76 protein-coding genes and 1 tRNA gene are annotated in these 89101 nt (G+C 52.9%); 27 read left to right on the plus strand and 50 right to left on the minus strand.

The window, feature by feature from the left end:
• The first annotated feature begins 1008 nt into the window (after positions 1-1008).
• The 4 genes from CX651_RS07960 to CX651_RS07970 all read left to right on the plus strand — a co-directional run bounded on the left by CX651_RS07960 (position 1009) and on the right by CX651_RS07970 (position 3666).
• Entirely contained in the window at positions 1009-1566 is a 558-nt protein-coding gene (locus CX651_RS07960; RefSeq protein WP_101055365.1) for a hypothetical protein, read from the plus strand.
• Between the two features lie 115 nt (positions 1567-1681).
• Positions 1682-1766, plus strand: a tRNA-OTHER gene (locus CX651_RS19830).
• 3 nt (positions 1767-1769) lie between these two features.
• Positions 1770-2540, plus strand: a complete 771-nt coding sequence (locus CX651_RS07965) for a hypothetical protein (RefSeq protein ID WP_101055367.1) — start codon at positions 1770-1772, stop codon at positions 2538-2540.
• A 130-nt stretch (positions 2541-2670) separates the two neighbouring features.
• Positions 2671-3666 carry a hypothetical protein gene (locus CX651_RS07970; protein WP_101055369.1) on the plus strand — a complete coding sequence of 332 codons (996 nt, stop codon included), beginning with the start codon at positions 2671-2673 and terminating at the stop codon, positions 3664-3666.
• A gap of 589 nt (positions 3667-4255) precedes the next feature.
• On the opposite strand, the gene tilS is transcribed toward CX651_RS07970, so the two are convergent.
• From tilS to rpsB, 17 genes are all read right to left on the minus strand, one after another.
• A complete protein-coding gene (gene tilS, locus CX651_RS07975) occupies positions 4256-5839 on the minus strand; it encodes a tRNA lysidine(34) synthetase TilS (RefSeq protein WP_101055371.1) in 1584 nt (527 codons plus the stop codon).
• Positions 5839-9312, minus strand: coding sequence for a DNA polymerase III subunit alpha (gene dnaE / locus CX651_RS07980; protein WP_101055373.1), 3474 nt, complete (start codon positions 9310-9312; stop codon positions 5839-5841). The genes tilS and dnaE overlap by 1 nt, the downstream gene beginning before the upstream one ends.
• Positions 9313-9552: 240 nt before the next feature.
• Positions 9553-10173 carry a ribonuclease HII gene (gene rnhB, locus CX651_RS07985; RefSeq protein WP_101055375.1) on the minus strand — a complete coding sequence of 207 codons (621 nt, stop codon included), beginning with the start codon at positions 10171-10173 and terminating at the stop codon, positions 9553-9555.
• The gene (gene lpxB, locus CX651_RS07990) at positions 10170-11330 is read right to left on the minus strand and encodes a lipid-A-disaccharide synthase (protein WP_101055377.1); all 1161 of its coding nucleotides are present in this window, start codon (positions 11328-11330) and stop codon (positions 10170-10172) included. The genes rnhB and lpxB overlap by 4 nt, the downstream gene beginning before the upstream one ends.
• Before the next feature lie 14 nt (positions 11331-11344).
• Positions 11345-12115 (minus strand): acyl-ACP--UDP-N-acetylglucosamine O-acyltransferase, encoded by a 771-nt coding sequence (lpxA, locus tag CX651_RS07995; RefSeq protein ID WP_039034782.1) that lies wholly within the window; start codon positions 12113-12115, stop codon positions 11345-11347.
• Positions 12112-12573 (minus strand): 3-hydroxyacyl-ACP dehydratase FabZ, encoded by a 462-nt coding sequence (gene fabZ, locus CX651_RS08000; RefSeq protein ID WP_025010987.1) that lies wholly within the window; start codon positions 12571-12573, stop codon positions 12112-12114. Before fabZ ends, lpxA begins: the two co-directional genes overlap by 4 nt.
• Positions 12574-12610: 37 nt before the next feature.
• On the minus strand, positions 12611-13636 hold the full coding sequence (lpxD, locus tag CX651_RS08005) for a UDP-3-O-(3-hydroxymyristoyl)glucosamine N-acyltransferase (protein ID WP_101055380.1): 1026 nt from the start codon (positions 13634-13636) through the stop codon (positions 12611-12613).
• Positions 13637-13640: 4 nt separating this feature from the next.
• The gene (locus CX651_RS08010) at positions 13641-14138 is read right to left on the minus strand and encodes an OmpH family outer membrane protein (RefSeq protein WP_101055470.1); all 498 of its coding nucleotides are present in this window, start codon (positions 14136-14138) and stop codon (positions 13641-13643) included.
• Positions 14139-14196: 58 nt separating this feature from the next.
• Positions 14197-16680, minus strand: a complete 2484-nt coding sequence (gene bamA / locus CX651_RS08015; RefSeq protein WP_101055382.1) for an outer membrane protein assembly factor BamA — start codon at positions 16678-16680, stop codon at positions 14197-14199.
• A gap of 31 nt (positions 16681-16711) precedes the next feature.
• The gene (gene rseP, locus CX651_RS08020; RefSeq protein WP_101055384.1) at positions 16712-18094 is read right to left on the minus strand and encodes a sigma E protease regulator RseP; all 1383 of its coding nucleotides are present in this window, start codon (positions 18092-18094) and stop codon (positions 16712-16714) included.
• 15 nt (positions 18095-18109) lie between these two features.
• The gene (gene ispC / locus CX651_RS08025) at positions 18110-19300 is read right to left on the minus strand and encodes a 1-deoxy-D-xylulose-5-phosphate reductoisomerase (protein ID WP_101055386.1); all 1191 of its coding nucleotides are present in this window, start codon (positions 19298-19300) and stop codon (positions 18110-18112) included.
• A gap of 4 nt (positions 19301-19304) precedes the next feature.
• On the minus strand, positions 19305-20162 hold the full coding sequence (locus tag CX651_RS08030) for a phosphatidate cytidylyltransferase (RefSeq protein ID WP_039034777.1): 858 nt from the start codon (positions 20160-20162) through the stop codon (positions 19305-19307).
• A 20-nt stretch (positions 20163-20182) separates the two neighbouring features.
• A complete protein-coding gene (gene uppS, locus CX651_RS08035) occupies positions 20183-21010 on the minus strand; it encodes a polyprenyl diphosphate synthase (protein WP_101055388.1) in 828 nt (275 codons plus the stop codon).
• Positions 21011-21094: 84 nt separating this feature from the next.
• Complete coding sequence (gene frr, locus CX651_RS08040; protein WP_101055390.1) at positions 21095-21652, minus strand: ribosome recycling factor; 558 nt, start codon at positions 21650-21652, stop codon at positions 21095-21097.
• A gap of 28 nt (positions 21653-21680) precedes the next feature.
• A complete protein-coding gene (gene pyrH / locus CX651_RS08045) occupies positions 21681-22412 on the minus strand; it encodes a UMP kinase (protein WP_039034774.1) in 732 nt (243 codons plus the stop codon).
• 69 nt (positions 22413-22481) lie between these two features.
• Positions 22482-23333, minus strand: coding sequence for a translation elongation factor Ts (gene tsf / locus CX651_RS08050; protein ID WP_028779851.1), 852 nt, complete (start codon positions 23331-23333; stop codon positions 22482-22484).
• A gap of 132 nt (positions 23334-23465) precedes the next feature.
• Positions 23466-24194, minus strand: a complete 729-nt coding sequence (gene rpsB, locus CX651_RS08055) for a 30S ribosomal protein S2 (RefSeq protein ID WP_025010979.1) — start codon at positions 24192-24194, stop codon at positions 23466-23468.
• A gap of 415 nt (positions 24195-24609) precedes the next feature.
• On the opposite strand from rpsB, the gene map reads away from it, so the two are divergent.
• From map to CX651_RS08075, 4 genes are all read left to right on the plus strand, one after another.
• On the plus strand, positions 24610-25413 hold the full coding sequence (gene map, locus CX651_RS08060; protein ID WP_101055392.1) for a type I methionyl aminopeptidase: 804 nt from the start codon (positions 24610-24612) through the stop codon (positions 25411-25413).
• A gap of 20 nt (positions 25414-25433) precedes the next feature.
• On the plus strand, positions 25434-28013 hold the full coding sequence (gene glnD / locus CX651_RS08065; protein WP_101055394.1) for a bifunctional uridylyltransferase/uridylyl-removing protein GlnD: 2580 nt from the start codon (positions 25434-25436) through the stop codon (positions 28011-28013).
• A gap of 17 nt (positions 28014-28030) precedes the next feature.
• A complete protein-coding gene (gene dapD / locus CX651_RS08070; protein WP_101055396.1) occupies positions 28031-28855 on the plus strand; it encodes a 2,3,4,5-tetrahydropyridine-2,6-dicarboxylate N-succinyltransferase in 825 nt (274 codons plus the stop codon).
• Positions 28856-29111: 256 nt separating this feature from the next.
• Positions 29112-29477: a DUF3718 domain-containing protein gene (locus CX651_RS08075; RefSeq protein ID WP_101055398.1), complete on the plus strand. Its 366-nt coding sequence runs from the start codon at positions 29112-29114 to the stop codon at positions 29475-29477.
• A 25-nt stretch (positions 29478-29502) separates the two neighbouring features.
• Here the strand turns inward: CX651_RS08075 and purU are convergent, their stop codons facing one another.
• The 3 genes from purU to CX651_RS08090 form a co-directional block, all read right to left on the minus strand.
• Positions 29503-30336 (minus strand): formyltetrahydrofolate deformylase, encoded by an 834-nt coding sequence (gene purU / locus CX651_RS08080; RefSeq protein WP_101055400.1) that lies wholly within the window; start codon positions 30334-30336, stop codon positions 29503-29505.
• Between the two features lie 86 nt (positions 30337-30422).
• A complete protein-coding gene (locus tag CX651_RS08085; protein WP_101055402.1) occupies positions 30423-31904 on the minus strand; it encodes a PTS transporter subunit EIIC in 1482 nt (493 codons plus the stop codon).
• Positions 31856-32320: a flavodoxin gene (locus tag CX651_RS08090; RefSeq protein WP_101055471.1), complete on the minus strand. Its 465-nt coding sequence runs from the start codon at positions 32318-32320 to the stop codon at positions 31856-31858. Before CX651_RS08090 ends, CX651_RS08085 begins: the two co-directional genes overlap by 49 nt.
• A gap of 127 nt (positions 32321-32447) precedes the next feature.
• Here CX651_RS08090 and CX651_RS19835 point away from each other — a divergent pair, with 127 nt between their 5' ends.
• A complete protein-coding gene (locus CX651_RS19835; RefSeq protein ID WP_099049524.1) occupies positions 32448-32624 on the plus strand; it encodes a hypothetical protein in 177 nt (58 codons plus the stop codon).
• Positions 32625-32676: 52 nt separating this feature from the next.
• Here CX651_RS19835 and truC read toward each other — a convergent pair whose 3' ends face one another.
• Both truC and CX651_RS08100 read right to left on the minus strand, forming a co-directional pair.
• Complete coding sequence (gene truC, locus CX651_RS08095) at positions 32677-33519, minus strand: tRNA pseudouridine(65) synthase TruC (protein WP_101055404.1); 843 nt, start codon at positions 33517-33519, stop codon at positions 32677-32679.
• On the minus strand, positions 33491-33814 hold the full coding sequence (locus CX651_RS08100; protein WP_101055406.1) for a YqcC family protein: 324 nt from the start codon (positions 33812-33814) through the stop codon (positions 33491-33493). Before CX651_RS08100 ends, truC begins: the two co-directional genes overlap by 29 nt.
• A 104-nt stretch (positions 33815-33918) precedes the next feature.
• On the opposite strand from CX651_RS08100, the gene CX651_RS08105 reads away from it, so the two are divergent.
• Together CX651_RS08105 and CX651_RS08110 are read left to right on the plus strand one after the other, a co-directional pair.
• Positions 33919-34932 carry a DUF3549 family protein gene (locus CX651_RS08105; protein ID WP_101055408.1) on the plus strand — a complete coding sequence of 338 codons (1014 nt, stop codon included), beginning with the start codon at positions 33919-33921 and terminating at the stop codon, positions 34930-34932.
• Positions 34929-35318 carry a DUF3301 domain-containing protein gene (locus CX651_RS08110; RefSeq protein WP_101055410.1) on the plus strand — a complete coding sequence of 130 codons (390 nt, stop codon included), beginning with the start codon at positions 34929-34931 and terminating at the stop codon, positions 35316-35318. The genes CX651_RS08105 and CX651_RS08110 overlap by 4 nt, the downstream gene beginning before the upstream one ends.
• Positions 35319-36409: 1091 nt before the next feature.
• On the opposite strand, the gene rplS is transcribed toward CX651_RS08110, so the two are convergent.
• From rplS to ffh, 5 genes are all read right to left on the minus strand, one after another.
• Positions 36410-36763: a 50S ribosomal protein L19 gene (rplS, locus tag CX651_RS08120; RefSeq protein ID WP_025010567.1), complete on the minus strand. Its 354-nt coding sequence runs from the start codon at positions 36761-36763 to the stop codon at positions 36410-36412.
• 34 nt (positions 36764-36797) lie between these two features.
• The gene (gene trmD / locus CX651_RS08125; protein ID WP_101055414.1) at positions 36798-37541 is read right to left on the minus strand and encodes a tRNA (guanosine(37)-N1)-methyltransferase TrmD; all 744 of its coding nucleotides are present in this window, start codon (positions 37539-37541) and stop codon (positions 36798-36800) included.
• 16 nt (positions 37542-37557) lie between these two features.
• Positions 37558-38088, minus strand: coding sequence for a ribosome maturation factor RimM (gene rimM / locus CX651_RS08130; RefSeq protein WP_025010565.1), 531 nt, complete (start codon positions 38086-38088; stop codon positions 37558-37560).
• A gap of 21 nt (positions 38089-38109) precedes the next feature.
• Positions 38110-38361, minus strand: coding sequence for a 30S ribosomal protein S16 (rpsP, locus tag CX651_RS08135; RefSeq protein ID WP_025010564.1), 252 nt, complete (start codon positions 38359-38361; stop codon positions 38110-38112).
• 204 nt (positions 38362-38565) lie between these two features.
• Positions 38566-39939, minus strand: a complete 1374-nt coding sequence (gene ffh, locus CX651_RS08140) for a signal recognition particle protein (RefSeq protein ID WP_039034760.1) — start codon at positions 39937-39939, stop codon at positions 38566-38568.
• Positions 39940-40235: 296 nt separating this feature from the next.
• Here ffh and CX651_RS08145 point away from each other — a divergent pair, with 296 nt between their 5' ends.
• Entirely contained in the window at positions 40236-41024 is a 789-nt protein-coding gene (locus tag CX651_RS08145) for a cytochrome C assembly family protein (protein WP_101055416.1), read from the plus strand.
• Positions 41025-41123: 99 nt separating this feature from the next.
• Positions 41124-42392 carry an HlyC/CorC family transporter gene (locus CX651_RS08150; protein ID WP_039034758.1) on the plus strand — a complete coding sequence of 423 codons (1269 nt, stop codon included), beginning with the start codon at positions 41124-41126 and terminating at the stop codon, positions 42390-42392.
• Between the two features lie 23 nt (positions 42393-42415).
• On the opposite strand, the gene CX651_RS08155 is transcribed toward CX651_RS08150, so the two are convergent.
• The gene (locus tag CX651_RS08155) at positions 42416-42955 is read right to left on the minus strand and encodes an Mpo1 family 2-hydroxy fatty acid dioxygenase (protein ID WP_101055418.1); all 540 of its coding nucleotides are present in this window, start codon (positions 42953-42955) and stop codon (positions 42416-42418) included.
• A 405-nt stretch (positions 42956-43360) separates the two neighbouring features.
• Positions 43361-45994, minus strand: coding sequence for a TonB-dependent receptor (locus tag CX651_RS08160; RefSeq protein ID WP_101055420.1), 2634 nt, complete (start codon positions 45992-45994; stop codon positions 43361-43363).
• A gap of 396 nt (positions 45995-46390) precedes the next feature.
• On the opposite strand from CX651_RS08160, the gene CX651_RS08165 reads away from it, so the two are divergent.
• Positions 46391-47407: a LacI family DNA-binding transcriptional regulator gene (locus CX651_RS08165; RefSeq protein ID WP_101055422.1), complete on the plus strand. Its 1017-nt coding sequence runs from the start codon at positions 46391-46393 to the stop codon at positions 47405-47407.
• A gap of 62 nt (positions 47408-47469) precedes the next feature.
• On the opposite strand, the gene CX651_RS08170 is transcribed toward CX651_RS08165, so the two are convergent.
• The 13 genes from CX651_RS08170 to CX651_RS08230 form a co-directional block, all read right to left on the minus strand.
• Positions 47470-48759 carry an NAD(P)/FAD-dependent oxidoreductase gene (locus tag CX651_RS08170; RefSeq protein ID WP_101055473.1) on the minus strand — a complete coding sequence of 430 codons (1290 nt, stop codon included), beginning with the start codon at positions 48757-48759 and terminating at the stop codon, positions 47470-47472.
• A gap of 137 nt (positions 48760-48896) precedes the next feature.
• Entirely contained in the window at positions 48897-50258 is a 1362-nt protein-coding gene (locus CX651_RS08175; RefSeq protein ID WP_101055424.1) for an MATE family efflux transporter, read from the minus strand.
• Positions 50259-50434: 176 nt separating this feature from the next.
• The gene (locus CX651_RS08180) at positions 50435-51532 is read right to left on the minus strand and encodes a CobW family GTP-binding protein (protein WP_101055426.1); all 1098 of its coding nucleotides are present in this window, start codon (positions 51530-51532) and stop codon (positions 50435-50437) included.
• A gap of 126 nt (positions 51533-51658) precedes the next feature.
• Positions 51659-52006: a hypothetical protein gene (locus CX651_RS08185; RefSeq protein WP_101055428.1), complete on the minus strand. Its 348-nt coding sequence runs from the start codon at positions 52004-52006 to the stop codon at positions 51659-51661.
• Positions 52007-52093: 87 nt separating this feature from the next.
• The gene (locus tag CX651_RS08190; RefSeq protein WP_101055430.1) at positions 52094-53362 is read right to left on the minus strand and encodes a DEAD/DEAH box helicase; all 1269 of its coding nucleotides are present in this window, start codon (positions 53360-53362) and stop codon (positions 52094-52096) included.
• Positions 53363-53415: 53 nt separating this feature from the next.
• Positions 53416-56472, minus strand: a complete 3057-nt coding sequence (locus tag CX651_RS08195; RefSeq protein WP_101055432.1) for an EAL domain-containing protein — start codon at positions 56470-56472, stop codon at positions 53416-53418.
• A 120-nt stretch (positions 56473-56592) separates the two neighbouring features.
• Positions 56593-58197 carry a glycogen synthase gene (locus CX651_RS08200; RefSeq protein ID WP_229839735.1) on the minus strand — a complete coding sequence of 535 codons (1605 nt, stop codon included), beginning with the start codon at positions 58195-58197 and terminating at the stop codon, positions 56593-56595.
• Complete coding sequence (glgC, locus tag CX651_RS08205) at positions 58197-59465, minus strand: glucose-1-phosphate adenylyltransferase (RefSeq protein ID WP_101055434.1); 1269 nt, start codon at positions 59463-59465, stop codon at positions 58197-58199. The genes CX651_RS08200 and glgC overlap by 1 nt, the downstream gene beginning before the upstream one ends.
• A 34-nt stretch (positions 59466-59499) precedes the next feature.
• Complete coding sequence (locus tag CX651_RS08210) at positions 59500-62049, minus strand: glycogen/starch/alpha-glucan phosphorylase (RefSeq protein WP_101055436.1); 2550 nt, start codon at positions 62047-62049, stop codon at positions 59500-59502.
• Positions 62042-64405, minus strand: coding sequence for a glycogen debranching protein GlgX (gene glgX / locus CX651_RS08215; protein WP_101055438.1), 2364 nt, complete (start codon positions 64403-64405; stop codon positions 62042-62044). Before glgX ends, CX651_RS08210 begins: the two co-directional genes overlap by 8 nt.
• Positions 64405-66624 carry a 1,4-alpha-glucan branching protein GlgB gene (gene glgB / locus CX651_RS08220; RefSeq protein ID WP_101055475.1) on the minus strand — a complete coding sequence of 740 codons (2220 nt, stop codon included), beginning with the start codon at positions 66622-66624 and terminating at the stop codon, positions 64405-64407. Before glgB ends, glgX begins: the two co-directional genes overlap by 1 nt.
• 25 nt (positions 66625-66649) lie before the next feature.
• Entirely contained in the window at positions 66650-68914 is a 2265-nt protein-coding gene (gene malQ, locus CX651_RS08225) for a 4-alpha-glucanotransferase (protein WP_101055440.1), read from the minus strand.
• Between the two features lie 341 nt (positions 68915-69255).
• Entirely contained in the window at positions 69256-69768 is a 513-nt protein-coding gene (locus tag CX651_RS08230) for a MarR family winged helix-turn-helix transcriptional regulator (RefSeq protein WP_025011422.1), read from the minus strand.
• A 271-nt stretch (positions 69769-70039) separates the two neighbouring features.
• Between CX651_RS08230 and CX651_RS08235 the strand changes: the two genes are divergently transcribed.
• The 8 genes from CX651_RS08235 (at position 70040) to CX651_RS08270 (ending at position 78027) form a co-directional block, all read left to right on the plus strand.
• Entirely contained in the window at positions 70040-71227 is a 1188-nt protein-coding gene (locus CX651_RS08235) for a KamA family radical SAM protein (protein WP_101055442.1), read from the plus strand.
• Positions 71228-71230: 3 nt separating this feature from the next.
• Positions 71231-72676, plus strand: coding sequence for a sodium:solute symporter family protein (locus CX651_RS08240; protein WP_101055443.1), 1446 nt, complete (start codon positions 71231-71233; stop codon positions 72674-72676).
• Positions 72677-72681: 5 nt separating this feature from the next.
• Positions 72682-73512 (plus strand): putative beta-lysine N-acetyltransferase, encoded by an 831-nt coding sequence (ablB, locus tag CX651_RS08245; RefSeq protein ID WP_101055444.1) that lies wholly within the window; start codon positions 72682-72684, stop codon positions 73510-73512.
• Positions 73513-73864: 352 nt separating this feature from the next.
• On the plus strand, positions 73865-75013 hold the full coding sequence (yiaY, locus tag CX651_RS08250) for an L-threonine dehydrogenase (RefSeq protein ID WP_101055445.1): 1149 nt from the start codon (positions 73865-73867) through the stop codon (positions 75011-75013).
• 327 nt (positions 75014-75340) lie between these two features.
• Complete coding sequence (locus tag CX651_RS08255; RefSeq protein ID WP_101055446.1) at positions 75341-75706, plus strand: cytoplasmic protein; 366 nt, start codon at positions 75341-75343, stop codon at positions 75704-75706.
• Positions 75707-76140: 434 nt separating this feature from the next.
• Positions 76141-77442 (plus strand): NAD(P)/FAD-dependent oxidoreductase, encoded by a 1302-nt coding sequence (locus tag CX651_RS08260; RefSeq protein ID WP_101055447.1) that lies wholly within the window; start codon positions 76141-76143, stop codon positions 77440-77442.
• Between the two features lie 100 nt (positions 77443-77542).
• The gene (locus CX651_RS08265) at positions 77543-77779 is read left to right on the plus strand and encodes a hypothetical protein (RefSeq protein WP_101055448.1); all 237 of its coding nucleotides are present in this window, start codon (positions 77543-77545) and stop codon (positions 77777-77779) included.
• Positions 77776-78027: a hypothetical protein gene (locus CX651_RS08270; protein ID WP_028778989.1), complete on the plus strand. Its 252-nt coding sequence runs from the start codon at positions 77776-77778 to the stop codon at positions 78025-78027. Before CX651_RS08265 ends, CX651_RS08270 begins: the two co-directional genes overlap by 4 nt.
• On the opposite strand, the gene CX651_RS08275 is transcribed toward CX651_RS08270, so the two are convergent.
• The 6 genes from CX651_RS08275 to CX651_RS08300 all read right to left on the minus strand — a co-directional run bounded on the left by CX651_RS08275 (position 78024) and on the right by CX651_RS08300 (position 83886).
• Entirely contained in the window at positions 78024-78542 is a 519-nt protein-coding gene (locus CX651_RS08275; RefSeq protein ID WP_101055450.1) for a YgjV family protein, read from the minus strand. The two genes, CX651_RS08270 and CX651_RS08275, sit on opposite strands and share 4 nt — an antisense overlap.
• A 60-nt stretch (positions 78543-78602) precedes the next feature.
• On the minus strand, positions 78603-79193 hold the full coding sequence (locus CX651_RS08280; protein WP_101055452.1) for a Crp/Fnr family transcriptional regulator: 591 nt from the start codon (positions 79191-79193) through the stop codon (positions 78603-78605).
• A gap of 12 nt (positions 79194-79205) precedes the next feature.
• Positions 79206-79868: a hypothetical protein gene (locus CX651_RS08285; protein WP_101055454.1), complete on the minus strand. Its 663-nt coding sequence runs from the start codon at positions 79866-79868 to the stop codon at positions 79206-79208.
• A gap of 402 nt (positions 79869-80270) precedes the next feature.
• On the minus strand, positions 80271-80825 hold the full coding sequence (locus tag CX651_RS08290; RefSeq protein ID WP_101055456.1) for a MarR family winged helix-turn-helix transcriptional regulator: 555 nt from the start codon (positions 80823-80825) through the stop codon (positions 80271-80273).
• A 145-nt stretch (positions 80826-80970) separates the two neighbouring features.
• Positions 80971-81543 (minus strand): PhnA domain-containing protein, encoded by a 573-nt coding sequence (locus tag CX651_RS08295; RefSeq protein ID WP_039034741.1) that lies wholly within the window; start codon positions 81541-81543, stop codon positions 80971-80973.
• A gap of 99 nt (positions 81544-81642) precedes the next feature.
• Positions 81643-83886, minus strand: coding sequence for a TonB-dependent receptor domain-containing protein (locus CX651_RS08300; RefSeq protein WP_229839736.1), 2244 nt, complete (start codon positions 83884-83886; stop codon positions 81643-81645).
• Positions 83887-84066: 180 nt separating this feature from the next.
• On the opposite strand from CX651_RS08300, the gene CX651_RS08305 reads away from it, so the two are divergent.
• On the plus strand, positions 84067-84741 hold the full coding sequence (locus CX651_RS08305; protein ID WP_101055460.1) for a DUF2461 domain-containing protein: 675 nt from the start codon (positions 84067-84069) through the stop codon (positions 84739-84741).
• A gap of 61 nt (positions 84742-84802) precedes the next feature.
• On the opposite strand, the gene CX651_RS08310 is transcribed toward CX651_RS08305, so the two are convergent.
• A complete protein-coding gene (locus tag CX651_RS08310) occupies positions 84803-85375 on the minus strand; it encodes a TetR/AcrR family transcriptional regulator (protein ID WP_101055462.1) in 573 nt (190 codons plus the stop codon).
• A gap of 180 nt (positions 85376-85555) precedes the next feature.
• Between CX651_RS08310 and CX651_RS08315 the strand changes: the two genes are divergently transcribed.
• The 4 genes from CX651_RS08315 (at position 85556) to CX651_RS08330 (ending at position 88641) form a co-directional block, all read left to right on the plus strand.
• Entirely contained in the window at positions 85556-86176 is a 621-nt protein-coding gene (locus tag CX651_RS08315; protein ID WP_101055464.1) for a glutathione S-transferase family protein, read from the plus strand.
• Between the two features lie 28 nt (positions 86177-86204).
• A complete protein-coding gene (locus CX651_RS08320; RefSeq protein ID WP_101055466.1) occupies positions 86205-86876 on the plus strand; it encodes a glutathione S-transferase family protein in 672 nt (223 codons plus the stop codon).
• Positions 86877-87012: 136 nt separating this feature from the next.
• Positions 87013-88329, plus strand: coding sequence for an RsmB/NOP family class I SAM-dependent RNA methyltransferase (locus CX651_RS08325; RefSeq protein WP_229839737.1), 1317 nt, complete (start codon positions 87013-87015; stop codon positions 88327-88329).
• 150 nt (positions 88330-88479) lie between these two features.
• Positions 88480-88641 carry a hypothetical protein gene (locus CX651_RS08330; protein WP_037437387.1) on the plus strand — a complete coding sequence of 54 codons (162 nt, stop codon included), beginning with the start codon at positions 88480-88482 and terminating at the stop codon, positions 88639-88641.
• 273 nt (positions 88642-88914) lie between these two features.
• Here the strand turns inward: CX651_RS08330 and CX651_RS20095 are convergent.
• Positions 88915-89101, minus strand: a 187-nt coding sequence (locus tag CX651_RS20095) for a hypothetical protein (RefSeq protein ID WP_232788329.1), incomplete at its 5' end; no start/stop codon positions are given.

Raw genomic sequence — 89101 nt, forward strand, 5'->3', positions numbered from 1 at the left:
CAGCGGAAAACCCCTTGTGCTTATGATGCCAATTCGCTATCGCGCCAGACGCTCAGAGTCACATCCATGTGACTCTGGCCCAGCTCAACATCCTGTTTCGCGCTCGTTAGCTCGTCGCTAAGCGACACTCGCCCCTGATTAACTGGCGCAGAATGGGCAAGGAGTCCCAATGCCGTGAAGGGCACGAGGCCCGTGAACGGCCATGCCTCGCTACGCGATTGTCATCAACGCCCTGCGGCCGCTTCGAGCGGGAGTTGCTGCAATTCAGTGAGAATGGAGTAGCTTGAAATATCTGAAGTGCTTGCAGAAATGCAGCTCATTTTCAGGCTCTGGTTCTAGTTCTGGTGGGACTATGACCGTCGAAAACAGGGAAGAATGCAAACCCCCAGTCAATTCCGCTTCAAAAACACCCCAAATCAGGGTTTTGTTGCCTTTGTCAAAACTTGACCTTTGGCTAATTGTTTTCACATTCAGTACTGGCTATTGTAAAGCTAATTCAATAGCTTGGCTTTAGCGCTTCCTTAAGCTTAATTAAGGTCAGAAACAGCAACACTTTTCTGTTTTCAGCGAAATGCAGGGACGAACAGAGTTTGGACCCGTGCGGTAGCCATGGCTTTACTTAGCGTTTTTTGTAAGATCTGGGTTTTAGGGCGCTTGGTTTTAAGGCCCCTATTTGCAGGGCTTGAAGCGCTCATGGTAAGTACCTAAGAACTGATTTTCTATACAGTATTATTGACGTTCTCGACAAAATGCCGGAAATTTGCAGCTAAGTTTGCGCGTTATTTCTATAACATTTCAGAAAATATCATTAAATTCATAAAGTTAAAAAAATGCAGCTGGTAGATAATAGGTTTGGAAACCGCGCATGCACGTTTAGCTGCAAGGGATATTTGGACTAAACTCTATTATATCCAGCTAATACAAACAGATAGCGGTGCGCGTTTACACTCCTCTGAGGACTAAAACGCGCATGCGCACTATACAGCTGTTAGGTTTCTGGAGTAGGTAATGGAGTACAGTGACTTTATAAAGTCAGTAATTGAGGGCTATCTTGAAGACCAACAGCAAACTGAAAAAGAGCGAATTGAAAGGCTAGTTGAATTAAATGAATTATTTGGCCCTCAAGGGGATAAGTTGCTTCAGGGGGGAACTCAGTCATTACTAGCGCTACATGAGGTCGCAAACAGTTATGTATCGGGAAACTTCATGGCGGTCATTTTACTTTGCCAGGCGTTCATAGAGCATAGTTTATCGGGGCATTTCATAATGTCCGGTCAAAATGGGATCGCAGAATCATCATTTAAGAAAATAATAGATTCTGCTAAAGAACAGAATTACGTATCAACTGAACTCCACAACAGATTGAATGAGCTTCGGTTAATAAGAAACCCATATGTGCACGCTAAAGCAGGGTTGAAAGCCGGTTCTTTGGATAAGAAAATTCTAGATAGCGGCATTTTCGAGCCAGTTGAATTCGCTAAACAGGATTCATTGAAGTCCCTAAAGATACTTAAAGAGTTCATGTGCTTACATGTGCCAATGTGGTTTTATGAAGATGAAACCTAACAAGCTGTTGAATAGTGGACAAAATTAAGTTGGCTGGTTTCGCTCCGCTCAAGATTATAGCCAACTAAATTTTGCCCATTAACAGGGCGTTAGGCAGAAATAGATAAGGAGTTACGTGCGGAAGTTAATGGTTAAACGCCGGCCGATTAAAGCTTTACCTTTAAAGCCGGAGTCTAGGTTCGATTCCTAGCCGCACACCAATTATGAAAACACCAGCATATAAACCATTCATTAACGCAGTTGGGAAAACAGTTCACCATCTGAATACTATTGCAGTTGGGTTGGCTGGTGTTGAGTCTGGAGCTTGTTCAAAGCCTTCAGGTTTAGATGTATCCTGGCATCCTGCAGACATAAGAGCGTCTAGTCGTGATGCTCGATTGTTTACGCTAAAATCTACAATTGTCTTCGTAGCTGAAGAAGTTTGTGCTTATAACTCCGTAATAATTGGCTCTCCAAATATTGGAGATATTAAGCTGCCAAAGAATCCTGATAGAAGTGATAAACATCAGAGTTTAGTTGATCATCTACAGATTAATGAAGCGCCATTGTTTCTAGGGCCACTATTGCTGATACATTGGCGTAATAAGATCATTCATAGAAAGTCCAATGCTTCATTGACAGCTGCTCAGGTTGAAATTTTGCAAAATGCCAGTAACGAAATCAAAGCAATCTATAAAAATCTATGTGTTTTAAAATTACTGGATGATTTTGAGCGAGGCTTACCTACATTGAAAGATGTGTCATCATTAATTGCAATGACAATAAATTATGTAAAAAGGGTAGAGAGCTTAATTCAAGAACCACAGTCAAAAGAGGATTTTGAGAGCTGGCTTAAACATATTGATTTATTCAATGCCTATGAAAGAGCACAGCGTGTTGCTGCAAGCAAGCCGAACCCTAAAAGTACTATGGACAGCTTTATTCGTACGAATTGTCCAGAGCTATTTGATGTATACCAATATCACTGTGCATAAAATGCCTAACAAGCGCCTGCAATCGGACAAACAAACCTGTCACTCGTTTTGCCATAAATCTGGCAAAACCAGCGCCAGCTTTGTCTGCCGTTGAGGCGGGCGTTATACGACTTTCGAAGGAGTGGAGTAAATGTCGAATCACTTTAAAGAACTCGAAGATTTAAAATCTGTATCCGTAGGGATAGAAAATGATAAGAAAGGCTATACGGATAAGCAATGCCCATCAGAAGATTGTGAGTTTCTATTTAAAGTGCATAGTGAAGATTGGCTCAATATTTTCAAAGATGAGGCGGTTTGGTGTCCAATGTGCAGGCATGAAGCCCCCGCAGACCAATGGTTTACAATAGCTCAAGTGGAACATGCAAAAGAGGAAGCATTTAAAGTTGTATCAGGTTTAGTTGGTAAGTCTTTATCTAATATGACTAAAAGCTTTAATCGCGGTCGTTCTAAAAATGGCTTTGTTTCAATGAGCATGAAATATAAAGGCTCCACTGGTCGAACATTTACTATTCCTGCTAAAGCAGCTGAAGAAATGGAACTGGATATCAAGTGTGAAAATTGCCAATCCCGATTCTCAGTAGTTGGCAGTGCGTTTTTCTGTCCCGCATGTGGCCATAACTCAGTTACTCAAACATTCACCGACTCATTAAGAAAGATAAAAGCAAAAGTTGATAACTTAGAAATTGTAAGAGAGGCTTTAATTTCAGCATCAAGCAAAGACGAAGCTGAATTAACTTGCCGTTCTTTACAAGAGACTTGCATCTCAGATGGTGTAGTAGCATTTCAAAAGCTTTGTGAAGGCTTATATGAACCTTACGGCAAAGCTCCATTTAATGCTTTTCAGCGTCTTGAGCAAGGTAGTGAGTTATGGACTAAAGCGCTCGGTAAAGGCTATAAGGACTGGTTAACTCCAAGCGAATTAATTGAACTTAATGTTCTTTTTCAAAAAAGGCATTTACTTTCACATAACGAAGGTATTGTTGATGAAAAATATATCAGTAAGTCTGGCGATTCCTCATATAAATCAGGCCAACGAATTGTTGTGTCCGTAAATGATGTTGAGTCGTTGTTACTGATTTTGAATAAGTTAAGTGAAGCTTTAAAGTTGAGTTGTAGCGTCGTATAACAAGCGCATCAACGCATGGACTAAAAAAGCTTGGCTTGGTTCGTCCCTCACCAATTATAGCCAAGCCTTTTTAGCCCGTTATGCGGGCGTTGATATGATTCCCTTTGTCAAATAGGTAAAAGTGTCCTTACCGGAGACCCAAAAATCTCCGGTAAGGGCACTCTGACAGTCGGACTTTGGCGAGTAAGTGTCGGCGGTTGACCTTGCACTCTTTTTAATAGAGCCACGCGAGTTTGGTTATTCGCATTACTTGTGTTCGCCGCAAGAGCCTTGCCTCAATCTAGAGAAGGGCAGGACAGCTGCTTCGAGCAGGAATCGATGTAATTCTGTGAAAATGGAGTAGCTTGAAACATCTGAAGAGTCTGCAGACATACACCTCATTTCCAGGCACAGGCGGAACTGTGACCTTCCGAGCCAGGGATGGCGAGGCAGAGCTTACAGGGATGTACTCGCAGCGAGTCACAGGATCGCCTGTGCGAAAGGTGCACCGCAGGTAATGGACTACATCGTGGCCGGAAGCTCGGCCAATACTCACTTAGGAACTTTTAGCCAAAAGCCATGTTAGCCGCTGTGCCCACAACTATTTGCGCTAAGGGGTTGCTTCAGCAACCAGCTTCAATAAGATTCCGGGTTCTGAACCAGATGCCAGTGCGCTACGTTCGACAAAACCACCGGCCAGCGCCAGCAGTCGGCCATTTTGCATCAGCAGCGGCACTCTGTCTCTGAGCCAGGGCGGCACTCCGAGTTCATGCCAGAGTTTCTTGAGCTCCCGCCCCTTGTCTCTATTGTGAGGCTGACAGCGGTAACTGCCCTTGAGTCCCATGACCAATTCAGGTGCAGCAGCATCTGATGGCTGAACTTTTGCCCCTGGTGACGCCGATAGTGAAGCCATTTGCGGAGCCATTTGCGGAGCCATTACTTTAGCCAGCGCCACTCTGGGCCCTGAGTCTGCCAATGTCAGCTCCAGGCGCTGCCAGGGGGAGGTGAGCCCAACACTCAGACTCTGCCCTTGGCTCAAAGCTTGCAGCTGCTTTGGGCTCAGAGTCAGTTTCGAGGGTTGTGCTGCCAAATCTTCAGCCGAACCTACCCCATCAAGCAGCTGGAATGCTGCCCCCGGCAGAGGCGCCATGGCATAGATCTGTTGCCCATAACGCTTGAGGAGCAATCCTTTAAAGCTAAGCTCAAGCTGAGCATCCTCCCTGGCATCGAGTAACTGCGCCAAGGCTTGCTGTAACTGCACCTGCGCCGGTAAGGGCAAGCGCTGCATCTGAATAAACTGCCGCAGCAACTGCGCCTGCCACTGGGGTGACAGCACTTTGAGCCCGGCGCTATCCAGTACCCGAACGCCGCTGAAGCGGCAACGGCCGAGTAAGGGCTGCAACTTTTCGGCGCTGACTTCATCGAGCAGCAACTGCTGCTCGGCGCACAGCGCGGCGCTGCGTGAGGCCGTAGTGGCAATCGAAGGCCAGCGCTGCTTGAGTACAGGGATCACCTCGGCACGCAGGAAGTTGCGGTCATACTGGGTGTCCTGATTACTCTCATCATTGATATAGGGCAGCTCGAGGCTCGCCACCGCCTGCTCTATCTGAGCCCGGCTGCTGTCCAGCATGGGCCGTAATTGCCAGCATGGTGCACTTTCTGCCTTGGATGTCTGAGCTAAGGAACTTTCTGCCTTAGATATCAGAGCCAAGTGCTGAGCTTGCCCCATGGCCGCCAGTCCCTTGGGGCCCTGACCACGCTTGAGCGCCAGCAGCAGCGTCTCCAACTGATCGTCCTGATGATGGGCCGTCAGCAAAATGTCGCCGGGATTGAGCAGCTCGGCAATCGCCTGATAGCGGCCGCGCCGCGCCTCGGCCTCGATACTGACGCGCGGGCCGAGCTCAAGTTGCACCTTCCGAAGAACAAAATTCAGGCCATAATGCTCGGCTCTTTGGCGACAATGGGCCGCCCAGGCATCGGCATTACAGCTGAGGCCATGGTGTACGTGCACCAGGGAGATTTGATAAGGCGTCTTGGGATGAGTCTCACGAAAGCGCGCCAAGGTGTAAGCCAGCAGCTCTGAGTCCATACCGCCGCTGTAACCCAGCCAGAGGTGGTCGTCAGCCGTGGCGCCGATTTGCTCCAGCAGCGCCGTTAACTTGAATACCAGGGTATCGACCAGAGTATGAGACATTAAAAGAGGATCCTGACCTTATCTGTGCCGAGCATGGCTTCCAGTGCCATCATGAGTTCATCACTGGGGTTCACCCGCCAGTCGTCACTCAAACGGAACTGCCCCTTGGCCAGGGACTGACGATAGTTGATCGCCACAGGCACAGAGCCACCGCGCCAGGGCGAGAGGGTCTCATAAAACTGTGTCAGCCATTCCGGACTCAATATTGCCGCGTCGAGATCCAGCTCCACCGCCGCCGCAAAGTGGCTGCGGGCTTCGCCCATATCTATAATGTTGCGCGCCGTCATCCGGTTGCCGCCGGAGAAGTCATCGAAGCTCACTTCACCTTCACAGATGAGGATCCTGTCTTTCTCCAGCAGGTGATTGAATTTCTCGAAGGCCTCGGTAAACAGCATCACTTCCAGACGGGCACTCTTGTCGTCCAGTGTCAGCAGCCCCATCTTGGAGCCTCGCTTGGTCAGCATCACCCGGGTGGCGACCACCAATCCGGCGGCCTTGACCGTCTTGCCCCTGTCTGTGGGGTGAATATCCTTGAGCCGCCCGGAGGTGTAGTGCCTGAGCTCTTTGAGATATTGGTTGATGGGGTGACCTGTGAGGTAAAGCCCCAGGGTCTCACGCTCCCCTTCCAACCAGACCTTGTCCGGCCAACGCGGGCAGTCAACAAACTGTTGCTTGCTGTCCTCGGGGTCGTCGTTGAGCAGACCGAACATGTCGCACTGACCTATGGCTTCGGCCTTGGCGTGCTGATCGGCGGCGCGTATCGCCTCTGGCAAGGTAGCCATCATGGAAGCCCGGTGCGGCCCCAGATTGTCCATGGCGCCGGCATTGATCAGCTTCTCAATCACCCGGCGGTTGAGTTTTTTCAAATCCACCCTGGCGCAGAAGTCGAACAAGTCTTTGAACGGCCCACCCTTGCGGGCTTCCAAAATCGATTCGACCGGCCCCTCGCCCACGCCCTTGATGGCGCCTATGCCGTAGACGATATTGAGCTCTTCATCGACGGTAAACTTGAACAGGCCCTTGTTGACATCCGGCGGGATCAGCTTGAGTCCCATGCGCTCACACTCATCCACCAGGGTCACTATCTTGTCTGTGTTGTCCATATCGGCGGACATTACCGCCGCCATAAATTCAGACGGATAGTGGGTCTTGAGCCAGAGTGTCTGATAAGACACCAGTGCGTAGGCGGCCGAGTGCGATTTGTTGAAGCCGTAACCGGCGAATTTCTCCACCAGATCGAAGATCTTCATCGCCAGTTCGCCGTCGACGCCGTTTTTTATCGCCCCGGCTTCAAAACCGGCACGCTGCTTGGCCATCTCTTCCGGCTTTTTCTTACCCATGGCCCGGCGCAGCATGTCCGCGCCGCCCAGGGTATACCCTGCCAGCGTCTGGGCAATCTGCATCACCTGTTCCTGATAGAGGATAATGCCGTAGGTAGGATCCAAAATCGGTTTAAGGCTCTCGTGTTGCCACTTCTCATCCGGGTAGGAGATGGCCTCGTGGCCGTGCTTACGCTCGATAAAGTTATCTACCATCCCCGACTGCAAGGGACCGGGGCGGAACAGGGCCACCAGAGCGATCATATCTTCGAAGCAGTCGGGCTGCAGACGCTTGATAAGATCTTTCATGCCGCGGGATTCCAGCTGGAATACCGCCGTGGTTTCGTAGCGTTTCAGTACCCCGAAGGACTTGGCATCGTCCAGCGGAATGGCGGCAATATCAACCGGCGGCTTGCCGAGCTTGGCGAGCCTTGGGTTAATCATCCCCAGCGCCCAGTCGATAATGGTCAGGGTTCTGAGACCCAGGAAGTCAAACTTCACCAGGCCGGCGGTTTCCACGTCGTTCTTGTCGAACTGGGTCACCGGGTTTTTACCTTCGGCGTCGCAATAAAGCGGCGAGAAGTCGGTGATCTTGGTCGGCGCAATCACCACGCCCCCGGCGTGCTTACCCGCGTTACGGGTCACCCCCTCAAGCTTGCGGCACATGTCGATAAGGTCTTTGACATCCTCATCGGCCTCATAGGCTTCGGGCAGCGCAGGCTCGGCCTCGAAAGCCTTGGCCAGCGTCATCCCGGGCTCGGCCGGGATCATCTTGGAAATTCTGTCGACAAAACCATAGGGGTGACCCAGCACCCGGCCCACATCACGCACTACCGCCTTGGCGGCCATGGTACCGAAGGTAATGATCTGCGATACCGCATCCCGGCCATAGAGTTCGGCCACGTGATCGATAACCTCGTCGCGCCTGTCCATACAGAAGTCGACGTCGAAGTCGGGCATCGACACCCGCTCGGGGTTAAGAAAACGTTCGAACAGCAGGTCAAATTCCAGCGGGTCCAAGTCAGTGATCTTAAGCGCATAGGCCACCAGGGAGCCGGCACCCGACCCCCGCCCAGGGCCCACGGGAATGCCGTTGTCCTTACCCCACTGGATAAACTCCATCACGATAAGGAAGTAGCCGGGGAAGCCCATCTGGTTGATTACCTTGAGCTCAATATCCAGACGCTCGTCATACTCGCCGCGCTTTTCCGCCCGCTCCTGTGGGTCCGGGAACAGGAACTCGAGACGCTCTTCCAGCCCCTCTTTCGAGCGCATCACCAGATAGTCCGCGGTGGACAGCTCACCCGTGGGGAAGTTGGGCAGGAAGTATTCGCCGAGCCGCACGGTAACGTTACAACGCTTGGCTATCTCCACCGTGTTTTGCAGCGCTTCCGGAATGTCGGCAAACAGCTCGCACATCTCAGTTTCTGTCTTGAGATACTGCTGCTCGCTGTATTTCTTGGGTCTACGGGGGTCAGCCAATGTGTAGCCATCGTGGATAGCCACCCGGATTTCATGGGCCTCAAACTCTTCCGGGGTCATGAACACCACCTGGTTGGTGGCAACCACAGGCAGGCCGGTGTTGGCGGCATGTTCCACCGCCATATGCAGGTAGCGCTCCTCATCCGGGCGCCCGGTGCGGATCAGTTCAATAAAGTAACGGTCGTTGAAGTGCTGCTTATAGAAATCGGTCAGTTCCTGGGCCTGGTTCAGGTTGCCCTTAAGCAGTGCCTTGCCCAGGTCCCCTTCCCTTGCGCCGGAGAGCAGCAAAATACCGGCGCCGTGCTCCAGCAGCCACTCCTGATCGATAGCAACCCGGTCACGTACCTGGCCGCGCAGATAGGCCTTGGAGATCAGCTGAGTCAGGTTCTGGTAGCCGTCGTTATCCATGGCCAGCACAGTAAGCGCGCAGAACTCATCTTCAAAGCCGGGCACCAACATCCAGAAGTCGGCCCCTATGATGGGCTTTATCCCGGCGCCATGGCAGCCACCGTAGAATTTCACCAGGCCACAGAGGTTGTTCTGATCCGTCAGCGCCACTGCCGCCATGCCCTCATCGGCCACCTTGGCCAGAATGGGCTTGACCTTGGCCAGACCATCGGTCATGGAAAAGTCTGAGTGAACACGTAGATGGACGAAACGGGGCTGTGACATGAAAATCCGATTGCTCTGACTGGCTAAAAATCAATAGGGAAAGATAACACGCCGGAAGAGGTTCACCAAAGTTAAAACCGGTCATTTAACCTTGCTGTTGACAGAAGCGCCAATTAACCGAGAAATGACTCTCGGCTCAGATTCGCTTTCACCTGTATCCCAACGAAAAGATGCAGCAGCAAAACCTGACAGGGCAGCCGCTGCTGCCCTTTTGATTACATCTTTAGATTTCAGAACGGCTTATGAATGCTGCTCCAGCCATTCGCGTACCGGCCGGAAGCTGCGCCTGTGTTCAGGCAAGACACCGTGTTGACTCAAGGCTTCGAAATGCGCCTTGGTGGGATAACCCTTATGGGCGGCAAAACCATACTCAGGGTGGCGGAAGTCAAGCTCGGCCATCTCCCGGTCGCGGGTGACCTTGGCTATGATAGAGGCGGCGCTGATGGCCGGGATCAAGCCATCGCCCTTAACCACTGCGGCTGAAGGCAGGCCAAAATCCGGGGTTCGATTACCATCTACCAAGACTTTCTCGGGACGCACACTCAAGCCCGCCACTGCGCGCTGCATCGCCAACATGGTGGCATGCAGTATGTTGAGCTCATCGATTTCCGCCGGGCTGGCTCGACCGACTGAGACCGCCAGCGCCTTGGCCAGGATCTCTTCATAGAGGGCTTCGCGTTTCTTTTCGCTGAGCTTCTTGGAATCATTGAGGCCGCTAATTGGATTGGCGGGATCCAGGATCACCGCCGCCGTGACCACATCGCCGACCAAGGGGCCACGCCCCACTTCATCTACCCCGGCGACCAGCCCCTGGCACAACAGCTGCGCTTCGGCTTCCGAGAGTTGCTTATAGACTGTCATTTTTCCTCGGCTTTTTTATCGAGCAAGGCCACTACCGCCTGGGCCGCCTTTTCACTGGCGTTGCAGGCCAGCAGGCTGTGCAGCTTAGTAAACTCGGCCAGCAGCGGCCGGTTATCTTTATCCAGCAATTTGCCCACCTCTTCGGCTATCCGCTCGGCAGTGCAATCATCTTGGATAAGCTCTGCCACCAACTCCCTTCCGGCCAACAAATTGGGCAAAGAGAAGTGGTTTATCTGCATCATCCGCTTGGCAATACGGTAAGTGATAGGGCTGACCCGATAGCCAACCACCATGGGGCGCTTGACCAACATGGCTTCCAGCGTGGCGGTGCCCGATGCCAGCAAGATAGCATCGCTGGCGGCCATCACTTCCCGAGAGCGCCCTTCCGTCATATGAATTTCCAGATCCGGCGCATAGGTTTCCAGCGCGGCAAGAAACTGCTGGCGGCGTTTTTCATTCACCAAGGGGGTAATAAACTTGAGATCCGGATAGCGCTGTTTCAGCAGCCTGGCCGCCTCCACAAAGGGCTGGGCCAACATCTTCAACTCGCCACCACGAGAACCCGGCAGGATGGCCAAATATTCAGCCTCGACTTTCAAGCCGAGTGCTTCTCTGGCAAGACGCTTGTCATTCTCCATCGGGATCTCATCGGCCAAAGTGTGGCCGACAAAGGTACAAGGCACCTGATGCTTGTCGTAGAAGGCTTTTTCAAACGGCAGCAGTGACAGCACCATATTGGTGGCACGGGCGATTTTGAAGATCCGCTTAGGGCGCCAGGCCCAAACCGACGGGCTGACATAATGCACCGTCTTGATCCCACGCGCCTTGAGCTTGAGCTCCAGGCCGATATTGAAGTCCGGGGCATCTATGCCGATAAAGCAATCCGGCTGCAGCGCGGTTATCTGTTTGACCAGACTCGAGCGTATCTTCAACAATCTCGGTAGACGGGAAAGCACCTCGGCAATTCCCATCACGGCCAACTCTTCCATGGCAAACAGCGACTCGAATCCGAGCGCCTCCATGCGAGGGCCTCCTATACCGATAAAACGGGCGTCCGGATAGCGCTGTTGCAATGCTCTCATCAGGCCGGCACCTAAAATATCGCCGGAGATTTCTCCGGCGACCATTGCAAAGACTAACTTTCTATTTTGTGTCATTCGTTCTCACTGTGTCAGCGAATAATTCCTCGATTTGAGGAGGTCACAAAATCAACAAATGCTTGTACCTGTGGCTCTTTTGCGGCGTCTTCAGCCATAGCTGCGACTGCCTCTTCCAGAGTCAGGCTGCTGCGGTACAGGGTCTTGTAAGCCCGGCGCAGCGCTTGCTGGGTCTCTTTGGAAAAACCGCGGCGCTTCATGCCTTCCATATTCAGACCTCGGGGAATGGCCGCCTGGCCAGAGGCCATCACGAAAGGAGGCACATCCTGCAGCACCAAAGAACAACCTGCAGTAAAGGCATGGGCACCAATGTGCACAAACTGGTGCACTCCTGTCATACCGCCGAGAATAGCCCAGTCACCCACATGGCAATGACCGGCAATAGAGGCGTTGTTGGCCATGATCACATTGTCGCCCACCACGCAGTCGTGAGCGATATGTACATAGGCCATAAACAGGTTGTTGGAGCCGATACGGGTCTCGCTGTTGTCCTGCACTGTGCCACGGTGAATGGTGACAGATTCACGGATGATATTGTTATCACCCATGATAAGCCGGGTAGGTTCACCGGCATATTTCTTGTCCTGGCAATCTTCACCAACTGAGGCAAACTGAAAAATCCGGTTGCCCTTGCCAATGATGCTGGGTCCCTTGATAACCACATGGGAACTAATCCAGCAATCATCGCCGATCTCCACATCCGGTCCTATATAACTCCAGGGACCGATAGTAACATTCTTACCTATCTTGGCGTCGGGGTGAACGAAAGCTAATTTATCTATCACTTGCTAATCTCTCTGCGGGCACACATGATTTCTGCTGAACACACCAGCTCACCATCCACTTTGGCCTCGCCGTAGAAAACGCCAATCCCGCGGCGTTCCTTGATCATCTTCACTTCAAAGTGCAGCTGATCACCTGGCTCAACAACCCGTTTGAAACGAGCATTGTCGATACCGGCAAAATAATACAACACGTCCGGAGACGGCTTGTCGCTCATGGTCTTGAACGCCAACAAGCCGGTGGCCTGCGCCATGGCTTCCAGAATGAGCACGCCAGGCATAACCGGCTGAACAGGGAAATGCCCCTGAAAGAAAGGCTCATTGATGGTGACGTTCTTGATCGCATGCAGAGTTTCACCCGGAGTAAAATCCAGTACTCTATCGATCAACAAAAATGGATACCTGTGTGGCAGGTAAGCCAAAATCTCTTTGATATCCATTGTATTTAATTGATTAGACACGAACTCGTTTCCTCATGCCGCTTAACACACAGCGGTATTAATCTTGGGGTTTAACGGTTTTTTCCAGGGTCTTGACCCGCTGGAACAGCTCGTCCAATTGACGGAAGCGAACCGTATTTTTACGCCACAGCCTGTTGGGCATGGCCACAGTGGCGGAGGAGTATACCCCAGGTTCACGAACATCGTTAGTAATGTTGGTGCTGCCAGTGACATGCACCCCATCGGTAATGCTCAGATGACCGGAAATCGCGCAATTGCCACCAATGATACAATGTTTACCTATAGTCACGCTGCCTGCCAGCACAGTGCAGCCGGCAATCGCAGTGTTGGCTCCAATAATATCGTTATGAGCCACTTGCACCTGGTTATCGAGGATCACGCCATCATGAATTTCAGTATGATCGATCGCGCCGCGATCTATGGTGGTACCTGCACCGATTTCCACTCTGTCACCTATGCGCACGCCGCCGGTCTGAGGGATTTTGATCCACTGACCGCGTTCGTTGGCATAACCGAAACCATCGGAGCCGATAATCGCCCCCGAGTGAACGATACAGTTTTGCCCCATATGCACATCGTGATAAACGGTGACATTGGCCCACAGACGACTGCCTGAGCCTATGATGACATCCTGACCAACCACAGTACCGGCACCTATCTGGACATTTTCGCCCAAAATACTGTTGGCGCCGATGACCGCATTGGCGCCAATAGCAACGCCCTCTCCCAATTTGGCACTGGGATGAATTTGCGCCGAGGGATGAATGCCCTCTGCCGCGACCGGCGTGCTGTCCAGCAACTGTGCAACTCTGGCAAAGCCGACATAAGGGTCATTGAGTACCAAGGCGTTACCGGCAAAACCGTCCAACTCTTTAGGCGAGATCAATACCGCACCGGCCTGAGTCTGCTCCAGCTGGCTACGATATTTGGTGTTGGCCAGAAAGGTGATCTGATCCGGCCGCGCCTTTTCAAGTGTCGCCACCGAGGAGACAGTCACACTGTCATCCCCGCGAACTTCAGCCCCTAGTAGCTGGCCAAGCTCTTTCAACGAAAAAAACTTCATCGATTTAGTTGCCTTTGCTTAAGGCTTCAACCACTTTGGAACTGATGTCAGCAGCTGGCTTAACATAAACCACAGCGCCGCGTTGCAGTACCATGTCGTACTTCTCTTTTTCAGCTATGGTGTTAATAGCCTTCTGCACCTTTACCAGCAGTTTGTTTTGCTCTTCGCCCTGACGACGACGCAGATCTTCATCCAGCGCCTTACCTTTGAGCTGATAGTCAGCCTTCAGAGATTCCATTTTACGAACCAGTTCGGTCTTTTGCGCTTCGCTCATCAGCGCGGCATCACGCTGCTGCTTTTCCAGCAAACCACGGAGGTCTTCCTGCAATTTCTGAACTTCGGCCATACGATCACCGAACTCAGTCTTGAGTGCGTTGCTGATCTGCTCACGTTGTGGCAGTTGTTCAAACACAGCGCCCATATCGACAACCGCCAGTTTCTCAGCTTGGGCGGCCAGAGGAGCCCCCATCAACATCAGCGTCATCAGTGCGCCGTTTACCATTTTTTTCAAAGTCAGACTCCTTGTTTTTCTTCAGCAATGCTTGCCGAGTTTATGTAATTTAGAAAGTTTTGCCAATATTGAACGAGAAGATCTCGGTCTCGTCATCGTCGTATTCCTTAACAGGCCAGGCCAGGCTGAACACCATGGGTCCCATGGGCGACAGCCATTGTAGGCTAAGGCCCCAGGAAGCACGGATACGGCTCGGATCACTGTAGTCGGCCAACTTGGAAAACTCATCCGCCGGCAAGAAACGATAGGAGTCATAATCAAACTCCGTATCCCAGACGTTACCCGCATCAATAAAGAAGCTGGTACGTACTGAGTTGCTATAGGCCTCATCCAGGAAAGGAGTCGGCACAATCAGCTCCATACTGGCCGTGGCGATGGCGTTACCACCGATAGAACGACCTGAGCTGATGTAAACTTGGTTGGGATCGCCCGGCAAGCTACAGCCTTCACCATCCGGATTGGGTCCACAAGGCTCGCTGCCACGATACAGATAGAAGGCTCTGGGCCCCACAGAGTTGGACTTGAAGCCACGCAGTGAGCTGGAGCCACCTGAGTAGTAGTTTTCCCAGAACGGCAGGATCTGGTCGTTGTCATTGAAACCACCATAACCGTTGCCATAACCCAGACGGGCACGGGTCAAGAGCACAAACTTATGGCTACGGGTCAGCGGCCAGTAGAAGTTGGTGTCAAAGTCAGTCTTGAAGTACTGCAGATCTGAACCTGGAACCGTGATCTTACCACTCAAACGCTGGGATGAACCGTCGGTTGGGAAGGTTCCGCGGTTAAGGGTGCTGCGATACCAACCTAGGCTAAGTTCGAAGTTATCGAAGCTCAAGTCAGAGTTGGGATCCTCGTTGTCACGGTAAATGTTATAGAAGCGAATCGCCTGCTCATAACTGGAAATCTCAGAAATGGTGTTATGACGATAGCCTATGCCGCCGTTGAGCCTGTTGTACTCGTTGATGGGGAAACCACTATTGAGTGCAACACCATAGGAGCTGTTCTTATAACGCTCGAGGTTGGCCTCGTTAGCATCGAACTCGTTCCAGTAGATGCTGCCACCCAGGCTGACCCCATCTTTGGTGAAATAAGGATCGGTATACGACAGGTTGACGTTCTTGGAGTACTTGTTGGTATTCAGGTTAATCCCGGCCTGGTTGCCCGTACCGAGGAAGTTGGACTGCTGAACCCCAAACTGCAGACTCATGCCGGACTCGGTACCATAACCTATACCAGCGTTAAAGGAGCCTGATGGCTGCTCTTTCACCTTGAAAGCCACATCTACCAGGTCGTCTGTGCCCGGCACCTGCACGGTTTCAGTATCGACAGTTTCAAAGTAACCCAGACGGTTGAGACGCGCCTTGGATTGCTCGACCAATGCCGAGTTCAACCAGGCCCCTTCCATCTGTCTGAGCTCGCGGCGCATCACTTCATCTTTGGTTACTGTGTTACCTGTGAAGTTGATGGAGCGGACATAAACACGCTTACCGGGCTTAACGTTAACATTCAGGGTGACTTCCTTGGTTTCATCATCGATCTCAGGGAAAGTCTTCACCTCTGGATAGGCGTAACCGAAGCGGCCCAGATACTTGCTGTACATCTCTTCGGTAAAGGTCACATCGGCGCCGTTGTATTGCTCACCGGCCTTGATAGGCAAGATTCCCTTGAGCAGCTCTTCGCGGCCCATGAGTTCACCGGTCAGGTTGACTTCCTTAACCTTATACTGCTCGCCTTCATCGACGTTAATGGTGATGTAGAGGCCCTTACGATCCGGCGTCATAGCCACCTGAGTCGAGGTCACCTTGAAACGAATATAACCATTATTGTGGTAGTGGGTTTTGATAGTTTCGAGGTCGGCCTGCAGCTTTTGTTTCTGATAACGGCGCTCGCCGAACAGATCCCACCAAGCCACATAGTCTTTGAGCTCCAGCATACCGATAAGGTCGGCATCGCTGAAACGCTCATTCCCCACTATGTTGATCTGACGGATTTCGGCCGCCAGACCTTCGGTAAACTTGAACTTGAGTTCCACCCGGTTACGAGGCAGGTTGATCACCTGAGCCTCTACCTTGGCGCCGTACTTACCTACGCCGTAATAGAAGTCCTGCAGGCCCTTCTCGATACCCGAGAGCATGGTGCGGTCGAGGGCTTCGCCCACCTTCACACCACTACCATCCAGGCTTTCCTGCAGTTGTTCGTCTTTGATGTCCTTGTTACCGTCGAAGGTCACGGCACTGATGGTCGGTCTTTCACGTACCGACACTATCAGCACCCCACCATCGCGGGACACCTGAACATTTTCAAAGTTACTGGAGGCATACAGGCTCTTTATCGCCTGTTGCAACTTGAGTTGGTCGACTGTGTCACCCACTTTGACAGGCAAACTCAGCAAGGCCGCACCGAGTGCCACTCGTTGCAAACCTTCAACTTGGATGTCGGTCACTTCAAAAGGTTGGAAAGACTCTGCCCAACCATTCCCTGAAAACGACGCGCCGACTAATAACATCGAGGCAAAAAGTTTATTCAATCGCATAGCGCACTTCTAATTATTTGTCTGTCCTTGCTCAGAGTCGGGCAAAATCATTGAAAAGGGCAATACTCATCAACATCAGCAGCAACGCCGCCCCAAATCTGAATCCAATTTCCTGTACCCGTTCGGATACAGGCTTACCTGTTATTACTTCCACCAAGTAATACATCAAGTGTCCCCCGTCCAGCACTGGCAACGGCAAGAGGTTAATAATGCCGAGGTTTACGCTTATCAGGGCGAGGAACCCGAGAAAATATACCAACCCTATGTTGGCGCTGTTACCGGCCCCCTGTGCAATGGAGATGGGGCCACTCAAATTTTTAACCGAAACATCACCGGTAAACAACTTGGCGATCATCTTAAAGCTGACGACCACAAGTTGCCATGTTTTATCTGCCGCCACCGAAATGGACTCAAGTGGGCCATACTGCAAATCCAGCAACATATTGTCCGGCCACTTGGGGGCTTTGGGCGCCAGGCCGATGACACCTTCCATTTCGCCATTGGCACCCTTGCGGCTGTCCGGGATCAGAGTGAAGGTCTGTTGCTCCCCACTGCGCTTAACCGTCAGTTGCAACGGCTTACCGGCTGATACTTTAATTTGTCCGACAAAGGTTTGCCAGTCGCTGTATACCTCACCATTGACGGCCACCAGAATATCACCGGCCTTAACTCCGGCCTTGGCGGCCGCACCGCCTTCGGTAACCGTCTCCACTTCAGGGATCACATCCGGGCGGAAGATATCCAGCCCCAGGGTGCTGAAGGGGGATTCTTTTTCCGGATCGAAACGCCAGTTACGGATATCCAATTGATAGGTGCGCCCAGAAGGCTCAAGACCATCGTCAGGCTGAGATATCTGGTCGAGCGGCCTCAGGGTCAAGCTCATGCTGTCATCGCCGATATGACCGACCAGCGCCAGATTCACTTCTTCCCAGTTGCGTACCTTTTGCCCGGAAACCGCCACTATCTGCTGAGGGCCATCTATCTGCATCACGGCCGCTGGCGAGCCGGGTCTGACATCGCTGATCACCGGCTTGAGTGAAGGCACGCCGATAAGATACATAATATAGAGCGCGAAAATGGCAAAGATAAAGTTGGCTATCGGCCCGGCAGCGACTATTGCGATACGCGCCCAGACACTCTTGCGATTAAAGGCCTGCTCTTTAAGCTCCTCGGGCACATCCTCAACCCGCTCGTCGAGCATTTTGACATAGCCACCCAGCGGGATCATGGCAATCACATATTCGGTGCCATCTTTACCGAAGCGACGCCAAATCGCCTTACCAAAGCCGATGGAGAAACGCTCTACCTTGACACCACAGCGCCTGGCTACCCAAAAGTGGCCATATTCATGGGCGGTGATCAGTATCCCCAAGGCGACGATAAAAGCGCCCAGGTTCCATAAAAAATCAAACATCAGACCTTATTTTCCTCACTTGCATACGGCGATAGCTTCCTCGGCATACTGACGACTTTGGCCGTCCAATGCCAGAATATCCGCTATGGAATTTAAAGGCGATTGCGGCACACGGGCCAAGCAGGCTTCATTGACCCGGGCGATATCGGTAAAGCCAATTTCCCCTTTAAGGAAGCTGGCAACAGCCATTTCATTGGCCGCATTGATGACTGTGGTCGCCTCCTGCCCCGCGACACTGGCAGTCATTGCCAACTCAAGGCAAGGATAACGGGCAAAATCCGGCTCACAGAAGCTCAATTGTCCGACTTTGAAAAAGTCCAAAGGTTCAACCCCTGAGACAATTCTCTCCGGATAGGCCATGCAATGAGCTATCGGGGTACGCATATCCGGATTACCGAGCTGTGCCAACACGCTGCCATCCTGATACTGCACCATGGAATGAATCACACTCTGGGGGTGGATAACCACCTTAAGCTGCTCGGCACTGGCGTTGAACAACCAGCGCGCCTCCACATACTCAAGTCCCTTATTCATCATAGTCGCCGAATCGACAGAAATTTTAGGCCCCATGGACCAATTCGGATGCTTGATGGCCTGGGCCGGTGTCACACTCGCCAGACTGGCAAGCTCAGCGCTCAAGAATGGCCCACCTGAGCCGGTGAGCAAAATCGATGAAATACCTGCACCTTGAAGATCGCAATAGCCCAGCTGTTGCTGCACGGCTTCCGGCAAACATTGGAAAATAGCGTTATGCTCACTGTCTACCGGCAGCAGAGTCGCGCCCGACTGACGGGTGGCTTCCATAAATAAGCGCCCGGACATCACCAGTGCCTCTTTGTTGGCCAGCAGCACCCGCTTGCCGGCCTTGACTGCCGCCAGCGTTGGCAACATGCCGGCGGCACCGACTATGGCAGCCATCACGGTATCGACCCGGCTGTGAGCCACCAGCTCAAGTAGTTCTGACTCACCGCTACTGACGCGGGTAGCAGAGTCGGCCCCCAAACGCCCAGCCAATAACTTGGCAGCATTGGGGTCAACCATATGGGCAATTTCAGGTCGGTGGATCGCACACAACTCGGCCATCTTGTCGACATTGGTATTGGCCACCAGCGCATAAACCTTATATGCCGCCGGGTTATGTTGGATCACACTGAGGGTACTGGCACCAATTGAGCCAGTCGCTCCTAAAATCACCATGTTTTGCATAGCACTACATCCAGAATGCAATATAGATAAGGGTAAATACGGGCAAGGCTGCGGTCAGGCTGTCGATGCGATCCAGCACACCACCGTGGCCGGGCAATATGGTGCCCGAGTCTTTAATTTTAGCGGCGCGCTTGAACATGCTCTCGGACAGATCGCCGAGCGCCGAGGCCAGAGCGGTAAATAGAGTCACTGCTATCAGCAATCCAAGCTCCTGCTCGGGGGAGAAATAGCAAACTCCGGCCACCACCACCATGGTGGTCAGCAGGCCGCCCAGTAAACCTTCCAGGGTCTTGGCCGGGCTGACATTGGGCATAAGCTTAATCCGCCCCAGCGCTTTACCGGCAAAGTAGGCGCCCGAATCAGCGGCCCATACCGTCAGCATCACCAAGAACACCAGGATACCGCCAAAATAAGGGTCAGCAGGACTGCTAAGCGCTTTGAGGGCGATCAGGGAAGCGAAACAAGGTAGCAGGGTCAACTGGCCGAACATGGACTTGAGCATGGGGCTGCCCTGCCAGAGTTTGGCGCTGCGGGGATAGGAGATCACCAGCACCAGAGAGAACAGCCACCAACAGGCACCAATAAGAATGATGGCCAGCATGATGGGGTGTAACTGACCTCTGGACCAGACGGCATCGGTCGGCACCAGTAGGTTAATCGCCACCAAGACTATCGCCAGAGTGGCGGTAAAACTCCATTGAGTGACCTCACAACGGCTGTCGATAATGCGGCCCCACTCTTTTGCCGCAATCAAGAATACCGCCACCAGGGCCCATGAAAAATAACTCGCCGGGAGCAAAAAAATGGCTCCCATAACCAGTGGGATTAACCAAATTGCTGTTATTATTCGTTGTTTTAGCAAAAAATGTCCCTCGTAAGATGTTATTCGCTGCGTATTTCTTCTATCTGACTTCCGGTCAGACCGAAACGACGCTGGCGGCTGGCAAAAGTCGCCACAGCCTGGCGAAATGCCTGCTCATCAAAATCCGGCCAAAGGGTGTCGGTAAAGACCAACTCGGCATAGGCCGCCTGCCAGAGAATAAAATTACTGATGCGGTAATCCCCGCCCGTACGGATCATTAAATCAACTTCATGTTGATTTTGCATGCACAAATGTTCTGCCAAGGCCTCTTCACTGAACTGACTGCTGGTCATTTCACCGGATTCGACTTTTTCTGCCAGTTTGCGGGCGGCCTGCATTATGTCCCAGCGGCCACCATAATTAGCGGCGACATTGAGGATTAGCTCTGAGTTGGCAGCGGTTTTCTCTTCGGCTGCACGGATCTGCTTTTGCAGTCTCTCGGAAAAACGACTGGTATCCCCAATAATATTCAACCGGACACCATTTTGGTGCAGTAGCTTGATTTCCCGGCGCAGTACGGTAAAGAACAGTTCCATCAACAGGCTAACTTCCTGGTCCGGACGACGCCAGTTTTCACTGGAAAACGCGAACAGGGTCAACGAACGTACCCCGAGTTGCCTTGCAGTACTTACGGCCCGGCGCACGGCTTTGACTCCGGCCTTATGGCCAAAAACCCTGGCTTTACCCTGGGCCTGAGCCCAACGGCCGTTACCATCCATAATGATAGCCACATGCTGCGGGATAGACTGTTTTACCAGCTCTGAAAGCTGTTCAGGTAAGCACTTTGAAGTCTGGCAGTCACCTGTGCTGGTTGGAGTCGTAGGATCGGCTTCCATATTGGATGACATCTGAATAAACAACCCTTATAAATAGACAAACGCCGCGTAGTATACCCCTACACGGCGCATCAACTCTAGTTTAGCGAGTCAATATCAGACTTCCATCAATTCCGCTTCTTTCGCGGCCAACAGCTCGTCTATCTTCTTGATATGTGCGTCAGTTATCTTCTGCACTTCCTCTTCGCTACGGCGTACATCATCCTCGGTACACTCTTTATCCTTCTCCAGGTTTTTCACCGCAGAGTTGGCATCACGCCGAACGTTACGCACGGCAATACGACCGTTTTCCGCTTCGGCGCGAACCACTTTAACCAGATCACGGCGGCGCTCTTCGGTCAGGGCCGGCAGAGGGATACGGATAGTGGCACCGGCAGACATAGGGTTCAGGCCCAAATCTGAGCTCATGATCGCCTTTTCTACTGCCTGGATCATGCTACGGTCGAACACGTTAACCGCCAGAGTGCGGCTGTCTTCAACTGAAATATTACCCACCTGCTTGAGCGGGGTCATGGTGCCGTAGTAAGACACCTGGATAGAATCCAGCAGTGCGGGGTGAGCACGGCCGGTACGCACCTTGGCCATTTGTGCCTTGGTGGCTTCCACACACTTGTCCATACGAACCTGTGCATCTTCTTTAATCGCATCAATCACGTTAAATGTCCTTTTTGCAATCAGTCGGTTATTTCGTTTTGATCAGCGTGCCTTCGGCTTCTTCACCCATGATAACCCGGCGCAGCGCACCTGGTTTGTTCATATTGAAGACCAATATAGGCATGTCGTGGTCACGGGCCATGGTGAAAGCTGCCAGATCCATGACTTTCAATTCTTTATCCAGAACTTCATTGTAACTCAGTTCATCGTATTTGACGGCTTCAGGGTTCTTCATAGGATCATCTGAATATACGCCATCAACTTTAGTGCCTTTTAGCACGACTTCTGCTTCAATTTCAATCCCTCTCAGGCAAGCAGCAGAGTCAGTAGTACAGAATGGGTTACCGGTACCGGCAGCAAAAATCACCACGCGTCCGGACTTAAGCAAGCTGATAGCTTCGGCCCAGTTGTATCTATCGCACACGCCATTGAGCGGAATAGCAGACATCAGACGGGCATTAACATAGGCACGGTGCAGCGCATCACGCATTGCCAGACCATTCATCACTGTCGCCAGCATACCCATGTGATCGCCCACCACGCGGTTCATACCGGCCTTGGCCAGCCCTTCACCACGGAACAGGTTTCCGCCACCGATGACCACGCCAACCTGAATGCCGAGCTCAACCAGCTCTTTAATCTCCTGGGCCATACGATCCAGTACTTTGGGATCGATACCGAAGCCTTCTTCGCCCATCAGGGCTTCGCCACTCAGTTTCAGCAGAATACGTCGAAATGCAGGTTTTGGGTTGGTGCTCATCTTTTTCTGTCCTGGTCATAACAAGACCGCAGCGGCTGCTGCGGTCTTGGGAGGGTTAAGAATTGGCGATTAAGCCTTCTTGGAAGCAGCGATTTGGGCAGCTACTTCAGAAGCAAAATCTTCTTCTTTCTTCTCGATACCTTCACCCACTTCCAAGCGGATGAAGTTAGTCACAGTGGCGCCTTTCTCTTTCAGAACTTCGCCAACAGTTTTCTTTGGCTCCATGATGAATGGCTGACCAGTCAGAGAAACCTCACCGGTGAACTTCTTCATGCGGCCGGCAACCATCTTCTCAGCGATTTCCTGAGGCTTGCCTTCGTTCATAGCGATTTCAACTTGAACGGAACGCTCTTTCTCAACCACTTCAGCTGGAACGTCTTCTGGGTTAACGTACTCAGGCTTGGAGGCAGCAACGTGCATTGCAATGTGCTTCAGCGTTTCTTCATCGGCTTCACCGGTAACAACAACACCGATGCGATCGCCGTGACGGTAGAAAGCCATCTTGTCACCGTCGATGTACTCAACGCGACGAACGTTGATGTTTTCACCGATCTTGGCAACCAGGGCAACACGTGCTTCTTCGAACTGGGCTTTCAGATCTTCAACAGTCACTTTGGCAGCAGCGGCTGCGTCCAGAACTTCATTGGCGAAAGCCAGGAAGTTGGAGTCTTTGGCTACGAAGTCAGTCTGGCAGTTAACTTCAACCAGAGCAGTGTAACCAGCACCGTTTTTGATCAGGATAGTACCTTCGGCAGCGATGTTACCGGCTTTCTTGGCCGCTTTAGCCGCGCCGCTCTTACGCATGTTATCGATTGCAGCTTCGATATCACCGTTAGTTTCGGTCAGGGCTTTTTTACAATCCATCATGCCTGCGCCAGTACGGTCGCGCAGTTCTTTAACCAGGGCAGCAGTAATTGCCATTGTTAAATCCTCAATTGATAATTCGACAAATTTAACCTGTTGATAAGTAGGTATAAAACAGGGGCCATATGGCCCCTGTTAACCAATCATATCTCTTGGTTAATAAGGGTGATGTACTAGCATCGCACCTTATTATTCAGCTTCGATGAAACCGTCTTCTTCAGCTTGAACAGCCAGGTCCTGACCACGGCCAGCTTTGGCAGCAGCAGCTACAGACTCAGCATACAAACGGATTGCACGCATAGCGTCGTCGTTACCAGGAATGATGTAGTCAACGCCATCTGGAGCAGAGTTGGTATCTACTACGGCAACAACTGGGATACCCAGGTTGTTGGCTTCTTTGATAGCGATGTGTTCATGGTCGGCACCGATAACGAAAATGGCGTCTGGCAGACCGCCCATGTTCTTGATACCACCCAGAGACTTCTCAAGCTTTTCCAGCTCACGGGTACGCATCAGCGCTTCTTTCTTGGTCAGCTTGTCGAAAGTACCGTCAACAGACTGGGTTTCCAGATCTTTCAGGCGCTTGATTGACTGACGAACGGTTTTCCAGTTGGTCAGCATACCGCCGAGCCAGCGCTTGTCCACGTAGAACTGCTCGCAAGATACGGCAGCTTCTTTAATGGCTTCACTGGCAGCGCGCTTGGTGCCTACGAACAGGATTTTACCTTTCTTGGAAGCAATGTTGCTGATGAAAGCCAGAGCTTCATTGAACATTGGCACAGTGTGCTCGAGGTTGATGATGTGTACACCGTTGCGGGCGCCGAAGATGAAAGGCTTCATCTTAGGGTTCCAGTAACGGGTTTGGTGACCGAAGTGTACACCGGCCTGGAGCATATCGCGCATTGAAACTGTAGTCATTTTCTATACCTTAATTTAAGGGGTTAGACCTCCACGCATCCCATGTCTTCGACCCTTTGGCCAAGCCGCGGGCACCCCGAAGAATGTGTCGATACGTGTGTGATTTAGTATTTGAGTTAAATGCCATGTATAATGGCCGCCATCTTTACTCTTACCTGCCGACAAAATGGGTTCCCCCATCAAAGGCAGCCGACTTGAAGCTAATTCGAACTCATAGAGTCGTCAACTCAAAGTCACTTAGAGTCAAACATAACGGCGCGCTTTATACCATAAATCGCCGGCAAACACAAACTTTTTACCGCTCTCATGTCGGCCTTAAACTCAGTTCAAAGCCGCGTCAGCAGCGTTATTTTACCGTTTCACAAACAAGGTGAATTGGCCTTGGCCAAGGCACTCGTTATTAAGAGAAAGCCCCATGAGTATAGTCATCAAGACAGCAGAAGAAATTGAGAAAATGCGCGCCGCCGGCAAGCTGGCCGCCAATGTGTTGGAAATGATAGCCCCACACGTCAAGGTCGGGGTCAGTACCAACGAACTCAATGATATCTGCGCCAAATACACCGAAGAACAAGGCGCCATCTCTGCGCCACTCAACTACCACGGTTTTCCCAAGTCCATCTGCACCTCTATCAATGAAGTGATCTGCCACGGTATTCCCAGCGATCGCGTGCTCAAGGACGGCGATATTCTCAATATCGACATCACTGTCATCAAGGATGGCTATCACGGCGACACTTCCAAAATGTTCCTTATTGGCGATGTCAGCCCGAAAGATCGCCGCCTGTGCCGCATCGCCCAAGAAAGTCTCTACGCCGCCATTCGTAAAGTTCGCCCCGGCATGCAGCTGGGCGAAATTGGCACCACGGTTGAGAAGTTTATCAAGGCCAGCAAGTCAGGCCTGGACAAGTATTCAATCGTGCAGGATTACTGCGGTCACGGCATAGGTGCCGGCTTCCACGAAGAACCACAGGTAGTGCACTACAAAAACAACGACAAGACCATACTGCGCCCCGGCATGTGCTTTACCATTGAGCCGATGATCAACGCCGGTCGCCATACTTCTGTATTGAACAAGGATGACGGCTGGACTGTCACTACCTCAGATGGTAAAAATTCAGCTCAGTGGGAACATACTCTGTTGATCACCCAGACCGGCGTAGAAGTTCTGACGCTGCGCGCCGAGGAAGATTTCCCGAGGATCATCAATCACGCCAAATAAGGCGTCACCCAAGGAATAGAATGAGCACAGCGCTGGCAGCCAAAACGGCACTTTGTGAGCAAAATCAGGCCCTGTTTGACAGGTTTACCTCGCGAGAAAAGATAGTCGAACTGGTTACCAGCCGCTGTCGCTTTGTCGATAAGCAGCTGATTGAACAATGGCAGGTCGAAGGGTTGGATGCTTATCCCATCGCCCTTATCGCCGTTGGCGGCTATGGCCGCGGCGAGCTGCACCCCTATTCAGACATAGATCTGCTGTTTCTGGTGGATGACAACCTGGACCCGGCAGCCGAGAGCAGGCTCAGCGCCTATATCGCCTTTCTCTGGGACGCTGGTCTTGAAATAGGCCATAGTGTCAGAACCCTGAAAGAAACCCTGCAGCAGGGTCGCCAGGACATCACAATAGCCACCAACCTATTGGAAGCCAGGTTGCTTACCGGCCCGGAAATCCTGTTTGATACTCTCTATGACGCGATTCGCGAGCACCAATTCTGGCCATCGAACGAGTTTTTCAGCGCCAAGCGCGATGAACAGCGCGCCCGCCACGCCAGGGCCAACGCCTTCGACCTCGAGCCCAATATCAAGACCTGCCCCGGTGGCCTCAGGGATATTCAAACCATAGCCTGGGTCGCCATGCGCCACTTCGATGCCGCCAAACTCGAAGAGTTGGTCGGGCACGGTTTTCTGGAGCAGGCCGAACTCGAAGAGCTGCTGGAGTGTCAGCACTTCCTCTGGGAGCTGAGGTTTGCCCTGCACCTGGCATCGGGCCGCGACGAAAACCGTTTACTGTTTGACTTGCAACGCCAAGTAGCCGGCCTCATGGGTTACGAAGACGCTACCCAACTGGCTGTCGAGCAGATGATGAAGCACTATTACCGCACAGTGCGGCGGGTGATGGAGCTCAACGAGATGCTGCTGCAACTGTTCAAACGCGCCACCTTGGGACATACCCAAGCGCTGGAAATCCAGCCTATAGATGAACACTATCAGCGTCGCGGCCGCTTTATCGAGGCGCTGGACTTGGCGCTGTTTGACGATCCGGAAGAAATCGTCAGGCTGTTTTTGCATGTGGCCCGCAATTCCAACATTCAGGGGATTTACGCCCCAACCCTGAGGGCACTGAGAAGAGCCAGACGGGCCCAGCCACAACCTCTGATGGCCCGGGAGGGCTGCCGCAGGGTATTTATGGAAATTCTCCGCCATCCTCGCGGTATTGCCGCTCTGTCGCTGATGCACAAACACGGGGTGATGTCGGCTTATTTACCTGCCTGGCGCGCCATTGAGGGCCAGATGCAGTTCGACCTCTTCCACGCCTACACTGTGGATGAACACACCCACAGGCTGCTGCTCAATATCGACAAATTTGCCCAGGCAGAACAGAAAGAGGAATTCCCACTCGGCTCGGTACTGATCAATCAGTTGCCAAAAAAGGGGCTTCTGGTATTGGCGGCCATTTTCCACGACATCGCCAAGGGGCGCGGCGGCGATCACAGTAAGCTCGGAGCCGTCGATGCGCTGGAATTTTGCAAACTGCACGGCCTCAACGACCACGACGGCCGCTTAGTCAGCTGGTTGGTGGAGAATCATCTGTTGATGTCGATTGTCGCCCAGCGGCGGGATATTTCCGATCCGGAAGTGGTCGCCGACTTTGCCGATAAAGTTCGCGATGCGGTGCACCTGAGTTACCTCTACTGCCTGACGGTAGCCGATATCTGTGCCACCAATGAAAAAACCTGGAACAACTGGAAGGGCTCTCTGCTGAGGGATCTCTATTTTGCCACTCAGAGGGTGCTTGCCCGCGGCAAAGAAAAACCTGTGGATATTCGTGCTCGGGTGCGGGAGCATCAAGCCAAGGCCAAGAAAGAGTTGCTGCGGCGCGGCTTCAAGGAAAAAGCGCTGGATCTGTTATGGCAGAGATTCAAGGCCGATTACTTTTTGCGTCATCAACCCAATCAAATCGCCTGGCACGCCGAAGCCATTCTCAAGCACAAGCAGGATGAACCTCTGGTGATGGTATCCAAACACACCACCCGTGGCGGCACCGAGCTGTTTGTCTACTGCCAGGACAAACCCAAGCTGTTTGCCACTGTGATGGCGGTGCTGGACAACAAGAATATCAATGTTCATGATGCCAACATTATGACATCCAAGGACAATTACGCTCTGGATACCTTTGTGATCCTCGAGCAGGACGGCAAAGCTGTCAGTCAGCTATCGCGGATACAAAGCATACGCAAGGCCCTTGGCAAGGCGCTCAGTGGCGAACAACCCAAGCTCCCGCGCTTTCGCAAGTTGTCGCGCAAGATGAAACCTTTTAAAGTTCCGACTCAGGTCAGTTTTCTGCCGACCCGCCGCCATGGTACAAGTATGATGGAACTGATAGCCTTGGATAGCCCGGGTCTGCTGGCCAAGATAGGTGAAACCTTCTATCGCTGTGATGTCACCCTTCTGGCGGCCAAGATCACCACGATAGGCGAGCGCGCCGAGGACTTTTTTATTCTACAAACCAATCAGGGACTGGCACTGGATGAAGCCCAGCAACACAGGCTGAAAGAGTCACTGATCAGTGCCCTGTCCCAATTCGGGACCCCAACAACCTAAGTAAACGGGAGAAACCAATGGAGGCTTTACGCCAACGTATTGAGGCGGCTTTTGAAGCTCGCGCACAGATAAGCCCAACCACAGTTGACGCCGAGCTGCGTGCCGACGTGGAACGAGTGATTGACATGCTGGACAGAGGCGAGGCCCGAGTGGCCGAGAAACTGGACGGCCAATGGCATGTGCACCAATGGCTCAAGAAAGCCGTTTTGCTGTCTTTCCGCATCTTCGACAATGGCGTAATCGACGGGGCCGAAACCAAGTATTTCGACAAAGTACCACAAAAGTTTGCCGCCTATGATGAAGCGCGTTTTCGCGCCGAAGCCATACGTGTCGTGCCACCTGCTGCAGTACGTAAAGGCTCTTTCATCGGTAAAAACACTGTGCTTATGCCCTCTTACGTTAACCTGGGCGCCTATGTAGATGAAGGCACCATGGTCGACACCTGGGCCACGGTTGGCTCCTGCGCACAAATTGGCAAGAACGTGCACCTCTCCGGCGGTGTCGGCATCGGTGGCGTACTTGAGCCACTGCAGGCCGGCCCGACCATTATTGAAGACAACTGCTTTATCGGTGCCCGCTCTGAAATAGTTGAAGGCGTAGTAGTCGAGGCAGGCTCAGTGATCTCCATGGGGGTCTATATCGGCCAGAGCACTCGCATCTATGACCGCGAAACCGGTGAAATTCACTATGGCCGGGTTCCAGCAGGTTCTGTGGTGGTGTCAGGCACCCTGCCATCCAGTTGCGGCAAGTACAACCTTTACGCCGCCATCATAGTCAAGAAAGTAGACGAAAAGACCCGTGGTAAAGTGGGTATCAACGAACTGCTGCGGATGGTCGACTGACCCTTGCCCTCGGGAGCTAACCTCGAGCAATAAACGCTTTATTAGGTCAGTATCCCATCTATGTGTCTGTCTGCTCTGCCCATAAGGGCACAGGCAGACACATTTACTTACCAAGAGACAAACTTCCACACCTTGGGACACGCCCTGCCCAAACAGCAACAACTGCTGACAGAAAGCCTCTATTCAATCACTGGAAAATGCCGCTGCTGCGACTGTACTTAAGTGGTACTTGAAGCATCCCGAAAAGGAGCAAGCCATGAACATTTGCCAACGTACCCGCACCGGCGCCGTATTACTGGCTGTGGCCGGCCTGAGCTTTGGCTCTCTCAGTGCCCAGGCTGCAATGGATCCTTATATTGAGCAGGCGTTGATCCAGGTCTGTAAGTCCAGTGCCAGCAACAGCATGATAGAATTTTCCACCACCCTGCGTGAGTACCGGATCAATGAACAGCGAGTGTTCCCTCGACTGGTATGCAATGGTGAGTCACTGCATCAATTTGCCATGAGTCATGGCGCCGATCGCACCGCCAAAAAGATTGGCCGCTTCCTGCCCGGCAAAGTGACCATTTCCGATATGGCTATGATCCCAGAGGAGGAAAAACTCTACGTGAGTTTCCGCTGAATCTACTGAGCCCCAAATACTCGGGTTAAAATACCAAGGTCTTGTTGCCGTACACCACGACCTGTTCGTTGAGTACCAGCGCCAGAGCCCGGCTAAGAACACTTTTTTCCACATCTCGGCCGGCTTTGGCCATATCTGCCGCGCTGTAACTGTGATCCACAGGGATCACATCCTGCTTGATGATAGGTCCCTCATCCAAACAGTTATTCACAAAGTGTGCCGTGGCACCAATAATTTTCACCCCGCGCTCCCACGCCTGACGATAGGGATTGGCGCCGATAAAGGCCGGCAGAAAGGAGTGATGAATATTGATTATCTTATTGGGATACTGCTCGACAAACTCTGGGGTGAGTACTCGCATATATTTGGCCAGTACCAGGTACTCAGGCTGGTAGCCGGCAATAATTTCCAACATGGCACGCTCGTGGGCGCTGCGATCCAGCCCCTGATGGCTGACGTGATGAAAAGGCACCTCAAACTTAGCCGCCAGCGGTGCCAGTGTGTCGTAGTTGGCCACTATGGCGGCGATTTCCACATCGAGGGCACCATAGTAGGTTTTCATCAAGAGATCACCGAGGCAATGGGCCTCCTTGGTCGCCAGCACCACTATGCGCTTGCGTCCGGCATCCACCAGTTTCATATGGTTTTGCTTGGGCAGTACCTCGGCCAACTCCTTTAGCAGCTTAGTTTCATCGAATTCGCCTTCAAGTTCGGTTCGCATGAAAAAGCGCCCCTGTTGATTATCGACAAACTCGTTGTTCTTGATGATGTTCAGTCTGTGCTGAAAGCACACTCCAGTCACTCTGGCGATAAGCCCATATTCATCGGCACAATCAATCATCAGTATTTTGCGTGGCATATCGGTTCCTGTCGCAGTATCAAAGTTTGAATATGCCACAGTCTCGCCGCTGGTGCGCTTAAAATTTATTCATTGAAAGCAGCTCGTTATCCCCGGCTGGCCTGACGACTATCCAGATACCTTTGCAAAAGCCCTCTCAAGGTCTCGGCCTTGGTGCCAAACACCACCTGAACACCCTGCCCCACCACTATCACGCCCTTGGCACCCAATCCCAATAGGCGGGATTTATCCACTAGCTCAGGACGTTCGACGCTCAGGCGCAAACGGGTCATACAGGCACTGAGGTTGCGGATATTGGCGGCGCCGCCAAGGGCACCTATCATGGCCAGCAGATTGCCGCCCGAGGCATTTTCCGGCTCCAGCCGCCCCGGCGTCTTGAGATTGAATGCCATAATGGAAGCACGGAAAATCAGGTAATAGATGACAGCTGTCAAGGGACCCAGGATCAGAAACCAACCGGCGTTGGCAGATTGATGCCACAGAAGGGCAAAATCCAGCAAACCGTTGGAAAACACCAGCCCATAGTGAATATCGAGCCAGATACAGACTGCATAAGCCAGCCCAGTCAGCAGTGCGTGCACCAGATACAGCAAAGGCGCCACAAACAGGAAGGCAAACTCAATCGGCTCTGTCACCCCGGTGAGCCAACTGGTGGCCGCCGCCGACAGCATGATGCCTGCCACCCGATTGCGTTCACTCTTGTCGGCACAGCGCCAAATCGCCAGGGCCGCCGCCGGCAGACCCCACATTTTGATGAGATAGCCCCCGGCCAGATTGCCGGCCTGGGGATCGCCGGCAAGGTAGCGCGCCACTTCGCCTCTGAGCCATTGACCATCCTGATAATACTGCCCAAGTTCCAGGTAGAAAGGCGCATTCCAGATATGGTGCAGCCCAAGTGGCAACAAAAGGCGTTCCACTGTGCCATAGATGGCAAAGGCCAGCTGCGGCTTTTGATACACAGCCCAGTTGGAGAACACCTCAATATAGTGAGCCAAAGGTGGCCAGATAAGCGCCAACAAATAAGCCAGTAACATAGCCAACGGCAGCATCAGCAATGGCGCACTGCGGCGGCCCTCAAAAAAGGAAAAGATAGCCGGCAAACGCAAGTGACGACTCATGGCCATCACCAGGCAGGTCATTACCCCGAGCAACATACCACCGGCTATACCTGTATCTATGGTCTCCACTCCGAGCCAAACCGAGGTATGCACGGGGTTTTGCGAGGAAAGCAGCGATAAAGTGGAATTGAATACCCCAAAACCGAACGCTGCGCTGAAGGCGGCAATCCCCTGATCGCGGCAAAAACCTATGGCAATGGCGATGGCAAACAGCAGCGGCATCATAGTGAAGATGAGATTGCCTGTGGTGGCAAACAGCTCATTGAGCGAAGGAGACAAAATACCTGTCGGCGTACTGGCCAGGCCTTTCATCACCCCGGCAGCGGGCAAGATAGCTATGGGGACAAGCAGCGCCTGACTCAGGCGCTGAGCAAACTTAAACCAATGTTGTGAAAAGCCTTTCAGGCGCCCGCTTCTGTTTTCAGCAGGGGTAGCCAGTTGTTGAGCCATTCTTGAGCCTCGACCTCGGGTTCCATGGTTTCGCAGGCATCAATCTCCAAACGCTCACCGATACGTTTGGCACCAAGCTCCGCAAACAGTTCATCCAATTGTTTACCGGCACCACAGAAGGTCTCATAGCTCGAGTCTCCCAGGGCAATAACCCCGTATCTAAGCTCTGGTAAGTAGGGGGCCGTATCTTTCAGTTCCAAAAACCAAGGCAAAATATCATCCGGAAGATCCCCTTGCCCGGTAGTGGAAGATATCAGCAACAAATACTCATCGGCAGTCGGTACATATCCTTTAAGCTCATGACTTTGCCAAAGTTTGGCATCCACACCATGAGTCTGGAACTGCTTCTGGAGCGTCTCGGCAACAAACTGGGCATTACCATAGACAGTTCCAAACACCAGGTTCACTTTTTTCATGTTATACTCTGCACCTCGGAGCCAATATTCATTGTTCTCCACCATACTGTATCGTCTGCTTATGCTGCAAGCATAAGCATCAACAGACACCAAGCCGACACGCCATTGGCGATAAGGAAACGCAGCGATGCGACAGAGCAGCAGACAGAAACTTCAGAAGCAACATCAAAGGGCAACTCATGTGCGCCGTATGTGTTACTTTAGAGCCGCTCAACAAGACCAACACCATGCCCACTATCCACTCGACGCCTACCGTCCCTTGCTTGACATGATGCACCAGCGCACCAATAAAGACGAAACCTAAGGAAGGTGCGAACAAGTCCCATGTGTGCCACGAGGACTTATTCGCACCTTCCCTAAGCCAGCAGTAAACCGCTGTCTGACTCAAGCTGGGACTCATCCCAGCCCAGGCCATCGAACACTTGCTGCCATTCGGCCTCCGGCTCTGTCACTATGGTGACGGGTTCGCCTGTCTTTGGGTGAGTGAAGCTCAAGCTCTGAGCCAGCAACCATAAACGGTTGAGACCAAAGTGTTCACGAAAGAAACGGTTTTGCTTGCCATCGCCGTGGGTGGTGTCGCCGATAATGGGGTGACGCAGATGTGCCATATGCCTTCTGAGTTGATGCTTTCGTCCGGTTAACGGCGAAAGGCGCATCAAGGCGAAACGACTGCTGGGATACCGCCCTGATGGGAAAGGGATCTCAGCATTGAGTAGCGGCGCATATTGAGTAATGGCATCCTGGGCTTCCTTGTTGTGATCGGCATGTTTATCGGCCACGGCATCGAGCTCTTCTTTGAGTGGATAGTCGAGCGTACCGGCTTGGTGCATATTGCCGCGCACCAGGGCCAGGTATTCCTTACGCGTCTCGCGCCCAGCAAACTGCTGACACAAAATAGCAGCAACTTCACTGCTCTTGGCAAACAACAGGACGCCCGAGGTCGGCCTATCCAACCTGTGCACAGGAAACACGTGGCAACCCACCAGATCCCGGGTCAGCTGCATGGCAAAAAAACGCTCTTTTCGCGCCAGATAGGTTCTGTGCACCAGCAATCCGGCCGGTTTATGAATGGCAACCAGGTGTTCATCTTCATAGAGGATACGGATCTCGGGGCATTCTTCATCCACAGGAGTCAAAGGTTGCTCCGAAAGCTCGGCTTGAAGCTGAGTCTCATCTTGCTTGTTTGGTAAGGAGTTCATCCAAGGCTCTCAACAAAGTGATCAAATTACGGTAGGTGGGCGCTTCACCCCAAACGTGCTCGGCCATAGGCGCAGTTGCTATGGACGATGGCAACGGCATTTGTGCTTCTATCAGTAGGCGCATTTTCGGCAACAGAATAAACTGCAGCCAAGCTTCAAACGCCATGCTATCGCAGGCAAAGGGCACCTGGCTGGTCAAGGCTGCCTCGTCTGGAGCAGTTGTGCTCCACATTCCCAGCGCTTTCAATTCGACCTCTAAGGCCAACAGGAGTTTTTCAGTCGCCAGAAAAGGCATCTGTTACCTCGCAGATCCAAAACAATAAATTGGCGTCAATCATACCATCGGGCCAAGCTTATCCCTATAATGCACCGCATTTGTTGTACAAGAGTCAAACGAGCATGGACAGTATCACTACCCTCAGCGAACTTCTCAGCGCCGCCAACACCCAATATCAGGTCTATGATCTCGGCCGCAGGGTGCAGCACATAGATCCCATGGCTTTTCATCAAATAGAAGCCCTTCAAAGCCCCTACCCCTTTCCCATTCAAGGGCACGCCCAGTTTGCCCTGGTGTTCTGGGATGGCAGTAATCAGCAGTATATCTGGTTCTTGAAATTACCCTTGGATGAGCGCGGACTCCTGGTCCCCGCTGCGCGTAGCCAGTTTATTCAGATGCTGCTTGAAGCCATGGGGGAAAACCTGACCCGTGAACTGAGTGAAGCCCAGCAGCAACAGATGGCCAATCACCCCTTCAGTTTCAAGCCATCGCAGGAAAAATTGGCCCTGTTCAACGCCTTGGTGCGTAAACAATTGGGACAAGCCGCTTCGGTACAGTATGAATATGCCTGCCAATACCTGAGCGGCAAGGTGGCTGCCGATAACTGGCAACATCTGGGACTGCAAGGGCTGGCGGATATCTGTGCCCGGGTCAATGAACTGGACCACTCAGCCCTGTTGCAGCAAGGATTGAACAAAGGCGCCACCGAGGTGCAGATTGCCCTTTGCCAACAATTGGAACATATATTGCTGCCTGAGCCGCTTGCCGAAACGATCTTCCAGGCATTCAAAGAAGCTGCCCCTGAGCATAAGGTTTACTTCCTTCGCGCCTTGGCGTCTCACCCGGGACTCTGCCAACAGGCGATAACTGAGCTGGACAAGCAACAAACGCTAAATATTGATGCCCTGGTCGCCATCGCCGCCCGCTGCTGGCTTAGTCTGAAACAGGATGAATGCCGCAAAATTTATCTCGAGGCTTTGGCTTTGCAGGAGCAAAGCTTCTTTAATCAAATCTTTGCTGATATTGTGGCCATACCCGGGATACGTACCCAGGTATTGAGCGAACTTCGCAATCCTCACCGCAGTGACCGCCTATCCGGCGCCATTGGCGGTCTGTTCAGGGCGACCACAGAATGATGACAGATTTTCTACTGATCGCAGCGCTGGTTATGATTGCTGCGTTTTTCTGGCAGCTGCGACAAATGGCCGAACTCAGCCGGGTATTTGCCGAGCGGGAATGCCAACGACAAAAGGTGCAGATGCTGGCCATTGCCATGGAGTCGGCGCGTCCCAGCATAGGTGGCAAGAATGGTCTGTGCTGGAAGGCACGCTTTATGTTTGAGTTCAGTACCGATGGCATCAACCAGTATCGCGGCCATATTCTGATGCATGGCAAACAGATCCAGAAAATTGAATGGCCAATATTTCCCGAACCCGAGTGGCATGAAGCGCCAACGGCCAGGGGCAGCGTCGGTGGCGGCTGTGGCTCACGAGGGGGGTGTAGTTCGGGTAAGTGCCGTTGAGGTCCGCCCTACCGCTGAAAGCAAGTGAGGCTTGTTCTGCCATTAAAATTCAGAGTATTGAACGACTGAGTTTATCTATTAAGCTGTCTTTTGAAATATTAAGCCATCAAAGCCTGATGTGCAGATACTCCCGAGGTCAAAGCCTCAAAATAAGAAAGGGCGCGACAATTAAGCCGCGCCCATCTGTTTCTCTGTTAAGCCTTCCAGCTATTAAGTTGCTTCCCTGCACCATCCATGCGTCTGCCGTGCGTCCTGCGCTCCCTGTACCATCCTGGTGAGTCCCTGTACTTGCGTACCTGTTCCCTTAGTCCCGATTATCCCTTGATCGGGCCTTGCTCTATCCTTAAGCGTGTCCAGTACCGTCCTTGCGCATCCGTTCAATACATCCTGTTTCGTCTTCCTGACGCTGACCACATTCCTTGGGTCAGTACCTTTCCCTATTTGCCATCATCCTGATAGGCATCTTCCTTGAATCATCCTTGGACCGAGTTCCTCACGGTTGAGATCATCCTGACCTTGCTCCCTGAATCATCCTTCTCCTTGGATAATTTAAATACTAATCCAATCCGGGCTCAGGAGTTGTACACAAACCGTTCAATAACTCATGTAACTTTTTTGCAGCAATTAAAGTGGGTTTAATAAGTAATTAATTTTAAATGGTTTAATTATTTTCCAGCGACAAAACCTGCTGTTTAACTCTTGTTTGTCTCACAACCTTGTGAGACATCTCGCACACAAGACCCGGCTTTAATGGAAAACGATGTGTAACAAAAAACATATCGCCTATAAATCTGCAACAGAATTACTCAAACATCAATAATCTCAATAAGGGATAAAGGTGTCGCCCTAAAATACGTTAACGCTTTTCTATAAAAGCCGCTTGTCAGGAACTTACCGCCCCATATGCCATATTTAGAATTTACATTCCCAAGCAGAGCGCTTTGGTTGCGGTAGGGGAAGTTTCTAATAAAAACATTCATCAGGCATAGCTGAATGTACGCCTTCGGCTATGAAGGAGGTTTAGGGCTGAAAACAAAAACCCGCCATATAGGCGGGTCTCTGTGCGAACACTTGCGTCTTTATGTAGCGGCTTACTTAGTAGCCAGCTTCTCACGGATACGTGCAGACTTACCTGAACGCTCACGCAGATAGTAAAGCTTGGCACGACGAACGCGACCACGACGCTTAACTTCAATGCTGGAAATCAGTGGGCTGTGCGTTTGGAAAGCACGCTCAACACCTTCACCATTAGAGATCTTACGTACGGTAAATGCAGAGTGCAGACCGCGGTTACGCTTAGCGATAACCACGCCTTCAAAGGCCTGCAGACGCTCTTTGTCACCTTCTTTAACACGAACCTGAACGACTACGGTATCACCGGCACCGAACTCAGGTACGTCTTTTTTCATTTGCTCATCGTTGAGCATTTTAATGATGTTGTTCATAACTTACTCCGTTCTAGAATTAACTGAGCTGCGACTAGGCTGAGTCCATTGCGTCAACGAACTGCGCTAATAGAGTCGTCTGTTCGTCAGTCAGAGCTAGATTTTCAAATAATTCTGGTCGTCGCTGCAGTGTTCTTATCAAACTCTGCTGTAGACGCCAGCGTCTAATTTGTTCGTGGTTGCCGCTGAGCAACACCGCCGGAACATCCAGTCCATCGAGACATTCAGGCCGGGTATAGTGAGGACAATCCAATAATCCGTCAGAGAAGGAATCCTGCTCTGCCGAGGCCTGTTTGCCCAGCACGCCGGGAACCAGTCTCGAAACCGAATCTATCAGGGTCATTGCCGGCAATTCACCGCCCGAGAGCACGTAATCACCAATCGACCACTCCTCATCCACTTCCGTCTGAATGATGCGCTCATCGATACCTTCGTAGCGACCGCACACCAGGATCAGCTTGGATGATAGTGCCAGCTCAGATACGCCTTGCTGAGTCAGCTTGCGTCCCTGAGGTGACAGATATATCACCTTGGCTCCCTCACCTGCCGCAGCCTTGGCTGCATGAATGGCATCGCGAAGGGGCTGAACCATCATCAACATTCCTGGACCACCACCATAAGGTCTGTCGTCCACAGTGTTGTGTCTATCATGGGTGAAATCCCTGGGATTCCACGTCTGTACTTCCAGCAGGCCATTCTTCACGGCCCGACCCGTCACGCCAAAGTCTGTTACTGCTCGAAACATCTCCGGGAACAGGGTGATTACCCCTAACCACATAAGCTGTTTCCTCGACTCAGAAGTCCGGATCCCAATCCACTAAAATCTGTTTTGCCGAAACGTTCACCTCTTTGATGAACTGTTCGGTGACAAAGGGGATCATACGTTCCGCTTTGCCAAAGCTATCTTTGGCGTTGGCTTTCACCAGCAAGACGTCGTTGGATCCTGTTTCCACGATCTGATCGACCTTACCCATGTTGTAGCCCTTGGTGTTGATCACTTCGCAGCCGATAAGATCGCGCCAGTAGAATTCATCTTCCGGCAGGTCTTTCATCTGCTCAGGCAAGATGCCGATCTCACAGTTAGTGAGCATCTGCGCCCGCTCCCGCGTCTCTACCCCTTCAAGTGCGGCAACAACCGCCTTGCCCTGATAGCGCCACTGGGTGACCTTCACTTCACGCCATTCGCCCTGCTCTTTAATGAGCCAAGGTGAATAGTCAAAAATACCTTCAACAGAATCGGTATAGGCGGTGATTTTCAGCCAACCTTTAATGCCATAGCTGGAACCAAGTTTGCCCAACACGATTGGCTGTGGGTTACTGCTCATCAATCTATACCTTAAACGCTATTAAGCAGCTGCTTTACGAGCGTCTTTGATCAGTTTTGCTACGCGTTCTGTAGTTGCAGCACCGTTTGAAACCCAGTGCTCAACACGGTCCAGATCCAGGCGCAGAGTTTCTTCCTGGCCTTTGGCCAGAGGGTTGAAGAAACCTACACGCTCAATGAAACGACCGTCACGGGCATTGCGGCTATCAGCAACAACGATGTTGTAAAATGGACGCTTTTTCGCGCCACCACGAGCTAAACGAATGGTAACCATGCGTTCTTTATCCTCTAATGATTTGCTTTTCAGCAAAAATAAAAACTGGAACCCCGTGTTCGCGAAGAGTCCCAGATAGAAAGCCGGAAGATTTTACCTGACTTTCGGGCGATTGCAACCGATCCCGGCTAATTTTACAACGCCCATTCACAGCTTATCCCAAGCGGGACAATAGCTAAGAACATCAAGTAAGGTCATTTTGTATCAGCGACCGGGGAACTTCATTCCCGGGGGCAACATGCCGCCCAGGCCGCGCATCATCTTATGCATGCCGCCTTTGGCGGACATTTTCTTCATCATTTTCTGCATCTGGGTAAACTGCTTCAGCAAACGGTTTACATCTTGAATTTGAGTACCGGAACCGGCAGCGATGCGGCGTTTTCGTGAGCCCTTGATCATATCCGGACGCTTACGTTCATTTGGCGTCATGGAGTTAATAATAGCCTCCATTTGGCCTGTGAGCTTACCGTTTTGCACCTGAGCCAAAGCATCGGGAGGCAGTTGACCAACACCGGGTAGTTTTTCCAGCATCCCCATCATGCCGCCCATATTCTTCATCTGCTGCAGCTGCTCACGGAAGTCTTCAAGGTCAAAGCTGCCGCCGGACTTCACTTTAGAGGCCAGCTTAAGGGCTTTTTCCTTATCAACACCGCGTTCAACTTCTTCGATGAGCGACAATACGTCGCCCATCCCCAGAATACGGGAAGCTACCCTGTCTGGGTGGAAAGGCTCGAGCGCATCTGTTTTTTCACCCACCCCCAGGAACTTAATCGGTTTACCTGTGATATGGCGAATGGACAGGGCTGCACCGCCTCTGGCATCACCATCCACCTTGGTGAGGATCACCCCGGTCAGCGGCAGCGCTTCATTAAAGGCCTTAGCGGTATTGGCCGCATCCTGACCTGTCATGGCGTCAACCACAAATAGAGTTTCAACCGGCTTGACCGCGGCGTGCAGTGCCTTGATTTCATCCATCATCGCCTCGTCCACATGCAGACGACCGGCGGTATCCAGAATCACTACATCGATAAACTTACGCTTGGCGTAAGCGATGGCGGCATTGGCGATATCCACCGGCTTTTGGCTGACGTCCGATGGGAAAAATTCGACTTCGACTTCATTGGCCAGGGTTTCCAGCTGCTTAATCGCCGCCGGACGGTATACGTCGGCACTGACCACAAGTACAGACTTCTTCTGTCTGGTACGCAGGAACTTACCCAGCTTGGCAACACTGGTAGTTTTACCCGCACCCTGCAGTCCTGCCATCATCAATACAGCTGGTGGCTGAGCAGCCAGGTTGAGAGCCTCGTTGGCTTCCCCCATGGCTTTTTCCAGTTCACTCTGAACGATTTTGACAAATACCTGCCCAGGGGTCAGGCTCTTGGCCACTTCCTGGCCAACGGCACGCTCTTTGACGCTGCTGACAAATTCCCGCACCACAGGCAGAGCCACATCGGCCTCTAGCAGTGCCATACGAACTTCGCGCAGGGTGTCCTTCACGTTCTCTTCAGTCAAGCGACCCCGACCACTGATATTTTTCAGGGTGCGGGACAATCTGTCGGTGAGATTCTCAAACATCGTCCAGTTCTATACCGTTTATGAATGTAAAATGATGGGGCATATTATAACTATAGCCGGGGTATTAATGCAGCCCTGTTCTCAACATGAGGTTAAATAGACGCTTATCAAGGTACAAATGAATGTTTTTGACGGGAACCAATTACCCTTTATTACGCACTAATCTACCGGGCACTGAGTAATTTTGTCGTCTAGGTCACTGCCCAATTACCAGTGGCTCATGTTATTCTAATACCAGCAAGTTTTCTAAAGCTGCCCACAGAGGCCAATTACACATAAGGATAGGTTAATCCCAGATGGTCATTCTCTCTGCTGCCGCGATGTTTTTCTACAGCATAGCGCTGATATTAGTGACAAGCCGCTTGTTTCACGCCGAGGGGCCCAATCGCCGCGCCGTTGCCGGTTTTGCCGCTTTGGGTGTGATTCTGCACGCTGCAGCCTTGTACCAGGCGATCTTTACTGTCGATGGCCAGAATTTCAGTCTGACCAATGTAATATCTATGGTGAACTGGATTATCGCCCTGGCCTTTACCTTGGTACTTTCCCGTATCAAGGTCATAGTGCTGGTACCTGTGGTGTACGCCTGCTCTGTGATATCCGTATCCCTGCTATGGCTACTGCCACCTAAGTACATCACTCATTTTGAACTGCACCCAGAAGTATTGGTCCATGTGGTGTTGTCGCTAATGGCCTACAGTGCCTTGATGATAGCAGCGCTTTACGCCATACAACTGGCGGTAATCCAAAATAAGTTAAAGAAAAAGCAACTGATTTTGAACCCCGCGCTTCCGCCACTGATGACGGTCGAAAAGCAGCTGTATCATCTGATCATCATAGGGGTGATTCTGCTGAGTCTGTCACTGGCCACCGGCTTTATTTTCCTTGATGACATGTTTGCCGATGGCAAGGGCCACAAGGCGGTACTTTCCATTCTGGCTTGGTTCGTCTATATCGCTATGCTGTGGCAGCAATATACTCTGGGTTGTCGTATCCGCACGGCAGTAATCTACAGTCTGACCGGTGCCAGCCTGCTCTCCCTGGCTTACTTTGGCGCCCGCATCGTCAAAGAACTTATCCTGAGTTAATCTGAATTAAGTCGGGCAAGGCTAGACCTTTGCCTGACTTGACACTCCATCCAATTGCCAGTATTTACTAACTTTCGCTATTCCTGACGGGGCCCCTTTTTGGACGATATATCGACCGGCATACTCCTGATAATTCTCCTGCTGTTAATCCTGATTTCGGCGTATTTTTCCGGTTCGGAAACCGCCATGATGACCCTAAACCGCTACCGGTTGCGTCATCTGGCCAATAATGGCCACAAAGGTGCCAAACGCGCCATCAAACTACTCGACCGTCCCGACAAACTCATAGGCCTGATCCTCATAGGCAATAACCTGGTTAATATTCTCGCCTCCTCAATCGCCACGATTCTGGGTATCCGACTCTGGGGCGACTTGGGATTAGCCATCGCCACCGGGGTACTGACACTCGTGGTATTAGTGTTTGCCGAAGTGACGCCCAAGACTGTGGCTGCACTGCATCCAGAACGCATCGCCTTCCCATCAAGCCTGATACTCAAGTGGTTGTTATGGCTGTTTTTGCCTCTGGTCAAAAGCGTCAACATCATCACGTCTTTCATACTCAGACTAATGGGGATCCGCACCATACGTGCCGATGATGCCCTGAGCCAGGAGGAACTCCGCACTGTTGTTCATGAAGCAGGAGCCCTTATCCCAAGGCGCCACCAGGAGATGTTGTTGTCAATTCTGGATCTGGAAAAGGTCACTGTGGAAGACATCATGGTGCCCCGCTCCGAACTCTACGCCATTAATGTCAATGATGACTTCAAGAGCATTAACAAACAGGTTATTCAGAGCCCGCATACCCGGGTACTCTTGTATCGTGACAACATAGATGATGCCGTGGGTTTTGTGCATCTGCGTGATGCGTTAAGACTGCAATCCAAGGAACAGTTCAGTAAATCTTCCCTGCTGAGGGCTGTAAAAGAGCTGTACTTTATTCCCGAAGGCACGCCGCTCAACGTGCAATTGGCCAACTTCCAGCACAATAAGGAACGCATCGGCCTGGTGGTGGATGAATACGGTGATATTCAAGGTTTGGTGACGCTGGAGGATATTCTTGAAGAAATCGTCGGCGACTTTACCACTTCCATGATCACCACTCCCAGCGAAGATATTACCCCGCAGCAGGATGGCAGCTTCCTGATCGATGCCACCATCAATATCCGCGACCTCAACAAAGAGATGGAGTGGGACTTTCCCACCGACGGCCCCAAGACCCTCAATGGTTTGATCCTGGAATATCTGGAGGAGATCCCCCAGGCCAACACCAGCCTGCGGCTCGCAGGTTACCCGATGGAAGTGGTAGAAGTGGCCGACAACATGATCAAAACAGTACGGATCATGCCACAATTTTATCGCCCATCCTGACACTCAACTTGCTTTGAACTAAGTCATTGGGCAGTTTTGGCTGCCCTTTTGGCGGCTTCCAATGCCCGGCGTTTATCTCGAGCAATCGCGGTAATAGTGTTATCCAACTCCTCTTCCAGTCCCAGCATAAAAAATACTTCGGCCATCAGGAAAAACGGGCCAATAAGCAGTTGGTTGAGATCATCGATAAAGGCCGGTTTGGCCTTTTCATACTTGTGACCGATAAACTGGAATATCCAACCTATAACAAAAACGGTTATTCCCAACCAGATACTGGCATAGCCCAGGTTATAGAGCCATTCAGTTGTCAGAATCACTGGCAGGATAAACAGCGCCAGTCCCAGCGCCAAACGCCAATGCAGCTTAATGTAATAGACCATGACCCCGACAGCCAGCAGCATGGCTATGCTGAACGTACCTTCAACAAAAGGCAGACGCCATAGCGACAGCATTAAAAATACTGACCAGATTATCAATGGGATACCAATAAAATGGCTTTTGATATTGGTGGGGTTCAGATGCACACTCTTATAGGTGGACAACTGCTCAACAGCCGACTTCATAATACTCTCCTTGGTTTTGTTATTATTCTCCTCCCGCTGAGCAGGGACCTCGAGTGCCTGGGTAATGAGTCACAGCGCTCATAGCAAACGCTTACTTATGCTTCAGCCACCAATTATCAAAGACAATTTAGGCCAATTAATGGTTTGAGATTAACGCAACACCTCCTAGGTGACAATAACTCCCCATCATTGAACAACTTGCACAAAGCTATCCAAGTAACTTTGTTCGGTTTACCTCCAGAAGCTAATGCATCGTCAATATCATTAGCCAAATCAGTCATTCCTCTACCCTCAGAGATAGCTCATCCTGACGACGTAAATGACACTGTGAACACCTCGAACAATAACCCAGAATAAAAAGCCGACCCTGGGGTCGGCTTTGGTATTGAAAATAAAGGCTTGTGCTTAGAAGCGCAGGGCTACGCCCACTTTATATCTGGCTTCGCCTTCAAAGCTCCACACTGGGTAATCAGCCTTGAATTCCTTGATCACATCCTCTGCACTAATTGGGGAAACACCCGTCTGTATGCTGTCTTCTTCGGTGATGTTGACCGCTTCAAAGGTGATATCCAAATAGTCGGTTACCGAGTAGCTGGCACTGAGGTCCAAGGTCCCGTAAGACTCGTGCTGACGGTTACCGTAAAAGCCAGGCAGCTCGCGCATCATATACTCAGAGCGCCAGTTATAGGCCAGACGAGCGCTAAAGTCGTCCATCTCATAGTAACCTACCAGGTTGACGGTATGCTTGGATGAATCAGAGAACACGCCCACACGATCCGGATAGTTTTCTGCCGGAGAGGATGCATCGGCAAAAGTATAGTTCACTGAGTAACCCAAACCATTGTCGAAGGAGTCCTGCAGCTGCAGCTCGATACCATCTATGCTGCCGCCGTCGGCATTGTACTTCTCACTCACTGTCCAGCAGTCATAAATACCTACGCCACAAGAACTTTTACCTTCGGTTACCAGGTTGGGATCTTCAATCCCTATCTGCTGATTCAGCTTCTGTTTAGTGGTGACAAAGGAGCTGACATCCTTGATAAAGTAAGTAGCGGCAAACAGGCCAGAATCACTGAAGTACCACTCCAGACTCAGGTCGGCCTGAGTCGCCTTGAATGGATCCAACGCCACACTGCCACGCACCAGCTTTTCATTGTAAGGTGTGCCATCGTTGTAACCCGGCAGGGTCGAGGTGGCAAACAGCTCGGCGTAGTTGGGACGAGAGATCACCTGAGCAGCTGAGGCGCGCAGTATCACATCCTCGCTCAAGTCGAAGGCGATGTTAACGCTCGGCAGTACGTCGTTATAGCTGGACTTGTCCGTGCTCAGATCATCGGCAAACTGCCCCTGTTTATTAAGCGCGTAATAGTCAGACTCGATGTCGGTCGAGATATAACGGAAACCGAAGTTACCGCGAAATCCTTCCCCGGCAAAAGTAGCCATGGCGTACAGGGCCAGGTTCTCCTCCTGGATGGTGCCATAACCGGATTTGTCGATAGTAAAGCCATCGATGGCGGCATAGGCATCGGCAATCATGGCATCAAATATCGGTTCAGGCAGAGTGAAACCGGCGCCGGATGACATGGTGCCATTGTAGTAGGCAGAAGCATCTTTGGTCAGAACCTTGGCATCATTGACTATCGCCTTATCTGTCATCTGGGTGACTTCATGATCGGCATAGCTCACACCTGTCTTGATGGCACTGATAGCGCCCCAGGCTACCGGGAAGTTGAAGTCCAACTGAGCGAAGGTTTCTTCATCCGTGTTGGGCTGCTTCTTCAGCGCCCAGCCTGCAGTGGCCAATGGGTCGTTAAAGTCGCCGGCCTCAAAATACTTGTTGGCGATGTCGATATTGATCTTATCGCCGGTGGCGTCATAGATACCGGCAAAGTCAGCCGGGACACCAATTGAGTTGCCATAGTTGGCAGTCAAGTCGGTACCACCCTCGGCTTCGGTGCGACCTATACGGCCTTCAACAGTGAAGTTATCCGCTTCATAGTTGAAGTTGAAATCCACTGTATCCGAGCTCATGCTCGCCTTACGGGCCCAGGTTTGTGCCCAGGCAAAACCGCCTTGATCGCTGTGGTTTATCTTGGTACAGACACCAGCGGCATTAACCTGTTCACAGGTGTAGTCGCCTCGCTGTGTGGGGAACAGGAAGATGGAGGTGTTGGCGTTGTTGGCGTCCAGCTCCAGATTCATGTAGTTGAGCCCCAGTTCCAATCTGTCGGTAGGACGATACTGCAACACCAGGTTGATTGCGGTGCGCTCACGATCCTGTTGGAAAGTGGTTGGCACTATCTCCCCCCAGCCAAGCAGGGTTTCGATGCCATTGCGCTGATAGTCTGTTTGGCTCCAGGAACCGGCCAGCAACACACCGAAGTTTTCATCTTCATTTTTCCAGCTGTAGAGGCCGGAGGCTTCAGGATCTATCTCTTCCGAGACGCTGCCATAGTCCCCTTTGGCGCTCAGGAAAACCGAGTTGGCATCCAAATCCAGCGGTTTGCGGGTGTTGATGATGACAGTACCGCCTATGCCACCTTCGGCAATATCGGCCTGGGAAGATTTGTAGACTTCAATCGAGCCCACCATCTCTGGCGGCAGCAAGGTGTAGTTGAAACTGCGGTCGATGGCCTGCTGATCGAACCAACCGGTAGAAGCTACCGAATGGCCATTAAGCTGGGTACTGGTCAGCTGCGCCGAGGCACCGCGGATAGAAACCTGTTGCCCCTGACCGAACTGGCGGTTAACGGCGACCCCGGGAATACGTCCCAGAGACTCACCCACATCACTGTCGGGGAATTTACCTATATCTTCTGAAGTTACCGCATCGACCACGGCATCAGAAAAACGCTTGGTATTGACCGAAGCCTTCATCGAGGCACGCATGCCGCGAACTTCTATTTTTTCTATATTGGCAGTTTCGTTGCTGTTGTTATCTGCTGCCTCGGCAGCCAGCGCGCCAACAGATACCGCTCCCCCAAGCAGGATAGCGATATTTGCAGCGAGGGCAGTTTTCTTAAAGGTAGATGTTTTCATCTCGTTTCCCTTCCATCACTTTATTATCTTTTTTGTCGCCATAACCATTCTCTCCAAGAGAATGACAACGCTGTCATGTCCAGGAACAAACATTACACAATAATTAACAGCCTTACCACAACAAAATAACTGCCAAGCAAACAAAAACTGTCATATTACTGTATTAATGGGGTAAAACAGATTTTTAAACTGGTTAAAAACTATTCAAGCAGAGTTTTATACAACCAAGCATGGCAACAGTAGCGGGAAACAAATTTAGTCCTAGACTAAATCATGGCTAAATTCTGCGTTGCCAAACTGGTTAAAAGTCAGCAGTATAAGATGCTCGACAGCGGCCATGCCGCTTCCGGCCCCTGCTGGCTGTGAGTATTCGCCTGATATCTCGGACTAAGTTGAATGAAAGTAACCATCAATGACGTGGCTAAATATGCCGGCGTTTCCATCAAGACAGTATCCCGGGTCACCAATAATGAGCCTTCGGTTAAACAGGCCACTATCGACAAGGTCAATGCTGCAATCAAAGAGTTGAATTACCAACCTAATTTAGCAGCCCGCAACTTGGCTGCCACCAGTTCCTATGTCATAGGCTTCGTCTATGACAACCCCAATGCCTATTACATTATCGATATGCAAAACGGTATTCTCTCCGCCTGTCGGGACAAGGGCTATGAGCTGTTGATCCATCCCTGTGATGCCAAGGCCGAGGGTATTTGTGAACAACTGACCACCATGGTGAAACATGCTCGCCTGGCCGGGCTGGTACTGACGCCGCCGCTATCGGAAGATCCCAAGGTACTCTCAGCCCTGGATGCCATAGGCGCCAACTATGTTCGCATCATGGCAGGTGACAGAGTAAAGGCCGATAGCGGGCTGGCGGTATTGGTTAACGACAGATCCGGCGCCGTGGCCATCACCCAACATCTTATTGATCTCGGGCATAGGCAAATCGCTTTTCTCAGCGGCGACTATCAGCACCAATCCACCAAGGAGCGCCTGGAAGGTTATCGTCAGGCCTTGAGAGATAACGGCCTGGACGAGTCTTCCGATCTGATTGTCGAGGGAGAATACTCATTTGAATCCGGAGTTGAGGGTGCCAAGAAGCTGCTCAAAGGGGCGAATCGGCCCAGCGCCATAGTGGCCTGTAACGACGAAATCGCCGCCGGAGCCCTGTTTGCCGCCAGGTTGGAAGGGATGGATATTCCCACCGAGCTCTCGATTGTCGGCTTTGAGGACAGTCCCTTCTCACGCCAAACCTGGCCCAAGTTGACCACAGTGCATCAGCCCAACGGCAAGATTGCCCAGATAGCTACCGAGCTGTTGATCGCCAATCGCCGTGAGCAGAGCGTTCGCAGCGAAATCTTTACCCCAGAGCCGGTTATCAGAGACTCGAGCGCCAGGGTGCAAGCAAGCTGAAATTCCAGCCACTAAAAAGGCGCTCTACTGAGCGCCTTTGCGATAAGATTCAAAACACTTTATCAGTGCAACTTGAGTTTGGGCCTGTGCCACTTCAGCAGCCGCTGCGCCAGACGATACACCAACGCCGAAAACCAACCATACAAACTCGCCAGATGGCGTTGATACAGAGACATGTACATCATCCGCGCCACGTAACCCTCAATAAACAGGGAGCCGGATCTCAGGTTGCCCATCAGATTGCCCACCGCCGAGAAACGGCTCAGTGACACCAATGAACCATAGTCGCGATAAACAAAAGGATTTTCTGCCTTGCCCTTCAAACGGTTGAGAATATTTTTATACAGAGTTTCCGCCATCTGCGATGCGGCTTGGGCCCGGGGAGGCACAGGCTTACCGTTGTCCTGCACCAAAAAGGCGCAGTCGCCCAAGGCGTAGATATCCTTGTGACCCTTAACCCGCATACAGGCATCGACCTCGATAAGGTTACGGTTATTGACCGGCAACTTATCAAACTGTTGCAGTACATCCGGCCCCTTGACGCCGGCCGCCCATACTTTGAGTCCGGCGGGGATCAGCACATCTTCCTGAGTCACAAATCCCTGCTTGGTCACCTCTTTGACCTGCACCCCGATATGCAAGCGAACTCCGATATGATCCAGTACAGACTGGGCCCTGGAGCTCACCTTGTCCGGCAACGCCGGCAATATCTTGGGCGCCGCCTCAATCAGGTGAATTTCCAGATGATGCTTATCGACATTGAGGTAACCGTATTCTTTGACCGAGTCCAGCACATGATGCAACTCGGCGGCCAGCTCAACTCCGGTCGCGCCGGCGCCCACTATGCCGATACTGAGTTTTTCGCTGGTTTCATCCAGCAGCAACAGGTTGTCCAGTAACTTGTGGTGAAATTGATTGGCGCTATCGAGGCTGTCGAGGAAGATACAGTGCTCTTTGGCACCCGGGGTGTTGAAGCTGTTGGCCACTCCGCCGATGGCAACTACCAGATAATCATAGGGTAACTCACGCTCGGCGATAATCTGCTCGCCGTCATCATTACTGACTCCGGCCAAGGTGATGGTCTTGGCCTCGGGATCGCATTGCAGCATTTCACCGCGTAGAAAGCGATAGCCATTTTTCAGGCCATGGTCGCGATACAGCAAGCCTTCTACCGATTGATCTATCACCCCAACGGCCACTTCGTGCAGTTTGGGCTTCCAGATATGTACCGGACTCTTATCTATCAGGGTTATTTCAGCCTCTTTCTTCAGGCCCAATTTGCGTCCCAGCTTGGATGCCAGCGCCAATCCTCCGGCGCCGCCGCCCACAATCAAAATCCGCTTACTGGTCACAAATTCCCCCAAGAGTATGAACTAATGCAAGATAGTCTTTTATAACATGATCCCGCTCAAAAATAACCCGAGTTCTAAATTAATATTTCTTTATATATCACTGATGCAGGTAAATATTTGCCATCATTTCCTGTCGCTCAAGGCTGGTGTAATGCCACCTTGGTGCGTTTTAAGTTGTAGAACATCCACAGGCACAATAGGCTGCTGCAGGACGCCAAGGAGATCCACACGCCCGGCACGCCAAAGGCCCAGGCAAACCCCCAGAGGAACAGGCCTATCAGCAGCAACTTACTGCCCGTGAGTATCGAGGCCTCTGCCGGACGATTGATGGCCTGGAAGAAACTGGCTCCCACCAAAATCAAGCCTTCCATCGGCAAGCCCCAGAAATAGAGATACATGCCCTCAATGGCAACCGGGGCCAGGGTCGGGTTGTCACCGGCAAACAGATACACTATCCATTCCGGGCGGCTGTAGATAAGCACTAATCCCAGCAAGGCGCAGATTAAGGTGACGGAAAACGCCATTTTGGCGGTCTGCTTGACCCTGTCATATCGACCGGCACCGGCATTGAAGCTGAGAATCGGTTGTGTGCCGAGGGCTATGCCTTCAAACACAAAGTAAAACAGGGCTTCGGTATAGCTCACCACGCCATAGGCGGCCACATGCAGCGAAGTGCCGGTCCAGAGCAGCGCCATGTTATGCATGGTCAATACAATCGACAGGTAGAGATTCATCAGGAAACTGGGCATCCCCAGCTTGACGATTTCCCAAACCAGCTCCAGGCTCAGTTTCATCTGCTGCCAGTCGATATTAAGCCGGGTGCGCTTGCCAAAGAAATGTTGCAGACACAGGCCGCCGGTGACCGCCTGGGACAACATGGTAGCAATGGCGGCACCGGTCAGTCCAAAAGGAAAGACCACAATAAACAGCCAATCCAGCAGGGTATTGAGCACGCCCCCAAATACCAGGATCCAGGTGACGAAACTGGGGCGACCGTCATTACGCAAAAGCGCCGAGAAGGCCATGGAGAGGATGGGGAAAATGCCCAAGGCAAAGTACCAGAACAGGTATTGGTAGGCGCCTTCATAGACCTCACCTTCGGCTTTCAGCCAGCGCAGAATATCGTCGGTCAACATGGTACCGGCAAGCGACACCACCAGCGCACTCAACAGGCAAAGACTGAAGGTATTGCCGAGAATTTTTCTGGCCCTGGCGACATCACCGCGGCCAAGATTGATGGAGATAAGCGCGGCGCCGCCCATGCCCAAAAGCGCACCGAGCGCATAGAGAATGGCGCCCACAGGGTAAGCCAGCATAATACCCGCCAGACCCGTTTCCCCCAGGTAGTGGCCGATAAACATCCCGTCTATGGTGACGTAAATTCCGGTCACCAACATGGACATCACAGTGGGGACTGTGTAACGCCAAAAGAGTTTACTGACAGGTTGCTGCAGTAAGGCGAGATCCTGCTCAGTCTGGGGGACGCTGTTTGGGGTCATGACGCTTTCTCAACATCAAAGGTGTTAAACCATAAGTTCTATATCAGAGGCCATATTAGAAGGCGCCAGCTCGGCCTCCATTCAAATTGGCACTCCGAAATCAATCACCTCGGAAAAAGTGGATGGCGGATTGTACCCGAGTTATCAGCCTGGATGCCACTACCTTGAATAGGGCGTTATTCGGCGACTTTGATGGCGAGCAGTTGCTGCTCCAAAGATTCAGGTTGCAAAGGGGCGCGACTGATGATCTCCAGCCTGGAGTCCATGGCATCATCAAGCTCTTCAACGCTCAATTCACCATCGAGCATATTGAGCGCCGCTATGCCGTCTTTGGTGATCATCACAGCTTTTAGCCGCACCACATCGAGTGCCTTGACCCAGCGATAGAGGCGCTCGAGATCGAACAGCCAATCCGGAGCAAAGATCCAGCCATAGCTGTAACAGCCCTCGCCTTTGTTACTCTTGAACACTATGCCGCGAACGTCCCACTCAGGCGTTTCCGGGCTCTGCGGCTCGACGCCGACTGGCTTGATGGCAAACACACCGGCATTTTGCCGCAGCAGCCCGGCGCCTAAGGGAGTGGCTTTAGCGTTCAAATTGGCCTTTGCCGGCCGAGCCAGCGCCCGCAACAATTCATCATTGAGCTTCTGCTCTTTGGACCAGTAGAACAGCTCCCCTTGCAGTTGCTGAGCGGCAATAAAGGCGGCTATTTGTTCTCTTAGCAGATCTCCCCCCAGATCATTTTGCAACTCATCCCCAGACGGAATCATTGGCTCTTGCTGTTGCCAGAGGTCCTGCTTGCCGGCCAGCAGGATATCGGCTATCTGCAGCTGGGAGAGAAAGTTCTCATGTTCGCTGTAGCGCTTGTCACTGAGTTTGCGCGGGTCAAACAGACAGATACTGGCCTTGAGGCTGAGCACTTCGGCAAACTGTTTCGAGCTTAGGGTTTTCAAAATCTCTTTGGGATGGCCAAGGCCTGTTGGCTCTATCAGCAACCTGTCGGGTTTGGCCCGGGCCAGCAGTTGAGTCACCGCCACTTGAGTCGGCACCCCGGCGGCGCAGCACAAACAGCCGCCGGGCACTTCTCGTATGACAACGCCGGAGTCACTCTGGCCCATCAGACCGGCATCTATTCCTATTTCACCGAACTCATTGACCAATACCGCCCAAGTCTCGCCCGCAGGCTTATTGGCCAGCAGCGCTTTAATAAAGGTGGTTTTGCCTGAGCCGAGAAAGCCGGTGATCAGATTGGTGGCAACGGGTTTGAGGATCATCTGTGACTCCATTCCTTACAGCATTGAGGCAGCAGAGTGTAACCCAAGCAGGGAAAGAATTAGCTCGAAATTGTAAACAGATGCAAAATGGGCGCGGATAGCGCCTATTTCTGTGAACCTGACCGGTTAGGGCTTGAGTTCGTGATCCACTATCGGTGTCAGCCCCTTGGCACGGTTTTTCATGGCATCCTCCAAGTCAAAGCCACCGGCGCGCCAACTCTTGGCCTCAACCGGGGTGAAGTTTTGCTTGCTCCAGGCCTTGGCATCATCGAGTTTAAAGCCTGCATCCTGCCAGGCGCCTGCGCTTGAGGCGTCAAATCCGGCAACATGCCACTGCTGGGCGCTTCGGGAATCAAAACCTGCCTCTTTCCAGGAGGCTATCTCGGTTGAACTCATACCGGACCAGTCTTTGGGAATGGAGCTGCAAGCCACAAGCATACTCAACCACAGCAAGATCACTGATTTTCGCCACATACTCATCTCCTTTAACGCTAGAGTTAACGGGTTGCGCTGCTGACGGCATACCGAGGCAACGCATTGAGTATAGCAGGGCAGATTGCATTATCTGCGTCTTGGGCCTTTGGGAAGCGGACCCTTGCGGCCGGGTTTATGGCCTCTGTGAGTCTTGGCAGGTCGGGGCTTCTCCATAGACTGTAAATAGCGCTCCGGCAGCGGCGCGTCCTTCTCGTAACCCGGCAGTACTTCTCTTGGCAGCTTGTAACCGAGCAGGGCTTCTATTTCAGCCAGTTTTTGCTCTTCAGCCGGGCTCACCAAAGAGATGGCTTCGCCGCTGCGCCCGGCTCTGCCGGTACGGCCGATGCGATGAATATAGTCATCAGCCTGGGATGGCAGCTCGAGGTTGATAACCCTTGGCAAGGCGGGAATATCCAGGCCTCGGGCCGCGACATCGGTTGCCACCAATACCCGAATCTCTCCATCGATGAACTGCGCCAGAGCGCGGCTACGGGCCCCCTGAGTCTTGTCGCCGTGAAAACAGGCGCTCTTGATGCCGTCGAGTTTCAGCTCTTGTTGCAACTGCTCGGCGCTCTCCTTGGTACTGACAAAGGCCAACACCTGTTGCCAGTTGTTGCGGCCAATAAGCTCAGCCAGCAACTCGGCTTTACGGCGATAGTCCACCGGATATACCTTTTGCTGGATCTGTGCCTGAGTACGGCTCTCTTTATCCACTTCAAACCATTCTGGCTTATCGAGCAGCTTGTGCCCGAGGCGCTTAACCGCCTCGGGAAAGGTCGCCGAAAACAACATGGTCTGATGTCCGGCTGGCAGATAGCGCCCCAGGCGCTCAATATCCGGCAAAAACCCCAGATCCAACATGCGGTCAGCCTCATCCAGCACCAGGGCCTTAACCTGATCCAGCCTGAGATGCTCTTGGCTAAGGTGATCGAACAGCCGCCCCGGCGTCGCCACCAGCACTTCAATACCGGCCGCTATCGCCTTGCGTTGAGGGTTGAAGTTGGCGCCGCCGAAAATGGCCAAAATGCGAAATGGCGTATGGGCGGCATATTTGCCCAGCTGAGTCGCCACCTGCTGCGCCAGCTCGCGGGTTGGTGTCAGGATAAGCACTCTCGGCGCGGCGCCATACTCAGGCTCAGTGAGCCCCTGTTGCTGCCACTCATCAATCAAGGTGGCCAACAGCGGCAAGCCAAAGGCCGCGGTTTTGCCTGTGCCTGTCTGGGCCGAGGCCATAATATCCCGCCCGGCCAATGCCGCCGGTAACACCTGCTGCTGCACCGCCGTCAGCTCACGATAGCCACACTGGGCGACGGCTTCGAGCAGCGGCCCCGGCAGCTGGGTTTCAGAAAACTGCATCTTCAACACCTGAAACATAAAAAGACCGGCGAGTATAACGCAAAGGCAAGCAATCAGCTGACATTTCCGCCCCCTATGACCTGATGCTTGCCAAGATATTTTTGTTCAAAGCCTTCGATGTCCAATGGCTGGGAATACAGATACCCCTGAGCATAGTCACAGCCTATACGAGTCAAGATCTCGGCCTGACCGGCTGTCTCCACCCCTTCGGCTATTACCTTCATCCCCAACTTGTGTGCCATTACTATGATGGCTTCACAGAGAGTCAAATCGCTTTCATCTGTTTCCAAATTACGTGTAAATGATTGATCTATTTTGAGATAGTCGATATCAAACCGCTTCAGATAAGCCAAGGAGGAATAGCCGGTGCCAAAGTCATCCAGAGACACCTGAATGCCGGCATCCCTATAGGCCAATAGCTTATCACTGACCCCCATTTTGGCATCCAGCAACAATCCCTCAGTTATCTCGATACAGATCCCGGAACCGGACACCTCAAGGCTTGCCAACAGCTCCAGCCACTCGGCAAAACGGTTACCCTCGTCGCGAAACTGGATTGGCGACTTGTTGATACTGATCTGCACCTCGCGGCCATAAGCCTTGCGCCAGGCGGCACTCTGACGCGCCGCCTGCTCAAACACCCAGTTACCGATTTCAAAGATAAGCCCTGTGTCTTCCGCCACCGGAATAAACTCAGCCGGCGAGACACTGCCGCGCTCACTGTGATTCCAGCGCAGCAAGGCTTCAGCCTTGAACACCTTCCCGCTGCCCAGCTCGACTATGGGTTGGAACCTGAGTTCGAATTCGCACCGCTCCAATGCCTGACGCAAATCCTGAATAAGCCGCATCCTGTATCTGGCGTATTCCTGCATTGAGGCGGTGAAATAGTTGAAACGGTTACGGCCCTGATCTTTGGCGGCATACATGGCCTGATCCGCATGTTTAAGTAACAACTCCACTGTCTGTCCATCATCGGGATACAGGGTAATACCGATACTGGCGCTGATAAAGGCGGTTTCATCGCCCAACTTGAAAGGCTCGGCCAGACTGCTGAGAATATGATTGGCTACCCGCTCAACTCCGTTATGATCCTGCACATCCGAGAGCAATAGGGTGAACTCATCGCCGCCGAGTCTGGCCACCACGTCGGATTCGCGGACACAGGCCTGCAGCCGCTCTGAGGTTTCCACCAGCAACAGGTCGCCCATATCATGGCCCAGGGTATCGTTAACTTCCTTGAAAAAATCCAGATCCAGAAACAGCAGCGCAAATCTTTGTTGATGACGAACAGCCTTACGAATTTCATTGCCCAGGTGCTCGGTGAACATGCGCCGGTTCGGCAGGCCAGTAAGGGCATCATAGTTGGCCTGACGCCAGATGAGACGCTCGTTCTGCTTTTTGTCGGTAATGTCGGAAAACAGCGCCACTCTTCTCAGCGGCGCATCGCCTGAGCTATGAATGGTATTAATGCTGAGCCAGATCATTATCTTGCGGCCATCACTGCAGCGCAGCCACATTTCGCCCTGCCAACGCCCCTTGTGCTCGAACGCCTGACTTAGTTCACGATAAAACACTTCTTCATGATCATCACACTTGAGCATGTCTATATTGCTGCCAAGAATATCCTCCGCTTGATATCCCGTGATAGCGCTGAATGCCGAGTTAACCGTTATTATGGTGCCGACTTCATCCAGTACACTCATCGCCTCACTGGAGTTTTCATAGACGGATGCAGCCAGTTTAAGGGAAGCTTCCTGCTGTTTTTGCTCGGTAATATCCACATGTACACCGCAAACCCTAAGCGGCCGTCCTTTTTCATCACGGCTGACCACCTTGCCGGTGTCCTGCACCCAGCGCAACTCACCATCCGGGCGGATCAGCCGGTATTGCACCTGGTGCTGCTTTGTTTTTCCGGCCAGATGCTCATCCAAAGAACGCAGCACCCAGGCCCTGTCTTTGGGATGGATACCATCTAGCCACAGTCGTTTGTTATGATTGAGGTTATCAAGCGAACAACCAAGGATCTCGGCACTGCGTTTGTTGCGCACTACGGTATCCTTGATGGGATCCCAATCCCAGAAACCGAGCTGACCACTTTGCAGCACCAGCTCCAACTGTTCGCGACTGGCGGCACTCGCCTGCTCAGCCAGCTTGGCCGAGGTGATATCGATATAACCGGCAATCACCAACTGCACCTGTTGATGATAGCGCTGGCAGGCCACTGTCATATGGGTATAAACATAATCACCCGCCTTGGTGATAAAACGTTTCTCCATCTCATATTCATCGATTTCACCATCCAGCATCCGCCTGAATTGCGCCATATCGGCGGGCAGATCATCTGGATGGGTCATTTCAGACCAAGTCAACTGCATCAGTTCCTGCTCTGTATAACCCAACATCTTGCTCATATGGGGGTTTATCTTAAGCCAATGCTGATCCAGCGCAGTAATCGAAATCCCAATATTGCCAATATTGAACTGGGAGCGAAACAGAAAGTCATCCTGCAGTCGAATGCGGTTGTCACGCTCAAATTCCAGCCGCCGCGACAGCAAGCGCCCCAACAACACATTGGTGAGAGGGAACAAAGTCAGCACAGGCAAACTGATACTTGCCAGCACTCCCTTGGCGGTGTCCCAGGGCAGCAGCAACATCCAGGCCAACATCAACAGGTGTACCAACAGGGAAAAACCGGCTAATTCCCAATAGCCGATATCGGCGAGGGACTGCTTGCGTCGCCTGCGCCACAACAGGCCAAGCAAACCACTGGAGAGAATCACTCCCACGCCGATCAAAACACCTTCACCGCCCCCCTGATAAATACGAAAAGCGGCTGCAATACTGCATGCTATCAAGGTCGGCAAACCGCCGAAGAACAGGCCTGAAATACTTAAAAGTACAGAGCGACTATCGAAGAAAATTCCCGGTTCATAGTTCCAGGGAGTGAGCATCAAAGCAATACAGATACCACCGATAATGACGCCTATTAACAAGCGCCACAGCAGGAAGTAGTCCCGTTGTTGTTGTCTGGGAATAGCATCATACATAAATACCAACGCCAGCAGAAAAGCGGCATTTTGTGCCAAAGGAAGGAAAATGCTCTGTTCCATCTATTCCCAAGCCTGTGAATAACAAAGAAGAAATCTACAGGTCTAGTGTAGCAGAGCACCTTTGGAAACCTGACTAATTTATGCACTCACCTCGGCGCAGCATTCATTGCTGCTGAAACTTTAGGCGTTATATAACAACTCCAAATAAAGCTGGGCACTGTCTTGCCATGAAAAGCGGCTGGCGGAGGCCCTTTTTCTAAGGACATTCCAGTTGGCAGTGGAATAGAGCTCCAAGGCCCGGGACAGGGCGTCGAGTAGCGCCTTGGCCTGCTCATCCAGCCCGGTTCCTGCGAATACCAAGCCATTATCACCGTCGCTGATGGTATCGGCCAGCCCGCCGGTGGCATGCACCAAACAGGGTTGGCCTGCTCTCAAAGCCAGCATCTGGCTGATACCGCAAGGCTCAAAAGAACTGGGCATCACAAACAGATCGCCGCATTGATAGAGGGCATCGGCCAGCTCCTGGTGATAACCATTGATAAAGCGAAAATTGCTGTTGCTCGCGGCGATGCGACCAAAGAGTGCCGCTATCTGCTCATCGCCGCTGCCGAGCAGCCAAAAACAGGCGCTGTCGCTGAACTGCGCCAGCCTTAGCAACAGCTCTTCCAGCACTGTCTTGCCCTGCCAGGGATGACACAGCAAGAGCAACTTCTGTTCAGTGAGCCTGCCAACCGAGGTCAGCAGCATTCCCGGTGACTCAGATATCTGCCCCAAGCGGATTTGAGCAATCATATCTGCCGGCGTCACTGCATCGCTGCGCCCGAGTTTACTCAATAATGCCTCTGTGGCTATTTTGGGCAGTTGCAACTTGAGTTGCTGCCGTTTGCCGGTAGCGAGCGGTAATCCTTTTTGATAGTCACAACCGTTGAGAATGCCGAACAGCTGGCCAAGCTTGGCTTTATCCTGCAGGTCAGCCTCCAATCCTTCGCCGCCAAAGAAACCCAGCTCTGGCTGTGACGGACACAGCACTTCCTTGGCATAAGTCGCCGAGACCAGATGGATAACATCACTGAACTGAATCGCCGCCCGCAGCGGATTGATACATCCGGGGTAGCGGGTATCCAGCGCCAATTGCAGCTTGGGATTTCCCCCTTCGGCCAACAGCCAGGGATACCAGGCCGCCAGGGAAGATGCCTCGCCGGCAAGCGGCCGTACCCCCTGCATCGCCAGATTGTGGATACTGAGGATGCAGGGCACTTTTGATAGGCCGCGATAGGCGGGATCCAGTGCTCTTAACATGGCAAAACCGCCGCAGTGCCAGTCGTGCAGGTGAAACCTGTCCGGCAGCGGCAATAACCCCTGTTTCAACGCCGCCGCAACAGCAGCGCCGAAGAGGGCAAACTTGCCTGCATCTGTGGCAAAGGGGCGCTCAGGGCCATCCAGGCTGTAGACTTCACGCTTAACGCCGCAAAAACCTTCATGAGCCAGAAGATAGATCCACAACCCCTGAGAGTCAGGCTGAACCGCCGGATTGGCGATACGATACAGCCGCGCCCGGGTGTTGCCTGCGCCGAAAGCAAATTCAAACTCGCACAGAAAATCGGCCCCCTGCTCCCTGGCCAAAAAACCATAGTCCGGCATTATGATATGCGACGCCACGCCTTGGCTTTGCAGCGCCGGAGGTAACTCGGCCAGCACATCGGCCATACCGCCGACTTTGGCGCCGGCCAGGGCAGCGTTTTCCGCTGCCAACATCAACACCTGCAGTTTTGCTTTCGCCGCCATTATTCGTACCCCACAGGCAGTCCCAACATATCTCGGGTCACCAGCACCACACCGCTTTCCGAGACCCGAAAGCCCTTGGCCCTGTCGTGGTCATGGTTGAAGCCTATCTCCATCCCCTCGGGGATAATGCAGCCCCGGTCGATAATAGCCTTGCGAATGCGGCAATGACGCAACACCACCACATCGGGCAGGATCACTGAGTCTTCCACCTCTGAGTAAGAACAAACCCTGACCTCATTGAAGAGAACACAGTGGCGCACAGTGGCACCTGAAATAATGCAGCCGCTGGAAACCACAGAGTCCAGCGCCATGCCGCGCCTGTCATCATCGTCAAATACAAACTTGGCCGGCGGCAGTTGTTCCTGATAGGTCCAGATGGGCCATTTGGCATCATAGAGATTGAGTGCCGGCGTCGGCGACAGCAGTTCCATATTGGCTTGCCAGAAAGAATCCAGAGTTCCTACATCGCGCCAGTAGGCCTGCTCGTTGGGAAAGGCGCTGCGAAATGGATAGGCATAAACCCGGTGCTTTTCTATGATGGCCGGAATAATGTCCTTACCGAAATCCCGGTTGGAATCGGCATTCTGGGCATCTTTTTTCAGCTGCTCAAACAGAAACTCTGTGTTGAACACATAGTTACCCATAGATGCCAGGCAGGATTCGGGGTTATCCGGCAAGGGCCTGGGTTGGGCCGGTTTCTCTTCAAACCCCAGAATACGGTTGCTGCTGTCCACCTCCATCACCCCAAAGGCGTTGGCCGCTTCGGCCACCGGCACCTCCATACAGGAAACCGTCATATCGGCGCCGGACTCGGCATGAGCGGCCAGCAGACCGGCGTAATCCATGCGGTAAATATGATCGCCCGAAAGCACCATCACATAGCGCGGCAACTCGTGACGTATGATGTCTATGTTCTGAAACACAGCATCGGCCGTGCCCTGATACCAGTTGTCCGAATAACGTTGAGATGCCGGCAATATCTCCACCGACTCCCCCAACTCCTTTTTGAAATGCCCCCAGCCGCGGGTCACGTGGCGGATAAGCGAATGAGACTTGTACTGGGTCACCACCCCTACCCGGCGGATCCCCGAGTTGATGCAGTTGGACAGCGGAAAGTCGATAATCCTGAACTTGCCGCCGAAATAGAGCGCCGGCTTGGCCCGCCAATCGGTCAGCTCATGGAGACGGGAACCCCGGCCTCCTGCCAGGATCAGGGCATAGGTTTCACGGGTAAGGTTACTGATATAACGCGGACTCGGATTCGGCATAAAAGCGTGCTCCCAATTAACAGAAAAAAGGCGCTCACTGCGCGCCCCAGATATGGTCGCGATAACCGGCTATGGTGACATCGCTGGAGAAGCGGCCACTGACCGCGGTGTTGCGAATACTCATGGCGGTCCAGCGCTGAGGGTCCTGATAAGCCTTGGCGGCTTGCAGCTGGGCCAGACGGTAGGTTTCAAAGTCGGCCGCCAGCATCCAGGGATCTTGGGGCGACTCAATGGCGGCTATGATGGGGTCGAAGATCCCCGGCTCCAGCAGATTAAAATGACCACTTTTGAGCAGCGTCATTACGCCGCCGAGCGCCGCCGAAGACGCTATATATTGCGCCGGGCAGTAGTGCGCCTTGAGTTCCTCCACCGCCAGGGCATTGAGGCCAAACAGGAAGAAGTTGTCTTCACCTACCTCTTCGAGCATCTCGATATTGGCACCATCCAGAGTGCCTATGGTCAGGGCGCCATTCATCATGAACTTCATATTGCCTGTGCCCGAGGCTTCCTTGCCGGCGGTGGATATCTGCTCAGACAAATCCGTACCCGGGCAGATCACCTCCATGGCGCTGACGTTATAGTCGGGCAAAAAGGCAAACCTTAACCAGGGACTGACTCTGGGATCCTCATTGACCATATGAGCCACATTGTTGGCCAGTTTGATCACCAGTTTCGCCATGGCATAACCGGGTGCCGCCTTGCCGCCAATAAGCACGCAGCGTGGTTGCATCCCCCGGGTATCGCCACTGACAATCCGCTGATAGAGATGGATCACATGCATGATATTCAGCAGTTGCCGCTTGTATTCATGGATCCTCTTAACCTGCACATCAAACATCATGGAGGGGTCGAAGTTCACCTGGCAGCGCTGCGCCACCAGCTCGGCCAGCGCCTGTTTATTGGCCTGCTTCACCTCGCGCCAGGCGGCAATAAATGGCTTGTCCGAGGTAAAGGCGTTGAGGGCAGTCAGGCATCTTAGGTCGCTCAGCCAATCCTTCCCCAGGCGACTGCTGATGAGCGCGGCCAAACGGGGGTTACAGTGAGCCAGCCAGCGCCTGGGCGTCACACCATTGGTACGGTTGTTGAACTTATGCGGCCAGAGTTCGTAAAAGTCCCGAAACAGCCCTGTGGTCAACAGCCTTGAGTGCAGCGCCGCCACACCATTGACCGAAAAGCTGGCCACTATTGCCAGATAGGCCATACGGATATGGGGCTCATCCCCCTCTTCTATGATGGACATCTGCCGCAGACGTGACACGTCGCCGGGCCAGTGATGTGCCACCAACTCCAGGTATCTGGCGTTGATTTCATAGATGATCTCCAGAATACGCGGCAGCATCTGGGCGAACATACGCACCGGCCAGCGCTCCAACGCCTCCGGCAACAAGGTATGGTTGGTGTAGGCCATGCTATGGCTGACTATTTCCCAGGCGGCTTGCCACTCCAGCTGATATTCATCTATAAGCAGGCGCATCAACTCAGGCACCGCAATCGCCGGATGGGTATCATTGAGCTGCAGCACATGAAACTTGGCAAACTCACTAAAGTCCAGGCCTTTGTTGGCAACCCAGGTCGTCAACAGATCCTGCAAACTGGCAGAGGACAGGAAATACTGCTGCCGCAGCCGCAACTCTTTGCCGTTTTCACTGCTGTCATTGGGGTACAACACCATGGTGATCTGCTCGGCCAGATTCTTCGCCGCCACGGCTTCGGTGTAATCCCCCTGGTTGAACTCAGCGAGGTCAAACTCATCTGTGGCCTCGGCCTTCCAAAGCCTCAGGGTGTTGACCCGGCCGTTGCGATAACCCGGCACCGGCATATCATAGGCAACCGCCAGTACATCCTGGGTATCCACCCAGGCTCTGTGCCGACGGCCATCGCGGTCAACATGACTCTGCACATGACCGAAGAAAGGCACTGTCACATTGTGCTGTGAAGCCCGCACTTCCCAGGGGTTGCCATCCCTGAGCCAGCGGTCCGGCTGCTCCTGCTGGTAACCATCGACTATCTGCTGAGCAAACATGCCGTACTCATAACGAATGCCATAGCCAGTGACCGCCAGTCCGAGACTGGCGCAACTGTCCATAAAGCAAGCCGCCAGCCGCCCGAGACCGCCATTTCCCAGACCTGCGTCATGCTCTTGCTGTTGCAGGGTTTCAAGCGCTACCGCATAGCCTTGCAGCATCTCCCGGCACTCGTCGGTCAGGTCCAGATTGAGCAAGGCGTTGCCCAGGCTTCGGCCCATCAAAAACTCCAGCGACAAATAAGCCACCTGTTTGCGTTGGTACAAAGCGTCCTGGCTGCGACTGGCGCACCAATCGTCCAACAGCTGCTCTTTGACACTCAGGGCCAACGCCTGATAGAGCTCCTGTGGCCTGCGCTCATTGCGGTTAAGATCGTATCTCAGCTGTCTGGCAAAGGCCGCCGGCAGTGAATCACAGGGCTCGCAGTCTTGGTGCACCAGATGGCCTGGGGCTTGTTGACTAGCGGGCGCTATTGGCGATGCGGCTTTTGATGCTTTTGATGCTGTTGTCGATTGGCTCTTACTGCGGCTCTTGACTCTATTCCTTGAAGTATCAGTCATGGCTGGCTCCTTTGGCTGAGGACGACAAATAACGGCCACCTGCGGCCAGCAGCTGAAAACTGCAGGCGGCAACGGCGAAAGATGAAGCTGTGGGATAGCAGGATTGCTGTTCATCCCGTCCGGCTTCGCTGGAAAGCAGCAATTGCCACTGCTCACCGGCTCCAGGCGGCGGAGATGGCAGACAAAACTGGCTGTTGCTGTCACCGGCATGCAGCAGGATCAGCAGAGCTTCGGTCTGAAGTTTGTTTTCTCCTTGAGGGCTAATATCTAACTGACGGCTCTTATTGAGCTGATGGCTCTCGCTCAGCTGATGGCTCTTATTCAGCTGAAGGCTCTTATTCAGCTGAAGGCTCTCTGCCCGCTGAAGGCTCCTATTGAGCTGACGGCTCTGCATCAACTGCAAGCTGCGGCACTGGACTTCGCCCCAATGGCCGGGGGTCATGGCCTCGCCGGAGGCAGCAAACCAAGCCAGGGCTCTGGGAGCCTGGAGGGCATCGGTGTGAACATAGTCATCGCTGTCATAAAAGCCGCAATCCCGGCGGATATGGATAAGCCGGCGAACAAAGGCGCCAAGCGCGGTATCTTCCCTGTGCCAATCGAGCCAGCCCAATGGGTTGTCCTGACAATAGGCGTTGTTGTTACCGCTCTGGGAGTTACCGAACTCATCGCCGGCCAGTAACATGGGCGAGCCCTGGGAGAGCAGTAAACTCGCCAGCAGATTACGGCTCTGACGCGCCCTCAAGGCCAGTATGGCGGCATCTTTGCTCTCGCCTTCCACGCCATGGTTGGCACTGAAGTTTTCATGGTGACCATCGCGGTTGTTTTCGCCGTTGGCCTGATTGTGCCGCTCGCGATAGCTCACCAGATCCCTCAGGGTGAAACCATCATGGCTGCAGATAAAGTTGATTGAACTTTGCGGGCCGCGCCCCGAGTGTTCAAACAGATCGCCGGAGCCGGAAAGGCGCCTGGCAAGCTCGGGCAAGAGCCCGGCATCACCACGCCAGAAACGCCGCAGAGTATCGCGATATCTGTCGTTCCATTCGGCAAAACGATTGGGAAATTGCCCCAACTGATAACCGCCCGGGCCTATGTCCCAGGGCTCGGCTATCAGCACACATTGCTGCAGTTCAGGGTCTTGCAGCAAGGCATCGAACAATCCGGCGCGATTGCTGAATCCCTGCATCTCACGGCCAAGGCTGGTAGCCAGATCGAAACGAAAGCCATCCACCCCCATGATATCGACCCAGTAACGCAGCGAGTCCATCAGCAGCTGTACGACTCTTGGATGACTGATATCCAGGCAGTTGCCACAGCCAGAGTCATTGATATAAAAACGCTTATCTGCCGGATGCAAACGGTAGTAGCTGACGTTATCCAAGCCGCGAAAACTGACGGTCGGCCCCTGGCGGTTACCCTCGGCGCTGTGGTTGAAGACCACATCCAGCACGAGTTTGATACCGGCATCATGCAGGGCAGAGACCATCTGCTTGAATTCGCCAATGGCATCGTCAGAGGCCGAATATGCCCCATGGGGAGCGAAGAAACCTATGCTGTTATAACCCCAGTAGTTACTGCGACCACTCTCCAGCAGGAAAGGCTCGGACAGAAAGGCGTGCACCGGCAGCAGTTCGACACAGGTGATCCCGAGCGACTTGAGATAAGCTATCGTCACCGGGTGCGCCAAACCGGCAAAGGTGCCGCGAAGCTCAGGGGGGATCCCTGCCATGGCGGCGGTGAAGCCCTTGAGGTGCATCTCGTAGATCACTTCATTACGCCATTGGCCGCCCGGTAAGCGCTTACCGGTAAAGCGGGTATCGGCTACCACTTGGCATTTGGGCATGGCCCAGGCGTTGTCACAGGGATCGGCCCATAAGTCATCCCCTATACCGGCACTGCCGGACTCCCGCTTCGGGGCCCCTGGTACTGGGGGTTCAGCATCCCCCGGATGGCACACAGCGGCCAATGGCCGGCCCTGCTCATCGACTCTGGCATAGCCAAGTTGCCAGGGCCCATACTGCCAGCGACCACAAAAGGCTCTGGCGTAAGGGTCCAGCAGCAGCTTGGCCGGATTGAATCTGTGCCCTTCCTGAGGCTGATAAGGGCCATGCACCCGATAGCCATAGCAAAGCCCTTCACCGGCCCCCCGCAGCAAACCATGGAACACCTGTTGCGAGGACGGCATAAGCTCGAAACGGCCCGACTCACGCCATTGGCCATTTTTGAATTCAAACAGGCACAGCTCTACCCGGGTTGCATGAGCCGAAAACAGCGCAAAATTCACCCCTTCCGGCTCGCCATTGGCTTCATGTACCAGAGTTGAGCCCAGAGGCCAGGGTTTGCCTGCAAGCATCTGCATCAGCCACGCTCCAAGGCGAAATAGACGCTCGCCAGTGGCGGCACCCGGATCAGCGCGCTATATGGCATGCCCTGCCAGGGGATCTCCTCGGCTTCCATGCCTCCGGCGTTGCCTTGATTACTGCCGCCGTAGAATGCGCTGTCGCTGTTGAGCAGCTCGCGGTAACGTCCGGGCTCTGGCAATCCCAGTCGATAGCCTTCCCTGACACAAGGGGTAAAGTTACAGATAACCAGCACCATGTTGCCGTCGGAATCGATACGCGTAAACGCCAGCAGGCTGTGCTGACTGTCGTTGCAGTCGAGCCAGCGAAACCCTTGCGGCTCGCCGTCACACTGCCACAATGACGGCTGCCGGCGGTAACAGAGGTTAAGATCCCGCACCCAATCGCTGAGCCCCTGATGAGACGGATACTGCAGCAGATGCCAGTCGAGGCTGAAGTCATGTTGCCATTCGCGCCGCTGGCCAAACTCGCCGCCCATAAACAGCAGCTTTTTCCCCGGATGAGCCCACATAAAACCGTAAAAAGCCCGCAGCGTGGCAAACTTCTGCCAGTCATCGCCGGGGATCTTCTCCAACAAGGCGCGCTTGCCATGCACCACTTCATCGTGACTCAGCGACAAAATAAACTGCTCGGTATAGGCATAGATGAGGGAAAAAGTCAGTTGCCCATGGTGATAGCTGCGATGTACCGGCTCCTTGGTGAGATAATCCAAGGTGTCGTGCATCCAGCCCATATTCCATTTGAAGCCGAATCCCAAGCCGCCGGCAGCGACATCCCGGCTGACGCCATCCCAGGCGGTGGACTCTTCGGCTATCATGATGATCCCCGGGTACTCATGGTAGAGACGCGTGTTGAGCTGCTGCAAAAAGGCTATCGCTTCCATATTTTCACGGCCGCCATATTCGTTGGCCTGCCACTGGCCCTCTTCGCGGCTGTAATCCAGATAGAGCATGGAGGACACGGCATCGAGGCGCAGGCCATCGAAATGAAACTCCTCCAGCCAATAGCAGGCATTGCTGAGCAGAAAACTCTGCACCTCTTTGCGGCCATAGTTGTAGATCAAGGTGTCCCAGTCGGGATGACGGCCACGGCGGGGATCTTCATGTTCATACAGGCAAGTGCCATCAAAATGCGCCAGGCCGTGGGGGTCGGAAGGAAAGTGCGCCGCCACCCAGTCGAGCAGCACACCGATACCCGCCCTGTGGCAGGCATCCACCAGCAGTTTAAGCCCCTCGGGATCGCCAAACCTATGACTGGGAGCAAACAGCCCCACGGGTTGATAGCCCCAGGAACCGTCGAAGGGGTATTCACTCAACGGCATAAATTCCACATGGGTAAAGCCGTGAGATTGCAGGTAAGGCACCAAGAGTTCGGCCACCTCTGCGTAGCTGAGAAAACCGCCTTCACCGTTACGCCGCCAGGATCCCAGATGCAGCTCATAGATACTGACCGCCTGTCGGTGCCAGGCTCTTTGCGCCCTGGCGGCCATCCAATCACTGTCCTGCCATTGCCAATCACTGTCCGCCATCGGCACTATCGAGGCGTTGTGGGGCGCACCTTGCATCTGTCTGGCGCAGGGGTCGGCCTTTTCCAGCCAGCTGCCATCCTGGGTTTGCAGCAAAAATTTATAGTGCTCACCGCCCTGGATTTGCGGCAAAAACAGCTCCCAAAGACCTGATGCCGGGTGGCGGCGCATGCTGTGGCGACGCCTGTCCCAATGGTTGAAATCCCCCAGCAAAGACACGCTTTTGGCATTGGGAGCCCAAACACAAAAACGTACACCTTTTACGCCTTGGCACTCCAGCCAATTGGCACCGAGCAACTGCCAGCCTTTCAGCAGACAGCCTTCATTGAAGAGAAAGCATGCCTGTTCATCGAGCGAAGCATCAAAGCGGTAAGGGTCGTCCAGCACCAGCTCCGCCTGGGGATAGCTGATGCGGAGCCTATAGTCGAAGGGTTTGACCCTGCGCCCCATAAAGCCACTGAACAGGGGCTCGGCGCCAACGACAGGGTTAAGCTCGGCCACCTTACGGCCGGTTTTCGCATCCAGCACCTCGATGGCGGCGGCGCCGGGCAGCACGGCGCGCAGTAGCAAGCGGCTGCGGCCATTTTGCTCAACCAGATGCATTCCGAGCCAGGCGAAGGGATCGCCATGGCGCCCTTCGGCCAAGGCGCAGGCAGCGGCAAAGTCCAGTTCCGGGACCAGGCTTTCCTGCATTGGCTCACTAAAGTGCGGCGCGGGTTCATTGGCGACGATTTGCTGTTTCATCTGCATCTCCTGTTGATTGAGCTCGAAGCCGCTCCGGTTCAGCGCTGCAACTTTGCTCGCGCACCCGGCGGATATCCCTGAGCAGGTTTTGCAGCAGCTCGGAATCATTGAGCCTTTCCACGGCCAACGAATAACGTCGGCGCCAGTTGGGATACTCAGCGCTGGTGCCCGGGATATTGACCGCCACCTTATCGCCGAGCAGATCTGTCAGCGGCAGGCTGAAAAGCGCACTGCGCCCCGAGGCGACTGTGACGGCGAGGTTATGGATCAAGTTGTGGGTATAGGTGACAGAGTTCGGCTCAAGTGAAACTTTTAACTTGTTTTCAAAGGGATAAAATTGCGACAGCCAAACTTCAAGAGCCTGAATATCCCTGCGGCGGTCTTCGCTTTCCCTTGCGTATTGTTCAGCGCCCAGCAGGCCAATTTCCCACCTGAGCCTGAGATCTTCTTCTTCCAGCCAGACTTTGAGCGGCGCTACATCATGGTTGCTCAGCATCATGATGGCGTTTGGCTTGTAGTCATTTGGCGGCCGAAATCCACCAAAGTCAGGGAAATCCTGCTGCTCACGGCAAAAATAGAACAGCTCATTGGAGTACAGCCCGCCAAGCTTAAGCGGCGCTACGATTTGCGCTGGCACCAGCCCAAGGTCTTCGCCAATCACCAGGCAGCGGGCACGCTGGCTCTCCAGCAATAAAATCGCCAGCAGGGTATCGAAGGGGTAATAGACATAGGCGCCTTCAGGCTCGCCAGACTCAGTTTCGACTGCAGTTTCAATCTGGTTTTCGGCGCCGGCCGGCCACCACCAGAGACGAAACAGCGACATCACGTGATCTATCCGAATGGCACCACAGTGGCGCATGTTGGTGCGCAGCAACTCAATAAAGTGACTAAAATCTGCCTGCTTGAGACCGACGGGATCCAGAGGCGTCAGCCCCCAGTTCTGCCCCTGGGGCGCAAAGGCATCCGGCGGCGCCCCTATGCTGGCACCTTGGCAAAACTGACTCTGATGCTGACTCACCTCAGTGCCGCTGCCAACTGTGCCGACAGCCAGATCCCGGATAAGGCCGATACTCATGCCGGCTTCTATGGCGCGGGATTGACACAAGGCCAACTGCTCTTCGGCAACAAACTGCAGATAGAGATAAAAGTTGGCATCTGTGGGCCAATCTCCGGTGGCGAAACTCGCCTGCTCCCGGGCATAGTGCTGCAACGCCAGTCCCTCCCGACTCACAAAGCCTTCGTAGCCCAGGCGCCTGGGAGCATCCTTGGGCAAAGCGTTGAAACGCAGCCACATTGCTTTGAGGCGGGCACACTTATCACGGCTGACAGCGGCATAGTCTAGCCAAGGGCTGAAGGCCGTTTGCTCGGCAAAAGATTCAGCATCACGGATTGATGCCATCCCTTCGGCGCAGAGCGGCGGCGAGATATACAAGGGGTGCAGGCGGCGTCTGTCTATTGGGCTGTAGGGACTTGGGGAGGCATCCTCAGTGAGCGCCAGCGCATGCAGGGGGTTGAGCAGAATAAAGTCCAGCCCCTTGGGGGCCAGTTGGGTTATCAGCTTCAGTAAGGCTCCAAAGTCGCCCATTGCCTCTGGGCCGGGAGTATCCTCCTGCCAGAGCGAAAACAACTGCACGCTGACGCCCCAGGGCCTGCGGTGAGGCTCGGTTTGCCGCGCCCTGTTTTTTTGCAGTACGCCTTGAAAGGCCTGCCTTGGCGCCACCATCAAGGTGCCCATAGCAAGCAGCTTCTCCTCGCCATCAGGCTCGATGATAGATAAAGACACCCTGTGGTAGCCAAGTCCTGCGGCAATGCCACAGTTGCCGGAAACCTCGTCCAGTTTAAGCTCGAGCTCAAGATAGCAGCGCTCACCGATACGATAATCGCCGCGCACCGGGCAGTCTGCCGCTGAAAAGCTGACAACAAACTCCTCACCCAGTTCACTCGTCAGCGTCAGCTGCATCGCCTTGGATGGCAAAGACTGCGCCTCGAGTCTGAACCTCAGACCGAGACTGTCGAGATAGCACCACTGAAATGAAGGCAACAGCTGCTGCCAGGGCTCGGCATCGAGCTGATAGATCCGCCGCTCAATCCAGAGCTCGCTCGCCTCTTCGGGTATAGGGCCACACATGGCGCTGAGGATCTGTTTGCGTGTGCCGGCCGATGTAGGGCAAAAACGCCCATAGCTGTCGCTGAAGCCGTCCCCTATCCCTTGCAGATACAGCAACTTCTCCAGTCCCATCTCAGCACTCCACGCCAATCACCTTAAGTTCCCTGTGAGCAGATAGCATGCCAGGGCAAAATAACAGCAATAAGACAGAGGTGTGTCAGCCAAGTGACAAGTATTTAATATTTTAATTCAGTAGCTTGTGAAAATTCGCCCTGATGCTTGGCGAGCGTCTCGCAAAAGGCATCAAAAGTAAATGAGTTGCACCAATGACTCAAGACTGTGCAATCTTTCACCAATTGAGTGCAAGACATCGCCGACAAAAGCCGGGATTGGCAACCAGGGGTTGAAAACGGGGTTCAGACAGAAATCAATCTTGGGGTCGCTGACGGCGACCCGCTTGTAAAGAGGAAAGCTCAGCTCTTGGTTTGCTTTGGGGTCACAGCTTCCGGCTCATCGCTCGGCTGAATTTGTCCCACCAGCAGCATGGGGGCGGCATCCAGCTCTTCGGCATCCATCATGGTGGCAATCCGCTCCACGGCCGACAAGAGCTGGCTCTGCTCCCAGGCCTCCAGCGCCTGATAGCGCTTGATAAAGTGCTCCTGCAGCGGTTTGGGCGCCTGTGCCAGCAAGGCAGCACCGGACTCACTAAGCAACAGGTGTACCTTGCGCTTATCGGTTTGGCTGCGCTGACGTATAACCAAGCCCTTGGCTTCAAGACGGTCGATGATAGTGGTGACTGTGGCAGGACTCAGATTGATCTCGGTCGCCACCTGTTTGGCGAGCGGCGATCCCATGGAAGCGATTTTCTGCATCACCATAAGCTGCGGTCCGGTGAGGCCCGAGTGCTTACTCAGTTGCCTGGAATGCAAGTCGATGGCGCGGATCACTTTGCGCAGCGAGATTAATAACTGCTCATACTTTTCCATGAATACTTCCTACTCACACTGGTTCGAAAAGGGCTACTGAAATCACAGCTAGCCGAAAGGCGCCAGCTTATCAGAAAAGCCCGGCAAACTCATAGCCCATCAACTTAATAGCTGAATTTCCCAAAGTGTCTGCGCCGACAAACGCAACTTTAGATCAACAAATCATTCATCTTTTGTTGATACGAAAACCTCATAATGCAATCATTAGACAACTAACGATTAGGGCTCAAATTAATTATTGAGTATTAATTATCAGAAAAGGACTATCCCCATGTCGGCCACCAGCCTGAAGTACAAGAGCGAAGAAAATCCTATTCCACTGAAAGTCATCACAGAGAAGCGGCCATTTTCCAGCCATCAGGCGCTGATGCAGTTTGATGTTGCCAATCGCTCCTGGCGGGAAACCTTGTCGCTGAGCTTTAAGAATGACAAGCAACTATCCCAGGTATTCAACAATATTCGCGCGGTTGATGACCAAGTTTATGAAGTGATTGCCGCCAGGATCACCCCTTATATAGCCCAGCTGATGGACAAAGATGATCCCAAATGCCCAATTCGGTTGCAGTATGTTCCAGAACAGGATGAGTTGGAGGTCGCCCCCCATGAAATGGGCGATCAATTGGCGGAAGATGACATGATGCCCGAAGGCACCTCGATAGTGCACAGGTATCCCAACCGGGTGTTGTTCCTGGTACACAACATCTGCGGCTCCTATTGCCGCCACTGCACCCGCAAACGCATGGTGTCCGATCCGCTCAACGTGATCTCCATGGACAGAATACGTCGCTCGGTGGAGTATCTGCGCCAACATACAGAGGTGCAGGACGTGCTCCTGTCGGGCGGCGATCCTTTGCTGCTCACAGATGACAAACTGGATGAAATTCTGTCTATGATCCGAGAGGCCAGACCGGATCTGAAAATACTGCGTATCGGCAGCCGTTTATTGGCGCAGCTTCCTACCCGGGTCACGCCCGAGTTGTGCCGGGTACTGAAGCGTAACCGAGTCACACTGATCAACACCCAAGTAAACCATCCCAGAGAAATCACCCCTTTATTCAGCAAACATATCACTATGCTCAGGGAAACCGGCATCATGCTCGGCAACCAGAGCGTACTGATCAAAGGCGTCAACGACAGCATAGATACTATGCAGGAACTGGTGATGGAGTTGGTATCCATAGGCATACGTCCCTATTACGTCTATGCCATGGATCCGGCGCCGGGTAACAGCAAGTTTCAGGTCAGTTATCAGCGAATGCTGAAAATCTATCACGGCATCCGCGGCTGGGTATCCGGCCCGGCTATTCCCACCTTTATCGTCGATGGCGTCGGCGGCCTGGGCAAAATGCCGGTGCAGCCGGAATATGTCAGCAGGCAAACTGGCTCGGAAGGCGAGCGCCTGATAGCCACCAACTTTGAGGGGCGCAGTGCCGACGTATCATTCCTGCTACAGGAGTAATCCATGCACCCTTTGGATTATGGGATTTTCCTGGCGTACCTCGTAGGTTTACTTGGGTTTGGTTACTTCCATTTCAAACGCCACAGTGACGGTGATGACTACTATCTCGGTGGCCGTAATATCAAAGCCAGGCACGTAGGCTTTTCCATTGCCGCCACGGATGTGGGCGGCGGATTTTCCATAGGTCTTGCCGGTTTCGGCTTCAGTATGGGGCTGGCGGGCAGCTGGCTGCTGTTTACCGGTTTGCTGGGGGCCTGGTTATCGGCTGTGTTTGTTATTCCCAGGGTCAAACGTCTGGAGCAGGGCGAGCGCTTTTATACCTATCCGGATCTGCTCAAGCACAGATTCGGGGCCAGAGTCGCCATGTTGGCCGCCTTGATCTCCTGTATCGGGTATCTGGGGTTTACCGGCGCGCAGATCCTCGCCGGTGCCAAACTGGCGGCCGCGACCCTGTTGCCCAAGGGCTTCGATGCCTTGCCGCCGCTGCAGTTGGCACTCTGGGTCATAGGCGGAACCACCATACTTTACACTGTATTTGGGGGGCTCAAGGCGGTTATCTATACCGACAGCGTACAGTGGCTCATTTTATTGCTGGGCTTGATTGGCTTTACCCTGCCCTACGCCCTGGTGGAGGTCGGTGGCTGGCAGGGGCTGAGCCGCAATCTACCGCCGTCCCACATGTCACTGACCGCTATAGATCCCATCACGGCCATCAATTGGCTACTCACCATCACACCTGTGTGGCTAATTGCCATGACTCTCTATCAGCGAATGTTTGCCTGTAAAGATAGCGCCACCGCCAAGCGCGCCTGGTATCTGGCCGGGGTGCTTGAGTATCCCCTGATGGCGATATCCGGGGTTTTATTGGGGATGTGCGCCAGAGTCATGTTGCCACATATGGACAGTGAAATGGCGGTGCCGGCGATGATCCGCGATCTCTTGCCAATGGGCTTTACCGGGCTGATTATCGCGGCATACTTTTCCGCCATCATGTCCACCGCCGACAGTTGCCTGATGGCGGCATCCGGCAACCTGACCCAAGATCTGCTCGGGCTGGATCCCAGAGGGAACAACACCCTGAGACTGTCGATGATTGCCACTCTATTGCTGGGGCTGGCAGCCATCTACCTCGCCAGTCAGGCCAGGCAGGTATTGGATGCCATTCTCTATGCTTATGCCTTTATGGTTTCCGGGCTGTTTGTCCCAACTCTGGCGGCGCTGTTTTGGTCCAGAGTCAGCTCCACTGCGGCACTTTGCGCCATGTTAGGGGGCGGCCTCACGGCGTTGGCGCTACTGACAGAGTTGCTCAAGCTGCCGGATGGCTTGGCAAAACTCGGTCTGGATCCCAGTATCTATGGCATTTTGGTCTCCGCCGGATTGTTGCTACTAGTCAATGTCATTCACCAACCAGCTCCCAAGCCCAGGCTCACCTCACATCAGGACAGTTAACACTCATGACCCGAGCTCAATTTGATCAGCAACTCAACTTACTCGGTGCCCACATCCAGCATGGCCCGGCCAATGATCGCATCTATCTGATCTCCCTTGGTAATGCCTCCCCCGGTCCTTTATTGGATGCGCTGAATGCTCTGGCGCTGCAACATGGCTACGGCAAGATCATCGCCAAGCTACCTGAGCACAAGGCCGGCCTGTTTCTGGCATATGGTTTCAGCGAAGAGGCCAGGATCCCCAATTTTTATCAAGGCCAGGACGCCGTATTTCTCGCCCGCTACCAAGACAAAACCAGACAATTTCGCAACATGCCGGAGTTGGATACCCTGCTGGAGCGCGCCAGGGCGGATATCAAGCCTGACTTCCATTCACCGGCCGAGGTCAGTCGCTGCCGCGAAGAGGACCTGCCACAGATGGCCAGGCTCTATGCCGAGGTGTTTCCCAGCTACCCCTTCCCCATTGAAGATCCGGAATTTTTGCGGCAGAGCATGGCCAGTGATGTCGACTACTTTGGGATCCGCCAACAAGGGCGACTGATAGCCCTGGCTTCGGCAGAAAAAGATCCCAAGAGTCTCAGTGCAGAGATGACAGATTTCGCCACTCTGCCACAGGCTCGCGGACAGGGCTGCGCCAGAGCCTTGCTGGCACATATGGAACAAGCAATACTCCACCAGGGCTACCGAACCGCCTATACCATAGCCAGAGCCGTTTCCGTTGGTATGAACCGTACCTTTGCCGCGGCAGATTACCGCTATGGCGGCCGTCTGCACCTTAATACCCAAATAGGCGGCCAGATAGAGAGCATGAACCTCTGGCATAAATTACTTGTTTAGCTACCACTTATGTGGTACTTAAAGGATCGGTCTACCACGGAAAGGTTCGATTACCCAATATAAATACGGGACTTTGTCGAGAAAATTCCATGCTTTCGACTAATAGCCCTCCCCTTGTTAAGGGATAATATGGTGACCGTGGGACCCCTAACCACCATGGAAGGAAAGGTGTTATCCGCATATGTGTCATAAAAACAGCTTTTATGTCACTTAGTTTCATTTCTCTCTTAATTTTCTTTCTTTTTGGCGCAATTCTTGGCGCCACCTCACACTTTTTGGTCAGATGAGTTGGTAATTTGACATCAAGAGAGAGATACAGATTTCATTTTCAACAGCATATACAGGTGAACTTATGGCTGCTAAATTCTTTATCCCTTCAGTAAACGTCCTGGGTCAGGGCGCTGTAGACGATGCTATCGGTGATATCCAGACTCTGGGATTCAAACGAGCCCTGATAGTGACAGACAAGCCTCTGGTCAGCATAGGTCTGGTGGGACAGATCGCCGAAAAGCTGGGACAGGCAGGTATTAGCGCCACAGTATTCGATGGCGTTCAACCCAACCCAACCGTTGGCAACGTGGAAGCAGGCCTTGAGCTGTTGCGTGCCAACGACTGTGACTTCGTAATCTCCCTGGGCGGCGGTTCACCACACGATTGCGCCAAGGGTATTGCCCTGGTTGCAACCAATGGAGGTTCCATCAAAGACTATGAAGGCCTGGATCAGTCAGCCAAACCCCAGTTGCCTTTAGTGGCTATCAATACAACGGCCGGCACCGCCAGTGAAATGACCCGCTTCTGCATCATCACAGATGAAAGCCGCCATATTAAGATGGCCATTGTTGACAAGCACACTACCCCCATCATCTCGGTCAACGACCCTGAACTGATGCTGAAAAAACCTGCCAGCCTGACCGCGGCAACCGGTATGGATGCCCTGACACACGCGGTAGAAGCCTATGTTTCCACAGCAGCTAACCCCATCACTGATGCCTGTGCCATCAAGGCCATTGAGCTTATTCACGCCAACCTGGTCAATGCGGTAGAGCATGGTGACAATATCCAGGCCCGTGAACAGATGGCTTACGCCCAGTTCCTCGCCGGTATGGCATTCAACAACGCCAGCCTGGGTTATGTACATGCCATGGCGCACCAGTTGGGTGGTTTCTACGATCTGCCCCATGGCGTATGTAACGCCCTCTTGCTGCCTTATGTGCAGGAATACAATGCTCAAGTGGCGGCACCAAGACTGAAAGATGTTGCCAAAGCCATGGGTGTTGATGTCAGTGCCATGAGCGATGAACAGGGTGCTGCGGCGGCAATCAAGGCGATTAAAGAATTGGCTTCGGCAGTAAAAATCCCTGAAAACCTGACAAAAATTGGAGTAAAAGCCGAAGATATTCCTGTACTTGCAGAGAATGCTCTGAAAGATGCCTGCGGCTTTACCAACCCTAAACAGGCGACTCACGAGGAAATTTGCCAAATTTTCACTAACGCACTTTGATACATTTGTAATATAATTTCATTGTCCGCTTTTTCCCTGCAATGAGAAAGCTGTACAAGAGGCCCGCTCACAGAGCGGGCCTCTTCTCTTGCAGTTACCACTCGCTTCAAGCTTCCAAGCCCATCAGCTCAGCATTTCAACGGTTATTCGGCAACAGCTAAATTTTGAGATCTGTCCCCGGTTTATTTCTGTCGAATACAGGCTAAATGAGATTAACAACAGCAAGCAATAAGGAGTACACCCCCGCGTTTGTAACCCTTGTCACAGTGGCCGATTGTTAGTTCAGCCCCTATGATGAATTCAGGAATCAACCAGGCAGGATCCCTTATGACAGCCATTAGCCAGATAATCAATTACACAGTTCGTTGCCCCCACTACCAAGATCAGAGCGCCGAAGCCACATGGCGCAATCACATCGAAATCAATCACTCGGCAGAAATCGCCCTTGACCGACTTAGTAAGTGGCATGCTCACTCAGGTAACAGGGTATTTTGTTTTCAAAACATAGTGGTGCGTAAGGCAGAAAAGGAGGAGGCTTACTTCGCCATGATCAGCGAAAGATTAAAATCCTCTGGCCATGCCCTGATCACGCTCAAAGTGTTTATGGACAAGTGCACCAAAGATACCTCTGTTGAGGAGATAGTGGAACACATATACCAAGACTGCCAGACTCGCCTGAAAAGCCTGGGTTAAACCGCCCTGAAGCTGATTACCCCTGAGTCAATTAAGCTGCCATAGGCAGTACTCTCAATTGGCCGTATCCTTGTCATTTCTGGTAAAGATACGGTCAAACAAGCGCTAGCTCACAGATTTACTACGGACAACGGCGATAGATCACAGTTATTCAATTCATTCCGGCACAAATCCGATAGATAATATCATTTTTGAGAAAATCATTTCCTTATTTTTCAAAAGCTAATAAAAGAAAACTCAAACTTACCTCAGATATAATCCATTTTTAGGCCAATTGTTGGCAACCCCTGGCGCTGCTAGACTTTCCTGCGCGGGCCAAAGTCTAAAGATCTCAATCATTCAGGCCTTGCGGGGTTGATGCAAATCAGGGCGACCGAGTTCGCCCGCCGAAACAACAGAATTTGTTTTTAAATCTGCAACAGGAAAGCCATTAAATGCACGAGTTAGCCAATATCGTCATCGTCGGCGGCGGCGCCGGTGGTATGGAGATCGCCACCAAACTGGGCCATAAACTGGGTCGCAAAGCCAAGGCCAGAGTCACGCTTATCGATGTCGCCGACAGCCATGTCTGGAAACCCCTGCTCCACGAGGTCGCCACAGGCGCATTGGATGTCGGGGTTGATGCCATCAGCTACCGCAGTCACGCAGCCGCTCACGGCTATCACTTTCAGCAAGGCGCCATGACGGACATAGACCGCAAGGCCAAGCAAGTGATACTGGCGCCCATTTGTGATGACAAGGGTGAAGAGCTGTTGCCATCACGGCGCATCGACTATGACTATCTGGTGGTTGCCATCGGCAGTATCGCCAACGACTTCAATATTCCCGGGGTGCGGGAACACTGCGTCTTCCTCGACAACACAGAGCAGGCCATGGCCATCCGCCAGCGCTTGTTGAACAAGTTTATGCGTTATGCCAGCCATCAACAGTTGGATGAGAAGATCAAAATCGCCGTCGTCGGCGCCGGTGCCACCGGGGTGGAGATGTCGGCCGAAATGCATCACGCAGTGGATCAGCTCAAGGGCTTTGGCTACAAGATAGATACCAGCCTACTGGAAGTCACCCTGATAGAGGCCGACAAACGAATACTGCCCAAGGTGGAAAAAGAAGAGATCTCGGCGGCAGTCGCCAGAGAGCTGAGCACTCTGGGAGTCCGGGTGATGACCAATACCCGTATCACCCAGGTGACAGCCAAGGCGTTGACTACCAGTGAAGGCGAAGAGATCCCGAGCGATATGGTGATCTGGTCCACCGGGGTCAAGGCGCCTGAGTTTCTCCACGGTATTGGCGGCCTGGAAAGCAATCATATCCATCAGCTGCTGGTCAAACCCAATGCCCAAACCACGCTGGATGAGCATATCTTTGCCATTGGAGACTGTGCCGCTTGTCCGCAACCGGACGGCAACTGGGTGCCGCCAAGGGGCCAGGCCGCCAGGCAGATGGCCTTGATGACAGCGGATAACATCATAGCCATGCTCAGCGGCAAGACTCCCTCAAAAGAGTACCTTTACAAGGATCTCGGTTCACTGGTGAACCTGTCGCGCTTCCACACGGTCGGCAACCTGATGTCTTTCATTGGTGGAGGCGTCATGGTCGAAGGCAAGATAGCCAGATTTGTCTATACCTCTCTCTATCGCCGCCATTTGATAGAGCTTCACGGCGTGGTCAAGGGCACCCTGCTGATGTTTGCCAAGGGGATAACCCGGATAATCCATCCCCACCTCAAGCTGCATTGATAAAGGGGGCGCCAGGCGCCCCTCTTTTATTTGCCACGCCGGCAAGGCTATAATCGCTGCTGACTTATTTACCCGTAACAGACGAATTCAGATACTGCCTATGACAGCTCAATCCACCGACTTTTCCAATATCAACCAAAGCAGCGCCCAGTCCTTCAAGGCGCAGAAGAATCTGATCAAACAACTGCTGGCCGGTAAAAAAGTGCCCTGCCCTAAATGCCAACAAGCCTTGAGTGCCACCTTACCACCGGCAAAATCCACCTCAGAGCTTGCCAGCATCCGCTGCCCCAAGGGCTGCACTGATATTGAGCTGGAAACCGAACTGCCGGGCAAGTGAGTAAGCCCAATAAAAAAGGACCGCAACAGACGGTGGAAATCATCTGCTGCGGCTGCAAGGCAAAACTGTTCAAATATCGAAAGGGCGGCAAAGGCGCCTTGGTTAAATGTTTTGTCGAACGGATCCTGACAGATCATACGCAAACGCCCTGTACCTGCCCCGGCTGCGGCCAGGTCTTCGCACGTCAGGCACTGATCCGCGGCGTGCCTGCATTCAAGATTATCGGTGGCAAGGCGCGCATGAATTAGCCCCCTTGTGCGGGCGCCGAGCCTTTGCGGCGCAGATAGAAACGGTAGTATCCCAACAGATTGCTGCCGATAAACACAGACTCCATCAATACCGCCATCGGCGAACCCAACAGGATGTTATTCAGCAGCCAGCAACCGCTGCCGATGAACATCAGCTCCCTTAATCGTTTGTCATCACGGCAAAAGGCCGCCCTGGTCTGCAACAAACTGCCGGCCAGACTCAAAAGATCGAGCCATTGATTGAAACTCAGGGCCACGGCTGTGACCGAAGCGGCCATAAACAGCCACATCAGACGTCTGTCGACGGTGAAGATACTGACAAAGAATCTGACACTGGCAACCAACATTAAAATGGCCGGGCTCCAGTGGTTGAGCAAGATAAAATGCGCCGAGATCAGCAGGCCCGACACCAGCAGACAAGCGAGCACGGCACGCCTGTGCCTGAACTGGAATGACAAAAGATCGCTAAGCAGCGCCAGAGTGACCAACAGCTGTGAAATAACAAAAATGGACAACACAGTATCCCGGAAGATTGAAACCGGCCGCTATTGTGCTGTGCCATTGAGGCGATGGCATTAACTTAGGTTAAGACGCCGGCGAATACGGCTGAGGCTCTCAGGGGTGATGCCGATATAGTTGGCCAACTGCACCTGGCTCAGGGTGCTTATCCAGTGTGGCCAATGATTTTTTAACCACAGGTAGCGCTGCTCTGGCGACTTGAGCAATAGAAAAGCTTCTTTCTGCTCCTTGTAACGCAGTTGGGCACGCAGCAATGAAAGCTCGGCACGCTGAAACCCGCCAAGCTCAAACAGGCTCAAGGGCACGACCACCAGAGTACTGTTTTCCAGTGCTTCAAGTTGATAACGGGCAGGCTCAGCACTGAGAAAACTGCTGTAAAGCAGGCAAAATTCGCCAGGGAAATAGAACTCTTTGCAGCGCTGCTGACCATCACTCAGATAGTGGCAGGCCCGCAGCAGACCATTGAGCAATAAAAAGCCCGACTGCTGTTTGCCACCTTGTGCCAGCAGCACCTCACCTGCCTGACAACTTTTCAGCTGAGCCTTATCCAAGAGTGGCGCCACAGCACTGGGTTCAAGCCCCAACTCAAGGAAAAAGTCTGTCAGCACCCGGAAAGCGGCCTGATGAGGCATAGATTCATGGCTCATTCAGTCGGGCGCCTATTGGGAAGAAGACGGCAGAATCGAGGTAAGCGTCACAAAGAAAGTGCGTTCCATATACTCGCCCGGCGCTTCGGCCATGGATTGCTCTTGGGTGCGGGTCTTCAGCGCCAAAGTCACGCTGTAAGGCGGGTCGAACGGCTCTTTGGGGGTGATGGCTTCTATCTCAATTCGGTCGCCGAGAAACTGGCTGGCCAGATGCGCGATGGCGCCGGTTTGATAGTCGAATCTGAACATACCCAGATACCAGAACACACCAGAGCCCTGGGTTGTCACCGCGAAGGGAACAACAAACTGCATCGATTCGGCATTGCCGGGCAAGTTTAAGGAGGTCAGCTTACGATAATCGAGCAACACCTCCCCACGAACCACTTCATCCTGATATTCGCCAAACGCCAGATGCTGCTCTTCTTTAAAGCCGGTAAGAGTGACGGCCTTATTATTGTCCGGTAAACGGATCCTGAACTGTTCTCGGGTGTCCAGATTGAACAGCCGCTGCATCACACCTTGAGCCCCGCCATCGAATTCAGCCAGTGGACGCACCATATCGTTTTCCCTGACATAGAGGTCATCCTCGGTGAAGTTGAACCTGTAGATCCCAAGCGCAATCACCGCCAGAAACACCAGACCCAACACTAGAGCCACACGAATAAACAGCTTCATAATTCATCCTATCAACAACAAACCCAACCATATCGGCACACTGGGCTTACCTTAACCTCAAAGCCAAGTAGCCGCAGCCGGGATCTTAGGGCCTGTCAGCCCGGGTTCAGTCAAGAGCGCAATATTTAATATCTGTTGAAACACCCACCTATGACTGAAACGTTAGCCATCAAAGGTACTTGCCAATGAGTTTCAGCCAACCAGCTTCAATGCCATCTGTTTATAAAATACAGTAGCAGACAACTGAGTCGCTGAGAACTCGGGTTTGGTGATTGAGAACTCGGGTATTTACAACCCGAGCTGCAGATTGAATGACAGAAAAAGCGCACTGATGAAACCTCACTGCTCCACCAAGGACGGAAGGTTACCTTTACTCAAGATAGATGGCTCAAGATAGATAGCTCAGGACTCGAGCTCTGCCAGCCACACTTTGAGTAAAGCCGCCAGCCTCTGCCTGTCTTTGGCAGAAATGCCCTTGAGCAACTGCTGCTGAGTCGCCATATGAGCAGGCAGTGCGGCCTCAACTTTGGCCTTGCCTTCGACGGTTAATCTTACATTCACCGCGCGGCGATCTTCGGTGCTGTGGCTGCGACAAATGAACCCTTTCTGCTCCAACTTATCCAAACGGCTGGTCATGGCGCCTGAGGTCAGCATCATGCTCTGGTGCAATTGCCCCGGAGTCAGAGTGTATGGCTCACCGCTGCGACGCAAGGTTGCCAGCACATCAAACTCCCCCTGACGCAAGCCAAATTCGCTATGGCAACGGAGGATTTCAGCATCTATATATTTGTAGATCCTGGCCAGGCGGCCAAAGACTTCCATCGGCTGCAGATCGTCAGTCACCCCGGCAACCAACCACTGGCTGACTATGGTGTCTACCCCATCCTTGATAGCTGTGGATTGCGGCTTGTGGGCTTGTGGCTTGTGGGTTTGTGTTTTTAGCTCTTCCTGCGACATAACTATCTCTATAGCAAGATTCTTTATAAGGAATATTATGCCAGCAAGCGGCTATTCCCAAGCCTGAAAAGCAAAAACGCCGCAGAAATCGATTTCTGCGGCGTTTTTTTACTGAATCAATCAGTGAAGAGGCGAATAACTCCCCTTATGATTTCTTCACATAACAGCTCAGGATAACGATGCGAGTGCCATTGACCCGGCCTTCGATATGCTCAGGGTTATTGGTCAGAGCTATGTTACGCACGGCTGTACCGCGCTTGGCCACAAAGCTGGTGCCTTTCACGTTGAGATCTTTAATGATCACCACGCTATCACCGGCGGCCAATTGAGTGCCGTTGCTGTCCAGTGTCGGCGCCGAATCATCGCTCTCGGCCGCCAAAGACTCGGCATCGCCCCAAGCTTTGAGATCGTCTTCCAGATAAAGCATATCCAGCAGATCCTGAGCCCAACTCTCGCCATTGAGACGCTTGAGCATGCGATAAGCCATGACCTGCACGGCAGGAACCTGACTCCACATACTGTCGTTCAGGCAACGCCAGTGGTTAACATCCATGGTGTCCGGAGCGGTAATCTGGCCTTCACAGGTAGCGCAGATCATAATGTCGCTATCTGTGCGATCACCCGAGTGAGGCAGATCATAGACAGACAGAGCGCCTTCGGCTCCACAGAGTTCACATTTCCCGCCACAGCGGCTTTGCAGTTCAGTTTCTGAAGTCATCACTAATATTCTTCGTTCAGGCAAAACGCACATTATGCCGCAAAATCAGAGCTTGATCAGGTTTGCAGCTCACAAAAGCACAAAATAACTGGGGTTTTATCAGAACTGGTACGCCAGACTGAGGCGAATATCCCGTCCCTGAGCCGCAATGCCATCGGCCAGATGCGGACTGTAATACTGGTTGGTCAGGTTACGCAGCGCCAGCCTCAGCTCAAGCCCCTGCAACATATCTTCCGGCTGGAAGCCAAGATACAAGTCTTGCAGAAAATAGGCCTGGCTCGGTCTATCGCTGACAAACAGGCCCTCATCCGGCACCTTCTGCTGCGCATCATACCAACTGCCACGCCAGGAGAGCGACAGCTCGGGAGTCAGGTAATACCCCAGGTGCAGACGCATATTGAGCGGAGGAATGTCTGCCAAGTTTTCATCCCTGCCACTGCTGTCACGCAGGCTGCCGCTGTGCTTGCCGCGGGTATAGGAAGCCGTATAGTCGGCAAACCAATCGTGCCAACGGTATTGAGCCTCGAAGTCGCCACCGTAGATATGGTAGCCGTCGAGATTCACATAACCGCTCTCAAATGGTTGACTCTTGTCGACCCAGAGCCCTTTGCGCTGGGCGATATCCTGTTTTCCCTGATTCCAATACAGAGTCAGTTGGGTCGAGAGCCTGTCATCACCGGCGAAGACCCCATCAAAGGCGCTGCTCAGCCCAAGCTTATAGGCGTGCAGCCGCTCGACATCTATCCCGCGACTGGTCGCCTGAGCACTACTGGCCTTGGCATATTGCACCGCGTAAATCTCATCCACCACAGGTGCCTGCAGGCTGTAGGCATAATCCAGGGTCAGAAAGCTGACATCACCGAGACGGTATTCCAACCCAAGCCTTGGCGACCAACCGCTGTGGCGGGTAGAGGAAAAATCATGACCGACACTGGGGTCGTTGTAATCCGGCGCCAGATTACCATGGCCTATGCTGTAAATACTGTCGAAACGCAACGATGGTTTTAGAATGAGGTTATCCGTCAGGGCAATGCTGTCGCTGAGATAAAAGGCGTAGGTATCCTGGCGACCTCCAGGCTGGTAGTAAGGCGTGTACAGGCCGAAGTTTTTCTCCGCCTTGTTCTGATAACTCTTGTTGAATACCAGTGAGCGGCGATCGAGCGAGCGGTACTGCAGCCCCACAGTCAATAAGTGGTCACCCAACTGGCTGGTGTTGTTGATATCGATAAAGTCCCTGTCGTATTCGAGCCAGGACTCATGGCCAAAGTTACCCACAGAAACAAACATCTTATCGAAGGCTATCTGGGGCCTTACCCAGTGTCTGTCGTTACTGCTGCTGGACAGCGCCAATTGCAGATCCCACAGCGGACTGGCCGGTGTATAACGGTAGTTGAGTGAAACTGTGCTGTCTTTGTAACTGTTGAGGGCGGTATTGGCGTATTCTGCCGCCTCAAAAGAGCCGTACTTTTTGATATTAAACTCAGATACAGTGGGCATTTCGCCGCGGCGGTTGGCCCAGGGTTTACGGCCTTCATCATCGTAGGAGGTATAGCTCAAAGACAACTTGTGCGCTCCCAGCTCATAATCCAGCTTGGCCAGGAGGTTGTTTTGCCGATAGCCTGAGAAACGAAACACCTGGCCGTTGCCCAGCTCAAGATCGCCGGCATCTTTATAGCTGTAGTTAACAAGTGCCGACAGCCCTGAGTTCAAGCGGCCATAAAGCATACCTGTGTAAGTCTCCAAGCCGTTGTTATCGGCATAACTGGCCTTGACTCTGGCGCCCAATTTTTTGCCGTAATCCAGAAAATCATCGGCACTCTTGGTCACCACATACATGGAGCCACCGAAACCACCATTGCCGGAGCGGGGATCGTGGGCGCCCTTGATCACCTCAATTCGCTTGACCATATCCGGGTCGATAAAGAAAGAGCCGTAGCGATACTGTTCAAACCCGACCGGGGCGTTGTCGACATAGACATTGAGATCTTCTGTCTCACCAAAGCCCCAAACATTGATTTTCTCACCGCCGCTACGGGGGCCGCCATCAAGAGTGATGCCGGGCACAGTGTCCAGCACTTCGGCAAAGTTTCCCGCCTGTTGCTCCTCTATGTCCTCCAATGTCACCAAGGCTTCGCCCGGACGGGTCAGCGTCAGTTCCCGACGAAAAGGCTGGCCACGCACCTCTATGATCTCTATCGCTTCCACCTTAGGCTCACCCAGCACACTGCTACCACTCTTGGACGGCAGAGAAGTTGCGGCCAGCAAGGGCCAGGGCGCCAAGGCACACAGCAGTAATGGCAGCTTGCCGCTCGGCGCCATTCGCCGGGATTGTTCGCTTGTCATCTATCATCTCCCCTTAAAAATAAGGCGGCATTATAAGAACCAAGCTTACAAATGAGAATTATTCTCACCGATATTTACATAGGATCCAATTTGGTTATCTTTGTTTTAAAAATGTAAAACCACTTGACTCACAACAGGCTTTCACCTGAGATATCGCCCTGAAGAAAATGGAGAACAAAGATGAGCTTCAGCGAACAAGGTTTTGCCTTTCTGACCCGGCTGGAAAACAACAACGACAGGGCCTGGTTCAAGCAACATCAGGACGAATATGAAACCCTGCTCAGGGGGCCGGCACTGACATTTATTGAACAGATGCAGCAGCCTATTCAGGCCTTGTCTCCCAGATTGACGGCGGTCGCCAAGAAGGTCGGAGGCAGTTTGATGCGACCACAGCGGGACACTCGCTTTGGTCACGACAAGTCGCCCTACAAGCTCAATGTCGGGATCCAGTTTCGCCATTTTCAGGGTAAGGATGTCCACGCTCCCGGGTTGTATCTGCATCTGGCCAACGATGGCTGCTTTATCGCTGCCGGGATCTGGCGCCCCGAATCCAAGGTGCTCGGCGCCATCAGGCAATGTATCGACGACAACCCACGCGCCTACAGTAAGGCGTTGGAGGAATTACAGCGCCATGGGTTTACGATGGACGGTGACAGCCTGATGCGGCCACCCAAGGGGTTCGATAAAAGCCACCCATTGATAAACGAGTTGAAACGCAAAGACTTTGTGGCGCTTAAGATGCTGACAAAAGAGCAGGTTTGCAGCAATAATTTTGTCGACTTCTGTGCCAGTGAGTTCCAACACACCCAGGCGTTGATGCGCTATCTGTGTTTCGCCCTGGACTTGGATTATTGATGTCTGTTCCTGGATTATTGATTGCCGTACCCGGGCTTAAACTGCCCAGGTACAATCCGGCTCAACGTCCAAGCTGAGCCCGCATCACACTCAGCGCCTGCTGCAACTCCTGATGCAAACCGGCCTTGCCTAGCACCCGAATTCCCTGCAGTTGCAGCAGTAACCAGGCCGCGAGCGCCTCGGGATTGTCGCTGCTAAGCTCGCCGCGCTCTCTGGCGTGGGTCAACGCCTTGGCAAACGCCTCCTTGATGGAGTCAAACAAGTGCCGACTCTCTTGCTGCACGACAGCATCCTCCAGGCTCATCTCCAGCAGCGCATTTTGCAGGAAACAGCCGTATTTTTGCTCTCGCTGCTGGGCCACAAACTGTTCAAGATAATCAATTACCTGCTGCAACCCTGCGCCTTCGGCGCGCAGGCTGTCGAGCGCTGGCAACGAGTTTTGCTGCAGATACAGACGCAGCGCCTCCCGGTACAGATTCAGCTTGTCGCCATAGGTGTTATAGAGACTGAATCTGTTGATCCCCAGATGCTCCACCAGATCCGCCACTGAAGTGGCGGCATAACCCTTTTGCCAAAAGAGCTCCATTGCCAATTTCAGCTTATCTTCCCGGTCAAAATTGCAACTTCTTGCCATACTGCTCCCAAGCGTTTCCAGCGAATGACGTGCTGTATATTTAGTCAAATTAATTCTTGACTGATCGTTCTGATATCCCCTAAAGTCTAACCTAAACGATCGTTCCGAAAAAGATTTGAATACATTTTCCTGACAGCCAAGCCAGGGGCAAAACGGCCCAAGACAGATGGAGAAAGATAGATGAAGCTGTATGAACTCGGACCTACCCCAAGTGCCCGCAGAGTCAGTATTTTCATGGCGGAGAAAGGCATAGATATCGAGCGGGTACACGTCGATCTTCGCGGCGGAGAAAATCTCTCGGCCGAATTCAAGGCCAAGAGTCTCAATGGCCGCATTCCGCTGCTGGATCTGGATGATGGCAGTTATCTGTGCGAATCTGTGGCCATCTGCCGTTATCTTGACGAGTTGTTCCCTACCGAACTCAAGCTCTTTGGTAGCACACCGCTGGAGCGAGCAAAGGTGGAGATGTGGCAACGCATCGTTGAACTGCAGGGGTTGTTACCTGCCTTTCAGGCATTTCGCAATATCAGCGGCATCTACAGCGACCGGGAAACCTGCATTCAAGCCTGGGGCGAAGAATCCCGCAAGCGCCTGGAATCTTTCCTGCCTCTGCTGGAGCAGCGCCTGAGTGAATCCCCTTATCTGGCCGGTGACAACTACTCCATTGCCGATATTACCGCCTATATCTTATTGGGATTCATCAAAAATCTGCAGATTTCACTGCAACCTTTCCCTGTGCTCCAAAACTGGTATGAGCAAACCGGACAACGCCCGGCAATGAGCCAGCCAAAACAAGGATAAAAGCAAGGATAAAATCTAGGAGACACACATGATTGAACTCTATACCGCCGCCACCCCCAACGGCTTTAAAATCAGTATTGCCCTGGAAGAGATGGGCTTGCCTTACCGGGTACACCATCTGGATCTCAGTGCCAATGAACAGAAACAACCCGAGTTTTTAGCCATCAATCCCAACGGCCGGATCCCGGCCATCATAGACAGGGATAACAATGATTTCGTGGTGTTTGAATCCGGAGCCATCCTGCTTTACTTGGCTGAAAAAACAGGGAAATTCTTACCTGCTGATGCCAAGAAGCGCTCCAAGGTCATCCAATGGCTGATGTTCCAGATGGGCGGCGTAGGCCCCATGATGGGACAAGCCAATGTGTTCTACCGCTATTTTCCGGATAAGATCCCGGCCGCGATAGAGCGTTATCAAAAAGAAGGCCGGCGCCTGTTTGAGGTGATGGATAATCAGTTGGCCAAACATGCCTATCTGGCCGGTGATGAGTACAGCATAGCCGATATGGCCACCTGGCCCTGGGTGCGGATCTATGACTGGAGCGGCATAGATATTCAAGGCCTGCCTCATCTGCAACGTTGGCTCGATACGCTGGCTCTGCGCCCGGCCTGTCAAAAAGGCATAGTCACCCCGGAGTCCAGGGACCAGTTAAGCGATGAAGACAGCGCCAAACAGATAGCGCAAATGGTTACCCGCTAAATCTGAGTCGTGTGGTAAGCAATAGTAGACAGTAGCAACCATTAGCAAACATTAGCAAACAAGGTGCCGGGGACAGGCCGCGGCACTTCTGTTAATATTGGCGCCATTGCTATCCCCACTTGATGCAGAGAAACCTTTGACCGCGCCAAGCCCTTCACTGACTCCGGCCCAAAAACGTGCCGCCAGTTATGCCAACACCATCAACACACTGTTTACTGAAATTCTCGACAGTCGCCAGAGTGCCGATCGGGTGCTGGCGAACTATTTCCGCAGCAACAAGAAACACGGCTCCAAAGACAGAAGAGTCATTCGGGAAACCCTGTTTGCCTTGTTTCGTTGGTGGGGTTGGTTACAACAACTTGAAGCTACCGATGAGCAAAGCCTGTGGTTCCAGCGCCTGGCATTGGCGGCGGCGATAGAAGCCCACCCTTGGACGGACATTATCAGTGCCTGGCAGCAACAAGCGGGCAAGTCATTTGCCCTGCCTGAGCAGGCTCTGGCCCCCAAAGCCGCCGCCGCATTGGTATTCAAGGTCTCTGGCCAACATGTCTTGGCAAGAGACCTGGCGCCGGACTGGTTCTGGCAGGCCGTGGCGCCGCTGCCAGCGGCCCGGGAAGAGCTGCTGATAGACGCGCTTTGCAGTCGCCCGCCTATCTGGGCCAGGGTGCAAAATATGCCGCTGTCCAAAGCCCTGGCCGAACTCAGAAGCGCCGGAGTCGATGCCAGCGCCGCCCCCGTCTTCAATGACGCCATCAGCCTTGGCAGCAAGAGTATCAACCTCAATGAAATCAGACTCTATAAAGAAGGGTTTATTGAAGTGCAGGATCTGGCCTCCCAGGTCATAGGCCAGGTTTGCGCCCCAAGAGCCAATGAAAACTGGTGGGACGCCTGCTCCGGCGCCGGTGGCAAGAGCCTGCAACTCAGTTCGCTGATGCAGCAAGATAGTGCCGCCAAAGGCGTTTTTGGCACTATTACCGCCTCGGATATCCGCCCGGCTGCGCTCAATGAACTGGAAAAACGCGCCAAACGCGCCGGTTTCAACATCAAGGTTGCGCCTTGGCGCAGCGATGCCCTGCCGGTTGCCAGAGAAACCTTCGACGGCGTGCTGGTCGATGCCCCCTGCAGCTGCACCGGCACCTGGCGCCGAAATCCGGACATGCGCTGGCTGGATGACAGCCAGGCCATCAGCGATAAACCCGCGCTGCAGCTCGACATACTCAGCCGCGCCTGCGATGCGGTCAAGCCAGGTGGCACTTTGGTTTACGCCACCTGCTCACTGGCGGACAGCGAAAACCGCCAGGTGGTCGATGCCTTCCTGGCCAAGCGACCCGAGTTTACTCTGGAAACGCTCAGCCACCCATTCAGCGGTGAACAGACGCAGTATTTGACGATTTGGCCCTTTGAAGCCAATGCCGATGGGATGTTTGTTGTTCGTTTTCGTAAACAAGGCTAGCAAGAGTCAGGTTAGTGCCTGAAGATAACCGGGGACAGACATGCAATAATTTTTACCTTAAGACGCTAAATTTCTCACTTTAGCTTGACCGGCGCTTTAGGTAAAAAGGAGCGGTGCAACCTATATGCACTGTGTTATTGGAAATGGATCATGTCAAACCACTATGATTTCGACGACAATGATGCTCCATGGGGAGATCATGTCAGAGGCAAGCAAAAGAACAAACGGGTCAAACAACGCCGCCGGGACAGCAAGAGACGTTATCCGGACGAATATATGGAGCCTGAGTTCCTCAGAGATAAATGGAAATAATCTTGGCTTAATCTCAAGAAAACCAATCAACAACAAAGGGGCTGAAGGTGCGAATAAGCCCCATTTGTGCACTGCATCGACTCACCTGTCTAGGCTACGCCAATTTGCAACAACGCCAGCGGCGGCTCCGGAGGGGGTATTGGTGCAATTCTGTTAACCCTGAGTAGCTTGAACTATTTGAAAGATCTGCAGGCATACACCTCATTTTCAGGCACAGGCGAAACTGTGACCGTCGAAAACAGGGACGTTTTCGTCGAGGCTACATGGACGTATTCACGCCGTGTCACAGGAGCGCCTGTGCGAAAGGCGCACCGCAGGTGATTGGCGGCTGCTTAGCCAGAAGCTAAGACCTAGTTTATTGATGAGTTTTGACTTAAAGCCATGATAGCCGCTGTGCCAGCGGCCTAAAGTCGTGGAGCTTCGCCCCACACCCGACCAAGAGAGGATCTGCAGCAATCCC

It is taken from the genome of Shewanella chilikensis, assembly GCF_002836945.1.
GTDB classification, from domain to species: domain Bacteria; phylum Pseudomonadota; class Gammaproteobacteria; order Enterobacterales; family Shewanellaceae; genus Shewanella; species Shewanella chilikensis.

Coding starts and splice junctions, on each gene's coding strand:
- CX651_RS07960 (WP_101055365.1), top strand. CDS start 1,009: ATGGAGTACAGTGACTTTATAAAGTCAGTAATTGAGGGCTATCTTGAA.
- CX651_RS07965 (WP_101055367.1), top strand. CDS start 1,770: ATGAAAACACCAGCATATAAACCATTCATTAACGCAGTTGGGAAAACA.
- CX651_RS07970 (WP_101055369.1), top strand. CDS start 2,671: ATGTCGAATCACTTTAAAGAACTCGAAGATTTAAAATCTGTATCCGTA.
- tilS (WP_101055371.1), bottom strand. CDS start 5,839: ATGTCTCATACTCTGGTCGATACCCTGGTATTCAAGTTAACGGCGCTG.
- dnaE (WP_101055373.1), bottom strand. CDS start 9,312: ATGTCACAGCCCCGTTTCGTCCATCTACGTGTTCACTCAGACTTTTCC.
- rnhB (WP_101055375.1), bottom strand. CDS start 10,173: ATGACAGTCTATAAGCAACTCTCGGAAGCCGAAGCGCAGCTGTTGTGC.
- lpxB (WP_101055377.1), bottom strand. CDS start 11,330: ATGACACAAAATAGAAAGTTAGTCTTTGCAATGGTCGCCGGAGAAATC.
- lpxD (WP_101055380.1), bottom strand. CDS start 13,636: ATGAAGTTTTTTTCGTTGAAAGAGCTTGGCCAGCTACTAGGGGCTGAA.
- CX651_RS08010 (WP_101055470.1), bottom strand. CDS start 14,138: ATGGTAAACGGCGCACTGATGACGCTGATGTTGATGGGGGCTCCTCTG.
- bamA (WP_101055382.1), bottom strand. CDS start 16,680: ATGCGATTGAATAAACTTTTTGCCTCGATGTTATTAGTCGGCGCGTCG.
- rseP (WP_101055384.1), bottom strand. CDS start 18,094: ATGTTTGATTTTTTATGGAACCTGGGCGCTTTTATCGTCGCCTTGGGG.
- ispC (WP_101055386.1), bottom strand. CDS start 19,300: ATGCAAAACATGGTGATTTTAGGAGCGACTGGCTCAATTGGTGCCAGT.
- uppS (WP_101055388.1), bottom strand. CDS start 21,010: ATGTCATCCAATATGGAAGCCGATCCTACGACTCCAACCAGCACAGGT.
- pyrH (WP_039034774.1), bottom strand. CDS start 22,412: ATGAGCACCAACCCAAAACCTGCATTTCGACGTATTCTGCTGAAACTG.
- tsf (WP_028779851.1), bottom strand. CDS start 23,333: ATGGCAATTACTGCTGCCCTGGTTAAAGAACTGCGCGACCGTACTGGC.
- rpsB (WP_025010979.1), bottom strand. CDS start 24,194: ATGACTACAGTTTCAATGCGCGATATGCTCCAGGCCGGTGTACACTTC.
- map (WP_101055392.1), top strand. CDS start 24,610: ATGAGTATAGTCATCAAGACAGCAGAAGAAATTGAGAAAATGCGCGCC.
- glnD (WP_101055394.1), top strand. CDS start 25,434: ATGAGCACAGCGCTGGCAGCCAAAACGGCACTTTGTGAGCAAAATCAG.
- dapD (WP_101055396.1), top strand. CDS start 28,031: ATGGAGGCTTTACGCCAACGTATTGAGGCGGCTTTTGAAGCTCGCGCA.
- CX651_RS08075 (WP_101055398.1), top strand. CDS start 29,112: ATGAACATTTGCCAACGTACCCGCACCGGCGCCGTATTACTGGCTGTG.
- purU (WP_101055400.1), bottom strand. CDS start 30,336: ATGCCACGCAAAATACTGATGATTGATTGTGCCGATGAATATGGGCTT.
- CX651_RS08085 (WP_101055402.1), bottom strand. CDS start 31,904: ATGGCTCAACAACTGGCTACCCCTGCTGAAAACAGAAGCGGGCGCCTG.
- CX651_RS08090 (WP_101055471.1), bottom strand. CDS start 32,320: ATGAAAAAAGTGAACCTGGTGTTTGGAACTGTCTATGGTAATGCCCAG.
- CX651_RS19835 (WP_099049524.1), top strand. CDS start 32,448: ATGCGACAGAGCAGCAGACAGAAACTTCAGAAGCAACATCAAAGGGCA.
- truC (WP_101055404.1), bottom strand. CDS start 33,519: ATGAACTCCTTACCAAACAAGCAAGATGAGACTCAGCTTCAAGCCGAG.
- CX651_RS08100 (WP_101055406.1), bottom strand. CDS start 33,814: ATGCCTTTTCTGGCGACTGAAAAACTCCTGTTGGCCTTAGAGGTCGAA.
- CX651_RS08105 (WP_101055408.1), top strand. CDS start 33,919: ATGGACAGTATCACTACCCTCAGCGAACTTCTCAGCGCCGCCAACACC.
- CX651_RS08110 (WP_101055410.1), top strand. CDS start 34,929: ATGATGACAGATTTTCTACTGATCGCAGCGCTGGTTATGATTGCTGCG.
- rplS (WP_025010567.1), bottom strand. CDS start 36,763: ATGAACAACATCATTAAAATGCTCAACGATGAGCAAATGAAAAAAGAC.
- trmD (WP_101055414.1), bottom strand. CDS start 37,541: ATGTGGTTAGGGGTAATCACCCTGTTCCCGGAGATGTTTCGAGCAGTA.
- rimM (WP_025010565.1), bottom strand. CDS start 38,088: ATGAGCAGTAACCCACAGCCAATCGTGTTGGGCAAACTTGGTTCCAGC.
- rpsP (WP_025010564.1), bottom strand. CDS start 38,361: ATGGTTACCATTCGTTTAGCTCGTGGTGGCGCGAAAAAGCGTCCATTT.
- ffh (WP_039034760.1), bottom strand. CDS start 39,939: ATGTTTGAGAATCTCACCGACAGATTGTCCCGCACCCTGAAAAATATC.
- CX651_RS08145 (WP_101055416.1), top strand. CDS start 40,236: ATGGTCATTCTCTCTGCTGCCGCGATGTTTTTCTACAGCATAGCGCTG.
- CX651_RS08155 (WP_101055418.1), bottom strand. CDS start 42,955: ATGAAGTCGGCTGTTGAGCAGTTGTCCACCTATAAGAGTGTGCATCTG.
- CX651_RS08160 (WP_101055420.1), bottom strand. CDS start 45,994: ATGAAAACATCTACCTTTAAGAAAACTGCCCTCGCTGCAAATATCGCT.
- CX651_RS08165 (WP_101055422.1), top strand. CDS start 46,391: ATGAAAGTAACCATCAATGACGTGGCTAAATATGCCGGCGTTTCCATC.
- CX651_RS08175 (WP_101055424.1), bottom strand. CDS start 50,258: ATGACCCCAAACAGCGTCCCCCAGACTGAGCAGGATCTCGCCTTACTG.
- CX651_RS08180 (WP_101055426.1), bottom strand. CDS start 51,532: ATGATCCTCAAACCCGTTGCCACCAATCTGATCACCGGCTTTCTCGGC.
- CX651_RS08185 (WP_101055428.1), bottom strand. CDS start 52,006: ATGTGGCGAAAATCAGTGATCTTGCTGTGGTTGAGTATGCTTGTGGCT.
- CX651_RS08190 (WP_101055430.1), bottom strand. CDS start 53,362: ATGCAGTTTTCTGAAACCCAGCTGCCGGGGCCGCTGCTCGAAGCCGTC.
- CX651_RS08195 (WP_101055432.1), bottom strand. CDS start 56,472: ATGGAACAGAGCATTTTCCTTCCTTTGGCACAAAATGCCGCTTTTCTG.
- CX651_RS08200 (WP_229839735.1), bottom strand. CDS start 58,197: ATGGCGGCGAAAGCAAAACTGCAGGTGTTGATGTTGGCAGCGGAAAAC.
- glgC (WP_101055434.1), bottom strand. CDS start 59,465: ATGCCGAATCCGAGTCCGCGTTATATCAGTAACCTTACCCGTGAAACC.
- CX651_RS08210 (WP_101055436.1), bottom strand. CDS start 62,049: ATGACTGATACTTCAAGGAATAGAGTCAAGAGCCGCAGTAAGAGCCAA.
- glgX (WP_101055438.1), bottom strand. CDS start 64,405: ATGCAGATGCTTGCAGGCAAACCCTGGCCTCTGGGCTCAACTCTGGTA.
- glgB (WP_101055475.1), bottom strand. CDS start 66,624: ATGCAGGAAAGCCTGGTCCCGGAACTGGACTTTGCCGCTGCCTGCGCC.
- malQ (WP_101055440.1), bottom strand. CDS start 68,914: ATGGGACTGGAGAAGTTGCTGTATCTGCAAGGGATAGGGGACGGCTTC.
- CX651_RS08230 (WP_025011422.1), bottom strand. CDS start 69,768: ATGGAAAAGTATGAGCAGTTATTAATCTCGCTGCGCAAAGTGATCCGC.
- CX651_RS08235 (WP_101055442.1), top strand. CDS start 70,040: ATGTCGGCCACCAGCCTGAAGTACAAGAGCGAAGAAAATCCTATTCCA.
- CX651_RS08240 (WP_101055443.1), top strand. CDS start 71,231: ATGCACCCTTTGGATTATGGGATTTTCCTGGCGTACCTCGTAGGTTTA.
- ablB (WP_101055444.1), top strand. CDS start 72,682: ATGACCCGAGCTCAATTTGATCAGCAACTCAACTTACTCGGTGCCCAC.
- yiaY (WP_101055445.1), top strand. CDS start 73,865: ATGGCTGCTAAATTCTTTATCCCTTCAGTAAACGTCCTGGGTCAGGGC.
- CX651_RS08255 (WP_101055446.1), top strand. CDS start 75,341: ATGACAGCCATTAGCCAGATAATCAATTACACAGTTCGTTGCCCCCAC.
- CX651_RS08260 (WP_101055447.1), top strand. CDS start 76,141: ATGCACGAGTTAGCCAATATCGTCATCGTCGGCGGCGGCGCCGGTGGT.
- CX651_RS08265 (WP_101055448.1), top strand. CDS start 77,543: ATGACAGCTCAATCCACCGACTTTTCCAATATCAACCAAAGCAGCGCC.
- CX651_RS08280 (WP_101055452.1), bottom strand. CDS start 79,193: ATGAGCCATGAATCTATGCCTCATCAGGCCGCTTTCCGGGTGCTGACA.
- CX651_RS08285 (WP_101055454.1), bottom strand. CDS start 79,868: ATGAAGCTGTTTATTCGTGTGGCTCTAGTGTTGGGTCTGGTGTTTCTG.
- CX651_RS08290 (WP_101055456.1), bottom strand. CDS start 80,825: ATGTCGCAGGAAGAGCTAAAAACACAAACCCACAAGCCACAAGCCCAC.
- CX651_RS08295 (WP_039034741.1), bottom strand. CDS start 81,543: ATGACTTCAGAAACTGAACTGCAAAGCCGCTGTGGCGGGAAATGTGAA.
- CX651_RS08300 (WP_229839736.1), bottom strand. CDS start 83,886: ATGACAAGCGAACAATCCCGGCGAATGGCGCCGAGCGGCAAGCTGCCA.
- CX651_RS08305 (WP_101055460.1), top strand. CDS start 84,067: ATGAGCTTCAGCGAACAAGGTTTTGCCTTTCTGACCCGGCTGGAAAAC.
- CX651_RS08310 (WP_101055462.1), bottom strand. CDS start 85,375: ATGGCAAGAAGTTGCAATTTTGACCGGGAAGATAAGCTGAAATTGGCA.
- CX651_RS08315 (WP_101055464.1), top strand. CDS start 85,556: ATGAAGCTGTATGAACTCGGACCTACCCCAAGTGCCCGCAGAGTCAGT.
- CX651_RS08320 (WP_101055466.1), top strand. CDS start 86,205: ATGATTGAACTCTATACCGCCGCCACCCCCAACGGCTTTAAAATCAGT.
- CX651_RS08330 (WP_037437387.1), top strand. CDS start 88,480: ATGTCAAACCACTATGATTTCGACGACAATGATGCTCCATGGGGAGAT.